General features: G+C 72.0%; 106 protein-coding genes and 2 pseudogenes (1 of these 108 only partly in view). 53 read left to right on the forward strand and 55 right to left on the reverse strand.

Translation table 11 applies throughout. From position 1 onward, the window contains the following. The first annotated feature begins 134 nt into the window (after positions 1-134). The 3 genes from PH203_RS39070 to PH203_RS39080 are packed head-to-tail and all read left to right on the forward strand — an operon-like array spanning position 135 to position 2,970. Positions 135-1,250: an NAD(P) transhydrogenase subunit alpha gene (locus PH203_RS39070; RefSeq protein ID WP_289926566.1), complete on the forward strand. Its 1,116-nt coding sequence runs from the start codon at positions 135-137 to the stop codon at positions 1,248-1,250. Next, the gene (locus PH203_RS39075) at positions 1,247-1,552 is read left to right on the forward strand and encodes an NAD(P) transhydrogenase subunit alpha (protein WP_289926567.1); all 306 of its coding nucleotides are present in this window, start codon (positions 1,247-1,249) and stop codon (positions 1,550-1,552) included. Before PH203_RS39070 ends, PH203_RS39075 begins: the two co-directional genes overlap by 4 nt. A gap of 5 nt (positions 1,553-1,557) precedes the next feature. Next, positions 1,558-2,970: an NAD(P)(+) transhydrogenase (Re/Si-specific) subunit beta gene (locus PH203_RS39080; protein WP_289926568.1), complete on the forward strand. Its 1,413-nt coding sequence runs from the start codon at positions 1,558-1,560 to the stop codon at positions 2,968-2,970. Positions 2,971-3,056: 86 nt separating this feature from the next. On the opposite strand, the gene PH203_RS39085 is transcribed toward PH203_RS39080, so the two are convergent. The 5 genes from PH203_RS39085 to PH203_RS39105 form a co-directional block, all read right to left on the reverse strand. Further along, entirely contained in the window at positions 3,057-4,682 is a 1,626-nt protein-coding gene (locus PH203_RS39085) for an NAD(P)-binding protein (protein ID WP_289926569.1), read from the reverse strand. Continuing rightward, positions 4,679-5,716 (reverse strand): thiamine pyrophosphate-dependent enzyme, encoded by a 1,038-nt coding sequence (locus PH203_RS39090; RefSeq protein ID WP_289926570.1) that lies wholly within the window; start codon positions 5,714-5,716, stop codon positions 4,679-4,681. The genes PH203_RS39085 and PH203_RS39090 overlap by 4 nt, the downstream gene beginning before the upstream one ends. Further along, positions 5,713-6,954 carry a transketolase C-terminal domain-containing protein gene (locus PH203_RS39095; RefSeq protein WP_289926572.1) on the reverse strand — a complete coding sequence of 414 codons (1,242 nt, stop codon included), beginning with the start codon at positions 6,952-6,954 and terminating at the stop codon, positions 5,713-5,715. Before PH203_RS39095 ends, PH203_RS39090 begins: the two co-directional genes overlap by 4 nt. Continuing rightward, positions 6,938-7,513: a 2-oxoacid:acceptor oxidoreductase family protein gene (locus PH203_RS39100; protein WP_289926573.1), complete on the reverse strand. Its 576-nt coding sequence runs from the start codon at positions 7,511-7,513 to the stop codon at positions 6,938-6,940. The genes PH203_RS39095 and PH203_RS39100 overlap by 17 nt, the downstream gene beginning before the upstream one ends. 171 nt (positions 7,514-7,684) lie before the next feature. After that, a complete protein-coding gene (locus tag PH203_RS39105) occupies positions 7,685-8,578 on the reverse strand; it encodes a universal stress protein (RefSeq protein WP_289926575.1) in 894 nt (297 codons plus the stop codon). Positions 8,579-8,871: 293 nt separating this feature from the next. Between PH203_RS39105 and PH203_RS39110 the strand changes: the two genes are divergently transcribed. Then, the gene (locus PH203_RS39110; protein ID WP_289926576.1) at positions 8,872-9,336 is read left to right on the forward strand and encodes a cyclic nucleotide-binding domain-containing protein; all 465 of its coding nucleotides are present in this window, start codon (positions 8,872-8,874) and stop codon (positions 9,334-9,336) included. Positions 9,337-9,382: 46 nt separating this feature from the next. Here the strand turns inward: PH203_RS39110 and PH203_RS39115 are convergent, their stop codons facing one another. The 5 genes from PH203_RS39115 to PH203_RS39135 form a co-directional block, all read right to left on the reverse strand. Continuing rightward, positions 9,383-10,558 (reverse strand): ABC transporter permease, encoded by a 1,176-nt coding sequence (locus PH203_RS39115; protein WP_289926577.1) that lies wholly within the window; start codon positions 10,556-10,558, stop codon positions 9,383-9,385. Then, positions 10,555-11,721 carry an ABC transporter permease gene (locus PH203_RS39120; RefSeq protein WP_289926578.1) on the reverse strand — a complete coding sequence of 389 codons (1,167 nt, stop codon included), beginning with the start codon at positions 11,719-11,721 and terminating at the stop codon, positions 10,555-10,557. Before PH203_RS39120 ends, PH203_RS39115 begins: the two co-directional genes overlap by 4 nt. A gap of 6 nt (positions 11,722-11,727) precedes the next feature. Further along, on the reverse strand, positions 11,728-12,708 hold the full coding sequence (locus PH203_RS39125) for an ABC transporter ATP-binding protein (RefSeq protein WP_289926579.1): 981 nt from the start codon (positions 12,706-12,708) through the stop codon (positions 11,728-11,730). Between the two features lie 217 nt (positions 12,709-12,925). Next, positions 12,926-13,585, reverse strand: coding sequence for a CBS domain-containing protein (locus tag PH203_RS39130; protein WP_289926580.1), 660 nt, complete (start codon positions 13,583-13,585; stop codon positions 12,926-12,928). Between the two features lie 78 nt (positions 13,586-13,663). Further along, positions 13,664-14,128, reverse strand: coding sequence for a cyclic nucleotide-binding domain-containing protein (locus PH203_RS39135; protein WP_289926581.1), 465 nt, complete (start codon positions 14,126-14,128; stop codon positions 13,664-13,666). Between the two features lie 190 nt (positions 14,129-14,318). Here PH203_RS39135 and PH203_RS39140 point away from each other — a divergent pair, with 190 nt between their 5' ends. Then, entirely contained in the window at positions 14,319-15,242 is a 924-nt protein-coding gene (locus PH203_RS39140; protein ID WP_289926582.1) for a carbamate kinase, read from the forward strand. 7 nt (positions 15,243-15,249) lie between these two features. Here PH203_RS39140 and sulP read toward each other — a convergent pair whose 3' ends face one another. Further along, positions 15,250-16,935 carry a sulfate permease gene (gene sulP, locus PH203_RS39145; RefSeq protein ID WP_289926826.1) on the reverse strand — a complete coding sequence of 562 codons (1,686 nt, stop codon included), beginning with the start codon at positions 16,933-16,935 and terminating at the stop codon, positions 15,250-15,252. 275 nt (positions 16,936-17,210) lie between these two features. On the opposite strand from sulP, the gene PH203_RS39150 reads away from it, so the two are divergent. The 8 genes from PH203_RS39150 (at position 17,211) to PH203_RS39185 (ending at position 25,374) form a co-directional block, all read left to right on the forward strand. Then, positions 17,211-18,116 (forward strand): universal stress protein, encoded by a 906-nt coding sequence (locus PH203_RS39150; protein WP_289926583.1) that lies wholly within the window; start codon positions 17,211-17,213, stop codon positions 18,114-18,116. Between the two features lie 39 nt (positions 18,117-18,155). Beyond that, complete coding sequence (locus tag PH203_RS39155) at positions 18,156-19,040, forward strand: universal stress protein (protein ID WP_289926584.1); 885 nt, start codon at positions 18,156-18,158, stop codon at positions 19,038-19,040. Between the two features lie 196 nt (positions 19,041-19,236). Then, positions 19,237-21,930: a GNAT family N-acetyltransferase gene (locus tag PH203_RS39160; RefSeq protein ID WP_289926585.1), complete on the forward strand. Its 2,694-nt coding sequence runs from the start codon at positions 19,237-19,239 to the stop codon at positions 21,928-21,930. A gap of 13 nt (positions 21,931-21,943) precedes the next feature. Next, entirely contained in the window at positions 21,944-22,675 is a 732-nt protein-coding gene (locus PH203_RS39165) for a CBS domain-containing protein (RefSeq protein ID WP_289926586.1), read from the forward strand. 22 nt (positions 22,676-22,697) lie between these two features. Further along, positions 22,698-23,204: a flavodoxin domain-containing protein gene (locus PH203_RS39170; RefSeq protein ID WP_289926587.1), complete on the forward strand. Its 507-nt coding sequence runs from the start codon at positions 22,698-22,700 to the stop codon at positions 23,202-23,204. Positions 23,205-23,264: 60 nt separating this feature from the next. Then, entirely contained in the window at positions 23,265-24,242 is a 978-nt protein-coding gene (locus PH203_RS39175) for a hypothetical protein (RefSeq protein WP_289926589.1), read from the forward strand. After that, positions 24,239-24,814 (forward strand): hypothetical protein, encoded by a 576-nt coding sequence (locus PH203_RS39180; RefSeq protein ID WP_289926590.1) that lies wholly within the window; start codon positions 24,239-24,241, stop codon positions 24,812-24,814. Before PH203_RS39175 ends, PH203_RS39180 begins: the two co-directional genes overlap by 4 nt. Before the next feature lie 137 nt (positions 24,815-24,951). Beyond that, positions 24,952-25,374 carry an Hsp20/alpha crystallin family protein gene (locus PH203_RS39185; RefSeq protein WP_289926591.1) on the forward strand — a complete coding sequence of 141 codons (423 nt, stop codon included), beginning with the start codon at positions 24,952-24,954 and terminating at the stop codon, positions 25,372-25,374. A 71-nt stretch (positions 25,375-25,445) separates the two neighbouring features. Here PH203_RS39185 and hypE read toward each other — a convergent pair whose 3' ends face one another. The 9 genes from hypE to PH203_RS39230 all read right to left on the reverse strand — a co-directional run bounded on the left by hypE (position 25,446) and on the right by PH203_RS39230 (position 33,472). Next, a complete protein-coding gene (gene hypE, locus PH203_RS39190; protein WP_289926592.1) occupies positions 25,446-26,480 on the reverse strand; it encodes a hydrogenase expression/formation protein HypE in 1,035 nt (344 codons plus the stop codon). Continuing rightward, positions 26,477-27,586 (reverse strand): hydrogenase formation protein HypD, encoded by a 1,110-nt coding sequence (gene hypD, locus PH203_RS39195; RefSeq protein ID WP_289926593.1) that lies wholly within the window; start codon positions 27,584-27,586, stop codon positions 26,477-26,479. Before hypD ends, hypE begins: the two co-directional genes overlap by 4 nt. Beyond that, complete coding sequence (locus PH203_RS39200; protein WP_289926594.1) at positions 27,583-28,203, reverse strand: CBS domain-containing protein; 621 nt, start codon at positions 28,201-28,203, stop codon at positions 27,583-27,585. Before PH203_RS39200 ends, hypD begins: the two co-directional genes overlap by 4 nt. Further along, positions 28,196-29,557, reverse strand: coding sequence for a Ni/Fe hydrogenase subunit alpha (locus PH203_RS39205; RefSeq protein WP_289926595.1), 1,362 nt, complete (start codon positions 29,555-29,557; stop codon positions 28,196-28,198). The genes PH203_RS39200 and PH203_RS39205 overlap by 8 nt, the downstream gene beginning before the upstream one ends. Beyond that, positions 29,554-30,306, reverse strand: coding sequence for an oxidoreductase (locus tag PH203_RS39210; protein WP_289926596.1), 753 nt, complete (start codon positions 30,304-30,306; stop codon positions 29,554-29,556). Before PH203_RS39210 ends, PH203_RS39205 begins: the two co-directional genes overlap by 4 nt. Position 30,307: 1 nt before the next feature. Continuing rightward, positions 30,308-31,114, reverse strand: coding sequence for an FAD/NAD(P)-binding protein (locus PH203_RS39215; protein WP_289926597.1), 807 nt, complete (start codon positions 31,112-31,114; stop codon positions 30,308-30,310). Beyond that, a complete protein-coding gene (locus PH203_RS39220; RefSeq protein ID WP_289926598.1) occupies positions 31,111-31,575 on the reverse strand; it encodes a cyclic nucleotide-binding domain-containing protein in 465 nt (154 codons plus the stop codon). The genes PH203_RS39215 and PH203_RS39220 overlap by 4 nt, the downstream gene beginning before the upstream one ends. Then, positions 31,572-32,708 carry a 4Fe-4S dicluster domain-containing protein gene (locus PH203_RS39225; RefSeq protein ID WP_289926600.1) on the reverse strand — a complete coding sequence of 379 codons (1,137 nt, stop codon included), beginning with the start codon at positions 32,706-32,708 and terminating at the stop codon, positions 31,572-31,574. The genes PH203_RS39220 and PH203_RS39225 overlap by 4 nt, the downstream gene beginning before the upstream one ends. Positions 32,709-32,875: 167 nt before the next feature. Further along, the gene (locus PH203_RS39230) at positions 32,876-33,472 is read right to left on the reverse strand and encodes a DUF308 domain-containing protein (protein WP_289926601.1); all 597 of its coding nucleotides are present in this window, start codon (positions 33,470-33,472) and stop codon (positions 32,876-32,878) included. A gap of 131 nt (positions 33,473-33,603) precedes the next feature. Between PH203_RS39230 and PH203_RS39235 the strand changes: the two genes are divergently transcribed. Continuing rightward, positions 33,604-34,785, forward strand: coding sequence for a histidine kinase (locus PH203_RS39235; RefSeq protein ID WP_289926603.1), 1,182 nt, complete (start codon positions 33,604-33,606; stop codon positions 34,783-34,785). Beyond that, on the forward strand, positions 34,782-35,444 hold the full coding sequence (locus PH203_RS39240; RefSeq protein WP_289926604.1) for a response regulator transcription factor: 663 nt from the start codon (positions 34,782-34,784) through the stop codon (positions 35,442-35,444). Before PH203_RS39235 ends, PH203_RS39240 begins: the two co-directional genes overlap by 4 nt. Here PH203_RS39240 and PH203_RS39245 read toward each other — a convergent pair. From PH203_RS39245 to PH203_RS39260, 4 genes are all read right to left on the reverse strand, one after another. Then, on the reverse strand, positions 35,435-35,707 hold the full coding sequence (locus PH203_RS39245; protein ID WP_289926605.1) for a HypC/HybG/HupF family hydrogenase formation chaperone: 273 nt from the start codon (positions 35,705-35,707) through the stop codon (positions 35,435-35,437). The genes PH203_RS39240 and PH203_RS39245 overlap by 10 nt on opposite strands. 5 nt (positions 35,708-35,712) lie before the next feature. After that, the gene (gene hypF, locus PH203_RS39250; protein WP_289926606.1) at positions 35,713-38,004 is read right to left on the reverse strand and encodes a carbamoyltransferase HypF; all 2,292 of its coding nucleotides are present in this window, start codon (positions 38,002-38,004) and stop codon (positions 35,713-35,715) included. Beyond that, positions 38,001-38,474: a hydrogenase maturation protease gene (locus PH203_RS39255; RefSeq protein WP_289926607.1), complete on the reverse strand. Its 474-nt coding sequence runs from the start codon at positions 38,472-38,474 to the stop codon at positions 38,001-38,003. Before PH203_RS39255 ends, hypF begins: the two co-directional genes overlap by 4 nt. A gap of 73 nt (positions 38,475-38,547) precedes the next feature. Next, entirely contained in the window at positions 38,548-39,366 is an 819-nt protein-coding gene (locus tag PH203_RS39260) for a universal stress protein (RefSeq protein WP_289926609.1), read from the reverse strand. Between the two features lie 163 nt (positions 39,367-39,529). Between PH203_RS39260 and PH203_RS39265 the strand changes: the two genes are divergently transcribed. Both PH203_RS39265 and ppdK read left to right on the forward strand, forming a co-directional pair. Further along, entirely contained in the window at positions 39,530-40,429 is a 900-nt protein-coding gene (locus PH203_RS39265; protein ID WP_289926610.1) for a universal stress protein, read from the forward strand. Between the two features lie 14 nt (positions 40,430-40,443). Further along, entirely contained in the window at positions 40,444-43,113 is a 2,670-nt protein-coding gene (gene ppdK / locus PH203_RS39270) for a pyruvate, phosphate dikinase (protein ID WP_289926612.1), read from the forward strand. A 34-nt stretch (positions 43,114-43,147) separates the two neighbouring features. On the opposite strand, the gene PH203_RS39275 is transcribed toward ppdK, so the two are convergent. Continuing rightward, a complete protein-coding gene (locus tag PH203_RS39275) occupies positions 43,148-43,579 on the reverse strand; it encodes a hypothetical protein (protein ID WP_289926614.1) in 432 nt (143 codons plus the stop codon). Positions 43,580-43,793: 214 nt separating this feature from the next. On the opposite strand from PH203_RS39275, the pseudogene PH203_RS49785 reads away from it, so the two are divergent. The 4 genes and pseudogenes from PH203_RS49785 to PH203_RS39295 all read left to right on the forward strand — a co-directional run. Beyond that, positions 43,794-43,961, forward strand: a pseudogene (locus PH203_RS49785) (SulP family inorganic anion transporter); the annotation flags it as partial. A 148-nt stretch (positions 43,962-44,109) separates the two neighbouring features. Then, the gene (locus PH203_RS39285; RefSeq protein WP_289926828.1) at positions 44,110-44,532 is read left to right on the forward strand and encodes an ATP-binding protein; all 423 of its coding nucleotides are present in this window, start codon (positions 44,110-44,112) and stop codon (positions 44,530-44,532) included. Positions 44,533-44,598: 66 nt separating this feature from the next. Beyond that, positions 44,599-45,012 (forward strand): anti-sigma factor antagonist, encoded by a 414-nt coding sequence (locus PH203_RS39290; RefSeq protein WP_289926621.1) that lies wholly within the window; start codon positions 44,599-44,601, stop codon positions 45,010-45,012. 178 nt (positions 45,013-45,190) lie between these two features. After that, entirely contained in the window at positions 45,191-45,541 is a 351-nt protein-coding gene (locus tag PH203_RS39295) for a metalloregulator ArsR/SmtB family transcription factor (protein ID WP_289926622.1), read from the forward strand. 79 nt (positions 45,542-45,620) lie between these two features. Here the strand turns inward: PH203_RS39295 and PH203_RS39300 are convergent, their stop codons facing one another. From PH203_RS39300 to PH203_RS39310, 3 genes are all read right to left on the reverse strand, one after another. After that, complete coding sequence (locus PH203_RS39300; protein WP_289926624.1) at positions 45,621-45,851, reverse strand: hypothetical protein; 231 nt, start codon at positions 45,849-45,851, stop codon at positions 45,621-45,623. Between the two features lie 68 nt (positions 45,852-45,919). Beyond that, positions 45,920-46,231 carry a metal-sensitive transcriptional regulator gene (locus PH203_RS39305; RefSeq protein WP_289926625.1) on the reverse strand — a complete coding sequence of 104 codons (312 nt, stop codon included), beginning with the start codon at positions 46,229-46,231 and terminating at the stop codon, positions 45,920-45,922. Further along, positions 46,228-48,966 (reverse strand): heavy metal translocating P-type ATPase, encoded by a 2,739-nt coding sequence (locus PH203_RS39310; protein WP_289926626.1) that lies wholly within the window; start codon positions 48,964-48,966, stop codon positions 46,228-46,230. Before PH203_RS39310 ends, PH203_RS39305 begins: the two co-directional genes overlap by 4 nt. A 132-nt stretch (positions 48,967-49,098) precedes the next feature. On the opposite strand from PH203_RS39310, the gene PH203_RS39315 reads away from it, so the two are divergent. From PH203_RS39315 to PH203_RS39330, 4 genes are read left to right on the forward strand one after another with little or no spacing between them, the layout of a single operon-like run. After that, positions 49,099-49,227, forward strand: coding sequence for a hypothetical protein (locus tag PH203_RS39315; RefSeq protein WP_289926628.1), 129 nt, complete (start codon positions 49,099-49,101; stop codon positions 49,225-49,227). Continuing rightward, positions 49,227-49,472 carry a DUF2933 domain-containing protein gene (locus PH203_RS39320; RefSeq protein WP_289926629.1) on the forward strand — a complete coding sequence of 82 codons (246 nt, stop codon included), beginning with the start codon at positions 49,227-49,229 and terminating at the stop codon, positions 49,470-49,472. The genes PH203_RS39315 and PH203_RS39320 overlap by 1 nt, the downstream gene beginning before the upstream one ends. 19 nt (positions 49,473-49,491) lie before the next feature. Then, on the forward strand, positions 49,492-49,782 hold the full coding sequence (locus PH203_RS39325) for a hypothetical protein (RefSeq protein WP_289926630.1): 291 nt from the start codon (positions 49,492-49,494) through the stop codon (positions 49,780-49,782). Next, positions 49,779-50,258: a general stress protein gene (locus PH203_RS39330; RefSeq protein ID WP_289926632.1), complete on the forward strand. Its 480-nt coding sequence runs from the start codon at positions 49,779-49,781 to the stop codon at positions 50,256-50,258. Before PH203_RS39325 ends, PH203_RS39330 begins: the two co-directional genes overlap by 4 nt. A gap of 19 nt (positions 50,259-50,277) precedes the next feature. Here PH203_RS39330 and PH203_RS39335 read toward each other — a convergent pair whose 3' ends face one another. Further along, complete coding sequence (locus tag PH203_RS39335) at positions 50,278-50,808, reverse strand: TerD family protein (protein WP_289926633.1); 531 nt, start codon at positions 50,806-50,808, stop codon at positions 50,278-50,280. 247 nt (positions 50,809-51,055) lie between these two features. On the opposite strand from PH203_RS39335, the gene PH203_RS39340 reads away from it, so the two are divergent. The 6 genes from PH203_RS39340 (at position 51,056) to PH203_RS39365 (ending at position 60,258) form a co-directional block, all read left to right on the forward strand. Continuing rightward, positions 51,056-51,838 carry a DUF899 family protein gene (locus PH203_RS39340; RefSeq protein WP_289926634.1) on the forward strand — a complete coding sequence of 261 codons (783 nt, stop codon included), beginning with the start codon at positions 51,056-51,058 and terminating at the stop codon, positions 51,836-51,838. Positions 51,839-51,906: 68 nt separating this feature from the next. Then, entirely contained in the window at positions 51,907-54,828 is a 2,922-nt protein-coding gene (locus PH203_RS39345) for a tetratricopeptide repeat protein (protein WP_289926635.1), read from the forward strand. A 114-nt stretch (positions 54,829-54,942) separates the two neighbouring features. Further along, positions 54,943-56,247, forward strand: a complete 1,305-nt coding sequence (locus tag PH203_RS39350) for a phytase (protein WP_289926637.1) — start codon at positions 54,943-54,945, stop codon at positions 56,245-56,247. A 118-nt stretch (positions 56,248-56,365) separates the two neighbouring features. Continuing rightward, on the forward strand, positions 56,366-58,525 hold the full coding sequence (locus PH203_RS39355) for a hypothetical protein (protein WP_289926638.1): 2,160 nt from the start codon (positions 56,366-56,368) through the stop codon (positions 58,523-58,525). An 88-nt stretch (positions 58,526-58,613) separates the two neighbouring features. Next, positions 58,614-59,258, forward strand: coding sequence for a hypothetical protein (locus PH203_RS39360; RefSeq protein WP_289926641.1), 645 nt, complete (start codon positions 58,614-58,616; stop codon positions 59,256-59,258). Positions 59,259-59,448: 190 nt separating this feature from the next. Beyond that, positions 59,449-60,258, forward strand: a complete 810-nt coding sequence (locus tag PH203_RS39365) for a methyltransferase domain-containing protein (protein ID WP_289926642.1) — start codon at positions 59,449-59,451, stop codon at positions 60,256-60,258. Between the two features lie 34 nt (positions 60,259-60,292). Here PH203_RS39365 and PH203_RS39370 read toward each other — a convergent pair whose 3' ends face one another. Further along, positions 60,293-61,258 (reverse strand): helix-turn-helix domain-containing protein, encoded by a 966-nt coding sequence (locus tag PH203_RS39370; protein ID WP_289926644.1) that lies wholly within the window; start codon positions 61,256-61,258, stop codon positions 60,293-60,295. A 102-nt stretch (positions 61,259-61,360) separates the two neighbouring features. Between PH203_RS39370 and PH203_RS39375 the strand changes: the two genes are divergently transcribed. From PH203_RS39375 to PH203_RS39395, 5 genes are all read left to right on the forward strand, one after another. Beyond that, positions 61,361-62,392 (forward strand): saccharopine dehydrogenase NADP-binding domain-containing protein, encoded by a 1,032-nt coding sequence (locus tag PH203_RS39375; protein WP_289926645.1) that lies wholly within the window; start codon positions 61,361-61,363, stop codon positions 62,390-62,392. 144 nt (positions 62,393-62,536) lie between these two features. Further along, complete coding sequence (locus tag PH203_RS39380; protein WP_289926647.1) at positions 62,537-63,337, forward strand: SAM-dependent methyltransferase; 801 nt, start codon at positions 62,537-62,539, stop codon at positions 63,335-63,337. An 86-nt stretch (positions 63,338-63,423) separates the two neighbouring features. Further along, on the forward strand, positions 63,424-63,717 hold the full coding sequence (locus PH203_RS39385; protein ID WP_289926649.1) for a metalloregulator ArsR/SmtB family transcription factor: 294 nt from the start codon (positions 63,424-63,426) through the stop codon (positions 63,715-63,717). Further along, the gene (locus PH203_RS39390) at positions 63,714-64,100 is read left to right on the forward strand and encodes a VOC family protein (protein WP_289926651.1); all 387 of its coding nucleotides are present in this window, start codon (positions 63,714-63,716) and stop codon (positions 64,098-64,100) included. The genes PH203_RS39385 and PH203_RS39390 overlap by 4 nt, the downstream gene beginning before the upstream one ends. A 77-nt stretch (positions 64,101-64,177) precedes the next feature. After that, a complete protein-coding gene (locus PH203_RS39395; RefSeq protein WP_289926652.1) occupies positions 64,178-64,942 on the forward strand; it encodes a PIG-L family deacetylase in 765 nt (254 codons plus the stop codon). A 36-nt stretch (positions 64,943-64,978) separates the two neighbouring features. Here PH203_RS39395 and PH203_RS39400 read toward each other — a convergent pair whose 3' ends face one another. Continuing rightward, the gene (locus tag PH203_RS39400) at positions 64,979-65,353 is read right to left on the reverse strand and encodes a hypothetical protein (protein ID WP_289926654.1); all 375 of its coding nucleotides are present in this window, start codon (positions 65,351-65,353) and stop codon (positions 64,979-64,981) included. A gap of 149 nt (positions 65,354-65,502) precedes the next feature. Between PH203_RS39400 and PH203_RS39405 the strand changes: the two genes are divergently transcribed. Next, the gene (locus PH203_RS39405; protein WP_289926655.1) at positions 65,503-66,480 is read left to right on the forward strand and encodes an endonuclease/exonuclease/phosphatase family protein; all 978 of its coding nucleotides are present in this window, start codon (positions 65,503-65,505) and stop codon (positions 66,478-66,480) included. Between the two features lie 36 nt (positions 66,481-66,516). Here PH203_RS39405 and PH203_RS39410 read toward each other — a convergent pair whose 3' ends face one another. After that, positions 66,517-67,320 carry a maleylpyruvate isomerase family mycothiol-dependent enzyme gene (locus PH203_RS39410; protein WP_289926656.1) on the reverse strand — a complete coding sequence of 268 codons (804 nt, stop codon included), beginning with the start codon at positions 67,318-67,320 and terminating at the stop codon, positions 66,517-66,519. 222 nt (positions 67,321-67,542) lie between these two features. Between PH203_RS39410 and PH203_RS39415 the strand changes: the two genes are divergently transcribed. The 3 genes from PH203_RS39415 (at position 67,543) to PH203_RS39425 (ending at position 69,453) form a co-directional block, all read left to right on the forward strand. Further along, the gene (locus tag PH203_RS39415) at positions 67,543-68,019 is read left to right on the forward strand and encodes a DUF1801 domain-containing protein (RefSeq protein WP_289926659.1); all 477 of its coding nucleotides are present in this window, start codon (positions 67,543-67,545) and stop codon (positions 68,017-68,019) included. 71 nt (positions 68,020-68,090) lie between these two features. Then, positions 68,091-68,507 (forward strand): hypothetical protein, encoded by a 417-nt coding sequence (locus tag PH203_RS39420; RefSeq protein WP_289926660.1) that lies wholly within the window; start codon positions 68,091-68,093, stop codon positions 68,505-68,507. Positions 68,508-68,751: 244 nt separating this feature from the next. Continuing rightward, a complete protein-coding gene (locus PH203_RS39425; protein WP_289926833.1) occupies positions 68,752-69,453 on the forward strand; it encodes a haloacid dehalogenase type II in 702 nt (233 codons plus the stop codon). Positions 69,454-69,512: 59 nt separating this feature from the next. On the opposite strand, the gene PH203_RS39430 is transcribed toward PH203_RS39425, so the two are convergent. The 3 genes from PH203_RS39430 to PH203_RS39440 all read right to left on the reverse strand — a co-directional run bounded on the left by PH203_RS39430 (position 69,513) and on the right by PH203_RS39440 (position 76,249). Beyond that, a complete protein-coding gene (locus tag PH203_RS39430) occupies positions 69,513-74,723 on the reverse strand; it encodes a family 43 glycosylhydrolase (protein WP_289926662.1) in 5,211 nt (1,736 codons plus the stop codon). Between the two features lie 265 nt (positions 74,724-74,988). After that, entirely contained in the window at positions 74,989-75,414 is a 426-nt protein-coding gene (locus PH203_RS39435; protein WP_289926663.1) for a VOC family protein, read from the reverse strand. A gap of 94 nt (positions 75,415-75,508) precedes the next feature. Further along, positions 75,509-76,249 carry an SDR family oxidoreductase gene (locus PH203_RS39440; RefSeq protein WP_289926665.1) on the reverse strand — a complete coding sequence of 247 codons (741 nt, stop codon included), beginning with the start codon at positions 76,247-76,249 and terminating at the stop codon, positions 75,509-75,511. A gap of 48 nt (positions 76,250-76,297) precedes the next feature. Between PH203_RS39440 and PH203_RS39445 the strand changes: the two genes are divergently transcribed. Further along, positions 76,298-76,966, forward strand: coding sequence for an HAD-IA family hydrolase (locus tag PH203_RS39445; protein WP_289926666.1), 669 nt, complete (start codon positions 76,298-76,300; stop codon positions 76,964-76,966). A gap of 102 nt (positions 76,967-77,068) precedes the next feature. Here the strand turns inward: PH203_RS39445 and PH203_RS39450 are convergent, their stop codons facing one another. The 3 genes from PH203_RS39450 to PH203_RS39460 all read right to left on the reverse strand — a co-directional run bounded on the left by PH203_RS39450 (position 77,069) and on the right by PH203_RS39460 (position 82,424). Next, positions 77,069-78,214, reverse strand: coding sequence for a DUF6596 domain-containing protein (locus tag PH203_RS39450; protein ID WP_289926667.1), 1,146 nt, complete (start codon positions 78,212-78,214; stop codon positions 77,069-77,071). Positions 78,215-78,222: 8 nt separating this feature from the next. Beyond that, positions 78,223-78,633 (reverse strand): YciI family protein, encoded by a 411-nt coding sequence (locus tag PH203_RS39455; RefSeq protein WP_289926669.1) that lies wholly within the window; start codon positions 78,631-78,633, stop codon positions 78,223-78,225. 110 nt (positions 78,634-78,743) lie between these two features. After that, positions 78,744-82,424: a hypothetical protein gene (locus PH203_RS39460; protein WP_289926670.1), complete on the reverse strand. Its 3,681-nt coding sequence runs from the start codon at positions 82,422-82,424 to the stop codon at positions 78,744-78,746. Between the two features lie 232 nt (positions 82,425-82,656). On the opposite strand from PH203_RS39460, the gene PH203_RS39465 reads away from it, so the two are divergent. Beyond that, positions 82,657-83,493 carry an endonuclease/exonuclease/phosphatase family protein gene (locus PH203_RS39465; RefSeq protein ID WP_289926671.1) on the forward strand — a complete coding sequence of 279 codons (837 nt, stop codon included), beginning with the start codon at positions 82,657-82,659 and terminating at the stop codon, positions 83,491-83,493. Positions 83,494-83,577: 84 nt separating this feature from the next. After that, entirely contained in the window at positions 83,578-84,117 is a 540-nt protein-coding gene (locus tag PH203_RS39470; protein WP_289926672.1) for a hypothetical protein, read from the forward strand. Between the two features lie 38 nt (positions 84,118-84,155). Here PH203_RS39470 and PH203_RS39475 read toward each other — a convergent pair whose 3' ends face one another. After that, positions 84,156-85,490, reverse strand: coding sequence for a DEAD/DEAH box helicase (locus PH203_RS39475; protein WP_289926673.1), 1,335 nt, complete (start codon positions 85,488-85,490; stop codon positions 84,156-84,158). A 368-nt stretch (positions 85,491-85,858) separates the two neighbouring features. Between PH203_RS39475 and PH203_RS39480 the strand changes: the two genes are divergently transcribed. Further along, positions 85,859-87,064, forward strand: coding sequence for an MFS transporter (locus PH203_RS39480; protein ID WP_289926675.1), 1,206 nt, complete (start codon positions 85,859-85,861; stop codon positions 87,062-87,064). Positions 87,065-87,105: 41 nt separating this feature from the next. On the opposite strand, the gene PH203_RS39485 is transcribed toward PH203_RS39480, so the two are convergent. The 4 genes from PH203_RS39485 to PH203_RS39500 all read right to left on the reverse strand — a co-directional run bounded on the left by PH203_RS39485 (position 87,106) and on the right by PH203_RS39500 (position 92,438). Then, positions 87,106-87,573, reverse strand: a complete 468-nt coding sequence (locus tag PH203_RS39485) for a hypothetical protein (protein WP_289926676.1) — start codon at positions 87,571-87,573, stop codon at positions 87,106-87,108. A gap of 126 nt (positions 87,574-87,699) precedes the next feature. Then, the gene (locus PH203_RS39490) at positions 87,700-88,473 is read right to left on the reverse strand and encodes a polysaccharide deacetylase family protein (RefSeq protein WP_289926677.1); all 774 of its coding nucleotides are present in this window, start codon (positions 88,471-88,473) and stop codon (positions 87,700-87,702) included. Positions 88,474-88,911: 438 nt separating this feature from the next. Then, positions 88,912-90,660 (reverse strand): NAD(P)/FAD-dependent oxidoreductase, encoded by a 1,749-nt coding sequence (locus tag PH203_RS39495; RefSeq protein WP_289926678.1) that lies wholly within the window; start codon positions 90,658-90,660, stop codon positions 88,912-88,914. Next, positions 90,657-92,438: a non-ribosomal peptide synthetase gene (locus PH203_RS39500; RefSeq protein ID WP_289926679.1), complete on the reverse strand. Its 1,782-nt coding sequence runs from the start codon at positions 92,436-92,438 to the stop codon at positions 90,657-90,659. Before PH203_RS39500 ends, PH203_RS39495 begins: the two co-directional genes overlap by 4 nt. 506 nt (positions 92,439-92,944) lie before the next feature. On the opposite strand from PH203_RS39500, the gene PH203_RS39505 reads away from it, so the two are divergent. Further along, entirely contained in the window at positions 92,945-93,739 is a 795-nt protein-coding gene (locus tag PH203_RS39505; protein WP_289926680.1) for a serine/threonine protein kinase, read from the forward strand. Continuing rightward, positions 93,736-95,277 carry a serine/threonine-protein kinase gene (locus PH203_RS39510; RefSeq protein WP_289926682.1) on the forward strand — a complete coding sequence of 514 codons (1,542 nt, stop codon included), beginning with the start codon at positions 93,736-93,738 and terminating at the stop codon, positions 95,275-95,277. Before PH203_RS39505 ends, PH203_RS39510 begins: the two co-directional genes overlap by 4 nt. Before the next feature lie 28 nt (positions 95,278-95,305). Here PH203_RS39510 and PH203_RS39515 read toward each other — a convergent pair whose 3' ends face one another. From PH203_RS39515 to PH203_RS39525, 3 genes are all read right to left on the reverse strand, one after another. Further along, entirely contained in the window at positions 95,306-96,454 is a 1,149-nt protein-coding gene (locus tag PH203_RS39515; RefSeq protein ID WP_289926834.1) for a hypothetical protein, read from the reverse strand. 37 nt (positions 96,455-96,491) lie between these two features. Then, a complete protein-coding gene (locus PH203_RS39520; protein WP_289926683.1) occupies positions 96,492-96,674 on the reverse strand; it encodes a hypothetical protein in 183 nt (60 codons plus the stop codon). A gap of 129 nt (positions 96,675-96,803) precedes the next feature. After that, positions 96,804-97,787: a winged helix-turn-helix domain-containing protein gene (locus tag PH203_RS39525; protein WP_289926684.1), complete on the reverse strand. Its 984-nt coding sequence runs from the start codon at positions 97,785-97,787 to the stop codon at positions 96,804-96,806. Between the two features lie 451 nt (positions 97,788-98,238). On the opposite strand from PH203_RS39525, the gene PH203_RS39530 reads away from it, so the two are divergent. Together PH203_RS39530 and PH203_RS39535 are read left to right on the forward strand one after the other, a co-directional pair. Beyond that, on the forward strand, positions 98,239-99,345 hold the full coding sequence (locus tag PH203_RS39530) for a serine hydrolase domain-containing protein (protein WP_354671298.1): 1,107 nt from the start codon (positions 98,239-98,241) through the stop codon (positions 99,343-99,345). Between the two features lie 266 nt (positions 99,346-99,611). Beyond that, positions 99,612-100,958 (forward strand): NlpC/P60 family protein, encoded by a 1,347-nt coding sequence (locus PH203_RS39535; protein WP_289926686.1) that lies wholly within the window; start codon positions 99,612-99,614, stop codon positions 100,956-100,958. A gap of 15 nt (positions 100,959-100,973) precedes the next feature. Here the strand turns inward: PH203_RS39535 and PH203_RS39540 are convergent, their stop codons facing one another. Together PH203_RS39540 and PH203_RS39545 are read right to left on the reverse strand one after the other, a co-directional pair. After that, positions 100,974-101,462, reverse strand: coding sequence for a carboxymuconolactone decarboxylase family protein (locus tag PH203_RS39540; RefSeq protein ID WP_289926688.1), 489 nt, complete (start codon positions 101,460-101,462; stop codon positions 100,974-100,976). Between the two features lie 2 nt (positions 101,463-101,464). Further along, entirely contained in the window at positions 101,465-102,541 is a 1,077-nt protein-coding gene (locus PH203_RS39545) for a dihydrodipicolinate reductase (RefSeq protein WP_289926690.1), read from the reverse strand. Positions 102,542-102,674: 133 nt separating this feature from the next. On the opposite strand from PH203_RS39545, the gene rpmG reads away from it, so the two are divergent. Then, positions 102,675-102,839, forward strand: coding sequence for a 50S ribosomal protein L33 (gene rpmG, locus PH203_RS39550; protein ID WP_289926692.1), 165 nt, complete (start codon positions 102,675-102,677; stop codon positions 102,837-102,839). A gap of 44 nt (positions 102,840-102,883) precedes the next feature. After that, a complete protein-coding gene (locus PH203_RS39555) occupies positions 102,884-103,144 on the forward strand; it encodes a type B 50S ribosomal protein L31 (RefSeq protein WP_289926694.1) in 261 nt (86 codons plus the stop codon). Positions 103,145-103,297: 153 nt separating this feature from the next. On the opposite strand, the gene PH203_RS39560 is transcribed toward PH203_RS39555, so the two are convergent. Next, positions 103,298-103,990, reverse strand: coding sequence for a GNAT family N-acetyltransferase (locus PH203_RS39560; protein WP_289926696.1), 693 nt, complete (start codon positions 103,988-103,990; stop codon positions 103,298-103,300). 194 nt (positions 103,991-104,184) lie between these two features. Between PH203_RS39560 and PH203_RS39565 the strand changes: the two genes are divergently transcribed. Next, positions 104,185-104,760 carry a hypothetical protein gene (locus PH203_RS39565; protein WP_289926698.1) on the forward strand — a complete coding sequence of 192 codons (576 nt, stop codon included), beginning with the start codon at positions 104,185-104,187 and terminating at the stop codon, positions 104,758-104,760. Between the two features lie 25 nt (positions 104,761-104,785). Here PH203_RS39565 and PH203_RS39570 read toward each other — a convergent pair. Beyond that, positions 104,786-105,227: pseudogene (locus tag PH203_RS39570) on the reverse strand (MBL fold metallo-hydrolase). A 194-nt stretch (positions 105,228-105,421) separates the two neighbouring features. Here PH203_RS39570 and PH203_RS39575 point away from each other — a divergent pair. Then, positions 105,422-105,871, forward strand: coding sequence for a hypothetical protein (locus PH203_RS39575; protein ID WP_289926700.1), 450 nt, complete (start codon positions 105,422-105,424; stop codon positions 105,869-105,871). 47 nt (positions 105,872-105,918) lie between these two features. Here the strand turns inward: PH203_RS39575 and PH203_RS39580 are convergent, their stop codons facing one another. The 5 genes from PH203_RS39580 to PH203_RS39600 form a co-directional block, all read right to left on the reverse strand. Next, positions 105,919-106,530, reverse strand: coding sequence for a 3'-5' exonuclease (locus PH203_RS39580; protein WP_289926701.1), 612 nt, complete (start codon positions 106,528-106,530; stop codon positions 105,919-105,921). An 88-nt stretch (positions 106,531-106,618) separates the two neighbouring features. Then, positions 106,619-108,178 (reverse strand): mucoidy inhibitor MuiA family protein, encoded by a 1,560-nt coding sequence (locus tag PH203_RS39585; RefSeq protein WP_289926702.1) that lies wholly within the window; start codon positions 108,176-108,178, stop codon positions 106,619-106,621. 6 nt (positions 108,179-108,184) lie between these two features. Further along, positions 108,185-110,260: a DUF4139 domain-containing protein gene (locus PH203_RS39590; protein WP_289926703.1), complete on the reverse strand. Its 2,076-nt coding sequence runs from the start codon at positions 110,258-110,260 to the stop codon at positions 108,185-108,187. Positions 110,261-110,348: 88 nt separating this feature from the next. Continuing rightward, positions 110,349-110,666 (reverse strand): hypothetical protein, encoded by a 318-nt coding sequence (locus tag PH203_RS39595; protein ID WP_289926704.1) that lies wholly within the window; start codon positions 110,664-110,666, stop codon positions 110,349-110,351. Next, positions 110,663-111,481 carry a phytanoyl-CoA dioxygenase family protein gene (locus PH203_RS39600; protein WP_289926706.1) on the reverse strand — a complete coding sequence of 273 codons (819 nt, stop codon included), beginning with the start codon at positions 111,479-111,481 and terminating at the stop codon, positions 110,663-110,665. Before PH203_RS39600 ends, PH203_RS39595 begins: the two co-directional genes overlap by 4 nt. Positions 111,482-111,551: 70 nt before the next feature. Here PH203_RS39600 and PH203_RS39605 point away from each other — a divergent pair, with 70 nt between their 5' ends. Beyond that, a protein-coding gene (locus PH203_RS39605) for an AraC family transcriptional regulator (protein ID WP_289926707.1) crosses the window boundary here: on the forward strand, positions 111,552-111,807 show its beginning. The gene runs 530 nt beyond the window's last position; the window shows 256 of its 786 coding nt (coding positions 1-256); its start codon is at positions 111,552-111,554; its stop codon lies beyond the right edge, outside the window.

The following is a 111,807-nucleotide window of genomic DNA, read 5'->3' on the forward strand; positions in this document are numbered from 1 at the left end:
ATCGCGGAGACCCGGCGTCTGGAGCAGGTCAACGACTCCTTCGACGAGGTCCTCGGCGGCCGGGCCGAAGCCCGGCTCGTCTTCGAGTTCTGAGGCCCGGGAGACCCCCGGGACCCAGGGAGAGGCAGCAGATCATGGCAACCGTCACCGTAGGTGCCGTACGGGAGCGGGCTCCGGGCGAACGCCGGGTCGCCCTCGTCCCCGAGGCCGTCACCCTCCTGCGCCGGGCCGGCATCGACGTCCTGGTGGAGACCGGGGCCGGCTCCGGGGCCTGGTTCACCGACGCCGACTACACCGCCGTGGGGGCGACCGTCGTACCCCCGGACGAGCTGTACGCCCGCGCGGACGCGGTCCTGTGCGTCGGCCCGCCCGACGACGACGCCGCCGAGGCGCTGCGCCCCGGGCAGACACTCATCGGCCTGCTCGAACCGCTGCGCCACCCCGCCCTCGTCGAGGAGCTGACCGGGCGTGGCGTCCGCACGGTGAGCCTCGATCTGCTGCCCCGCACCCTCAGCCGCGCCCAGTCCATGGACGCCCTGACCTCACAGGCCAGTGTCGCCGGATACAAGGCGGCCCTGCTGGCCGCGGACTCCTACGACCGGTTCTTCCCCATACTGACCACCGCGGCGGGCACCATGCGCCCCGCGCAGGTCCTGGTTCTCGGCGCCGGAGTGGCCGGGCTGCAGGCGATCGCCACCGCCCGCCGCCTCGGCGGCGTCGTCACGGCGTACGACGTACGCCCCGAGTCGAGAGGGGAGGTGGAGTCGCTCGGCGCCCGATTCCTGGACATTCAGCGCCCGCCAGGCACCGGATCGGGCGCCGGAGCGGGCGGCTACGCACGGGAGCTGACCGAGGAGGAGCAGCAGGGCCAGCGGAACGCGCTGGACACACACATCGCGCGCTCCGACGTAGTGATCACCACGGCCCAGGTCCCCGGGCGGAAACCGCCGCTGCTGGTGAGCGCGGCCGTGGTCGAGCGGATGAAGTCCGGCTCGGTGGTGATCGACCTGGCGGCGAGCGAACTCGGCGGGAACGTCGAGGGCTCCGAGGCGGACAAGACGATCGTCCTGGACAACGGCGTCACCGTCGTCGGCGCCGGACGCCTGCCGTCCGCGATGGCGACCGCCGCGTCCACGGCGTACGCCCGCAATCTTGTCGCGCTCCTGCGCCACCTGGTGCGCGACGGCGAACTCGTTCTCGATCCGGCCGACGAGATCACGGCCGCACTGACGGGAGGAGGCCTGTCATGAACGATCTCGATCTCCTCACCGCGATCACCGTGTTCGTGCTGAGCGTCCTGGTCGGCGTCGAGGTCATCAGCAAGGTCCCGGCGACCCTGCACACCCCGCTGATGTCCGGCTCCAACTCGGTGCACGGCATCGTCGTCATCGGCGCGATGCTGATCGCCGCCGAGTCGCACACCTGGCTCGGCTACGTCCTGGCCTTCGTGGCCATGGTCTTCGGCGCGATGAACGTCGTCGGCGGATACGTCGTCACCGACCGGATGCTGGAGATGTTCAAGGCGAAGCCGACCACAGGGAAGAAGGTGTGACGGCCGTGAACGTCTCCGACACCGTGCACTACGTGTTCCTCGCCGCGGCCGCCTGCTTCGTCCTCGGCCTGCATCTGATGAATCATCCGCGCACGGCCCGCCGCGGCAACGCCCTGTCCGCGGGGGCGATGGCCGTCGCGATCGCCGCCACCGTATGGCTGGTCTCCGACGAGGGGACGATCACCGGGACCGGCTGGCTCGTCCTGGCATCCGGTGGTCTGGTCGGGGCGGCCCTCGGGCTGTACGCCGCCCGCGAGGTGCGGATGACCGCCATGCCCCAACTGGTCAGCCTGTTCAACGCCGTCGGCGGTGGCGCGGCCGCGCTCATCGCGGTCAACGACCTCCTCCAGGCCGAGGACGCGGGCGCGCTCGGCGCCCGCGTCTCTCTCCCGGGCGGCCTCGACATCGTCATCGGCGCGGTGACCTTCTCCGGATCACTGATCGCCGCCGGGAAGCTCCAGGGCCTGATCTCCGGGGCACCTGTGGTGTTCCCGGGCGCGCGCCTGCTCAACGTGCTGCTGCCGGCCTCGTTCGTCGCCGGCACGGTCTGGCTGGTGCTGGCCCCCGACTCCCGTGCGGCGCTCTACGGGCTCACCGCCGTGGCCCTGCTCTTCGGTGTGACCCTGGTGCTGCCGATCGGCGGGGCCGACATGCCGGTGGTCATCGCCCTGTTGAACGCCTTCACGGGGTCGGCCGTCGCGATGGCGGGGTTCGTGCTCGACGAGACCGCGCTCATCATCGCGGGCATGCTCGTCAGCGCCTCGGGTGGCATCCTCACCAAACTCATGGCCGATGCGATGAACCGGTCCATCGTCAACATTGTGATCGGCGGCTTCGGTACCGGGGACAGCGCGCCCGCGGCGCCCGGATCCGGGGCTCCGGCCCAGGTGCGGTCGGTCTCGGCCGACGACGTGGCCGTCCAGCTGGCGTACGCAGGCAAGGTCGTCTTCGTACCCGGCTACGGCCTCGCCGCCGCCCAGGCCCAGCACGAACTCGGCGACCTGGCCCAACTGCTGACCGACCACGGTGTCGACGTCAGCTACGCCGTCCACCCGGTCGCGGGCCGGATGCCGGGACACATGAACGTGCTGCTGGCCGAGGCGAACGTGCCGTACACCCAGCTGAAGGAGATGGACGAGATCAACCCCGAGTTCCCGCAGGCGGACGTGGCCCTCGTGATCGGCGCGAACGACGTGACCAACCCGATCGCCCGCCGCCCCGGAAACGCCATCTCGGGCATGCCGATCCTCGACGTCGACAAGGCGAAGAGCGTGGTCGTCATCAAACGCTCCATGGGCCACGGCTACGCGGGCATCGACAACGAGCTCTACACCGATCCGAAGACCGGCATGTTCTTCACCGACGCGAAGAAGGGCCTCGCCGAACTCAAGGCCGCCGTCGGAGAGTTCGTCGGCTGACCACCCGCAACGGCGAGGCGGGCCCCGTGCGACAGGGGCCCGCCTCGCCGTACTCGATACGAGGACTTACGGGGACATACGAGAGCTCACTCCTCCGGCACCATGTCGATCGCGCCGCTCGGGCACTCGGCCGCGCACAGTGCGCAGCCCTTGCAGTAGTCCAGGTCGATCGCGAAGCCCTTGCCGGGACCCAGCTTGGTGATCGCGTTGTCGGGGCAGACGCCGTAGCAGTTGTCGCACTCGAAGCAGCTGCCGCAGGACATGCAGCGCCGCGCCTCGAACAGCGCCGTCGACTCGTCGAGCCCCTGCACCACCTCGTCGAACGTCGAGACACGCCGGGCCAGTTCGAGCCGGGGCCGCACGGAGGCGGGCGCGTCGGAGTAGTACCAGGTGTTGAGCCGTTCGAAGGCGGCGGGCCCATGCTCGGGGCCGGGTTGGTGGACCGTGCCGCGCAGATACGCGTCGATGTGCCGCGCGGCCTTCTTCCCGTGTCCGACGGCCACGGTGACCGTGCGCTCGGCGGGCACCATGTCGCCGCCGGCGAAGATGCCCTGGTGCCCCGTCATCAGGCCGTCGCCCACGTGCACCATGCCGCGGTCCAGGGTCAGGTCCGACACGCCCGACAGGAGCGACAGGTCGGCGTCCTGGCCGAGCGCGAGCACCACCGTGTCGGCTCGCAGTTCCTCGAACTCGCCGGTGGGCTGCGGGAATCCGGTGTCGTCCAGGCACATCCGCTCGATGGTGAGGCGGCCCTCGTCGGCGTGCTTGATGGTGGACAGCCACTTCATCCGCACGCCCTCCTCCAGGGCCTCCTCGACCTCCACGTCGTGCGCCGGCATCCGGTCCCGGGTGCGGCGGTAGACGACGACGGCGTCGGTCGCGCCGAGCCGACGCGCGGTGCGGGCCGCGTCCATGGCCGTGTCGCCGCCGCCGTAGACCGCGACCCGGCGCCCCAGCAGCGGCGGCTCCGCGCCCTCCATGCTGCCCAGCATCGCCACCGCGTCGAGGATGCGGGCGCTGTCGCCCGCGGGGATGTACGTGCGTCGGCCGATGCCCGCACCCACGGCCAGGAACACGGCGTCGTAGCCGCCGTCCCGCTGCGCGGCGAGCAGGTCGTCCACGCGAGAACCGAGCTCGCAGGCCACGCCCAGCGCGCGGATCCGGTCGATCTCCGCGTCCAGGACCTCGCGCGGCAACCGGTAGCGCGGGATGCCGTAGCGCATCATGCCGCCCGGGCGGTCCTGTGCCTCACGGATCGTCACCGCGTGGCCGAGCAGCCGGAGATGGTACGCGGCCGACAGCCCGGCCGGACCGGAGCCGACGACCAGGACCCGCTTGCCGGACGAGGTCTCCGGAGGCGGCACGGTCCAGCCCCGCTCGATCGCCAGGTCGCCGAGGAAGCGCTCGACGGCGTTGATCCCGACCGCGTTGTCGACCTGCACACGATTGCAGGCCGTCTCGCAGGGGTGGTAGCAGACCCGGCCCATGACGGCAGGCAGCGGGTTGTCCCGCATCAGCTGCCGCCACGCGGCCTCGTAGTCGCCGCTCTCGGCGTGGAAGAGCCACTGCTGGATGTTCTCCCCGGCCGGGCAGGCCTGGTTGCAGGGCGGGATCCGGTCGACGTAGACGGGACGTTCGGTGCGCCAGGCGCCGGTCCGGTTGGCGAGGCTGGACCCCACGTCCAGGGTGATCGCGAACGGCTTGTCCTTCACGGTGACGCCTCCTCGTGCTCCCCCAGCCTCCGGCCGGGGGGACCCCCATACAGTCCGAACCGTGCGATGTTGCGGTCCGCGGTCCTCTGCAGCCGGGCCACGACGTCCGTACGGACCTCGGGCTCGAAGAGGTGCGCGTACCGTTTCTGCGGTCGCAGATAGTCCTCGACCGGCACCTTGCGGCGGATCGGCGTCACCCCGGTGACCTCGCCGTCGACGGCCTCGAACACCGGGAACAGGCCGCTCTGTTCGGCGAGCCGCGCGATGCGCACCGTGTCGCGGGACGCCGTGCCCCAGCCCAGCGGACAGGGCACCAGCACATGCAGATAGCGGGCGCCGCGCACCTCCATCGCCCGGTGCACCTTCGCCTCCAGGTCGCGGAGCCCTGCGACGGTCGCCGTGGCGACGTACGGGATCTCGTGCGCCATCGCGATCAGCGGGAGGCTCTTGCCCTGCCCGAAGGGGGCGCCGGGCTCCGCCCCGACGGCCTGGGTGGTGGCCGTGCGGGCGGTCGGGGGAGTGGCACCGGAACGCTGCACGCCGGTGTTCATGTACGCCTCGTTGTCGTAACAGACGTACAGCACATCGTCGTTGCGCTCGAACATGCCCGACAGACAGCCGAGCCCGATGTCGACGGTGCCGCCGTCCCCGCCCTGGCCGACCACGCGGACGTCGGTGCGGCCCTTGACGCGCAGCGCGGCCGCGACCCCGGCGGCGACGGCGGGCGCGTTGCCGAACAGCGAGTGCAGCCACGGCAGTTGCCAGGAGGTCTCCGGGTACGGCGTGGAGAACACCTCCAGACAGCCGGTCGCGTTGACCGCGATCACCTTGCCGCCGGCCGCCCGCTGCGCCGCGTCCAGCACGTACCGGGCGCCGAGCGCCTCACCGCAGCCCTGGCAGGCCCGGTGACCGCACGTCAGCGCGTTGGAACGGGCCGGATCGGCCTGGTCGGACCGGAGCTCCGGGCCCAGCAGCCGGTTGCCGGCCGCGAAGCTGCCGACCTGGTAGAACTTCACCTGCTGTGCGGCACTCATCGGTTGCTCCCCAGATCACGCAGGATGTTCTCCGCCGACGGCCCCGACCGCCTGGTCGCCGCCATCCGCGCCAGCTCGCGCTCCACCAGGGCGGTGTCCAGGTCCAGGAACGTCAGATGTCCGAGTCGGCCGGCGACCGCGTCGGCGAACAGCCGGTGCAGCGAGGCCTTCGTGACCGGGCGTCCGCCGAGTCCGGCCACCACGGTGTGCCCGTCGAGCCGGATCCCGGACAGCGCGGTGCGGACGTTCGCCGAGACGATCCCGCCGACACCGACCGCCAGGGCACGTTCGAGGACGACCACCCGGTGCGCGTTGGCGAGCACCGTCCGCACCGCGTCCAGCGGGAACGGCCGGAAGGAGGTGATCCCCAGGGCTCCGATCCGCACCCCCTGTGCGCGCATCTCGTCGACGACGTCGCAGACCGTGCCCAGGACCGATCCGAGGGCCACCACGATCGTGTCGGCGTACTCACAGCGGTACGGATGGATCAGCCCGCCGGAGTCCCGCCCGAACACCTCCCGGAACTCCCGTGCGATGTCCGGGATCGCCTCCAGCGCCTGCATCTGCTTGGCGTGGGCGAGATAGCGCACCTCGGTGAAGGCCTCAGGACCGACCATCGCGCCGATCGACACCGGCTCCTCGGGGTCCAGGACCTGGCGGGGCTCGTACGGCGGCAGGAACGCGTCGACCTGTGCCTGCTCCGGGACCTCGATCCGCTCCCAGGCGTGCGTGAGCACGAAGCCGTCCATGCACACCATCACCGGCAGCGACAGCTCCTCGGCCAGCCGGAACGCCTGTGGGTGCAGATCGGCGGCCTCCTGGTTGTCACGGGCGTACAGCTGGATCCAGCCCGAGTCGCGCTGGGACATGGTGTCGCTGTGGTCGTTCCAGATGTTGATGGGGGCGCCGATCGCCCGGTTCGCCACGGTCATCACGATCGGCAGGCCGAGCCCCGAGGCGTTGTAGAGGGCCTCCACCATGTACAGCAGTCCCTGGCTCGCGGTCGCCGTGTAGGCGCGGGCGCCCGCCGCCGACGCGCCGATGCACATCGACATCGCGGCGAACTCCGACTCGACGTTGACGTACTCGCAAGGGTCGAGCACACCGGACTTCACCAGCCTGCTGAGCTCCTCGACGATGTGCGTCTGCGGCGAGATCGGGTACGCGGCGATCACTTCGGGACGGCAGCAGGCGACGGTCTCGGCGACCGCGCGCGAGCCCTCAGTCTGCTTCAGCATGGGCGCGCTCCTTGATCAGGACCTCTACGTGCTCGTACGCCTCGCGGGCCGCGGCCGCGTTGGACGGCCCAAGAGCGCCCGGGAAGCGTTCCTGGATCGCGGTGGTCAGCGCCCCGATGCCCACGCAGCCGGTGAGGGCGGCGAGGCCGCCGAGCAGGGCGGCACCGGGCACCGGACGGCCGACGTGGCGCAGGGCGAGCGCGGTGGCGGGGACCGTGAGGACGGGGCCGCTCAGGGCCTCCAGGCCCAGTTCGTCGGCGCCCCGCCGGGAGTTGACCAGTACGGAACCGCCGGGCCGCAGTCCGTCGAAGACGTTCACCTGGTGCAGCAGCGTCGCGTCCTGGATCACCAGGACATCGGGCCGCGTGACCGGTTCACGGACCCGGATCGGCCGGTCGTCGATCCGGCAGAACGCCATGACCGGAGCCCCGGTCCGTTCCGAGCCGAAGCTCGGGAACGCCTGTGCGTGACGGCCCTCCAGAAAGGCCGCCACCGACAACAGCTCCGCGGCCGTGACGGCGCCCTGGCCACCGCGGCCGTGGATGCGTACCTGGAACACGGCACCCTCCTCCCATGCGGGTCATGGCGCAGTCGTACCGCTTCGGCCCATCGGTGCCTCAGGGGCCGAACGGCCCCGGCGCGGGGCCGAGAGGCGCGAAGGAACCCGGCGCCCTTCCCGGTCCGCTCCCTGTCGGGCGGACCCGGAAGGGCCGCTCGTGCCGGGCGGCGTTCACGCGTGCGGGACGATCGCGACCGGGCAGCGGACGTGGTGCATCACCGCGTGTGCGATCGGGCCGGTGTGCACGCCGATCCTGGCCGGGCGGATCCTGCGGCCGACGGCCAGCAGACCGGCGTCCTGCGACGCCTGCAGCAGCAGCTGCGCCGCACGGCCCTCCTCGACCACCTCGGTGACCTCCACCGTGGGGTACTTCTCCCGCCACGGGGCGAGCACCGCGCCGAGCACTCGCTCGGAGGCCCGACGGATGTCCCTGCGGGCCTTGGCCTCAAGTGCCGTGGGCACATAGGGCAGATGCCAGGCGTTCACCACCGTCAGCGGGGCGGAGCGCAGGTACGCGCTCTCGAAGGCGAAGCCGAGCAGATCCTCGCACGGAGAGGCGGGATCCACCCCGACCACGACGGCGCGGTGCGGGGTGTGCACCGAGGGACGTCCCTCGGCGTCGGGCAGGTGCTCGTCCTGGCGCGTCTCGTCGGCGCGGACGAGTACGACGGGCCGGTTCACGTGGGCCACCGTCATCAGGGCCACGGAGCCGGCCATGAATCCGCCGAAGCCGCTGAACGCGCGGCTGCCCAGGACCAGCAGTTCGGCCTCGTCGCCGGCGGTGACCAGGGCGTCGGGCGCGGGCCGGGAGATCTGGTCCGCGCTCAGATAGACCTGCGGGTAGCGTTCGTTGAGCCGGTCCAGGGCACCCCGCAGGATCCGCCGCGCCCAGAAGCGCGGTGCCTCCAGCTCCGGCAGGTCCGACTCGGCGGGCGATGTGCCGCCCTCCCACGCGTGCACCAGACGCAGCGGCAGACTGCGCCTGAGCGCTTCCCTGGCCGCCCAGTCTGCGGCGGCGAGGCTCTCACGCGAACCGTCCAGTCCTACGACAACGGGCCGCAGCATGGCCGACACCTCCCTGGATCGGTGCCCGCACGCCTGTGTGCGGGGCCCTGCAGGACCAGCATCCCTTCGCAGGCGCCGTCCGCGGGAGGGCCGGAGCGGCCCGGGGCAGGGGTCGAACGGCCCTTCTGTGCAGGTCAGTGTGGCTTCGCGGCGGGCATGCGGGGGACCGCTCCTCGGACGGTGCACGACCCGCAGGAGAGCCCACCGGGCCCTGTGCCAGGGCCACTCGGCCCATGCCCTGGGGCCTGGCGCACCGCACGCTGTGGGGAGGCGACGCGCGAGGAGGCCCTTCCATGAGCACCGTGACGACAGCCCGAACGACGGGGACGCTTCCCGCGGAACACCGAGGGCGGCTGATGAGCATCGCGCGTCAGGTGAGCCTGCCCGAGGGCATCCGCCTGTTCGACGAGGGCGGGCGTGCCGATCACTTCTGGATCCTGCAGTCCGGTGCCGTCACTGTGGACATGCGCGTGCCCGGGCGCCGCCCGGTGGTGATCGAGACGCTGGGCTCCGGCGACCTCGTCGGCTGCTCCTGGCTGTTCCCGCCGTACGTCTGGCGCCTGGGCGCCCAGGCCGTGAGCCCGCTGCGCGCCTACGAGTTCGACGCCCAGACGGTCCGCCGGATGTTCCGGGACGACCCCGACATGGGCGGTGCCGTCGCCCTCTGGGTCGGCAGGGTGCTCGCCCACCGGCTCCACGCCGCCCGCACCCGGCTGCCGGACCTGTACGCCCCCTACGACAGCGCAATCCCGGTCTGAGACTCCGCTGCCCCGGTCCAGGTCCCTGGGCCGATGTGATGTGCCGTCACGCTCCCGGTGTCGTGGTGAGGCGGCGGCGCAGGGCCAGCGACGCGCAGACGATCAGCACCGTCGCGAAGGCGGCGAGGACGGCGAGGTCGGGCAGGATCGCGGCCAGGTCGCCGCCCCGGGACAGCAGAGTCGTCCACGCGTCCACGGCCCAGGCCTGCGGCACCAGATGCCCGGCGGTGCGCAGCCAGTCCGGTACCAGGGCCAGCGGCCACATGCAGCCGCCCAGCATGCCGAGGCCGATGCCCAGTGCCGGGCCGACGGCGTTCACCTGCTCGGGGGTACGGAACAGCGCGCCCGCCAGTACACCGGCCCCGGTGCCGACCAGCGCCCACACGGTGACGAGGACTCCGGCGGCGAGCGGGTCCCCCCAGGCCACGTCGAAGGCGAGCGCGCCCACGCCGATGATGAGGGCGGACTGGAGCAGGGCCAGCAGGAGATAGGCGACCGTCTCGCCGAGCACGAGGGTGCGGGCGGAGACCGGCGCCGCCAGGGCCCGGGCGTACACGCCCGTCCGTCGGGTCTGCACGATGGTCGCGCCGCCCGCGAGGGCGTTGATGAACACGAACAGCACGAGCATGGTGGGCGTGCTGTAGCTGTAGCCGAGCGGCAGATAGTCGCTCTGCCCGTTGACGGTCTGTGTGCGGACGGCGATGGGGGAGAAGGCCTGTTCTGTGCCGCGGGCCAGGGCGAGGTTCTTGTCGAAGGAGCCTCCGGTCCGGTCGGCGGCGAAGGCCGCGGCCTGCAGACGTGCCGCGTGCTCGGCGACGACGGCCGACACCGAGGACACGGCCGAGTGTCCCGCGCTGCCCGAGGGCTCCACCAGCACCGGCACCGTGACGGAACCCCCAGAGCGCACGGTCTCGTCCAGCCCCGACGGCACCAGCACCACCGCGTCGAGTTCGGCCCGGCGCAGGGCACTGCGCGCATCCGCGGCCGTGTCGTACCCGCGGGTCCGCAGCCCCGGCGCCTCCTCAAGGCCGGAGACCAGCTCCTCGGCCACGGGGCCCGTACGGGCGGCCGGCACCACGCCGATCCGGAACTGGTCGAAGCCGCTGACGGTGACCCCGATGACGACGATGATGGCGACCGGCAGCAGCACCATGAAGAACAACGCCGTACGGTCGCGCACCGCGCGCAGCACGGTCGCCCGGGTCACGGCGAGTACGGTCATGTCGTCCTCCTCAGACGCAGCACCAGTGCCGTCACGGCGGCCACCGCCGCGCAGAAGGCGGCGATTCCGAGCAGCGGGGCACCCACCGCGGCCCAGCCGCGCACTCCGGTTCCGAGGTCGGTGAAGCCGCGCAGGGCCCAGCCGTTGGGGGTGAACAGCGTCAGACGCCGCATCAGCGAAGTGCCGGACGCGAACACGAAGTTGCCGCCCAGCAGGACGAGCGCGAACACCACGACCGACGCGAGCCCCTCGGCCTGCCGTTCGGTCCGGGCGAGCGCGATGACCAGCGCGGTCAGGCACACCACGGCGACCGCCATGCCGGTGCTGAGCGCGGCGACTCCGACCGGGTCCGCCCAGCGGGCCCCGAAGGCGAGCCACGACACCAGGGTGACCGTGGCCAGCCCGGCCAGGCTGTACACGAACGTGGACAGGGACTTGCCGATCAGGAGCGCGCCGCGTCCGACGGGTGCGGCGGCGATCCGGTCGAGGGTGCCCTGCTGCTGCTCGATGAAGTAGCCGCGGGCGCCGAACCCTACGGTGAACAGGACGAAGAACATGCCCATGCTCGGTCCGAAGTAGCTGATGACCTTCAGCGGGTCGTCGGGGAGCCCCTGGGCCCGCACCTGCTCGGGCAGCCGCAACAGGGCGGCCTCGGCGGCGAGTTCGGCGCGGTCCTCCCGCGGGGCGCCCGCGGCCACGGCGGTGGCCACCGACAGCCGGTCCGCGTTGACCTGGGCGACATAGGACTCGGTGACCGCCCGGGCCAACTGCGCCTGCAGCCCGAAGTCGACGCTGTCGAGCACCGCGACCGGCGATGCCGTCCCGCCGCCCAGTGCCGCGGTGAACCCCTTCGGCACGACGATCGCGGCGTGGACGTCGCCCGCGTCCACCGCCCGGCGGGCCGCGGCCTCGTCGCCGTAGGGCCGCACGTCGACCGTGCCCTCCAGTTCCGGGCTGTCCAGCACCTGGGTGAGGCCGGCGGCGGCCGGACCCCGGTCCAGGTCCACGACGCCGATGTTCGCGCGGAACTCGGAGTTGTTGCTGAAGGCCATCGCCATCAGCCCCGAGATCAGCACCGGTGCCAGGAACACGATGACCCAGGCCGACCGGTCGCGCAGCCGCTGGCGCAGGTCCTTGGCGGCGATGGCGAGTACGACACGCACGACGGCTCACTCCCTCAGCGCGGTGCCGGTCAGATGCAGGAAGACCGTTTCGAGGTCGGGCTCGTCGATCTCCACGCTCCTGATGTCGAGGCCCTGCTCGCGGGCGAGGTCGAGGAGGTCCGGCAGCAGACTGCGCGCGTCCTTGACGACCACCTCCACCACGTCGCCCTCACCGGTCCGGGCCGCGCCCTCGACCCGGGTGAACCGGCGGCACGCCTGCGCGTACGCCGTCAGATCACCGGCCGCCGTGAGCCGCACCCGGTCGCGCTCGGCCACCAGAGAGACCAGTTCGCGCGGGCTGCCCTCGGCGACGAGCCGGCCCCGGTCGATGATGCCGACGCGGTCGCAGAGCCGCTCGGCCTCCTCCATGTAGTGCGTGGTGTAGAGGACGGCCATGCCCTCCTCGCCGAACCGGGTGACGCTCTCCAGGATCGCGTGCCGGCTCTGCGGGTCGACCCCGACCGTCGGCTCGTCGAGGACCAGCAGCGTCGGCGCGTGCACCAGCCCGGCCCCGATGTTGAGGCGACGGCGCATGCCGCCGGACAGCGAGTCGACCCGGTCCCCGGCCCGGCCGCCCAGGTCGACGAGGTCCAGGACCTCGTTCACACGGCGTTCCAGGCGGCGGCGCGGCAGCCGGTAGAGACGGCCGAAGAAGCGCAGGTTCTCGCGGACGCTGAGATCCGGATAGAGGGCGACGTCCTGGGGGACGAAGCCGATCAGCTGCTTGGCCGGCCCGGCCGTCGTGCTCACCGGCCGGCCCGCCACATGCACGGTTCCCGCGTCGGGCCGCAGCAGCCCGCACACCATGCGGATCGTCGTCGTCTTGCCCGCGCCGTTCGGTCCGAGCAGTCCGTAGGTCTCGCCGGGTGCGATGGTCAGGCTGACGTCGTCGACGGCGGTGCGTTCGCCGAACCTCCGGACCAGGTGCGCGCAGTCGAGCACGGCCTGCGGGCGGGGCTGCTCCGCGGGCTCCACGGGGTCGGTCATGACATCACCTCGACGGTCGTCGGCAAGGTCCTCCCTCCGAGCCTCGTACCGCCGCGGGGCCCGGCCCAGGGTCCGCACGGGCCCGGCGCGGGGCCGAACGGCCCGGTTGGCCGCCCGGTTCTGCGGGCGCTGAGTCGTGCGGGACGACGGCCACGGGGCACGGGGCAGGACGGCCCGGGCGACGGTGGCCGGCTTCCAGGTGAGGCGCGGCCGTGTCTCAGGCCGGGGGGAGTGCCGGCCCGTTGACCTCGAACCCGATGTCCACGACGCCCTCCACCGCTCGGACCAGCCGCGCCGCCACCGGCACCAGGGAGGTGTCCCGGACCCGGCCGCACAGTGTGACGACCCCCTCGTGCACTTCGACGCGGACCGCGGAGCCCGGGGCCGGGAAGAGGTAGGCGACGACCTCGCGTCGTACCTCCTCGGCGATGTCCGCGTCGTCCCGCAGGAACACCTTGAGCAGGTCGGCGCGGCTGACGACGCCGGTCAGCCGGCCGGTGTCGTCGACGACGGGCAGCCGCTTGACGCGGGCCCGCGCCATGGTCCGGGCGGCCTGGGCGAGGGTCTCGCCGGGGCCGACGGTGAGGGCCGGGGAGGTCATCAGCTCGCCCGCGGTCACCGAACCGGCCTTCGCGAGGTCGGCCAGGCGGCGCAGCTGGGTGTACCGGTCGGGGTCGCTGTCGCGGAACTCCTCCTTGGGCAGCAGATCGGCCTCGGAGACGATGCCGAGGACCCGGCGGCCGCCGTCCACCACGGGCAGCGCGCTGACCTTGCGGTCCTGCATGGTCCGCACGATGTCCTTGAAGGCGGTGTCACGGCCGGCGGTCGCCACGTCACGGGTCATCACATCACTGACGATGTGCGGGGAACCGGGCACGAGAACTCCTTGGTCGGTGCGGTCGGTGCGGTCGGTGCGGTCGGTGCGGTCGGTGCGGTGGTGCGGTGGTGCGGGCGGTCAGCCCCGGACTCCGCTGCCGTAGGGGGCGTACAGATCCAGCAGCCGGATGCGGGCCGTCTGCAGCCGGTGGGCGACGACCTCGCCCACCCAGGTGGCGACGTTCCGGCCGAACTCGGGGTCCTCCTGGCACATCGCGCGGACGACCGTCGCGTCGAACTCGTAGGCCCGCACCGGGGAGGACGCCTCGGCGCCCAGGTGCCACAGGTGCGGGGTGTACAGCCAGGACCAGCCGAGGAGTTCGTTGTGCCGCAGGGACTCGATGACGGCGGCCCGACGGCCGGGCACCCGCATGTCGAGGTCGACCGTCCCGGTCCGGATGATCCAGAACCGGTCGGCGCGAGTGCCTTCCTCGAAGAGCCGGGCGCCCTGCGGGAACGACACCTCGCGGGCGATCCGCATGAGCCGTTCCCGGTGTTCGGCGGGGAGTGCCCGCGGCATGCTCGTCGTTGCGGGAGCGTTCATGGCGTGCCTCCAGTGCGGCGTACGGAGCTACCACCTCCAGGCTGGCCCTGCGGCACCGCGCCGGCCATGGGCCACCCGGCCCCGGGGCGGGGCCGGTCGGCGGCCGGGCCGAGCCCTTCGGCGTCCTGCGCCGTGCGCCGGTGAGCCCCTTCGATGGGACGCGAGACCCACTCGTGGAAGGGGCGCAACCATGCGCATCGTCGTCTCCCTCGGCGGCAACGCCCTGCTGCGCCGCGGTGAGCACCCCGACGCGGCCGTCCAGCGGACGAACGTCGTCCGGGTCGCGAACGCGGTCGCCGCCCTCGCCCACGAGCACGACCTCGTCGTCACCCACGGCAACGACCCCCAGCTGGGACTGCTCGTCAAGCAGAGCGTGGCCGACCCGTCGCTGGCGGCCCCGTACCCGCTGGACCTGCTCGGCGCGCAGTCGCAGGGGCTGATCGGCACGCTCCTGGTCCGCACCCTGCGGGACGTGCTGCCCGGACGCAGGGTCGTCGCGCTGCTCACCCACACCCAGGTGCGCGGCGACGACCCGGCCTTCGAGCGGCCCACCGTGCCGGTCGGGCCCGCCTATCCGAGGCTGGCGGCCCAGTTCCTGGAGGCCAAGTACGGCTGGCGGATGACCGAAGTCGAGGACGGCCTGCGGCGCCTGCTGCCGGCGCCGGGTCCGGAGCGGATCCTGGAGTCCGACACCGTCCGTACGCTGATCGAGATGGGCACCGTCGTGGTGTGCGCGGGCGGCGGGGGCGTCCCCGTGGTGTCCGACTGGGCCACGGGCGCGGTGCGCGGTGTGGAGGCGTTCGTCGACAAGGATCTCGCCGCCGCCCGGCTCGCCGAGGACCTCAAGGCGGACTTCCTGCTCCTGCTCACCGACGTCCCGAACCTCTACACCGGCTACGGCACACCCGAGCGGGAGCCGGTCCTCGACATGACCCCCACCGAACTGCGCGCCGCCCGTCTGCCCGAGGACACGATGGGCCCCAAGGCCGAGGCCGCCGCACGGTTCGTGGAGAACACCGGCGGGCTCGCCGCGATCGGGGCGCTGGACGCCGCGTACGAGATCGTCCACGGGCGCTCCGGCACCCTCGTACGGCCCGATCTCCCCGTCGCCTGACGGGAGTTCACCGCTCGCGGCACCAACTCCGGTACGCGGCCACCGCCGTCGGCAGCGTCGGGAAGATCAGCTCGCGGCCCACCGACTCCGTGAGACCGTACGCCTCCAGGTCGTCCAGCAGATCCTGCTTCACCCTCGCCAGGGCGAGGACGATCCCGCGCCGGCCCAGCTCACGGCGCAGGTCGTCCACGGCGTCCAGGGCGGTGATGTCCACCTCCACGATGGCCTCGGTGTTCAGCACGAACCAGCGGACCGCCTCGCTCTGTTCGTCGAGCGCGGCCAGGGCACGACGGCGGAAGTCCTGCGCGTTGGCGAAGAACAGCGGGGAGTCGTAGCGGTAGACGAGCAGCCCGGGGATGGTGCGGGCCTGCGGATAGTCGTCGACGTCGTGCATACCGGCCACCCCGGGGACCAACCCCTCCACGGCGTCGTGCGGACGGGCCACCCGGCTCAGCATCTCGGCCACCGACATGCCGACGGCGACCAGCACGCCGTACAGGAGATCCAGGGCGAGCACCCCGACCAGACAGCCGACCGCCAGCAGCAGCTCGCGCCGCCGGAACGCGGCCAGCCGTCCGAAGCCCGCGAGGTCGATCATGCGGACCGCCGCGTACACCACGAGCGCGCCCAGTACCGCCGACGGCGTCCGTGTCAGCAGCGGGCTGAGGAACAGCAGCACGGCCAGCACCACCGCGCCCGCCACGAGGGAGTACGCCTGACTGCGCGCTCCTGCCGAGGAGGCGAGTGCGGTACGGCTGGCGCTGCTGCTCACCGGGAAGCCCTGCAGCCATCCGGCGCCGAGGTTGGCCGAGCCCAGGGCCAGGAACTCCTGGTCGGCGTCGAGACGTTCGCCGTCCTCGTCCTGCCCCGCGAAGGCGCGTGCGGTGAGGATGAAGTCCGTGTAGGCGACGAGGAGCACGCCCAGGGCGGGCAGCACCAGACGCGGCAGCTCGCTCAGGTCGGGGGCCGCGACGGCCGGCAGCCCCGCCGGGACGTCTCCGATCACCGTGATGCCGTACCGCTCGTCCAGGTCGAACACGGCGACCGCCGCCGTGCCCAGCACCACCGCCAGCAAGGGGCCCGGCACGGATCGGAAGAACCCTGCGACCGTGAACAGAAGCGTGAGCGTGACGGCGGAGAACACCGCCGTCGCCGCCTCCACCCGGTCCAAGTGCTCTACGAAGGACCACAGTTGAGGGAAGAAGCGCGAGCCGTCGGTGTCCACCCCCGTCAGCTTGGGAAGCTGATCCACGATCATGATCAGGGCCACGCCCGCCAGATAGCCGATCAGCACCGGCCGGGACAGCAGATCGGCGACGAAGCCCAGGCCCAGCAGCCGGGCCGCCAGACACAGCAGACCGACCGTCACGGCGAGAGTGGCGGCCAGCGTGGCGTAGCGGTCGGGGTCCGCTCCGGCGAGCGGGGCGACCACGGCCGCCGTCATCAGGGCGGTCGTCGACTCGGGGCCGACCGACAGCAGCCGTGACGATCCCAGCAGGGCGTACAGGGCCAGCGCGGGCAGGATCGCCCACAGCCCGGCGACCGGCGGCAGTCCGGCCACGCCCGCGTACGCCATCACCTGCGGGACGAGATACGCGGCCACCGTGACGCCGGCCAGCAGGTCGCCGCGCAGCCAGGAGCGCCGGTAGCCGGTGAGCACGGCGACGCCGGGCAGGAGGCGGCGGGTGGTCATGGCGATCCCGGGCGTCCGGCGGCGCCACCCCGAGGCGTGCCCGCCCGGGCCGTGCGACATGGGGCTCCTCTCGACTGCTGCCTTCACAGTGCACCAGTGAGCCCAGATTGGCGCCGCGACCGGCTGTGCGGAAGGGCCGAGAGGCCCGATCGACTCGTTCGCGGCGTGCGGCCGTTGGGCCGGTCGGCCCCGGTCGGGGACCTGCGGCCCCTGCGGCAGCGGCCCCGGCCGGGATCACCCTGGAGACCGGATCCCCGATTCAGGAGGTGGACAGCATGTCCCGCAACGTCACCGTGGGCCTCGACGGCTCCCCCGAGAGCCGTGCCGCAGCCGAGTGGGCGGCCCGCGAGGCGAAACTGCGCGGCCTGCCGCTGAAGATCGTCCACGTCTGGGAGCCGGTACCGGCGCCCATGGCCCAGGCCCCGCTGCTCGGTGCCGAGACCCGGGCGCACTGGACCGAGCGGATTCCGCGGGAGGCGGCCGAGGGCATCGCCCTGCGGCATCCCGGGGTGGAGGTGACCACCGAGCAGCTGAACGGGCAGCCCTCCGACGTCCTGGCCGGTGCGGCGAAGGACGCCGACCTGCTGGTCCTCGGCTCCCGCGGGATGAGCGGCATCGGCGGATTCCTCGTGGGTTCCGTCGGCCAGTCCACCGTCGCGCACACCGAGACCCCCGTGGTCCTGGTCCGCGCCGGTGAACAGGCCGCCGACGAGCACGAGTTGGACCCGGCGGGCATCCCGTCGGCCGCCGCCCCCTACCGCCCCGTCGTCCTGGGCCTCGACCCGTCCCACCCGGACGACTCGGTGATCGAGTTCGCCTTCGAGGCGGCCGCCCGGCGCGATGCCGTCCTGCGGGTGATCCACGGCTGGAACCTGCCGCCCTACTACGCCTACAGCCTGCCGGCCGACCTGCAGCTGCACGACGAGATCTCCCGGGCCCAGTCCGCCGCCCTCGCCGAGATTCTGGAGCCCTGGCGGGAGAAGTACCCGAACGTCCAGGTCACCGAGGAGTCCCGGTCCGGCAGTGCCTCCAACCATCTCGTCGACGCCGCGAGCGGGGCCTCACTGGTGGTCGTCGGCCGCCGGATCCGCCGCAACCCCTTCGGCGCCCACATCGGCCCGGTCGCCCACGCGGTGCTGCACCACGCCGCCGCACCGGTCGCCGTCGTCGCACACGACTGACGTACCACCCAAGACCTGTCATCCGGAGGGGAGAAGAGCATGAGTACGACTGAGGAACGGCCCCTGGTCGTCGGCGTCGACGGCTCCGAGCCGAGCCTGCGCGCCGTGGACTGGGCGGCCGACGAGGCCGTGGTGCGCGGCGTTCCGCTGCGGCTGGTGTACGCGTGCCTGTGGGAGCGCTACGAGGGCGCCGCCCTCGCGCACGACCTCGGCAAGCCCGCGGCGCGCGTGCTGCCCCAGGACGTGGTCGGCGCCGCCGCGGCCCGGGCGAGGGCCCGGCAGCCCGGCCTGAAGGTGTCCGCCGACGTGGTGTTCGAGGAACCCGAGTACGCCCTGGTGCACGAGGCCCGGCAGGCGTCCGCGCTGGTGGTCGGCTCCCGGGGCCGCAGCGGCCTCGCCGAGATGCTGCTCGGCTCGGTCAGCCTGACCGTGGCGGCACACGCCGACTGCCCGGTGATCGTCCTGCGCGGCAACCACGACATGAGGGCGACGCCTCCGGGCGGCGGACGGGTCGTCGTGGGTGTCGGCGAGGACGCGAAGGACTCGGCGGCGGTGCGCTTCGCCTTCGAGGAGGCCCGGCGCCGCGGTGCCGTCCTGGAGGCGGTACGGGCCTGGCGGTGCCCCGCGCGCGAGACCACCGACTACCCGCCGGCGGACGACATCGCGGCCCGGCGGCATCAGGAGCAGGCCGAGGAGGCCCTCACCCAGGCCCTGCAGGACGCCCCGCCGGAGGTGGAGATCAAGCGCCGCACCGTCGAGGGCCACCCGCGCCGGGTGCTGGTGGAGGCCGCGCACGGCGCCGACCTCCTGATCGTCGGCGCCAAGCGCCGCAACGGACACCTGGGATTCCAGCTCGGCCGCGTGACCCATGCGGCTCTGCACCACTCGACCTGCCCGGTGGCCGTCGTACCGCAGCAGGCATGAACACACCGGCCCGCCGGGCGGCCAGGACACGAGGTCCTTCGGTCGCCCGGTGGGCCGTCCCGCTCTCTTTGGCCGCACGCGCGACCGGCCCCCGAGCAGGGCCGACCGGCCCACCCGTACCGCCCGGACAGCCCATGGGACCGCGGCCCGTTCCGTTGGACGCTCTAAGTGCAGAGACAACCCGAGGAGAACCGCGATGACGGACGACACGCGCAGCCGGCCCACGGTCCACGCCCTGCTCGCGGACGGCACCACCGTGTGCATCCGGCCGGTGCGACGGGCGGACCACGACCAGGTGCAGGGACTGTACGAGGAGATGTCCCCGGAGAACCTGCGACTGCGGTTCTTCGCCGCCAGCCGCCGTTCGGCCGCCCTGGCCGCGGACCGGGCCTGCGGTGCCGCACACCCCGGATACCTGGCCCTGCTGGCCGAGACGGAGGGCCGGCTGATCGGACTCGCCGAGTACGACACCGGAGGCGACGGGGACACCGCCGAGATCTCCATCGCCGTCGCCGACGGGCTGCACCACCGGGGCGTGGGCACCCTCCTCGTCGAGCACCTGGTCTCCGCCGCCCGCGCCGAGGGCGTCACCACCTTCACCGCCGACGCCCTCAGCGAGAACCACGAGGTGCTGCGCCTCTTCGCCGACCTCGGTCTGCGCACGGCCCGCACCTTCGAAGGGCCCGAGGTGCGCTGCACCATCTCCCTCGACACCGGCGACACCTACCTCACGGCCGTCGAGGAACGCGGCCGGGCCGCCGACGTCGCCAGCATGGAGCCGCTGCTGAAGCCCAAGTCGGTCGCCGTCGTCGGCGCCGGACGCAAGCCCGGCTCGGTCGGCCGGGCGATCCTGCACCAGCTGCACGCCGGCGGCTACACCGGGCGCCTGTTCGCCGTGAACCCCGCCGCGCACGCGATCCTCGGCGTGCCGTCCCACCCGTCGGTCAGCGCGCTGCCGGTCACCCCCGACCTCGCCGTCCTCGCCGTACCCGCCGCCGTGATCCCCGAGACCGCCGAGGAGTGCGGCAAGGCGGGCGTGCGCGCCCTCCTCGTCGTCACCGCGGGCCTGGACTCCGATCAGGCGCGGGCCCTGCTGGCCGCCTGCCGCGCCCACGGCATGCGCCTCGTCGGCCCCAACTGCCTCGGCATCTCCAACACCGAGCCCGGGTTCCGCCTCGACGCCACCTTCGCCGCCGCTCACCCGCGACCCGGCAGCGCGGGCGTCGCCGTGCAGTCCGGAGGCGTCGGGATCGCCCTGCTCGACGGGCTGTCCCGGCTCGGCATCGGCGTCTCCTCCTTCGTCTCCCTCGGCGACAAGTACGACGTCAGCGGCAACGACCTGCTCCAGTGGTGGGAGAGCGACGGCCGCACCGAACTCGCCCTGCTGCACCTGGAGTCGTTCGGCAGCCCCCGCGCCTTCTCCCGCACCGCCCGCCGGGTGACCCGGCGGATTCCGGTGCTCACCGTCGACGCGGGCCGCACCGAGGCCGGCCGACGGGCCGCCGCCTCGCACACCGCGGCCGCCGCCACCCGCACCATGACCCGCGGCGCGCTCTTCACCCAGGCGGGCATCACCGCCACCCACTCCTGCGGCGAACTCCTCGAAGCCGCCGCCCTGCTGCACTCCCAGCCGCTGCCCGCAGGACCCCGCGTGGCCATCGTCACCAACGCGGGCGGAGCCGGCGTACTCGCCGCCGACGCCTGCGCCGAGGCAGGCCTCCAACTTCCCGCGCCCACCCCGGAGCTGATCGACGACCTGCTCGCCCTCCTCCCCGAGGGCGCCGCCGCCGGCAACCCCGTCGACGCCACCGCCGCCGTCACCGAGGCGCAGCTGGCCGACTGCGTGGACCGGATCACGCGCCACGGCGGTGTCGACGCCGTGCTCGTGGCCCTCGTCCCCACCGCGGTCGCCGCGGCCACCGGCGACGACCTCGTCCGCGCCCTGACCCGCGCCCCGGGCCGGCGTGCCAAGCCCGTCGCCGCCATCCGCCTCGAACAGGGCCTGCCCGTCGAGCTGCTGCCCGCCGACGGGGGCGGCACCGTCCCCTCGTACGCCGAACCCCAGGCGGCGGCAAGGGCGCTGGCCCACGCCGCCCGCCGCGCCGCCTGGCTGGCCCGGCCCGCCGGCACGGTCCCCGACCTCGACGGCGTCGAGACGGACCGCGCCCACGCCGTTGTCGAGGCCTACCTCGACGCCCATCCGGACGGCGGCTGGCTCACCCCGCGCGAGTGCGCCGAACTCCTCGACTGCTACGGGATCCCGCAGATCGGCTGGGCCTGGGCCGACACCGAGGACGCCGCCGTACTGGCGGCCGAGCGCCTGCGCGGTGCCGACGGCCGGGTGGTCATGAAGGGCCACTGGCCGGGCCTGCTGCACAAGAGCGCCGAGCACGCCGTCCACCTCGACCTGCGGGGCGACTCCCAGGTGCGGGCCGCCTTCCGGGACTTGGAGACGCGCTTCGCCGGCCTCCTGGAGGGCGTGGTGATCCAGCCGCTCGCCGACCGCGGCACCGAGCTGTTCGCCGGTGTCGTCCAGGACCAGGTCTTCGGACCGCTCGTGCTGTTCGGACTCGGCGGCACCGCCACCGAGGTGCTCGCCGACCACGCGGCCCGGCTGGCCCCGCTCACCGACCACGATGTGCACGACCTCATCACGGCCCCGCGCTGCGCCCCCCTGCTGTTCGGCGCGCACGGCACGGGCCCCGTCGACCTCGAAGGGCTCGAACAGCTCCTGCTGCGGCTCTCCCGCATGGCCGGTGACCTGCCGCAGCTGGCCGAGGCCGACTTCAACCCCGTTCTCGCGACACCGGGCGGAGTCACCGTGCTCGATGCGCGCGTACGCCTGCTGCCCAGCAGGCCCCAGGACCCGTATCTGCGCCGACTCCGCTGAGGAGGGAACAGCCATGAAGCACAACAAGGTCGGTTCCGTGATGACCACCCAGGTCGTCCGGGCCACGCACGGCACCCCGTTCAAGGAGGTGGCCCGGCTCCTCGGTGACAACCGCATCAGCGGACTGCCCGTGGTCGACGATGACGACAAGGTCATCGGCGTCATCTCCGAGACCGACCTGCTGGCCCGGCAGGCCGAGACGCCCGACCCCTACGAGCCGAAGAAGCACTTCCGGCGCGCCATGCTGACGCGCGAGGGCAGGCGGCGCATCGCCAAGGCCGCCGCCCGCACCGCCGGGCAGCTGATGTCGCGGCCGCCCGTCACGGTGCACGCCGACGACACCATCGTCGAGGCCGCCCGCACCATGGCCCAGCACCACATCGAACGGCTGCCCGTCCTCGACGAGGAGCAGCGGCTGGTCGGCATCGTGACCCGCCGGGACCTGCTCCAGGTCTTCCTGCGGCCCGACGCGGAGATCCGCGCCGAGGTCATCGACGAGGTCCTCGTCCGCGCCCTGTGGCTGCCGCCGCGCGGCGTCGACGTCTCGGTCACGGAGGGCGTGGTCACCCTCGCCGGACACATGGAACGCAAGAGCGAGACGGAGATCGCCGTCTCGATGACCCGTCAGATCGACGGAGTGGTCGCCGTCGTCGACAAGCTGACCCACCGGCTCGACGACTCCCACCTCAGGCCGGACCAGGAGTCGCTGCACGGTGTCGCCGACGACTGGCTGCGCCGCATCTGACCGGAGAAGGAGGCGAACCGTCATGACCGGCAAGGTCCTGGTCGCGTACGGGACGACGAACGGATCGACCGCGCGGATCGCCGAGGCCGTGGCCGCGGTGCTGCGCAAGGAGGGCGTCACCGCCGAGGCGCTGCCCGCCGGCGCCGTCGCCCGTGTCACGCCGTACGACGCCGTCGTGCTCGGCGGCGCACTGTACGCCGGACGCTGGCACAAGGACGCCCGCCGCTTCGTCCGCCGGCACGGAGACGAACTCGCCCGGCTGCCGCTGTGGCTGTTCAGCAGCGGCCCGCTCGACGCCTCGGCCTCCGAACGGGACATCCCGCCGGTGCCCGGTGTGAAGAAGGCCGTCACCCGGCTCGACGCCCGCGAACACGTCACCTTCGGCGGCTGTCTGGAGGACGGCGCGAAGGGCTGGGTCGCGGGGATGATCCTGCGCAACGGCAAAGGGGGTGACTTCCGGGACTTCGGCCGGATCGAGGACTGGGCACGGCACATCGCCGACGAACTCGTGGCGGGGGAGCAGGACTGACCGCCCCGGCCAGCCCGGGAAGGACCCGCGGGCCGGGAACGCACGAAGGGTGGACGCATCATGTCCCTGACCTACGAGAGCCCCGGCCGCGCGGCTCTGCACCTGGCCCGCGCCGCCTCCCTGGCGCCCTCGCCGCACAACAGCCAGCCGTGGTCCTTCGTCGAGGAGGGCCACGACCACGCCTTCGAGGTGCACCTGGACGCGGGGCGGCGGCTGATCCTGACCGACCCGGGCGGCCGGGAGGCGCACATCGCCTGCGGGGCGGCCCTGTTCAACGTGCGACTCGCCGTACGACGACTCGGTTTCCGCCCCGCCGTCGACCTGCTGCCCGAGCCCGGCCGTCCCGGCTACCTGGCCCACGTCGGCTACGCGGAACACCTCCCCGCAGACCCCGAGGAGGCACTCCTGGCCCGGGCCATGCCCCACCGGCACACCCACCGCGGCCACTTCGGCCCGGACCCGGTACCGGCCCCGCTCCTCGACGAGCTGCGTGAGCAGGCCCTGACGGAGGGAGCCGTCCTCCAGGTCGTCGACGAACCGGAGAACCTCCGACTGCTGACCCACCTCGTGCGCACGGCCGAGGCCATCCATCGCGCGGACCCCGGCCATCGTGCCGAGCTGAGGCGCTACGTGGGACCACAGGGGATACCGCCCCGGATCTGCCCGCGTCACCCCGACGGCACGCTCCTCGCCGGCCGCGACTACCTCGGCCTGTCCTGGTGCCACATCCGCCGACCGCAGCGATGGTCCCCGCGCACGGGCACGGTGGCCGTGCTCTCCAGCCGGTACGACACCCGCGAGGAGTGGCTGCGCTCGGGCCAGGCACTCCAGCGTGTCCTGCTGCACGCGGCCGCCCAGGACGTCATGGCGGCCTTCCACACCCAGCCCCTCGAACTGCCCGCGCCCCGGGCCGAGCTGCGCGCACATCTCACCGGCGGTCTGTTCCCGCAGGTGGTGCTGCGCCTGGGCCGTACGACCGAGCTGTGGCACACGCCGCGGCGGCCGCCCACCGAGGTCCTGGACCGGTGGCGGCCATGACCGGGCCCCGGCGCCTGGGGTGGCGTTTCAGACGCAGCCCGCTCCGGCGGCCCAGCTACCTCGTGGAGGCCTGGCTGCTGATCGCGACCTGGACGCTGGCGGTGGTGGCGGCCGTCGTCACGGGCACCCTGACCGCCCGTGCCATCGAGCAGAACATCAACGGCCTGCGGGCCGAGCGGCATGCCGTGTCCGCCGTGCTCACCGAGGACGCCGAACTGTCACCGTCCGCCGCCGAGGGCTCCGACGGGGGCCGGGCCTGGGCCACCGTGCGCTGGACCGGTCAGGACGGCAGAGTCCGCACCGGAGTGGCCCGGGTCGAACCAGGTACCAAGGCAGGCAGCCCGACCCGGATCTGGCTGGACACCGAGGGCCGACTCGTGCCCGCACCCGCCACCCCCGACCAGGCCGAGCTTCACGGCACCGCGCTGGGCACGGTGGCCGCCGTGGGCGCGGGTTCGGCCGTGCTGCTCGCCGGCTGGAGCGGCTGCGCCCGTCTGGACCGGCGGCGACTGGCGCAGTGGGACAAGGAATGGGCCGACTTCGACCCCCGGTGGGGCCACCGGACCGGCTGACGGTCCGGCAGGCGCCGCGCCCGGCACGCCAGGGCCCGACCGGCCCGGCGCCGGGACCGAACGGCACTCGGCACCACCGTCCCGCGGGAGCAGGCTGGAGACGGAAGGTGAAGGAAGGGCTGCCGAAGGAGGGCGACATGACGGGCATGATCGAGCGGCTGCCGGGCTGGCCGACGCTGCCCGACCTGTTCGGTTGGGTCGAGTCCGGCTTCCCCGGGACACACGGAGTCCCGGGGCTGCACCACATACGGGTCGAGGAGCACCTCACGGACGGCACATACGTGCTGCGGGCCGAGCTTCCCGGCATCGACCCCGACAAGGACATCGAGATCACCGTGGCGGAGGGCGTGCTGACCCTGCGCGCCGAGCGGAGTGAGGAGACCAAGGAGAAGTACCGCACGGAGTTCCGCTACGGCACCTTCGCCCGCTCCGTCCGGCTGCCCGCCGGCGCGAAGGGCGACGAGGCGAGCGCCGACTACAAGGACGGCGTCCTGACCATCACGGTCCCGCTGCCCGAGGCGAAGGCGGGAACGACGACCATCAAGGTGCGCCAGGGCTGAACAGGGCTCCGCTGTGACGCGTCCGCTGCCCGGATGGGAGGGCCGGGCGGCGGACGTACGCGTACCGGCGGTCAGCAGATCCGGGGCAGCAGTTCCCCGAGCGGCATGTCCACGATCCGCCGGGCCCCCACCAGCGTCCGCAGTGTCACCCGCCCCTGCGGGCCGTCGGGCAGCACCTCACCGATGCGCACCGCGGCCGTCCCCTCCTCGACCGACCGCATCGCGGCCAGCGCCTCCTCGGCCGCGTCGGCGGCGACGAAGGCGACCAGACAGCCCTCGTTGGCGACGACCAGCGGGTCCAGGCCGAGCAGATCACAGGCCGAGGCGACCGCCTCGGGCACGGGCACGGCGCTCTCCTCGATCTCCACGGCGACGGAGGAGTCGCGGGCGATCTCGTTGAGTGCGGCCGCGAGCCCGCCCCGGGTCGGATCGCGCAGGACGTGCACATCGGCGCCGACGGGCACCAGGGCACGCACCAGCCGGTGCAGCGGCCGGGTGTCGGAGGCGATGTCGCTCTCGAAGCCGAGACCCTCACGGGTGCTCAGCACGGTCGTGCCGTGCAGCCCGATCGGCCCGGACAGCAGCACCGCGTCACCGGGCCGGGCCAGGGCCGCGGAGGGATGCAGCGAGCCGTGCCGCTGTCCCACGCCGGTGGTGTTGACGAAGAGCCGGTCGGCCGCGCCCCGGCCCACGACCTTGGTGTCCCCGGTCACCACGGGCACCCCCGCGGACTGCGCCGCCTTCCCCAACGAGTCCAGGACGGCGCGGAGTTCGGCCAGCGGCAGCCCCTCTTCCACGATGAGGGAGACGGACAGCGCGAGCGGCCAGGCGCCCCGCATGGCGAGGTCGTTGACCGTGCCGTGGACGGCGAGGGACCCGATGTCCCCGCCGGGGAAGAACAGCGGGCTGACGACGAAGCTGTCGGTGCTCATCACCAGCTCCCGGTGACCGGGCAGCAGCGCGGCGTCCTCCATCGGTCCCGGGGCGCCGTCGAGGGCGGGCAGGACCAGCCGGTCGAGCAGCTCGGCGGTGAGGCGGCCGCCGGCACCGTGGCCCAGCAGCACGACCTCGTCCTCGTGGTTCGGGGCGGGGCATCGGACGTTCATGGCGTGCTCCTCACGCGAGTGGGGGTGCGTCCGGCCGCGTGGAAGGCGGCACAGGTGCCCTCGGACGACACCATGGGCGCGCCGAGCGGATGACGTGGGGTGCAACGGGTGCCGTACGCCGCGCAGTCGGTGGGCAGCCTCGCCCCGGTCAGAATGGACCCGGCGATGCACTCGGGGTCCTCCACAGGACACAGCCCGCCCACGTCGAAGCGCCGGGCGGCATCGAACTCCCGGTACTTCTCGGCGAGTTCGAGTCCGCTGGCGGGCAGCGCCCCGATCCCGCGCCAGGCCCGGTCGGTGACCTGGAACACCTCGCGGACGGTGTCCTGCGCCTCGGTGTTCCCGGACCGGCACACGGCCCGTACGTACTGGTTCTCCACCTCGGCCCGGCCGGACTCCAGCTGCCGTACGGCCATCAGGATGCCCTCCAGCAGGTCCAGCGGCTCGAACCCGGTCACCACGATCGGCACCCGGTACCGGGCAGCGATCGGTTCGTACTCCCGCCAGCCCATCACCGCGCACACATGCCCGGCCGCCAGGAACGCCTGCACCTCGCAGTCCGGATCCTCCAGCAGCGCGGTCATCGCCGGGGGCACGAGCACATGGCTGACCAGCAGGGAGAAGTTGGTCAGCCCCAGACGGGCCGCGAGCAGGACCGCTGTCGCGTTGGCCGGCGCGGTCGTCTCGAAGCCGACCGCGAGGAACACGACCTGCTTCTCGGGGTGCCGGGCTGCCAGACGGACGGCGTCCACGGGGGCGTACACCACCCGTACGTCGGCGCCACGCGCCCGCAGCGACAGCAGGTCGGTGTCGGTGCCCGGCACCCGCAGCATGTCGCCGAAGCTGGTGAGGATCACCCCGGGCCGGGCGGCGACGGCCATGGCCCGGTCCAGGGTCTCCAGCGGGGTCACACAGACCGGGCAGCCCGGGCCGTGGATCATCCGCATCCCGGCGGGCAGCAGCTCGTCGATGCCCTGGCGGACCAGGGTGTGGGTCTGGCCGCCGCACACCTCCATGATCCGCCAGTCGCGCGTGGCGGTCTCCCGCAGTTCCGCCAGCAGACGCCGGGCGAGCACGGGGTCGCGGTACTCGTCGAGGTACTTCATCGGTGCGTGAGGTCGAGCCGGACGTCGACGACGCCCTCCACCGAGTGGACGGCGCGGGCCACGACGGGCAGATAGGCGCGTTCGGCGGCGGAGCCGGTCAGTGTGGCGACACCGTCGTGGACGGTCACCGCGAGCGGTGAGGTCACCGGCATCCGCTCCAGCACCGTCTGCCGTATCTCGGCGGCGATCTCCTCGTCCGGCCGCAGGAACACCTTCAGCAGATCGCTGCGGCTCACCACTCCCTGCAGGAGACCGACGCCGTCCACCACGGGCAGCCGCTTGACATGGCGGCGGGCCATGATGCGGGCGGCCTCGGCGACCGAGGCGTCGGCGTGCACGGTCACCGCCGGGGCGCTCATCAGCTCGCCCGCGGTCACCGCGCCCGCCTTGGCGCGCTCCTCGAACTCGCCCGCGTCGCTGTCGCGGAACTCCTCCTTGGCCAGCAGATCGGCCTCGGAGACCACCCCGACGACCCGCCCCTCGCCGGCCAGCACCGGCACGGCGCTGACCTTCCACTGGTCGAGCAGCTCGACGATCTCCTTGAAGGGCGCCTCGCTGCCGACGGCGACGACGGTGTGCGTCATCACATCGCTCACGGTGTACGGGGATTCAGACATCACAGCCTCCCGAGGTGGCTCCCGACGTACGGACGACCGTCAGGTCGAGGAAGTGGGTGGAGCACGAGATGCACGGGTCGTGGTTGCGGATCGCCCGCTCGCACAGCGCCGTCAACTCGGCGTCGTCCGGGTCGCGTTCGCGGATCGCCCGCTGTGCCAGACGCCGCAGGTCGTCCTCGATCGCGGCCTGGTTCTGCGCGGTGGGCGGCACCATGCGCGCGTCGGCGACCAGGCCGTCGGCGTCGAGTTCGTAGCGGTGGTACAGCACTCCGCGGGGTGCCTCGGTGGCGCCGTGCCCGACGCCCGCGACCGGCGGCACCTCCGTGTACGGGCGGGCCGGAGGCTCGTACGCCTCGATGATCCGCAGCGCCTCGCCGACGGCGTACACCGTCTCCACCGCCCGCACCAGGATCGACCGGAACGGATTGCGGCACACCGCGCCCGTCCGCGGATCGCCCAGGCCGGCCTCCGTGGCCGCCTGCAGCGCAACGGGCGACAGCTTCGCCCCGCTGATCGCGAACCGCGCGAGGGAGCCGGTGAGGTGCAGCCGTCCGTCGAGCCGGGAGTGCAGTGCGGTGGAGTGCGGTACGTGCGTCTCGGCCACGTGCGCGGTGAAGTCCCGCACCGGGAAGGACATGCCGGTCCCGTCGGCACGCAGCACGGTCGGGACACCGCCTTCGATGGCGTACGTGTCCGGCTCGGCCAGCGCCAGCAGGTCGGCCTCGACCCGCGCGTCCGGGAACTCGAAGCCCGCGACCCACCGCACGGTGTCCCACGCGTCGTCGAGTGCCTGCTTCAACTCCTCATGGAGCCGCCGGAGTTCGTCACGCGAGGGGACCCGGTGGAAGCCTCCCAGGCGGACGTTCACGGGGTGCACGGCCCGCCCGCCGAGCAGTTCCATCAGCGAGTTGCCCGCCTTCTTCAGCCGCAGTCCGCGTTCCACCTCCGTCCGGTGGGTGCGCGCCAGCTCGATCGCGCTCGCCCGGCCCAGGAAGTCCGGGGCGTGCAGCAGATAGATGTGCAGGGCCTGGCTCTCGATCCACTCGCCGCAGTACAGCAGCCGGCGCAGCGCACGGATCACCGGATCGACGCTCACCCCGCAGGCGTCCTCGATCGCAGCGCAGGCGCTCATCTGGTACGCCACCGGGCAGATCCCGCACACCCGGGCCGTGATGTCCGGCGGTTCGGTGTGGGAGCGGCCGCGCAGGAACGCCTCGAAGAAGCGCGGCGGCTCATAGATCTCCAGCCGCGCCTCGGTGACCGTGCCGTCGTGGACGTGCAGGCGCAGCGCGCCCTCGCCCTCGACCCGGGACAGCGAGCCGACGTGCAGCACACGGGATCCACGGTGCGTCACTTGTCCAACTCCTCTGCGAAGGCCTGAGCGTTGAAGGTGTGCAGGAACCGCTCCACCGCGTCCTCGTCGAGGCCGTCGCGGCGCAGCAGCGGGATCAGCGCGGGCAGGTTCACCGACCCGGACGGGCCGAAGCAGCCGAAGCAGCCACGGTGGTACGCCGGGCACAGCGCCCCGCACCCGGCGTGGGTGACCGGGCCGAGACAGGGGGTGCCGTGGGCGACGGTGACACAGACCGTGCCGCGCCGCTTGCACTCGAAGCACACGCTGTGGTCGGGGATGTCCGGCTTGCGGCCGGCGAGGAACGCGGTGATCACCTCGATGAGCTGACGCCGGTCGACGGGGCAGCCGCGCAGCTCGAAGTCGACGTCCACATGGGCGGAGACGGGTGTGGAGGTGGCGAGCGTCGAGATGTACTCGGGGTGGGCGTAGACCACACGCCGGTACTCGTCGACGTCGGCGAAGTTCCTCAGGGCCTGGATGCCGCCCGCGGTCGCACACGCCCCGATGGTCACCAGCCGGCGCGAGGCCGCCCGGATCGCACGGACCCGTTCGGCGTCGTGGGCCGTGGTGACCGAACCCTCGACCAGGGACAGGTCGTAGGGGCCGGGCGCCACCGCGCTGGACGCCTCCAGGAAGTGCAAGATGTCCACCTCGCCCGCCAGTGCCAGGAGTTCGTCCTCGCAGTCCAGCAGGGTGAGCTGGCAGCCGTCGCAGGAGGCCAGTTTGAACACGGCGAGGGTGGGTGCCATCTCACAACTCCCTTACCGACAGAAGGGGTTCGGCCTGGGCCCAGGTCACGACGGGACCCGTCCGGCACAGCAGCAGGGGGCCGAGCTGGCAGTGTCCGCAGTGGCCCGTCGCGCAGCGCATGTTCCGCTCCAGCGAGACCCGGATGCGCTCGCGTGGGACACCGCGATCGGCGAGTTCGCGGGCGGTGGCCCGGATCATCGGCTCGGGCCCGCACACGAACGCCCACGTGTCGTCCGGCTCGAACAGTGCCCGCCCCAGCAGTTGGGTGACCACGCCGACGTCCCCGCGCCAGCCCGGTCCGGGCTGGTCGACCGTCACTCCGGTGAACGCCGTGGCCCAGCTCTCCACCTCCGCCCGGGCCATCAGATCACCCGGGGTGCGAGCCCCGACCAGGACGTTGATACGCCGGTACGCCTCCGGCTCGGCCAGCGCGCTCAGCACGAGCGGCCGCAGCGGTGCGAGACCGATGCCGCCCGCCACGATCAGCACGTCACTGCCGCGCGCCCGCTGGAGTTCCCAGGTGTTGCCGTACGGGCCACGGAGGCCGACGACATCGCCGACCCGGCTGGCGCACAGCCCGTCGGAGACGGCACCCACCGAGCGGATCGTGTGCGCGAGGCCGCCCGTGGTCTGGACGGAACTCACCGAGACGGGGATCTCGCCCCGGCCGAAGCAGTGCACCATCGCGAACTGTCCGGGAGCGAAGTCGGGCAGCGCCGCGCCGACCGGCTCCAGCCGCAAGGTGACCGTGTCCGCGGTCTCCGTCCGGCGGGCGACCACGCGATGGGGGACCGGCACGGTGGTCATCGCGCTTCCTTCGTCTCGTAGATCCCGTACAGGTCGACGAGCCGGGCGCGGGCCGCGTTGAGGCGGTGTGCCAGCACCCGGCCGACCCAGTGCTCGATCGCGCGCCCGAACTCGGCGTCGTCCTGACACATCAGCCGCACGGCCACCGCGTCGAACTCATAGGCCCCCATCGGGATCACGGTCTCGGCACCGAACTGCCAGACGTGCGGCTCGTACAGCCAGGACCAGCCGACGAGATCACCGCTGCCGAGCGTCTCGACGACCGGTGCCTGGTGGCCGGGCACATGCAGGTCGAGGGCCGCGGTGCCGTCCCGGACGATCCAGAAGCGGTCGGCGCGGCCGCCCTCCTCGAACATCCGGGCGCCCTGCGGGAAGCGCACCTCGCGGGCCACCCGCAGCAGCCGCTCACGGTGTTCGGCGGGCAGGGCGTGGTTCAGGCGCAGTGCGATCGAGGGGGTCATCGCTCCGTCTCCGTTCCGGGGGCCCGGTGTTCGGCGTCCAGCGCGGCGACTTCCTCCGTGATGTCGATGCCGGCCGGGCACCAGGCGATGCAGCGACCGCAGCCGACGCAGCCGGAGGTGCCGAACTGGTCGTGCCAGGTGGAGAGTTTGTGGGTGAGCCACTGCCGGTAGCGGCTGCGCGCCGAGGAGCGGACCGGGCCACCGTGCAGATACGAGAAGTCCAGGTCGAAGCAGGAGTCCCAGCGCTGCCACCGCTCGGTGTGGTCACCGCTGAGATCGGTGACCTCCTCCGTGGTGACGCAGAAGCAGGTCGGGCAGACCATCGTGCAGTTGCCGCAGGTCAGACAGCGGGCGGCGACGTCGTCCCAGCGTTCGGCGGTCGGGCTCGCACCCATCAGGGCCCGCAGGTCGACGGGAGGCAGGGAGCGCCCCATCCGGTCGCGAGCGGCGTCGACGGCGGCGCGGGCAGCCGCCTCGACCTCCGGATCGGCGGTCCGATGGGGGAGTTGTGCCAGCAGCGCGGCGCCCTCCTCGCTGCCGACCCGCACGAGGAAGCGCCCGTCCCTCTCGGTGAGCGCCAGGTCGTACCCGGCGTCGGCGGCGGGACCACCGCCCGTGGACACGCAGAAGCAGGTCGCCCCGGGCTCGGTGCACTCGGCGGCGATCAGCAGGGCCTTGCCCCGGCGCCTGCCGTAACCGCTGTCCGCGTACCGTCCGCCGGTCAGCACCCGGTCCTGGATCGCGACGGCCCGCAGATCACAGGGCCGCACGCCGAGAAAGGCGTACGACGGCGTCTCGGCGTCCTCCGCGGTGAACGACACGTCCCCCTTCGGGGTACGGTCGGCGCTCCACAGCCGCTCCCGTGACGGGTGCAGGAAGGCCTTCCAGGACTGCGGCCCCGCACTGTGCGCGAAAGCGGCCCCGTCCTCGCGGCGCACCAGCCGGTATCGCCCGGCATCGAGTTCGACACCCCAGCCGAAGGGGAGGGCGTCGGCCGAAGTGAGTTCGGCGAGCACGATCGCACCGTCGCGCACGGTCGGTCCGATCACGGTCCGCCCTTGCGCCACCAGAGCCGTGACCAGCGCATCCAGTCCGTTCCGGTCGAGCACGGCCGGGGCTGCGGTGGCGGTCATGACGGTCCTCCTTGTCCGAGACGGCTCCGTGCTCCTGCACAGCCAGGTTCATCCAGAGCCCGACATCAGGGGCAGGGGCCGACCGGCCCTGATGGGGAGCCGAGGGGTCCTTCGGACGTCGAAAGCCACCGCGCCTTCGGGAGAGGCGGTGGCTCCGACAGCGGTGGTCAGCGCCGTTCGCGTCGGATGCGGATGCTGAGCGCGGTGACGGAGACGAGGTACCAGAAGGCGCCGAAGGCCGAGTATCCGGCGACGGAGGACAGGCCGCTCGTCTCCGAGGCGGACATGACGGCGAAGGAGGAGCCGGCGAAGACGGACAGCCCGCCGCTGATGACCATGGGCCACTGTGCGCCTACGGTGCGCCGGCGCCGGATCGCCACGACGAGCTGGATCGCTCCGGAGAGGAGTGCCCAGATGCCGAACACGAGCAGGGCCGCCCCGATGGTGGAGAAGACGGCGATGATCATCGCGGCGGCGGTGGCGAGGCCGAGAGCCATGTTGGCGGCAGCGCTGCGGTCCGTGGCGCCGGTGCCTGCCAGGCGACCTTCGAGGTACGTGGCGATGACGTCCCACAGGGGGTAGACGACGAGCAGCGCGGCCGCGATCACCGTGGGCCCGTCCGCCGACACGAGCGAGGCGGAGGTCGTGACGACGAGTGCCACCCAGATCAGGGAGAAGGTGACTCGGATCAGATGGAGCGATCGGAGTCCGGAGGACGTCGGCGTGGTCGTTGTCGTGCTCGAAGTCATGGTGGTCTGAGTCATCGGGTGTCCCGTTCGGTGATGCGTGGTGGTGTGAGACGGTCGCCTCGATGAGGAGTCTCAGCGGCCTCGGGCGGGGCCGCGTACTTCGAACGAAGTACATGGCCGCAGCGAACGGGAACGAGAATGAGGCCATGGTCAAGGCGCACAGAGATCAGGACGGGCCTGTGGCACCCCTGTGGGTCCGCCGCCCCGAGGCGCTGCACCTCGTCGCCTACGCGGCGGCCGCGCTGGTGTTCACCGGTCAGATCGTCGCAGCGATCCTGAGAGGGGCGGACTGGCCGACGGCCCTCTCCGTGCTCCTCGCCGGCGGCGGTGTCGCCCTCTCATGGTGGCGGCCGTGGACAGGACTGGTCGTGGCGAGCGCGGCGTCCTTCGCCGTCACAGCGGTGGGCCACGATCCTCTGTCGGTGTGGATGATGGCGGTGCTCGTGCTGTTCTCGGTCACCCTCAGGGGAAAGCAGCCGTTGGCCGGAACCGGCATAGTGGCGGCCTTCTTCCTCGGGGCGTTCATGACGGTGGGAGGCTTCCGCGGCGGCGCCGTCGTGGGAGCCGCCGCACTCTTCTCGGCCATGGCCGGAGGTGCGACAGGGGCAGCGCTGCGCATCCATCGGGAGCACTGGCGCACTCTGGAGGAACGGGCCGAGAGTGCCATCGCCACCCGCGAGATCGAAGCCACCCGACGGGTGACCGAGGAACGACTCCGTATCGCCCGGGACCTCCACGACGTCATCGGCCACCAGGTCGCGATGCTGAGCCTGCATCTCGGTGCCGCGGAGATCGGGCTGCCCGAAGACGCCGAGTCCTCCCGGCAGGCCCTTGTCTCGGCCAGGTCCAGCGCCCGCACCGTCGTCGTCGAAACGCAACGCATCCTCGCGCTCCTCCGCCTCGGAGACGACAGCTCCGGCGACGAGGCGCTCCGTCCGACCCCGTCACTCAGTGGCCTGGAGGGCCTTGTCGCCTCGTTCGAAAGCATCGGCCTCGACATCCGGCCCTCGATCGACATCCCCGCCGGTTTCGTGGAGCCCAGCGTCGGCGTGACGGTCTACCGCGTCGTCCAGGAAGCACTCACGAATGCCTACCGGCATGGAGAGGGGACGGCAACGGTGGATGTGCGCGAGCGTGACGGCAGGATCTGCCTCACCGTGGAGAACCGCGTCGGTCACTCCCTGCGCGGCTCCGACTCGGGCAGCGGACTCGGGCTCGTGGGGATGCGCGAACGCGTCGAGTCCTCCAACGGGCGGCTGACGATCGACAGTGATGACGGGCGATTCCGGGTCCGTGCAGAGTTCAGCCCGCTGGGAGCCGCCGTATGACGACACGGATTCTGATCGTCGACGACCAGGACGAGATCAGGGCGGGCATCAAGGCGATGCTCCGGCTCGACCCGAGTCTCGTGGTGGCGGGGGATCTCTCCGACGGACTCCAGGCCGTGCCCTTCCTCCGGGAGCACCCCGTCGACCTGGTCCTGATGGATATCCGGATGCCCGGCATCGACGGCGTCGAGGCCACCCGCCGGATCCGCAAGGAGCACCCGCCCGAAAAGATGCGGGTGATCGTGCTGACCACCTTCGACCAGGACGACATCGTTCTCGCCGCTCTTCGCGCGGGCGCCAACGGTTTCCTGAGCAAGACCGTGAGCCCCGCTGAACTCGTCGCCGGAATCACCGAGGTCGTCGGCGGTGGCGGTGCGCTGTCGGCCGCCGCGACGGCCGCGCTCATCGGTCACATGACCGACAGTCCGCCTCCGGTGATCGACCAGGAACTGCTGCGCCGCTTCGATGCTCTGACACCCAGGGAACGGGACGTGGTCGTTCTCGTCGCGAGCGGTCTCGGCAACGACGAGATCGCGGCCCAGATGTCCGTGTCGCCGTTCACCGTGAAGACGCATGCGGTGCGGGCCATGACGAAGGTCGGCGCACGTGATCGGGCGCAGCTCGTCTCGTTCACCTTCCGGGCCGGCCTCTACCCCTGAGCCTGCCGAGCGGATCCTGCGTTCAGCTCCGCCTCGACGACACCGGCCATCGCCCGCAGCACCTCGAGCGTCCGCCGGGCCTCTTCCTCGTCGACCTGACTGATGGCGAACCCGACATGCACGATGACGTACGACCCGACCTCCGCCTCAGGAGTGCAACTCAGGCACACCTCACGCCGCACACCTCCGAAGTCGACCGTCGCCATCCGCAGTCCGGCGTCGTCGTGCATCTCCACGACCCGCCCCGGAATCCCCAGGCACATCCGCCTCACCTCTCCCCGGCCAGCCGCGCCGCCGCGACCGCCGCCTGCCCGTAGCTGATGCCGCCGTCCCCGACCGGTACCTGACCGCCGACCAGCACCCGCAGTCCCTGCGCGTGCAGCCGGCGCTTCACCTCGGTCAGCAGCCGCCGGTTCACGAAGCAGCCGCCGCCCAGGCACACCGTGCGCGGCGCGCCCTCGGCCACGGCCCGTGCGACGAGCTCCGCGGTCACGTTCGCGAGCGTGAGATGGAAGGCCGCCGCGAGCCCGGCGGCGGGCTCCCCGTCGAGCCGCCGTTCCAGTAGTGCCGCCAGCGTCGGCGCCGGGTCGTACACCCACAGGCCCTGCGCCCGTACGACACGGTGGGCGAGAGGCACCGCGTGCTCGTCGCCCGCCAGCGCTTCGAGCAGGACGGCAGCCTCACCCTCGTAACTGGCCCGGTCGCACAGGCCGAGGAGGGCGGCCACCGTGTCGAAGAGCCGTCCGGCGCTGGATGCCCGGGGACAGTTGACGTTCCGGGCGATCATGGCGCTCACGGTGGCGCGTTCGGCCGGGTCGAGCCGGTCGGTGAAGGGCCGGGTGAGCCAGGGGTAGGGGCGCGGGAAGCCGAGTGTCTCGCCGCCGAGCAGATGACCGAGGGCGGTGCGGGACGGATGGCGTACCGCTGCGTCGCCGCCGGGCAGGGGCGCGGTCGCGAACCTGCCCACGCGCCGGTAGCCGGACAGGTCGGCGACGAGGATCTCGCCGCCCCACAACGTCCCGTCGTCGCCCAGGCCCAGTCCGTCGTAGGCGACGCCGAGGAAACGGCCGCGCACACCGTGCTCGGCGGCGCAGGCGGCCACGTGCGCGTGGTGGTGCTGCACCGGGATCCGGCGCAGCGGCTGCGCCTGGGCCCACTGCGTGGAGAGATATCCGGGATGCAGGTCGTGGGCGAGGACCGCGGGTTCGATACCGGTGAGCCGCCTGAGGTGGTCGTACGACGCCACGAACGCGTCGTAGGCCGGAAGGTCGGACAGGTCTCCCGTGTGCGGCCCGAGGTGGGCCCGGCCGTCGGCGGCCAGGGTGACGGTGTGCTTCAGCTGGGCGCCGACCCCCGCGACCGGCTCCCGCACGCACAGGGGCAGCGGGGCCGGGGCCAGCCCGCGGGCCCGTCGGACGGTGACACGGGTACGGCCGGTGATCTGTACGACGGAGTCGTCGTACCGGGACCGGATCGGCCGGTTGTGGGTGAGGAACCCGTCGGCGACCGCGGCGAGGGCATGGGCCGCCTCGGTGTCGTCGACGGCGATGGGCTCGTCGCTGAGGTTGCCGCTGGTGACCACGAGCGGCCGGTCCAGCTCGTCGAGGAGGAGATGGTGCAGGCCGGTGGTGGGCAGGAACAGCCCGACCCGCGTCAGGCCGGGATGCACCTCGGGCGCGAGCGGAGCCGGCGTGCCGTGCCGTCGCAGCCGGGCGAGCAGCACCACGGGCCGCTCCGGGGCGGAAAGGACCTCGCGTTCGGTGGCGCCGACACGTGCCAGCCGGGCCGCGGCGTCGAGATCCCGGACCATGACGGCGAACGGTTTCACCGGACGCCGCTTGCGCCGCCGCAGCCGTGCCACGGCCGCGGGGTCGCGCGCGTCGCAGACCAGTTGATAGCCGCCGAGCCCCTTCAACGCGACGATCCCGCCCTCGTCGACGGTCTTGACCGCGGCCCGCAGCGCGTCCTCGCCCCGTAGCTCCTGCCACGCCAGCCGCGGCCCGCAGTCGGGACAGGCGACGGGTTCGGCGTGGAAGCGCCGGTCGCCGGGGTCGGCGTACTCGGCGGCGCAGCGCTCGCACAGCGGGAAGCGGCGCATGGTGGTGCGGATCCGGTCGTAGGGGAGGTCCTCGATGATCGTGGCGCGCGGCCCGCAGTCGGTGCAGTTGATGAAGGGGTAGCGGTACCGGCGATCCCGTGGGTCACGGAGCTCGTGCAGACAGGCGGCACAGATCGCGGCGTCGGGCGGGATCTCGCGCGGCCCCGTCCCCGTCGGGCCGGCGGCGCTGAGCCGGACCTCGAAACCGTGGCCGTACGCCGGCGGCCGCGCGTCGCCCGTCATACGGACCCGGCGCACCCGGGCGAGGGCCGGCGCGTCGGTGTGCAGCCGGGTGGCGAACTCCTCGATCGCCCGGGGCGGTCCGGCGACCTCGCCCTCGACATGGCCGTTGACGTTGGCCACCCAGCCGTCCAGGCCGAGCGCCGATGCCGTGCGGTAGACGAACGGCCGGAAGCCGACGCCCTGCACGATGCCCTCCACATGGAAGCGGCGCGCGGTCATGCCGGCCTCCCCGCGATCTCGGCCTCGACGGCCGCCACCAGGGGTGCCACGGCGTCCGCGACGGCGGGGGAGAGGCCGGTGCCGAGCGCGCTGTCGGCGCCCTCCACGGCGTAGACCACCAGGTGGTCCGGCAACAGGTCCAGCACCCGGGCCAGTTCGACGGCCTCGCCGAGACCCAGCCCGTGCGAGCTGGTGGCCGAGGACCGGCCGAGGAGCCCGGCGTCGAGTTCGAGACGGTGCACACGGCCGGGGGTGCCCGGGTGGGCGTGGGCCGCGTCCACCACCACGGCGAGCCGGGCACCCGCCCACAGGCCGATCAGCCGTCCCGGGTCGCCGTCGCAGGTGGCGAGCTCGGCCTCGGGAGGCAGCGGCCGCTCACGCAGCCGGTCCAGCACGGCCCAGCCCACGCCGTCGTCGCGCCGGAACTCGTTCCCGACGCCGATCACGGCGATACGACCGCGGCTCTTCATGACTCCTAAGGTGAGTCGCGGCCCCCGGTGGCACCCAGGGGCCGAAGGACCCCATCCACAGGGCCGACCGGTGCTACGCCGGTACGACCGCCACCGGGCACTGGGCGTGCCGCAGCAGCGCGAGCGCCGTGGCGCCCTGTCCGGTCACCACCAGATCGGCGTTGCCGGACGCATGGGCCAGCGCCTCGGCCGGGGCGAGCAGCCGGACGTCCTGAAGGACCTCGACGTCGGGGTACTTGCCGAGCCAGGGCCGCAGCGCGTCGGACAGCGCCTGCACCTCGTCGTCCTCCCAGGTGGCGCGGTCCTCCTCGAGCACCGGGAAGGGGGAGCGGGCCGCCTGCGCGGGAAACGTCCAGCAGTGCACCGCGTGCAGGCGCACGCCGTGCAGCCGGGCCGCCTCGAACGCGAAGCCGATCGGACCGTCGGCCGGATCACGGGCATCGATCCCCAGCACCACGCCGTCGGCGCGCCCCGGCTGCCAGCGCCCTGCGAAGGTACCGGGCACCAGCACCACCGGGCGGGCGCACCCGGCCGCCAGAGCCGCGGCGGTCGAACCCACGGCGACCCCGGCGTGACCGCCCTCGCCGCGCAGGCCGAGCACGAGCAGCTCCGCCTGCTCGGCCCATGCCCGCAGAACGGCGGCGGAAGAGCCGCTCAGGGTGACGCCCCGGACGGCCAGCACCCGGTGGCGACCGGTGAGTTCGGAGACCGCACGGTCCGCCACCGTCTCCGGCCGGTACGGCCACTGGTCCGCCGGGTCCGGACGGCTCGACGGCGGGACATGGACCACCCGCAGGGGCAGTCCGCGCAGCAGTGCCTCGCGTGCGGCCCAGTCGGCCGCGGCACGACTGCGGGCCGACCGGTCGACGCCGGCGATGATCACTCGTTCCATGACGCACTGCCTTCCGTACGTGGAACCCCCACCCTGGCCGGTTGCCCCGTGGGACGCGCAGGGGCCGAACGGCCCCGGCCCGAGACCTGGCGGCCCATACCGGCAGGCAGCGCCCGGCGGGACGCTGGTCCCAGGAGCAGACCGACCGTGGGAGGTGCGCACCATGCTTCACCCCGTCATCGCCGGAGTCGACGGATCGGACGAGAGCCTCGCCGCCGCCGAGTGGGCCGCCCGCGAGGCGGTCCGCCGTGAGCGGCCCCTGCATCTGGTGCACGTCTGGAACTGGCATCCTCGCCAGGACGGCGAGTCGGCCGGCGCCGCCCAGCGGCACCTGGCCCGGCGTGCTCTGCGGCAGGCCGAGGACCGCATCCGCCGCGCCTGCCCGAACGTCGTCGTCGACGACGAGCAGGTCGAAGGCCCCGCGACCGCGGCCCTGCTGAGGATGGCGGACCGGGCCGATGTACTGGTCCTGGGCTCGCGCGGCCTCAGCGGCTTCACCGGGTTCCTGGTCGGGTCGGTCGCCCTGGGCGTGGTGGCGCGTGCGGAACGCCCGGTCGTCCTGGTCCGGGCGGGTGAGAAGGCCGCCGACGAACATCTGCCGGCCGACGACGGCAGCGAGTCCACCCGCACCGGCTACCGCGACGTGGTGCTCGGCCTCGACCTGGGCGACCCCTGCGACGAGGTGATCGAGTTCGCCTTCGAGGCGGCCCGCACGCGCCGCGCCCGCCTCAGGGCCGTCCACGCCTGGCAGTCACCGTCCCCGCTCACCCTCGGCCCCGGCGAGATCGGACTCGTCGAGGAACCGCAGCGCGCGCAGGAGTGGCTGGGCTTCATGACCGCCGTCCTGCAGGTGTGGCGCGACAAGTACCCCGGCGTCGAGGTCGTCGAGACGGTGACCGAGGGCCGCCCGCAGTCCGTGCTGGTCCGCGCGGCCTCCGGCGCCGGCCTCCTCGTCGTCGGGCGCCGTATGACCGACCGGCCCGCCGGTCCGCGCACCGGCCCCGTCGCCCACGCCGCCATCCATCACGTCGGCTGCCCCGTGGCCGTCGTCCCCCATACATGAGAGGCCGAGCCCTGATGAGCACGCCGGTCAAGTACGTGTACACGTTCGCCGAGGGCAGCCGGGACATGGCCGCCCTCCTCGGCGGAAAGGGGGCGGGCCTGGCCGAGATGACCAGGCTCGGCCTGCCCGTCCCGCCGGGATTCACCGTCACCACCGAGGCCTGCAAGGTGTATCTGGCCACGGGCGAGGAACCTCCCGAGCTCGGCGTCGAGGCGGCCCGCGCCCTCGCCGGACTGGAGAGCGCCATGGGCCGCACCCTCGGCGCCCCCGACGACCCGCTGCTGGTGTCCGTGCGCTCGGGCGCCCGTTTCTCCATGCCCGGCATGATGGAGACCATCCTCGACATCGGCCTCAACGACCGGTCCGTCACCGGGCTGGCGAAGGCCTCCGGGCAGGAGCGCTTCGCCTGGGACTCCTACCGGCGGCTCATCCAGATGTTCGGCCGGACCGTGATGGGCGTCGACGCGGACCTGTTCGAGCAGGCCATCGCCGCCCGGCACACGAACGACCAGGACCTCGACGTCGGCGATCTCGCCGGGCTCACCGAGGAGTTCAAGACCATCATCCGCAAGGAGACCGGCGAGGACTTCCCCCAGGACCCCGCCGAACAGCTCTCCCGGGCCATCCGTGCGGTCTTCGACTCCTGGAACACCGAACGCGCCCGCGTCTACCGGCGGCGCGAACACATCCCCGAGGACCTCGGCACCGCCGTCAACGTCCAGGCGATGGTCTTCGGCAACCTCGGCGACGACTCCGGCACCGGGGTCGCCTTCACCCGCGACCCCGCCACCGGCGAACGCGGCAGGTACGGCGACTACCTCCCCGACGCGCAGGGCGAGGACGTGGTCGCGGGCGTGCGCGACGCGCTCCCGCTGAGCGAACTCAGGACCCTGGACCCGCGCGCGTACGTCGAACTCGGCGACCACCTGCACACCCTGGAGGCCCACTACCGCGACCTGTGCGACGTCGAGTTCACCGTCGAACGCGGACGGCTGTGGATCCTGCAGACCCGCGTCGGCAAGCGCACCGCCGAGGCCGCCTTCCGCATCGCCCACGACCTGCGCGGCGACGGCACCATCAGCGCCGACGAGGCCCTGGTCCGCGTCGACGGGACCGAGCTGACCCGCCTGATGTTCCCCCGTTTCGAGGCGGCCTCCTCCGACATCCCCCTCGCCCACGGCGTGCCCGCATCCCCGGGCGCGGCGGTCGGCGCGGTGGTCTTCGACTCCGCCGAGGCCGTGCGACGGGCCGCCGCGGGCGAGAAGACGGTCCTGGTCCGCCGGGAGACCACCCCCGACGACCTCCCCGGCATGATCGCCGCTGAGGCGGTCCTCACCAGCCGGGGCGGCAAGACCAGCCACGCGGCCGTCGTGGCCCGCGGCATGGGCAAGGTGTGCGTGTGCGGCGCCGAGACCCTCACCGTCGACCCGGTCGCCCGCCGCTTCACCACCGAGTCCGGCGTCGTCGTGGAAGAGGGCGAGACCGTCTCCGTCGACGGCACCGCAGGCACCGTGCACCTGGGCGCCCTTCCGCTCACCGCGTCCGACGTCGGCCGCGCACTGGAGACCGCGACGGCCACCGGCCCGGTCACCGAGGCGGTCCTCGGGGTCCTCGCCCACGCCGACTCCGTACGCCGCCTCGAGGTCCGGGCGAACGCCGACACACCCGAGGACGCCGCACGCGCGCGTGCCCTCGGCGCGCAGGGCATCGGCCTGTGCCGAACCGAGCACATGTTCCTCGGCGAACGCCGCGCCCTGGTCGAGGCGATGATCCTGGCCCGCGACGACACCGCACGCGAACAGGCGCTGGCCGCCCTGCTGCCGCTGCAGCGCGAGGACTTCACCGGAATCCTGAAGGCGATGGACGGCCTTCCCGTGACGATCCGTCTCCTCGACCCGCCGCTGCACGAGTTCCTCCCCGACCGCACGGAACTCGCTGTCCGTCTGGCCTCCGCGGTGCACCCGGACCCGCACGACCGTTCGCTCCTCGCGGCCGTCGAGCGCATGCACGAGCAGAACCCGATGCTCGGCCTGCGCGGCGTCCGACTCGGCCTCGCCGTGCCGGGCCTGATGGCCATGCAGGTGCGGGCGGTGGCCGAAGCCGTGACGGCACGTCTGCGTGACGGCGGCAGCCCGCGCGCCGAGATCATGATCCCGCTGGTCGGCACGGCCGAGGAACTGCGTCTGGCCCGGGCGGAGACCGAGCGGGTCCTCACCGAGGTCGCGACCGAGACCGGCACACGGCTCGACCTGCCCATCGGCACGATGATCGAACTGCCGCGCGCCGCCCTCACCGCCGGCCGGATCGCCGAGGCCGCCGACTTCTTCTCCTTCGGCACCAACGACCTCACCCAGACCACCTGGGGCCTGTCCCGCGACGACGCCGAAGCGTCCTTCTTCCCGCTCTACCTGGAGAAGGGTGTCTTCGAGACATCGCCGTTCGAGACGATCGACCAGGAGGGCGTCGGCCGGCTCGTCGAGCTCGCCGTGACGGCCGGCCGCACCGTCAACCCCGGCCTGGAGACCGGAGTCTGCGGTGAACACGGCGGCGACCCGGCATCGATCCACTTCTTCCACCGGGCAGGCCTGGACTACGTCTCCTGCTCACCGTTCCGGATCCCGGCGGCCCGCCTGGAGGCGGGACGGGCGGCCCTGACGGACACGGAGGTCAGCGACTCCCGGTGACGGCGCGGGGGTGCGCCCGACCGGGCGTACCCCCCTACGCGTCCGCGGGCTTGACGGGCGGCAGCAGGTCCGCGGCGAGGCGTTCGACCCGGGACCTGATGTCGTCGCGGATGACCCGCACCTCGTCCACGTCCTTGTCCGCCACGTCCTCCACCGGCCAGTCCTCGTGCCGCTGACCGGGAAGCGGGCCGACCGCGTCCGCCCCGCTGGTGGTCACCACCACGGAACTGCCCCGGACGTCGGAGTCGGTCAGCCGGCGCGGGGTCCGCGCGGCGAGGCCGATGCCGATCTCGGCCATGGCCTGGACGACCACGGGGTTCACCTGCTCGCCCGGCGTCGGACCGCCGGAGCGTACCGTCGCCCGCCCGTCGGCCAGGTCCTCGAACAGGGCCGCCGCGATCTGCGACCGCCCGGCGTTGCGCGCACATACGAAGAGCACGCTGGGCAGGGACTCCTGGTCGGACATCGGCCGGCTCCCGTTCTGTCGTCGCGCTTCCGGCATCCTTCGCGGACGCGGCCTCGTCCTGCACGCTACCGGTGGTCGGTGTCGTACTGGGATGCCGAATTGCAAAAGTTCGCAATTGGTTAGATGCTCTATCCGCTGTGCCCGCAGGTAGCCGCGGGCACAGCCTTACGCGTCTGCCACCGGGGCGGGGCCCCCGGAGGGAAGGGGGGCCGCCATGTCCGTTCCGCTGCACCCGGTACGGGACCTGGCCCAGACACGGCGCGACCCGCGCCGGGACCTGCTGGCCGGCCTGACCGTCGCCGTCGTGGCACTGCCGCTCGCACTGGGCTTCGGCGTCTCCTCCGGACTCGGGGCGGAGGCAGGGCCGGCGACCGCGGTCGTGGCGGAGTACGCGACCACACCCGACGCGATCCGCGGCGCCAGGCACCACCTGGAGCGTGCCGGAGTCCTGTCCGCTCTCCCCGGTTCCGAGACCCGGGCTTCTTCCCATGAGGACTCCGTCCGATGAGAACCCTCGAGGCAAGCGGATGATGGCCGCGCAGTCGGCAGGCCTGCCCCACCGGCATGTCCTCACCATGCCGACCGACCCGTCCGCCGTCCGCACGGCCCGTGAGACCGCCGAACAGGCACTGGTGGAGTGGGGGATCGGGCTGCGCCACCCCGCGGTGGACCCGGCCCTGCTGATCGTCAGCGAGCTGGTCACCAACAGCGTCCGGCACGCCGCCGAGCTCTCTCCGCAGGTCACGGTGATCTACGCGGCGGGTGAGGACTGTCTGGCCATCGCCGTGCACGACCGCCATCCCCGTCTGCCCCGGCTGCACGGACCGTTCGCCGACCCGACGGGCGGACTGGCCACCGTCATGGAGCTCACCCTCGATCTGGGCGGTACCGCGGTTGTCCGCGAGGACTCCGACGGGGCGGGCAAGAGCATCTGGATCACCCTCCCCCTCTGACACCGACCGATCCGGCAGCGACAGATCCGACACCGACAGGGCCGCACAGCAAGGAAGTTCACCATCATGACCATCGACTGGCGCTACACCGTCGAGGAGAACCTCGGCGTTCTCTCCGTCGCCGGATTCCTCGGCCCCGACGCCGTCCGCCGCTTCTCCGGCGCGGTCGGCTGGGCGCTGGCCCGCGGCACCGGCCCGGTCGTCGTCGACCTGACCGAGCTGCGCGGCTGGTCGGCCGAGGGGCAGCTGGCCATCACGGAGGCCGCCCGGCGTCTCATGGAGGCCGGGCGCAGTCTGGAACTGGCCGCCATTCCGGCCGACGGATCCCTCGTCCCGGCCGGCGACTGCCCGCCCGTCCCGGTGCACCCGGACCTGACCGCCGCACTCGCCGCGCACAGCGCAGGGCGGACGGAAAAGGCGGAGGGCCGCCATGAATGGCGCACCACGGGCTGGCCGGCCGGTGAAAGGACAGCCGAGTGACCACCCGTCGCAGCGGGTGGGGCTCAGCGCGACGGCGGGACCTCGCCGTCCGTGCGGATTCGGTCCTGACAGCACCGCAGGCGAGGATGGGCGGCATGGTGTTGACGAGTGGGTGGATGCGACGGGGTGGGGCTCGGCGGACGGGGCTGCGCCGGTGTGCGGGGTCGGGGGTGGCACGGTGAGTATGCCGCTGTACCAGCTGAAGGCCGAGTTCTTCAAAACCCTCGGTCATCCCGCGCGTATCCGGGTGTTGGAGCTGTTGAGCGAGCGTGAGCACGCGGTCGCGGAGATGCTGCCCGAGGTGGGTATCGAAGCCGCGCACCTGTCCCAGCAGCTGGCCGTGTTGCGGCGGGCGAACCTGGTCGTGACCCGCAAGGAGGGCTCGAACGTGTACTACTCGCTGACCAGCCCGCATGTGGCAGAGCTGTTGCGGGTGGCCCGCACGATCCTGTCCGGAGTCCTGGCCGGACAGGCCGAACTCCTCGCCGACCTCCAGGCCGCACAGGGGGAGGCGAAGCCGCCGTCGTGACGACGGCCCTCGACCGGCGGCCGTCTCCCGGGAGTCCGACAGCGCTCCGGGCGCGGGAGGCGGCCGCCTTCTGTCCGCATCACTCCTCGCCGGACCCGGTCGCCTCGACGTCCAGCCCGTGCCACCGCGCCAGCCGCACCGCGTCGTCCAGCTCGTCCTCCGCCACGGCGACGGCGTACGCGTCCGCGGCGTCCCGCGCGGTCGCAAGACCGGCTCGTGCCGCACGTACCCGCGCCAGCAACGCCTCGGCGACTTCGTTCACTCCGACCTCCGGGCTGCGGATCGCCTGGGTGCCACGGCAACTGGTCAATCGAAGAACTCTTCAATCGTAGTGGCCGAGGCCCTGTCGTAGTGGCCGAGGCCCTGTCGCCGAGCCTGCTACAGGCGCAGCGCGAGGCGCAGGGTGTCGGTGAGTTCCGCGAACTTCTCCTCGGTCCGGGCCGGATCGGTGCGGGCGGCGTCGGTGACGCAGCCGCGCACGTGATCGTCGAGCAGACCGAGGGCGACCTCCTGCAGAGCGCGGCTGGCGGCGGTGATCTGGGTGAGGACGTCCATGCAGTAGCGGTCGTCGGCGACCATGCGGGAGATACCGCGTATCTGCCCCTCGACCTTGTTGAGACGGGTCAGGTGGTCGGCCTTGTGGGCGGCGTAACCCGGCGCCCGCAGGTCCCGGTGGCGAGCGGTGGTCATCGGGATGCGCCTCCCTCATGTCCCTTGTGCGGTACGGCGGTCGCGGGGGCTGTGCGGCCCTCCGGGGCGGCGTCGAAGGCGGCGGCGCAGTGGGTGGAGCAGAAGTAGTGGATGCCGTGCTCGGTCCGCCGCTGGGCGGCGGCGGTCGCCGGCTCCAGTTCCATGCCGCACACCGGGTCCGTCACCGTGGAAGCCGCGTGCTGCTCGGGGGCGGCGGCCCGGTCGGCGCCGCTCTCGACCCGGGGCCGCACCCGGTCGGGCCGGGCATCGGGCAGCGCGGGGGCGTTCCAGCGGCGCAGCCGGGAGGCGTTGGTGACGACCGACAGGGAGCTGAGCGCCATGGCCGCGGCGGCGATGATCGGGCTGAGCCGGATGCCCCACAGCGGGTAGAGGGCGCCCGCGGCCAGCGGGATGCCGACGGCGTTGTAGACCAGGGCGAAGAACAGGTTCTGCCGGATGTTGCGCATGGTCGCCCGGGACAGCCGGATCGCGGTGACGACACCGGACAGCGAGCCGGAGATCAGGGTGATGTCGGCGGCCTCGATGGCCACGTCGGTGCCGGTGCCGATGGCGAGGCCGACGTCGGCTGCGGCCAGCGCGGGGGCGTCGTTGATGCCGTCGCCGACCATGCCGACCGTGCGGCCCTCGCCCTGCAGACGGCGGATCTCGTCGGCCTTGTGCTCCGGCAGCACCTCGGCCAGTACCCGTTCCACGCCGACCTGCGCGGCGATGGCGGCGGCGGTGCGGGCGTTGTCACCGGTGAGGACCACGACCGTGATGCCGAGGCGGCGCAGGGCCGCGATGGCGGCGGCGGAGTCGGCCTTGACGGTGTCGGCGACCGCCAGCACCCCGGCGGGCCGCCCGTCCACGGCCACCAGCACGGGGGTCTTGCCCTCGCCCGAGAAGGCGGTCGCCACGGGGACGAGCGCGGCGCTGTCGATCCCGGCGTCACCGAGGAACCGCGCCGTGCCGACCAGGACCGCCCGCCCCCCGACGCCGGCCCGCACGCCCTTGCCGGTGACCGAGTCGAAGCCGGTCGCCGTCGGCGGACGCAACCCCCGGTCCCGTACGCCGGTCACGACGGCCTGGGCGAGGGGATGCTCGCTGTCGGCCTCGGCGGCGGCCGCCAGCCGCAGCAGCTCGGCCTCGTCGAACCCGTCGGCCGTGTGGACGTCGGTGAGGACGGGCCTGCCCTCGGTGACGGTGCCGGTCTTGTCCAGGACCACCGTGTCCAGTTTGTGTGCGGTCTCCAGCGCCTCGGCGGAACGGATCAGGATCCCGGCCCGGGCGCCCTTGCCGGTGCCCACCATCACGGACAGCGGCGTGGCGAGTCCGAGCGCGCAGGGGCAGGCGATGATCAGCACCGCGACCGCGGAGACCAACGCGAGGGTCAGCGCGGGGGACGGCCCGACCGTGTACCAGAGCGCGAACGTGCCGACCGCGATCGCGATGACCGCCGGTACGAAGTACGCGGACACCGCGTCGGCGAGCCGCTGGATCGGCGCCTTCGACGCCTGGGCCTGCTGCACCAGGCGGACGATCTGGGCCAGCATCGTGTCCGCGCCGACCTTGGCCGCCCGCACCCGCAGGGACCCGGTGCCGTTGACGGTGGCCCCGATGACCTCGTCGCCGCCGTGCTTGGTCACGGGCATCGACTCACCGGTGACCATCGACTCGTCCACGGCCGACGTACCCGAGAGCACCTCGGCGTCGACGGGGATCTTCTCTCCGGGCCGGATCACGATCTCGTCCCCGACCACGACGTCCTCCACGGGGATCTCGGTCTCGGCGCCGTCGCGCATCACCCGTGCGGTACGGGCCTGCAGGCCCAGCAGGGCACGGATCGCCTCGCCGGTACCGGCCTTGGCGCGCGCCTCGAGGAGCCGTCCGAGCAGGATCAGGGTCAGGATCACGCCGACGGCTTCGAAATAGACCTCGCGCACGTCCTCGGGGAGCAGCCGGGGCGCCAGGGTGACCAGCAGGCTGTAGCCGTAGGCCGCCGAAGTGCCCAGGGTGATCAGGGAGTTCATGTCGGCGGCCCGGTGGCGCAGGGTCAGCCAGCCCGTCACGTGGATGGGGCGGCCGGTGTAGAGCATCACCGGAGTGATCAGGGCCAGCTGCAGCCAGTGGTTCAGCATCCAGCCGGGCACCCAGTCCGCGCCGAAGACCTCGTGCGCCATCACCGCGAACAGCACCGGCGCGGTCAGCACCGTGCCCACGACGACCCTGCGGGTGAGGTCCTGGATCTCAGCCTGCCGCTCGGCGGCGTCCGCGGCCTCCGCGTCGGCGGCCGTCCCATCGGCCTCGACAGGCGCCGCTTCGGCGGTACGGCCGTCCGCCGCGGGCGGTTCGGAGCCTTCCGCGGGCTCGACCAGCAGCGTGCCGTGGATCATGTTCATGCCGCAGGCGAAGCCGAAGGACCCCGGCCGGTCAGGGGCGAGCCGCACGGTGGTGCGGGTGTGCGCGGGTAGCCCCGCGCCGACCCCGAGCTCCGGGAAGACCACCCGCGAGGTGCACTCGCCGGCCTCCTGCCGGTCGAAGACCAGCTCCACCGGCATGCCCTGGCGAACCTTGATCACATCGGGGCTGTAACCGCCCCGCACGGTGACCTCCAGCCGCTGCACCCCGCCCTCCAGGCGGGCGGCACCGGCCCGGCGCGGGCCGAAGAAGTACCAGGCCAGCGCTCCGACCAGCGCGGCGGACACCAGGACCACGACGACATCGACGGCACTCATGGCTTCTCGCCTCCCTTGGCGGATCACCCTCCAGCCTGCGCCCGGGTACCCCTGCCGGGTAGGGGCTGAACGGCCCACCGGCCCTGGACCGTCCGGCCCCAGACCGCCGTCCCGCCCGGGAGGACGATGGCCGTGAAGGCAAGAAGTCACCAGGGAGTCCTCCGGGCGTTGATCGTCTCCGTCGCGGAGCCCGCTCCCACCAAGATCCGGGACTCGGCCGCCCCGGCCGCGGCCCGGCCCTCCACCGAAGGAGGCTCGTGATGAACGACAACCGCAACCGCGGCATGTACGCGCTCGCCGCCGCGATCGTCGTCGTCGGCGCCCTGATCATCGGCGTCCCCCTGGAAACCCTGATCTGGCTCGGCCTCGTCGCCGCCTGCCCGCTGATGATGTTCTTCATGATGCGCGGCATGCACGGCCAGGACATGCACGGCGGCCACGGCGGGCACCGCGACGACGACCCGCTGCGCAAGGACGACCACCGCACCGGGCCCGGACGCGCCTGACCACCTCCCACTGCTCTTCATGGACCTCGGCATCGAGCAGAGCCCGATGCTGCACCCCACCCCGCCCGCCTGGGCTCACGCACTTCCCGGCTACGGAGCGAGCCGCGTCCTCACCGACGCGGCCCTCACTCCCGGCCTCGACGAGACCGGCGCCCTGCCGATCGCGCTCGCCCGGACCGTCGGACCCACCCTGACCGCGGCCCTGCTGCTCCGCTCCACCATGAGCCCGTCACGCGTGCCCCGGCCGGTCGCGGATACCCGACGGGTCCCGGCCGCCGGCACCCCGGACACCGAAGGAGACCCGCGATGACCCAGCCCGCACCCACGGCACCCGTCGACCGCCCGGTGGTCGGCTCGTACCCGACCTACGAAGGGGCCCAGCGCGCGGTCGACTTCCTCTCCGACAGCGGGTTCCCGGTCGAGCGCACCGCGATCATCGGCACGGACCTGCGGATGGTCGAGACCGTGCTCGGCCGCCTCACCCGGGGCCGGGCCGCCCTTGCCGGAGCGGGCTCCGGCGCATGGTTCGGCCTGTTCGTCGGTCTGCTGCTGTCGCTGTTCGCCGCGGGCGACCACCATGTCGTGCTCCTGATGCTCAGCGGCCTGCTCTACGGTGCCGCCTTCGGCGCGCTCTTCGGCTTCGCCGGCCACGCCATGACCGGCGGCCACCGCGACTTCGCCTCCCGCAGCCAGATCGTCGCGGCCCGCTACGACGTCGTCGCCGAGGCCGATGTGGCGGAAGAGGCCAAGAACCTGCTCATCAAGCTCGGTTGGCGCGAGGGCTGAGGACGAGGCCGGCCGCGCCTCAGTGCCGGACGCCACCCATCTCCGAGGCGAAGAGCACCGGGTCGCTGTCGAACCCGCGGACCATCTCGTGAAACCTCCACGTCCCGGCCGCGTCCCTGGTGAACTCCGCGACGGTCGCGGCCGTGGCGTCGGAGACCCTCGCGAAGTCGTCGACCAGCAGCTCGCGGTACCCCTCCAGGACGAGCACTCCGGCGTTGGACAGGTCGCCGAACGTGCGAGGGACGGGGGCCTGGTGGATCGCCACACCGACGACCACCCGCCCGTACGCGGACGACATGCGGTCGAACTCGAACGTCATGGCCTCGACGTACCCGAGGCCCATACCGGTCTCGCTGTACCGGCTCATCGTGATCGTCCCGTCCGGTGACCGGCTGTCGTGGTGGACGACGTACACGGGCCGCCCCCGGGGATCGTCCGCCGAGTACGTCGTCGCGATGATGTCGAGGTGCCGGGGCGGCTCGCCGTACGGACTCGGATCCCAGCGGAGCTTTATCTCGGCCCTGTTCAGTCCTGTGTCGACACCACTCACCCTGCAACTCCCCGTCAGCCGAAGCGGGTTGCTCCCCGCACCGTCAAGTATGCGCACTGACCAGCCTCTTGATGCCTTCTTGGCGGTGCCGCGAAAAGATCGTCCAGACCAGTCCTGCTGTGGCCGGCCGCGGTCCCGGAATCCGTGCGGCCCGATGAGTTTTCGGTGCGTGACGGGTCTGCCCCCTGTCGTACCGACGCCGGGCGTCGTACGACACCGCCCGGCACCCGACCCGACGGAGGACGCCATGACGAGCACACCCGACGAACCGACCACCGCCCTGCCCGGCCGTCCGCCCGTCGTCGACCTGGCCGCCTGGCAGGCCGCCCGTGACGAACTGCTGGTCCGCGAGAAGGCCCACACCCGCGAGGGCGACGCCATCGCCGCGGCCCGCCGCCGACTGCCGATGGTGGAGTTCGACGGGACGGCCGAGGTCGTCGGACCCGACGGACCGGTCCCGTTCGTGGACCTGTTCCAGGGCCGCGACGAACTCGTGGCCTACAAGCACATGTGGTACGACGGCGCACCGCACCAAGGGCAGTGCGAGGGCTGCACGACCACGGCCTGGCATCTGCAGGACGCCGTCTACCTCAACGCCCGCGGAGTCTCGTTCGCCGTCCTGACCACGGGGGCGTGGGAAGAGGTGGCCCCCTACGTCGAGTTCATGGGCTACACCCAGCCCTGGTACTCGGTGCGCGGCGTGGAGGGGCCGGCCGGCGGTGACATGGGCTACCTCACCAGCTATCTGCGCGACGGCGACCGCGTGTTCCTCACCTACGCCACCACAGGCCGGGGCAACGAGCGGGTCAACGGGTCGATGGGCCTGCTCGACATGACGCCCTACGGCCGCGGCGAGGCATGGGAGGACAACCCCGAGGGCCGGCCCGAAGGGCTCGGCGCGAGCTCGTTCTGGCGCTCGGACGCGGACGGCAAGCCCACCTGGGGCCCGACCGGCCGCCCGGTGCCGCAGTGGACCCGCCCCGGCGCGACTCCCGTCCAGACGCTCGGCCGGCACGGCCCCCACCACTGACAACAGGTCGCCGCGATCCGGGCCCGGGCCGCTCGGCCGCTTGCCATACTGGCCGCCGGGGGTGCGGGATGGCAGAACAGCGACCGTCGCGCCAGGAGTTGATCCGGCGTCGGCGCCGCAGCGGCTTCGTGGGCCGGCGGGGGGAGATGAACGCGTTCCGGGAGAACCTCGCCCGGGATCCGGAGGCCGACGACCACCAGTTCCTCTTCCATGTGCGCGGCAACGCCGGAGTCGGCAAGACCTCGCTGGTGCGCCAGTGGGAGGCGGCCGCCCGCGAACAGGACGCGGCCACCGTGTACCTCGACGACAGCGTGCACAGCGCCGTGGAGGCGATGGCGGAGATCGCCGAACGCCTCGGACGCCAGGACCTGGAGCTGCGCCGCTTCGACAAGCTGCTCGCGACGTTCCGCCAGCGCGAGCACGAGGCGCAGTCGGCACGCGACGTCCAGACGGCGGCCGAGGGCGCCGCCCAGCCGCCCGCGGCCTCGCTCTCGGGCTCGGTCGCCGCCCAGGTCGGCCTGGCCGGCCTCGGCATGGTGCCGGTCGTCGGCGCGCTCGCCGGAGCCGTCGATCCCCAACAGGTCGCCCAGGGCGCGGACCGGCTGCGGGCCGCACTGGGCGCACGGTTGCGCTCCCACGACGACGTACGGCTGGTCATGGACCCGGTGCGGGTCCTGACCCCGGTGTTCCTGGAGGACCTCGCCGAGGCCGCACGACGGCGGCCGTGGGTGGTGCTGCTCTTCGACGTGTACGAGCGGACCGGTGCCGTCCTGGACGAGTGGCTGTGCGACATCGCGTTCGGCGAGGTGCACGGCTTACTGCCGGCCAACGTCCAGATCGTGCTGTCCGGACAGGGCCGGCTCGCCGCCCGGAACTGGGGCGACTGGCTCGACCTGGTCACCGAGGTGCCGCTGGAGGCGTTCACGGAGGAGGAGGCGCGGGCGCTGCTGGCGCTGCGGGGCGTCACCGACGAGCGGGCCGTCGAGGTCGTACTGCATCTGTCGGGGCGGCTCCCCGTCCTCGTGCACACGCTGGCGCAGGCCCGGCCCGACTCGGCCGAGACAGTGGGCGATCCGTCGGGCACGGCGGTGGAGCGGTTCCTGAAGTGGGAGACCGACCCGTCCCGCCGGGCCGCCGCCCTCGCCCTGGCCCTGCCGTTGCAGTTCGACGAGGACGTCTACCGCGCCGTCGCCCCGCCGGAGGCCGCCGAACAGTACGCGTGGGTGCGGCGGCTCGCCTTCGTCACCGACCAGGCGGGGCGATGCCGGTACCACGACGTGGTGCGCGCGCCGATGCTGCGGTTGCAGCGAGTGCAGTCCCCGGCGCGTTGGGCGGCGGCGCATGAGCAGCTCGCGGAGACCTTCCGCGCATGGCGGGTGCAGCGGGAGGAGGCCGTGCCCGACGGGGAGCGCTGGGGTGACGCCCTCTGGCGCGAGCACCGGTCGAACGAGACCTACCACCGGCTGTGCGCGGATCCGCGGCGCGCACTGCCGGACGCGCTCGCGGAGGTCGTCCACGCCTGTGAGAACGGCAGCGGTACGGCCCGCCGCTGGGCGCAGTTGCTCGCGCAGGCCGGGACGGACACGGCGGACGAGGGGCCGGCCGTCTGGGGCGAGCGACTGACGGTCGCGTCGCGGGACGACGGCTCGGCGGTCATGGCCGTTCTCGACGCCCTGCTGGCCCACTCGGGTCCGGACACCGTGGGACGACTGCTCGCCAGGGTGGCCCGCGGGCGTGCGCACCGGCGTGCCGAGCGGTACGAGTCGGCACTCGCCGACTTCAGCGCGGCCCTGGTCCTGGACCCACTGCACGTCGACGCATTGGTGGGACGCGCCCTCATTCATCAGCAGCGGGGGAACGCCGAGGACGCCCTCGCCGACATGGACGAGGCGATCCGCATCCACCCCGGGGGAGCCTGGAACCACGTCGTCCGGGGGCACGTGAATCTGACGGCCGGACGTCCCACCGAAGCCCTCGCGGACTACGACCGTGCCGTCGAACTCGACCCGGCACTGGACTGGGCACTCGCCAGCCGCGCGGAGCTCCACCGCGTCCAGGGGCGCTATCAGCAGGCGTTGGCGGACTTGGACCGCGCGCTCGACATCGACCCGGAGTACATCTGGGCGTACTCGGAACGTTCGCGCTGTCTGGGTCACCTCGAACGGTGGGACGAAGCCGTACGGGACATGGCGCGGGCGGCCGACCTGGACTCCGATTCGGAGTGGTACCGCGCCCTGCTGGCGGATCTGCTCCTCGACCTCGGACGACACGCGGAGGCCTGTCGGGAGGCCGACCGCGCCCTGTCCGATCCGGACGAGGACGGCCCCCGCAGCCGGGCCTGGCCGCATGCGGTCCGCGCCTGGGCACTGCACGGTTTGGGCCGCGACACCGAAGCCCTGGCCGACCTCGACCGTGCGGCCTCCCTCGGCCACGGGTCCGAGCTCGCCTTCGCGATGCGCGGATGGCTGCTGTGGGAGGCAGGGCGGCTCGACGAAGCGGAACGGGACTTCGGCCGGGCTCTCTCCGGCCATCCGCAATGGCCGTGGGCTTTCGGGGGCCGCGGCGCGGTCCGCTTGTACGCCGGTCGGTACGAGGACGCCGTCGCCGATTTCACCCGGTCCTTCACCATCCAGTTCGGCATGGCCGAGGCGGAGGCCGACATCGCCCGGCCCCTCGTGGAACTGCTCCGAGAGCATCTGCCGGACAACCGCGCGGCCATCACGGCCGCGATCAGACTCGGAGCACTCCTCACTCACCAGATGCAGTGGCCGGGCGTGGCCCGTCAGGCAGGCTCCGTGCTGGCCCTGCGCCCCAGCCCTCGCCTGGTGACCGGCGGCTTCCGACTGCTGCGCCGCGCCGCCACCGCCCTGGCGGACCCACCCGGTGGCGCGGACACCAAACGGATCACATGGTCGCTGGCCCTCGTGAAGCCCCTTTTGCGCGCCCTGGCCCCCTGGGCATCCTCGACCGACCGCGTCTCGGGCGACTGACCCGACGGGGTCTCATACCCCGTAGACAGATGGACAGCTCCCCGTCGCCTGTGCGCAAGCTTCCCCCCACAAGATCAGCATGTCCCTGACACTCTCGACGGCAAGGAAGCGCCTGTGACAACGACGCACCGCAGCGCACGAAGAGCGGCGGTCCTCGCCGCGCTGGTCACCGTCCTCGGCACGTCCCCCGCGGACGCGGCGGAGCTGCCCACGGTGACCGCCACGAGCGAGACGGCCGCGCTGTACGACGACGAGGCCGGCGGCAACTCCGACGCCGACGACCCGGCGATCTGGCGCAACCCCGCCGACCCCGGCCGCAGCCTCGTCGTGGCCACCGCCAAGGAGGGCGGACTGCGGGTGTACGACCTGGACGCCCGCCTGGTCCAGTCCCTGGCCGCGCCCCAGCCGCCGTCCGCAGACGACGCCCCCGGCCGTTTCAACAACGTCGACCTCGTCGCCGGTCTGCGCACCGCCACCGGCCGGGCGGACGTGGCCGTGGTGAGCGACCGGGGCAACGACCGACTGCGGATCTACCGCATCGACCCCTCCCGCCCGGGCGGCCCGCTGACCGACGTCACCGACCCGGCCGCCGCGCCCGTGTTCTCCGCCGACCAGGCCGAGATCAACGACCAGCGCACGGCGTACGGCCTGGCCACCTGGAAGGACACGGCCACAGGACGGTCGTACGCCCTGGTCAGTCAGCGGGAGCGGACGCGGCTCGCGCTCCTCGAACTCGTCCCGGCCGCCGGCGGCACCGTCGGCTACCGCAAGGTCCGCACCCTCGACCTCCCGACCGCCTTCCGCCTGCCCGACGGCACGTCCTGGACGCCCTGCCTGGAACCCGGCGAACTCCCGCAGACCGAGGGCATGGTCGTGGACCCGGCCACCGGCACGCTCTACGCGGGCCAGGAGGACATCGGCATCTGGCGGCTGCGCGCGGACCTCACCGGCAGGCCGGCCCTCATCGACAAGGTCAAGGAGTACGGCGTCCCCGGGACGTACGACGAGGAGACCGAGGAGTGCACGCCAGGCGCCGACCCCGGCTACGGCGGCAAGCGGCTGTCCTCCGACGTCGAGGGGCTGACGCTCTATCAGGAGCGGGACGATGACGGGTACTTGCTCGCCTCCAGCCAGGGTGACAACACCTTCGCGCTGTACGACCGTGAGGTGGGCGAGGACAACGAGTACGAGGGCGGATTCCGCGTCGCGGCGGCCTCGGGCACGCTCGACGGCGTGCAGGAGTGCGACGGGGCCGCCGTACTGAACGCGCCCCTCGGCGCCCGGTATCCGCGTGGTCTGCTCGTGGTCCAGGACGGGCAGGAGACGCCCGAGGTGCCGGACGGAGAGGGCGGCACGCGCACGGCGACCGGCTTCAAGTTCGTCGACCTCGGCACCGTGGTGGACGCCGCCGACATGTGACCGGCACGTGGAGCGGACACGGCCGCCGGGCGCGTTCCCGGCGGCCGTGCACGCTGCCGCGCATCTGCGCGATTTGCGGCACCCGGGTGACGAGATCACCATGAGGAGCAGGTGACCCATGGAACCCGTGACCTCGCGCAGATGGCTGCGCGTCCTCGCCTTCGCCGCGGCGGTGCTCTGCACCCTCGTCGTCACCGTGGCCGCCACCGCCCGTGCCACGGTGGTCTCCCCGGCGTTCTACCGCTCCGTCCTGGACGAGACATCCGCCTACGACCGGCTCTACGACCAGGTCCTGGTCGATCCGCAGACCGCCCCCGTCACCCGGAGCCTGCTGGCCGGGCTGCCGGTCCCGGAAGCCGTGGTGACCTCCAACATCAAGCTGGTGCTGCCGCCGGAGACGGTCCGTGACCTCACCGACGAGCAGATCGAGGCCGTGGTCGGCTACCTCAACGGCGACCGGGACACCCTCGCTCTGACCGTCGACCTGCGGCCGGTGCTGGCCAACATCAACGACCTGGTGCACATCTACTTCGGTGACCTGGTCGCCTCGGTGCAGGGCCGGGCCGCACCGGACTTCGGGGCGTTCTCGTCCGCCCTGTCCGCCGCCCTGAGGGAGGTGGCCGCCGGTCGCGCCCCCGCCGCGCTGCCCTCTCTGCCGCTCTCCGAAGCGCAGGCCGACAAGGCCGCCGAGCGCGTTCTCGCCGGCCTGCCCGCACAGGACCGCGAGACGCTGCGCCCCGAGGTCGAAGTCGCCCTGGCGAACGGGGACATCGGTACCGTGCTCGCCCTCGTGGCCCCCGCCATGGTGACCGAGCGGACCACCGACGCGGCCGCCCGCCTGCGGACGCTCGCCGGTGGCAGCGGCTGGAACCTGGAGAAGGTCCTCAAGGGCGACCTGGCAGCCGTCCACGACGCCCGCGCCTACACGGCGATCGGTCTCGGCATCGTGGAGGCCGTGGCCGCCGCGCTGCTGGCCGCCGCCCTCGTGGGACTGTGGGTGACCGGTTCGCACGCGCCCGGCCGCCGTCCGATGCTGCTGGGCTGGGCCCTGGCCGGGGGCGGGCTGCTCACCGCGCTCGTCGTGGTGGCCGTACGGCTGGTCAGCGGCGGCCGGATCGTCGAGCCGTCGGCGCGCTGGCCGTCGAGCGTGGCCGAGCTCGTCGACGACCTGCAGTACACGGCCGTCGACGACATGCTGGCGACGGCCCTGGGCACGGCAGCGATCCCCCTGGTCGCCGGGACGCTGCTCGCCGGGTTCGGATGGGCCCTCCAGGTCCGGCCGGGCCTGCGGACCGTGTCGCCGTACCTGCGGCCCGTGGCCGTCGGCACCAGTGCCGTCGTCCTGGCCGGTCTCGTGCTGGTGCCGCTCGTGGCGACCCCGTCCGCACCCCGCCGGTGCCAGGGCAGCGCGCGCCTGTGCGACCGGCCCTACGACGAGGTCGCCTACCTGACCTCGCACAACGCCATGTCGACCACGGTCGACCGGTTCATCGGCCCGCTCCAGGACCCGGCCGTCACCACCCAGCTGGACGACGGGGTGCGTGCCCTCCAGATCGACACCTACCGCTGGGAGAAGCCGGAGGAGATCACCGCGCGGCTGAACGACTCCGACTTCTCGGCCGAGCAGCGGGCACTGATCGCCTCCGCGGTCAACAAGGTCAATCCGCCCCGAGAAGGGCTGTGGCTGTGCCATGCCGTGTGCCGTGCGGGAGCGGTCGAACTCGTGCCGACGCTGCGGCAGATCGGTGACTGGATGCGCGACCATCCGACCGAGGTGCTGACCCTGATCGTCCAGGACGCGATCACGGGGGAGGACACCGCCGGGGCATTCGCGCAGGCCGGTCTGACGGACCTGGTCCACACACCGGACCCGGATCCCGCCGAACCCTGGCCGACCCTGGGCGAGATGATCGACGACGGCCGGCGACTCGTCGTCTTCGCCGAGCAGGCGGACGGCCCGGCGGCCTGGTACCGCAACTTCTACCGCTACGGCATGGAGACCCCGTTCGCCTTCCGCAGCCCCGACGAGATGAGCTGCGTGCCCCACCGGGGCGGCACCGGCAAACGGCTGTTCCTGCTCAACCACTTCGTCACCGTCGACGGCGGCAGCCGGTTGGACGCGGGCACCGTCAACGCCCGCCGGTACGTGCTGGACCGCGTCGACCGGTGCGAGCGGGAGCGGGGGAGAGCGGTGAACTTCATCGCGGTCGACTACACGACGATCGGCGACGCCCGCGGAGCCGTGGACGCGCTCAACGCCCGCCGTCAGGCCCTGTGAAGTGGCCGGTCCGCCGGGCGGCCCCCACGATGGACATGGCCACAAGGCGGCGAAAGCCCTCGAACGCCGACGGAAGGAACCTCATCGCATGAGCGCCGATGTGTCGCAGCCCAGGGATCCATCGCGACGGCGCCGCGCCGCGAGCGCGCTCGCCGGGCTCGTCCTGGCAGCCGTGGGTGCGGCCGCACTGGTGTCCTGCAGTACGGACAGCGGTGAGGACGAGAGCGCCTCGTTCAGCCCGACCCCCACCGCGGCCGACACCGCGTCGTTCTCCGGCACGCCACCGTCCGCCCTCGCCTCGCTCGGCGCGTCCGTCAAGGCGTCCGCCCAGGGCGCGGCCTCGGCCGCGGCCTCCTCCGCCTCCGCACGCGCCTCCGCCTTCGAGGCGTCGGTCTCCGCGGAGGCCGCGCGCGCCAACGCGGCGGCACAGCAGGAGCTCGAGGACGTCGACGGACGCGGCAACGCCACGGCGGACGTCTCGATGACCGGCCTGCCGCGCTCCGAGACCGGCGGCCTGCTCGCCCTCGTCGTGAGCATCACCAACCGCACCGACGAGACGGCTTCCTACGCGGTCCAGGTCGACTTCCGCGACCCGGACGGCAAGGTGGTCGAGACCCGCTTCGTCGGCGCGCAGGATCTCGAACCGGGGGAGAAGGCGCAGCCGCTGGCCATCAGCCGCAAGCCTGCCGAGCCGAAACTCACGGCCGAGATCGCCAAGGCCCAGCGGTACTGATCCCGGTACGGCCGAGCCTGCCGCGGGGCATGTGGTCACCTGTCTGGCCCAGTCGGGGGGCGCGGGAGGGCGATGACCGGGCCGTGGTGGCCGGGTGCGTCCCTGACCCTGAAAGACCAAGCTCGGTCGGCCCGGCGTCGAATGCCTCGACCAGGACCGCACCCCCTGCCCACGGCACTAGCGTGAACGCATGAGCGATCAGGGTCCTGCCCATGGCTTCACGTCGGTCGACGCGCAATCCAGGCCCGGGGACTGGGTGCGGGTCCTGGACCGGGTCGGCGCGGAGCCGTTCTACGCCGCCTACAAGCAGCGGTTGCAGGAGCTGTTGCGTCCCACGGCGGGCGGGCTGTTCCTGGAGGTCGGAGCGGGGACGGGGGACGCGGCCCTGGCCCTGCGTTCACGTTGGGGGGCCGAGGCCGTCGCGGTCGACAGTTCGTCGACGATGGTCGCGCAGGCGAGGGCACGGGGGCTCACGCGGGCCGCCGTCGCGGATGGACATCAACTGCCCTTCAGGGGTGGCCGGTTCGACGGTGCGTGGGCCGACCGCGTCCTCCAGCACGTCGCCGACCCGGACCGGGTGCTGGACGAACTGCTTCGAGTGGTCCGCCCCGGCGGCCGGATCGCGTTGGCCGACCCGGACTACGACACACAAGTACTCGACATCGACGACCAGGACCTCGCCCGCCGTGTCCTGCGCTATCGCGCCGACGTGTCGCTGCGCAACGGCACGCTCGCCCATCGGCACGCCGGACTGCTCACGGCTCGCGGCCTCCGGGACCTCACCGTCGAGGCCCGGACTCTTGTCGTACGCGACCCGTCGGCGGTCGACAACGTCATGGGGCTGCGCACGTGGGCCCACACGGCCGCGGCCCGAGGTCACCTCGGGCTCACGGACGCGGACCGCTTCGTGGTCCAGTTCGACGAGGCCGTACGCACAGGCGGGTTCACCTACGCCGTCACGTTCTTCCTCACCGCCGGGACACTGCCGCATCCGCTGTGACTCGGGTCGGCTGCGGGGACACCCCGGAGTGACCTCACCCGCGCCCGTCCGCCGCGGGCCGGGCCTTTGAGCGGAAGGTGCGCCGGTAGGTGTCCGGGGGCACGCCGACCGTGCGGTTGAAGTGCCGGCGCAGTGTCGTCGCGGTACCCATGCCGGTGGTCGTCGCGATCGTGTCGACGCTGTCGTCCGTGGCCTCCAGCAACTCCTGGGCGCGGCGGATCCGCTGGATCAGCAGCCACTGCAGGGGAGTGGTCCCGGTGGCGGCCCGGAAGTGCCGGCCCAGATGGCGGGAGCTCATCCGGGCCTGACGGGCCAGGTCCTCGACCGTCAGGGGTTGGTCGAGGCGCTCCACCACCCAGGGCAACAGCGCACCCAGCGGATGGTCGTCCCGCTCGGGCACCGGCGTGGCCACGAACTGCGCCTGACCGCCTGCCCGGTGCGGCGGCACGACGAGACGGCGGGCGGCGGCATTGGCCACCGCCGAGCCGTGGTCGAGGCGCAGGAGATGGAGGCACAGGTCCATGGCGGCGGCCTTGCCGGCGGAGGTGAGAACGCTGCCGTTGTCGACGTAGAGGACGTCCGGATCGACCGTCACTTCCGGATGGCGGGCGGCGAGCACATCGGTGTGCGCCCAGTGCGTGGTCGCCCGCTTGCCGTCCAGCAGACCGGCGGCGGCCAGTACGAACGCCCCGGTGCACAGCGAGGCCACCCGCGCCCCGGCCTCGTACGCGGCTCGCACCGCCTCGACCAGCTTGCCCGGGGGCTCCACATCGACGTCCGCCCAGCCGGGGACGATCACGGTGTCGGCGTCCCGGAGCCGGTCGAGCCCCTGATCGGGCTCCAGCCGGAACCGTCCGACCTGCACCGCCTGCGTCCCGCACACGGTGACGTCGTACCAGGGCACGTCCACCCCGACGGGAGCGGAACCGAAGACCTCGCAGGCCATGGACAGTTCGAAGTGCAGCATGCCGTCGGTGACGGCCAGCGCGACAGTGGGCATGTCCGAAAGTGTACGGGGCATGTCGTTCCGGACACTCACGGTGCGGTGGCCGGGGCCGCCAGGATGTTCTCAGTCGATCAGGCGAGCAACGGGGGAGAACCCATGGGAACGGCACGAACGGTGACGGTGTACGGCGCTTACGGGCACACGGGACGCTTCGTGGTGGCGCATCTGCGGGAGCGCGGGTTCGTCCCCGTGCTCGCGGGCCGCGACGCCGTCAGACTCAAGGAGCTGGCGGAATCCTTCCCCGGCCTGGACGTCCGTCCGGCAGCGGTCGACGACCCCGCCTCCCTCGACCGCGCCCTCGCCGGCGCCGACGCGGTGATCAACTGCGCGGGCCCCTTCGCCACGACCGCGGCCCCGGTGATCGAGGCCGCGCTGCGCGCCGGCATCCCGTACGTCGACGTGGCGGCCGAGATCGAGGCCAACGCCGACACGTTCACGCACTTCTCGGACCGCGCCCGGGAGGCGGGAGCCGTGATCGTCCCCGCGATGGCCTTCTACGGCGGCCTCGGTGATCTGCTGGCCACCGCCGCGATGGGCGAGTGGACCTCGGCCGACGAGGCGAACATCGCCTACGGACTGAGCAGTTGGCACCCCACCTCCGGCACCCGCGCCGCGGGCGCGGTCTCCCACGAGCGGCGAGGCGGCCGACGCGTCCGCTTCACGAAGGGCCGGCTGGCCTACCACGACGAGCAGCCGACCGTCCTGTCCTGGCCCTTCCCCGAGCCGATGGGCACGAAGGACGTGGTCGCGGAATTCACCATGGCCGACGTGGTCACCCTGCCCAGCCATCTCGCCATCCCCGAGGTCCGCACCCACATGGCGACCGTGGCCGCCCAGGACCTGTCGACCCCCGGCACTCCCGCACCGGCCGCGACCGATGCCGAGGGACGGTCGGACCAGACCTTCCTCGTCGACGCCGTCGTACGCTCCGGCGCCGACGAACGCCGCGCCGTGGCCACGGGACAGGACATCTACGCCGTCACCGCGCCTCTCGCCGTGGAGGCCGTCCACCGCATCCTCACCGGGCGGACCCGTACCGTCGGAGTCGCCTCCGCCGGAGCGATCTTCGACGCCTCCGACTTCCTGCGCGCACTGTCCCCGCACGTCACCTTCGAACTGCTTCGGTAGCGGCGGGCATCAACAGCGGTGCGGTAGATCTGAGATGGTGCCCTGGTGAGGTGAACGCGCCTCCTGGTGACGGCAGTTGATGTGCGAAGCTGTCCCCGGTCAGTCGCGGCGAGGGGCCGTGGCGGTCGTCGAGGGGAGTCCGGGGTGACCGGGGACGGCGTGCGTGCCGAGCGGATCGACCCCAGCAGACCGCACCCCGCCCGGATCTACGACTACCTGCTGGGCGGCAAGGACCACTACGAGGTCGACCGGCGTGCCGGCGACGAACTCGCGGCCGCCGCACCCGAGGTACGGATCGGTCTGCGCGCCAACCGCGCCTTCCTGCAGCGCGCCGTCCGCCACCTGGTGGCCGACGAGGGCGTCCGCCAGATCATCGACATCGGCACCGGACTTCCCACCTCGCCGAACGTGCACGAGGTCGCCCATGAGGTGGCGTCCGACGTGCGCGTCGCGTACGTCGACAACGACCCCATCGTCAAGACACACGGCGACGCGCTTCTGACCAGCGGCGGCACGACGAGCATCGTCCTCGGCGACCTGCGCGACCCGCAGGCCGTCCTGGGGCACCCCGAGATCCGCGAGGCCATCGACTTCGACAGGCCGATCGCCCTGCTCCTCGTCGCCGTCGTTCACTTCCTCACGGACGCCGACGAGCCGTGGCAGATCATCGCCACCCTCCGCGACGCCCTCCCGCCCGGCAGCTTCCTGGCCCTCTCCCATGCGACCGGCGACTTCGCGGACCGCACCGCGGCCCAGGCCGTCTACAGCAAGGCCACCGCCAGCCTCAACCTCCGCACCCGAGCCGAGATCGAGCGATTGTTCGACGGCTTCGACCTGATCGACCCCGGCCTGTCCCAGGCCCCGTTCTGGCGCCCGGACGCCCCACCGCCGGCCGGCTCGGAACAGATCGGCTTCTACGGCGGAGTGGCACGCAAGCTCGGCTGAACGGCCAGTACGGGCTGGAGACGATGGCCGCTCACTGACCACCGAGCACTTGATAGGCAAGTGACGACTTGCCTATGGTGTCGGTCATGGCAGAGGATGTCTTCAAGGCGCTGGCCGACCCCACTCGTCGGCGCATCCTCGACGAACTGGTGGAGCGCAACGGCCAGACCCTGTTCGAGATCTGCACACGGCTGGTGACCAAGCACGGGCTGGGCCTGTCCCGCCAGGCGGTCAGCCAGCATCTGGCCGTGCTCGAATCGGCGGGTCTCGTCGTCTCGCGACGCCAGGGCCGCTACAAGTTCCACGACCTGAACACCGAACCCCTTGAGCTCATCGTGACCCGATGGCTCAGGCCCGAGGCACCGGAGAGCACCCCATGAGGATCCACCTGACGAGCGTCTTCGTCGACGACCAGGAGACGGCCCTGCGCTTCTACACGGATGTGCTGGGCTTCGTGAAGAAGCACGACGTCCCGCTGGGTGAGCACAGGTGGCTCACCGTGGTCTCACCGGAGAACCCCGACGGCACCGAACTGCTCCTCGAACCCTCCGGCCACCCCGCCGTGCAGCCGTACAAGACGGCGCTGGTCGAGGACGGCATCCCGGCGGCCGCCTTCGCCGTGGACGACGTGCAGGCGGAGTACGACCGGCTGAGCGCGCTCGGGGTGCGGTTCACCCAGGAGCCGCTGGAGATGGGCCCGGTCACCACCGCGGTCCTGGACGACACCTGCGGCAACCTGATCCAGATCGTGCACAGCAAGTAGGGCGGGAGTCCGGGGCCCGCCCCTCCTGGCACGACTGCCCCCCTTGGCACGACCGCCGCACCGGAAGGCGAACGCCTGTGCCCCTGCCCAGTCTGCTCGGCGTCTTCGCCCACCCGGACGACGAATCCCTCGTGGCCGGCGGAGTGCTCGCCCGCCACGCCCGCGCGGGCGCACGCACCGCGGTCGTCACCGCCACCTGGTCCCCGGACACACCACGCGCCGCCGAACTGGCCGAGGCCCTGCGGATCCTCGGCGCCGGCGAACCCCGCATGCTCGGCCACGCCGACGCCCGCGCCCCGCACTCGGCCCCGGGCCGGACCCGCTTCTGCGATGTGCCCCTCGACGACCTGATAGGCGAACTCGTCGCCCACATCCGGGAGTTCCGCCCCGACCTCGTCATCACCCACGACGCCTACGGCAACCTGACCGGACACCCCGACCACATCCACACCCACCGCGTCACGGCACTCGCCGTCCAGGCGGCAGGCCTGGAGCGCCTTCACCCGGAGGCCGGTGCCCCCTGGCAGCCGAGCGCCCTGTACCTCGCCACGCACCCGCACTCCGCCGTGCCGGCCTGGGCCGGACACTTCGCCCCGACCGGCAAGGCGCTCCTGACCGTCCCCGACGAGCGGATCACCGACACCGTCGATGTCACTCCCTGGCTGGAGCGGAAGATCGCCGCCGTCCTGGCCCACCGCACCGAAGTACGACGCGGAACATCGGCCCCAGGACTGATCGCAGCCCTCCCTGCCCAGGACCGTGAGCGCCTGGTGGCCACCGAGTGGTACATCCGCCACGACACCGCAACGCCCGGCCCGTCCGGGACCGTCATCCGGCTCTGACGAGAGGGAGGGACCGTGCGGGTGGCGCCCGGTCGGTCAGGCCCGCCCCTCGCGCCGCGTCTGCTGAGCCGCCAGCAGAGCAGCCACCCCCACGACCCCCAGAACCCCCACTCCCGCGGCGGAGCGGAACGCGCGCGAGGAACGCCAGGACAGCACCGACCACTGCGCCTGCGCGGACAGGCACGATCCCGTGCTCAGCCATGACCCGAACGAGACCAGCGACAGCGTCGACCCGATCGACCCGACGGACAGCGCACTGCCGATCGACCCGACGGAGAGCGCCGAGCCGACCGATCCGATCGACAGCACCGACCCCACGGAACCGATCGACAGCACCGAGTCCTGCGACCACAGCGAGAGCACGGAGCCCGGGGAACCGTGCCGCGCCGACGACACGGATGGTTTCGTCATGGACCCATCTTGCCCATCGAACGGCCGGGCCCGCACCCGAATCGATCCCGACACCCGGATCCCGCGTCACCGCAACGGCGTCTTGCCCCGCCCGGGCACCATCTCGGAGTCTCGACAAGGATCTCCGTTCCCGGCACCGAGGAGGACCCGTGCCCGCCGAAGCCGACATCCTGGCACCACCCCAGCGAGTGATCACCAAGGTCGAACGCTGGAACGCGTTCCTCGACGCCTCGGTGCCGCAGAAGAACGACGGCACCAACCTCCTGATCGCGACCTGGAACATTCGCGCCTTCTCCGACCTCACCAAGGCCTGGACGACCCCGGAAGGCGCCTCACCGAAGCGGAACTTCACCGACATCCACCTCATCGCGTCGGTGATCCGCCGCTTCGACGTCGTGGCGGTCCAGGAGGTGCGCGGCAACCTCCGGTCCCTGCGCTACCTGCTCAAAGTCCTCGGCGAGGAATGGGCGTTCATCCTCACCGACGTGACCCGGGGCGAGGCGGGCAACAGCGAGCGGCTGGCGTTCCTCTTCGACACCCGCCGGGTGAAGCCCTCCGGCCTGGCCTGCGAACTGGTGGTGCCCATCGAGGAGGACGCCGGTGTCCCCGAGGCCGATCTGGAGCGGCAGTTCGCCCGTACGCCCTACGCGGTCAGCTTCCTCTCCCAAGGCCAGACGTTCACGCTCGTCACCCTGCACGTCCTGTTCGGCGACCGCGCAGCGGACCGCGTCCCGGAACTGCGGGCCATCGCCAAATGGCTGGCGGGCTGGGCGGAGCAGGAGTTCGGCTGGGACCACAACCTCATCGCACTCGGCGACTTCAACATCGACCGCGCCGGCGACCCCCTGTTCGAGGCGTTCACCTCCACCGGTCTGGTCCCCGCCCCCGCGCTCGCCGGCCTGCCGCGCACGATCTTCGACGACCCGGGTGCGGAACACTTCTACGACCAGATCGCCTGGTTCACCAAAGGGCAGAAGCGCCGGCCGGTACTGACGCTGGAAGCCCTCTCCGGCGGCCACATCGACTTCGTCCCCGAGCTGCTGGGCGAGCGCACCAGGAACGAACTGTCCTGGCACATCTCGGACCACTATCCGCTGTGGATGGAGTTCGGCATCCCGGACGAGTGACGGGCGCGCCCCCGACGGCCGTCGCACGGACCGCGGCTACTTGCGAAGCCAGAACCCGGAACGCTCCAGCCACAGGGCCAGCAGGTCCTCGTCCCCGAAGACCTCCACGGACGCGTCGGCGGCGGAACGGCGGCCGTACAGCAACAGCACCAGATCCGTGAGCGGCGCGCGCACCGCCACCGCGGCCTTCTCATGGGCGTGGCTCCAGGTGACCGGCACACTCGTGAGGTTCACCAGCCACTCGGCGTCGGCCGTGTCCGTGGCATGCAGATGCAGTGTGCGCCCCGGTCCCGTGAGCGGCGGCGCGTCGGGCCCGGCGGCCTCCAGGACCCGGGGCAGCGCGCCGAACCCCATCCACTCGTCCAGCGCGTCCCGGGCCAGCTCCTCCCGTACGGCGAAGGCGGCGCCCGAGACGAAGGCCGCGTCCGCGGCGTGGAGTGTCGTCTCGTGGGCCATCCGCCGGGCCCAGAAGCCGGCGGTGCCACCCGGGGCGACCGTCCACACCGGGGCGTCGGGGCCGGCCTCGCGCAGCACACCGGTCAGCTCCGCGGCGCCCTCGGCGATCCAGTCGTCCAGTTCGGCGGGTGTCTCGGGGCCGGGGGAGAAGACGTCGTCGACCATGTCATGGGAAACGGGACCGGTGGCCCGGGTCCTGACGATCTGCGCCGCCCACCGGTGGGTGCCGCCGACATGCCGGGCGAGCTGCGTCAGGGTCCAGCCGGGACAGCTGGGCACGGGAGTCGCCGCCGGGCCCGCCTCGGCGGACCGCACCGCCGTACGCAACTCGTGGGCCCGGGAGCTGATTTCGCCGCAGTACGCCTCGTGGCTCACGTCACTCACCGGAACACCGTAACGCCAGGCGGCCTGCACGGCAGGGACAGCACATCAACACCCTCACCCGTCCCGACTTCGGCATCGAGGCTGACAATCCCGGCGAACGCTGCTTTCCTTTCCGAAGCTGGTCCCCCGGGCTTCGACCGATCAGTTTCGGAGAAGCCGCTGCGCCGGAGGATTCCTAACCTGGGATTGTCCCCATCGAGCTCGCAAGAGAGGGAATCCGCCATGACGAACGCGCAGGCATCCGGCAAGAGCGACAGCACGACCGGCGAGAAGTACGACGGGTTCACCGACGACGAACGCGACGCGATGAAGGAGCGCGCCAAGGAGCTCAAGACGGCCGCGCGACGGAGCCGCGGCGGGGCCAAGCCCGACCCCGAGACCGACGTGCTCGCGAAGATCGCCGAGATGCCGGACGCGGACCGCGTCCTCGCCGAACGCCTCCACGAGATCGTCAGGTCCAGCGCCCCGGAACTGGCCCCGAAGCTCTGGTACGGCATGCCCGCCTACGCCAGGAACGGCAAGGTCGTCTGCTTCTTCCAGAGCGCCCAGAAGTTCAAGTCCCGCTACGCCACCCTCGGCTTCAGCGACCTGGCCAATCTCGACGACGGCGCCATGTTCGCCACCGCCTATGCCCTGACGGACCTGACCGCCGACACCGAGGCCCGGATCAGCGCGCTGGTGAAGAAGGCCGTGAGCTGAGAGCGCCGGACCGCGCCGCGTGATCTCCGAAGCGGACTCTTCTCGCCGGAGCGCTGCCAGACTCGATCACCATGAGCGACTGGTGCTGGCAGGAGACCTACGGGGTGCGGTTCGAGTGGGGCCCGTCCGGTGCCCAGGAGCTGGCCCGGGGTGCCGCCTGCCTCGTGGTGGTGGACGTGCTGTCGTTCAGCACGTCCGTGACGGTCGCGGTGGAGGCGGGAACCGAGGTCTTTCCCCACCCTTGGCGTGAGGAGACGGCGGCCGCGCTGGCCGTGGGCCGACGCGCCGCCACCCCGGAGTCACCGTGGTCGCTGTCCCCGGCGGGACTACGGCGGGCCCCGTTCACCCCATGGCTTGTCCTGCCCTGGCTGGCCGGGCAGGGGTACGGCACTCCGGAGCGCCCGGTCGCGGTGATCGGTGCGGGAGAGCGCCGGCTGGACGGAACCCTGCGTCCAGCGCTTGAGGACCTGCTTCACGGGAACGCCTGACGTGGCGGCCGCCGTGAGGGCCTGCTCCTCGGGCGTCGAACTGACCCGGAGCGGCTTCGCCGCCGACGTGGCGATCGCCGTCGAACTCGAGGCCTGCCCGGTGGTGCCGGTTCTCACCGATGGTGCCTTCAAGCACGACGGCGCATGGCTACTGTGGTCCCGGGAATCACCTGTGGCGGCTGACGCGTTGGGCCGACAGCTGTTCTCGTGTGCCTGCCCCGCCCCCGACCCGGAGACCTCAGCCATGCCAGAGCCGGAGACCGATGCCGTCGTGTTCGACGTGCTCGGCACCCTCGTCGACGAACCCGCCGGGATCCGTGCCGGAATCCGTGAACTCGGCCCGAGGCTCGACGAGTCGGGGATCGAGCGGCTTCTGTCCTTGTGGCAGGGGCACATCGCGAGCGAGCAACGCCGCATCGTCGAAGGCATCCGGCCTTACGTCCCCACCGACACCCTCGACCTGGAGGCCGCACGGCTCGTCGCCGACGCCGCCGGGGTCGACGACCCGGAGGCGGTGACGAGGCTGGCTCAGTCCGGTCGCCGGCTCCCGCCGTGGCCCGACACCGTGGCAGGGCTCGCCCGGCTCGCCGAACGATTCCCGCTGATCGGGCTCTCCAACGCGAGCCGCACGGCGCTGCTGGGGCTCAACGCCCATGCCGGGCTGCGCTGGCACCAGGCCCTGTCCGCCGAGTACGCCCGCACCTACAAGCCGGACCCGGCCGTCTATCGACTCGCCGTCACCGTCACCGGAAGTCCGCCGGAGAGGCTTCTGATGGTCGCCGCTCACGCCTGGGACCTGCGCGGAGCGCAGCGCGTCGGCCTGCGCACGGCCTACGTGGCCCGCCCGGTGGGCGACCCGCCCGCGCCCTCGGACCGATTCGACCTGCACGCGGACGACTTGAACGACCTGGCCGATCAACTGCAGGAGAATGCCTGGGGGTGGTGAAACACCCCCAGGCATCGGCCTCCGGGACCACAGGCTTGGCCGGTTCGCCCGGCCGGGGTTCACTCCCGACGGTCGCCGATGGTCACCATCCCGGTGATCTTCGAGCTGGTGGTGTCGTCGTAGACGACGTCTCCGCCGGACTTCTTCCAGATCCTGAGGTGGAAGGTGTCCGGGGTCTCGGTGGCGGTGACGCGGAAGGCGTAGCCGCTGGTGCCGTTGACCGTTCCGGAGCCCTGGTACACCGCCTGGGAGCCGGTGACCACGAGCCAGTCGGAGCCGGTGGAACGGAACTTGAGCTTGGCCGGGCCGTAGTCGAAGGAGAGCTGTCCGACGGGGCCGGTGGCGAACTTCGGGTAGGAGGCGGCGAAGAAGAAGCCGGCCTTGCCGGTCAGCTGCGGCTCGGCGGGGAAGGCCCCGGCCGGTGAGGTGAGGATGCCGGCGCCGAGCGCGGGCCCGGCGGCACGGTCGTAGACGATCAGCTCGGGGAGCTTCTCGCTGTCCGTGGCGCCCTCGTCGTCGGTGACGGTGATCACCGGCCGGTGGATGCCCGCCTTGCGGTAGCTGTGCTCCGCGCGGCAGCCGGACGCGGTGACGGTACCGGCCGACGGCTGGGTGCCGTCCTGCCAGTCGACCGTGCAGGTGTGGGTGTCACGGGAGCCGGGGTCGGTGAACTCGGCCGTGACGACTGCCTTCTTGCCCACCGACACGGAGGACTTCGGGCCCGTGGCCGAGGTGATGACCGGCGCCGCGTTGCCGACCTCGACGGTCGCCGTGTCACGGCTGCGGCCGCCGGTCAGCGTCACCGTGAACGTGCCGTCGTCGGTGCAGGTGACCGTCGTTTCCGCCGACCCGGCGTCGGCGAAGGTGCAGGGCGCCCCCTCCTCGACCGTCCACTTCGCTCTGCCCGCACCGGAGAGCGTGCCCTGAAGCCGGATCGCCTCGCCCTCGCCGCCCTTGGCGTCGGGGCCGGCGTGCACGACGGTGACCGGGTCGATGCTGCTCAGCGTCGGCACGACCTTCTTGATCAGACCGTCGGCGTCGAACTCCAGCTTGTCGATGGTCGTTTCGCGGTGTGTGCCGTCGCCGCCGGGGATCGCGAACCGGTGGTAGGCGATGTACCAGTCGTCGGTGTTCGGGACGTGGACCACCGAGTGGTGGCCGGGGCCCTTGATGCCGAGCGAGAGGTCCTTCTCCAGGATCACGCCGTGCTTGGTCCAGGGGCCGGTGGGGGAGGGGCCGGTCGCGTAGGCGACCCGGTAGTTCTCGTCACGTGTGTCGTTCTCCGACCACATGAAGTAGTAGGTGCCCTTGCGCTTGATGACGAAGGTGCCCTCGTTGTAGCCGCTCGGCGTGATGTCGGTGACCTTCGAGGCGTCGAAGGAGACCATGTCGTCGCCCAGCGGGACGACGTACGCCCTGCCGTTGCCCCAGTACAGATACGTCCGGCCGTCGTCGTCCGTGAAGGTGGCAGGGTCGATCATCTGGCCCGTGTGGTCACCGGCCTTCAGCAGCGGCTTGCCGAGCGCGTCCTTGAAGGGGCCGGTGGGCGAGTCGGAGACCGCGACACCGATGTTGGCGTCGGCACAGAAGTAGAAGTAGTACTTGCCGTCCTTCTCGGCGATCGTCGGCGCCCAGGCCCTGCTGTCCGCCCAGGAGACGTCCGGCCCGAGGTCGAGGATGACGCCGTGGTCCTTCCAGTGGACCAGGTCGGTGGAGGAGTACGCCTTGAACTGCGTGCCGCTCCAGCCCTCGAAGCCGTCGGTCGTCGGGTAGATGTAGAAGGTGTCGTTGAAGCGGACGATGTTCGGGTCCGCGTTGAGGCCGGGCAGCACCGGGCTCTTCATGATCACCGCGGACACCGTCCAGGTGCGCTTCTTCCCGTCCGAGCCCGTGACCTCGTACGTCACCGGCTCGGTGAAGTCGCGCAGGGTGCCGGAGGCGGGGCTGATGCTCGCGCCGTGGGCCAGGGTGAACTCCGGTGCCAGGGCGGTGACATCACTGCCCTCGGTCAGCGGCAGGACGACCTTGCCGTCCTTGTCGTCGACGATCGCGTCGACCTTGAGCGCCGGGTGGGTGGCCGCGGCGATGCCGGTGGTGTTGCCGGCGAGTTCCAGGACCTCGGCGGGGGTCAGGGCCCGGTTGTAGATCCGGAAGTCGTCGACCTCGCCGCCGAAGTACGGGTCCGGGGAGTACAGGGACCTGCCGATGTAGCCGGAGTGGTCCTTGGCGGAGTCGTACAGGTCGGACGGCTTGACGGTGACACCGTTGACGCGGGCCGCCTCGGCGCCGTCCACATACAGGACCGCCGTCTCGGTCGCGCCGTTCAGGGTGACGGTGAGGTGCTTCCACTCGCCCTGGGTGAGCTGCGAGCCGCCGATCATCTGCTTCTCACCGGACCAGGTGGCCTTGGTGATCGCGGAGAACAGCTTGCCGCCGCCGTTGGAGGGGGTGGCGAACAGGTACTTGTTGTTGTCGGGGCCGAGCCCGAACAGCCACTGGAAGTTGTCGCCGCCCTTCCACTTGACGTATGTGGAGACGGTGACGCTGGTCGTGTCCTTCAGGACCCCGTTCGGGATCTTGACGTACGGCGAGCTGGAGCTGCTGTTGCCGCCGGACATCTTGAACGAGCCGCCCTCGACGCCGGTCCCGAAGTCGGGCGTGCGGACGTAGGTCCCGTGGTAGCCATGGCCGCTGGAGTCGCGGGCGATGCTGCCGCCGGTCTCGTCGAAGTCGTAGTGCAGGAGCAGGTCGGCCGGGACGTCGGGGCCCTCGGCGGAGACCGTGACCTCGGCGGTGACGTCGATCGCCGAGTCGCCCGCGAGGTCGCCCTTGACCGTGAAGGTGCCGGCCTGCGCGTACTGCGAGGCGTCCACGGCCTCCCAGGTGACGGCGACGGGCCGCTTCACACCGTCCGCCGACCCGGCGATGACGGTGGCCGGCAGGACCGGGGCGTCACCGATGCGCGTCTCGACCTCGACGTCCTCGGCGCTCGTGATGATCTGGTCCGGCTGGTAGGTCGTCAGCAGCCGGTCGTACTCGGCCTGGGTGACCGGGAGCACCGTGCCGTGGCGGGGCCTGGAGGGAAGGTCGTAGCCGGTGGACGGGGTCCAGACCCCGGAGTCCAGGTCGGTCGTCTCGAAGGGGATGTAGCCGCGCCCGCCGAACTCGTCGAGGAACGCGTACCACTTCTCCTCGGTGTTCGACTTGAACACCAACGGGCCCTCGGCGGCGCTCATCACGCCCTTGCCGATGCCCTCGGCGACCGCGGTCCAGGAGAGGTTGCGCAGCGTGTCGCTCTTCTCCTCGAAGATGAACTTGCTGTTGGGCGTGGAGGAGGTGTTGTTCCGCTCGTCCTTGGAGAGGCGGTAGTACTCGCCGTCGTGCCGGATGACCGTGGAGTCGATGACCGAGTAGCCGCGGTCGACCCAGACCTTGGGCTCGCTGAAGGTGTAGAAGTCGCGGGTCGTCGCGTACATCATGCGGTTGTACGTGTCGCCGGAGTGCGCCTCGTTGTCGTAGAGCTTCGATGCCCAGAAGACGACGTACTCGCCGAGGTCGGCGTCGTAGTACGCCTCCGGTGCCCAGGTGTTGCCCGCGCTGTCGGGGGAGACCTTCACCAGGCGCTGGTTCGTCCAGTTCACCAGGTCGGTGGACTCCCAGACCATGATGGACTTGCTGCCGGTGCGCTGGGCGGCGTCCCAGTCGCCGTTGCCGTAGATCCTGAGGTCGGTGGCGATCTGGTAGAACTTGTCGCCCTCGGGGGAGCGGATGATGAACGGGTCGCGCAGGCCCTGCTCACCGAGCGTGGAGGTCAGGACGGGCCTGCCGTCGTTCAACTCCCGCCACTTCAGCGGGTCGTTGCCCTTGCTGAGCGCGGCGTACAGCTGCTCGCCGTCGGAGGTGCCCTCGCCGGTGAAGTAGCTGAACATGTAGCCCTTGAGGGCTTGCTGCTCGGGGAGTTCGGGGACCTTCGCGGTGAAGGTGCGGGTCGTCCTCGCCTCGCCCTTGGTGACGGTGGCGGTCAGGTCGACGGTGGTGGCGCCGTCGCCGTGCGCGGGACGGTGGACCACGCCCTCGGCGGAGACGACGTCGGCGTTCGCGGAGGACCAGGAGACGTCGGTGCCGAAGTCGCCCGCGGCCGGGAGCGTGAGGTTGCCGCGGACGTCGTCGAGGTTGTGGACCGTGAGGGACTCGGCGGCCCGCTCGACGGCGGTCCGGTCGTCGAAGGAGGGCAGGACCGTGACCTCGAAGGTCTTGGTGGCGCTCACGGGCCCCTTCCTCAGCGTCGCTGTCAGCGTGGCGTGGCCGTCCGGCTCACCGGCGGCGGGGCGGGTCACCGCGCCGGAGTCCGAGACCACGCCGGGGTCGCTGCTGTCCCAGGTGATGGTGGAGCCGCCGGCCGTGCCGGTCCTCGGCAGGGTCAGGTCGGCGGTCACCGCGCTGGTGTCGCCCAGGGTGAGGGCGGCCTGGTCGGCGGCGACGCCCTGTTCGGCCACGGGGAGCGAGAGCTGCTCGACCTCGGAGGCGGCGAGGGCGCGGTCGTAGACCCGGAAGTCACGGATCTTGCCCTTGAAGAGCTTGTCGTCGGTGTAGACGGACTTGCCTATGTGGTTGGCGGTGGTCGTGCCCGAGCCGATCGACCCCGGGGTGATGGTGACCGAGGTGTTGCGGCCGACCTCCACGCCGTCCTCGTACAGCACGGCCGTGGTGCCGGTCTGGGTATAGGTGAGCTGCTTCCACACCGAGCGGGCCAGGTTGTGCGAGTCGGTGGGCCGGGTGTTCTGCTCGGTCGACCAGTTGCCCGACGCGACGGCGGTGCGCAGCGAGTTGCCGGTGGCGAAGAGATAGCCGTTGCCCGCGCCGCCGCTGGTGTTGCCGAAGCCGTAGATGAAGTACGGGCCGGCTTGCGACTCGTCCATCAGCACGTCCAGGGAGACGCTGATGGAGTCCATGCCCTTCATGACGTTGTCGGGCACCTTGATGTAGGTGTCCGAACCGTTGAAGGCGAGGCCCTGGCCGTTGCCCGTCCAGCCGGCGGTGCCGTTGACCGTGCCGTCGCGGCCGTTGCCGGAGGCGTCGGCGACGGTGGTGCCGGAGGTCGCGTCGAGCTTGTACCAGAGGGCCAGTCCGTCGGTGATGTCCGCGGTGTCCGCCGCCTGTGCGGGGACGAGGGGCGCGGTGAGGCCCAGAAACAGCGATGCGACGGCCAGGCCGGCGAGACGGCCCGTCCGGCGTCTCGCGCGGGTGCGCGGACGTGCGAGGTGCGGCATGTGGGTTTTCCCTGCTGAGGCATGGCTGACGGGGGGAGGGAAAGGCATGGCGGAGCGAGCCGTGGACGGGGGTGGCCGCGGCCTGGACACCCTGCCGTTTCGGCTGTGTGACGTCGTGTTGCGAGAGTGTCAAACGGGGTGAGGGGCAGCGTCAAGAGGTTTCGAACAATGTCCGACCAGTCGAACGTGACGCTGTCGGGTCAATGGCCGCAGAGGCGCGCCCTGTTGGGGGCGCGTCATGGACCCGGCTCGTTCAGACGACCACTCAGACGACTGGTTCGCCGATGCCGAGCAGATTTCCCTCACTGTCCCGGAACCAGGCGGCGCGTTCCCCGCGGGCGCCCTTGCTCGGATAGTTCCCGTCGATCTCGGCGATGGAGTCCTTCGTACGGAACCCGGGCACGTCGACGTCCTCGAACACCACGCCCCGCAGCTTCAGTTGGGCGACGACCGCCTCGACGTCGTCGACCTCCCACCCCATCTGCGTGAAGGCACCGGCGGAGGCTCCCGTCGACGCGAACACGGCGAACTCCGTGCCGCCGCACCGGTACAGCAGCCCGCCGGGCCGTTCGTCGACGGGCTCCAGACCGAGCTGCTCGGCGTAGAAACGCCGCGCCCGCTCCAGGTCCTGGGCGGGAAGCCTGGTCGCCACGCGCCCCCGGGCCAGAATGTTCCTGTCGTCTGCGTCCATACCTCCACTGTGCTCCCGCGCAGGGCGGAACGGGGGGACATCGGGCGTATACCGCCCGGTTTCGGCCGCGCGGACGCCCGGCGCGTCCGCCTTGTCAGGTGAGGTTGAGCCCGCCGTCGAAGAGGATCACCTCGCCGGTGAGATAGGCGGAGCCGATGACCGAGGCGACCAGGTCCGCGACATCGGAGGGCCGCGCGGGCCGGCCCATCGGAGCACGCTCCCGCCACAGCCGGTGGGCCTGGACCCAGTCCTTGGTCATGGGCGTGTCGACCAGGCCCGGGGCGATCGCGTTCACCCGTACGTCGGGGGCGAGCGCGGCCGCGAGCAGCCGGGTCACATGATTGAGCGCGGCCTTGCTCGCGGCGTACGGCACCGACGAGCCCTTGGGGCGAACCCCCGCATGGCTGGTGATGTTGACGACGCTGCCGCCTCCAGGCGCCCGGCGCAGCGCCGGGAGCGCCGCCGTGCACAGCACCCAGGGTGCGATCAGGTTGACCTCCAGCACCCGGCGCCAGTCCGCCGGGGTGGCCGCGGCCAGATCGGCGTGGGGGATGGGCCGGCTGATCCCCGCGTTGTTGACCAGCACGTCCAGTCGCCCGTACTGCTCCAGCGCCGTCCCGACCAGGGCGCGGGCCTCGTCCTCGACCTCGAGATCGGCCTGCACATATGTGCCGCCGAGCTCCGCCGCCAGCGCCCTGCCTGCGTCCGCGCTCTTCCGCGAGTGCACGACGACCCGCGTTCCGTCCGCGGCGAATCTGCGGACGACGGCTTCTCCGATGCCCGAGGTGGATCCGGTGACGAGGGCTACGGGCCGGTCCGTTCGTTCCATACTCATGAGGGCGGATCCTGCCATGATCGCCGCGACTCCTGGCATGATCACGGCGTGATTGACGAGCGTGAGGTACCCGGCCCCGGCAAGTTCGTCCTCTTCGACGTCGACGGTACGTTGATCGACGCCGTGGACAATCAGCGCCGGGTCTGGGAAACCTGGGCGGGCCGCTACGGACTGGACGCCGAGGAGGTCTACCGGGTGGCGTTGCGCACCCGGCCGTTGGAGACCTTCGCCCAGGTCGTACCGGACCGGGATCCGCGGCAATGCCTGGCCGTCCTGCACGAACTGGAGGACGACGACGTCCGTTCCGGCGTCTACACGGCCTTCGACGGCGCGGTGGAACTGCTGAACGCCCTGCCCAGGCAGGCCTGGGCGCTGGTGACCTCCAACTACGAGCACCGGGTCCGGGGACGGTTCGCGCGTACGGGCCTGCCGGTCCCACCGGTCGTCGTGGACGCCGCCGCGGTGCATGAGGGCAAGCCCTCGCCGGTGCCCTATCTCCGGGCCGCCGAGCTGCTCGGTACCCGTCCCGAGGACTGCCTGGTCGTCGAGGACGCGCCGTCCGGTGTGGAGGCGGGACTGCGGGCCGGTATGACGGTGTGGGGCGTCAACGCGGCTTGCGCGGTGCCGGGCGTGCACCGCCACTTTCCGAGCCTGCGCGCAGCGGTCCCCGAAGTCCTGGCGTTCGCAGGGCTGAAGGCAACGGACGCGCAGGGTTGATCCTGCGGTGCGGCCGGTGCGGTCACAGCGCCGGCCGACAGCACCCTCGCACTGGCCGGCGGGCTGCGCCACGGCCCGCCCACCGAACCGGCGGGCGCACCCTCACTTCTTCCCACGGGAGTTGAGCCGGGCGGCCTGGCGGGTCAGATGGTCGCGCTCGGGGAGATTGGGCGCCTTGCGGGCCGCCTCGGCGTAGAGCCGGGCCGCCGTCGCCAGTTCGCCGTCGCGTTCGTGGAGGTAGGCCGCCACCGCGGTGTGGCGGGGCAGCGTGTCGTCCAGCTTCGCGAGTTCCGCGAGGCCGGCGCGCGGTCCGTCGGCCTCGCCCACGGCGACCGCGCGGTTGAGGCGGACGACCGCGCTGTCGGTCAGGCGCGCGAGTTCGTCGTACCACTCGACGATCTGCACCCAGTCGGTCTCCCCGGCGGTGGGTGCGTCCGCATGGAGGGCGGCGACGGCGGCCTGGGCCTGGAACTCGCCCAGCCGGTCACGGGCGAGCGCCGCCTGCAGGATCTCGATGCCCTCGGCGATCAGCCCGGTGTCCCACTGACCGCGGTCCTGTTCGGCGAGCGGCACCAGGCTGCCGTCCGGTGCGGTACGGGCGGCGCGCCGGGCGTGATGGAGCAGCATCAGGGCGAGCAGTCCGGCCACCTCGGGGTGGTCGATCCCGGCGGCGAGCTGCCGGGTGAGCCGGATGGCCTCGGCGGCGAGGTCGACGTCGCCGGAGTAGCCCTCGTTGAAGACGAGGTAGAGCACCCGCAGCACGGTGGCGACATCGCCTATCTGGTCGAACCGTACGCCGGAGACCGTGCGCTTGGCCCGGCTGATGCGCTGCGCCATCGTCGCCTCGGGCACCAGATGGGCCTGGGCGATCTGGCGTGTGGTCAACCCGCCGACCGCGCGCAGCGTGAGCGCGACCGCGGACGACGGCGTCAGCGACGGATGGGCGCACAGGAAGTAGAGCTGGAGCGTGTCGTCCGCCGAGGGCGCGGGCCCGGGCACCGGTTCTTCGTCGACGCGGTCCTCCCGCCGGCGCCGGGCGACGTCCGCCCGTGTCGCGTCGAGGAACTTCCGCCACGCCACGGTGACCAGCCAGCCCTTCGCGTCCCGCGGCGGGTCGGACGGCCAGACGCGCAGCGCCTCGACGAGCGCGTCCTGCACGGCGTCCTCGGCCGCCGCGAAGTCGGCTCCGCGGCGGACGAGAACAGTGAGCACACTGGGCGTGAGGTTCCTGAGCAGGACCTCGTCCATCGATGAGGTCACTCCGTGACGCAGTGGTCGTGCGCGCCGAGGAACGGACGCAGCTCGAGCCACTCATGGATCGGCTTCCCGCCGGCCCCGGGGGCGGCCGACAGCTCCCCGGCCAGCTCGACGGCCCGCTCATAGGTGTCGACGTCGATCACCATCCACCCGGCGATCAGGTCCTTGGTCTCGGCGAAGGGCCCGTCGGTGACCGGCGGGCGCCCCTCACCGTCGTACCGCACGAACGTGCCCTCCGGCGCCAGCGCCTGGCTGTCGACGAACTCACCGTTGTGCTCCAGACGGGCCGCGAAGTCGCGCATGTACTGCACATGCGCCGAGATCTCCTCCGGCGTCCACTGTTCCATCGGCACGTCGTTGACCGCGGCCGGTGCGCCTCGGTAGTGCTTCAGCAGCAGGTACTTGGCCATGGTGGCTCTCCTCGGTACTGGTGCGGCCCATTGTGGTCGCGCTCGCACCGGGGACGGAGCCGGGCGCGGGTTCTCGACATCACCGGCCGAGAATTTTTGAGGAGCTTCCGTCATCGCGCGGCGCACACAGGCCCGGAGCCGGCCTCGTCGGGCAGATACAGTGCCCGCTCCTTGGCGGTGAAGTCCCGGTGGACGACGCGGCAGATCTTGCGGATGGCCTCGTCCGGGGCGAGGAGGGTGGCGTCCCACAGCTGTGCGGTCGACGCGGCGGTGGCGAGGACCGTGCCGTCGGGACTGAGGGCCATCGCCGAGAAGGTCTCGTCGGGGAGGGCGATGGCGGCCCGGTTGTAGCCGGTGGCCGTGTCCCACAGCCGTACCGTGCCGTCGCCGCTGCCGGTCGCGAGGGTTTCGCCGTCGCGGCTGAAGGTCACCGTCTCGAGATGACTCCCGCGCCCGGAGAGAGTGTGGCGCAGGCGCCCGGCGGCCATGTCCCACAGCCGTACGACGCCGTCGTCGCCGCCGATGGCGAGGAGAGCACCGTCCGGACTGAACGCCATCGTCCGCGCCTCCCAGACCGTCGCGGTGTTCGTCTCCTTGAGCGCGACGCGGCTGCGTCCACTGGGCACGTCCAGCAGCCGCACCACCTGCTGCCCGCCGACGGCCAGGGTGCGGCCGTCGGGGCTGAACACCAGTGACGACAGATTCTCCTCGTCGGCCAGGCGATGGACCCGGGTACGGCCGTCGCCCATGTCCCGGAGCCACACGGTCGCCGTCAGGTGGCTGCCGGTGGCCAGCGTGCGGCCGTCGGCACTGAACGCGGCCGCGCGCACCGGCCCCGGATAGCCGGTGAGGCTGATCTCCGCCTCGCCCGTCCCCACGTCCCACACCCGCGCCGTCCTGTCGTCGCCCCCGGTGACGAGCCTGCGGCCGTCGGGGCTGAGGACCATCGGACGCATCCGGTCGGTGACCCCGGCCAGCTTCGTGCTCGTGCGCAGTGCGTCGAAGCCGTCGGCCGACGTGCCGTCGATGTTCCACCGCTGCACGGTCCCGTCGTCGCTGCTCATGGTGAGGGTGCGTCCGTCGTCCCCGAACACCATCGACTGCACGACCCCGGGGATGCCCACAGGCTTGCCTCTGCTCCGGCTCCTCAGGTCCCACAGCCGTACCGAGCTGTCGTCACCCCCGGTGGCCAGGGTCTTGCCGTCAGGGCTGAAGGCCAGCGACCGGATCGCCGTGCCCTGGCTCGTGAGGACGGTGCGGGTGGATCTGCCGGTGCCCCACAGGCGTACGGTGCCGTCCGGGCTCCCGGTGGCGAGGACCGTGCCGTCGGGTCCGAACGCCATCGTGTCCACGCTCGAGGTGTGTCCGGTGAACGTGGCGACGACCCGCTTGGTCGCGATGTCCCGTAACCCCACGATGCCGTCGTCGCCGCCGACGGCGACCGTCCTGCCGTCGGGGCTGAGCGCCACCGTCGTCACCTTCGCTCCGGTGTGCGGGGCGAAGGTGGCACGGTGGCGCTCGGTGACGGTGTCCCACACGCGTACCGAGTCGCCGCCGCTGACCAGGGTCCTGCCGTCCGGACCGAACGCCAGCCCCTCCACGGGCCCGGTGTGTCCGCGCAGGGTCGCCGTGACGCGTCCGGTCCTGGTGTCCCCCAACAGCACGGTGCCGTCCTTGCAGCTGAGGGCGAGGGTGCCGCCGTCCGGGCTGAACGCCATCGACAGCACGTACTTCGTCGTGCCGTCGGACACGGTGGCGCGGGCGCGGCGGGTGGGGACATCCCACAACTGCACCGCCCCGTCGAGGTCCAGGGTGGCGAGCGTTCGGCCGTCGGGGCTGAAGAGCGCGCTCCGTGCGTCGACGGCCAGGGCGCGGCTGCGGCCGGTCGCCAGATCCCGCAACTGCACGGCGTCCCCGGAAACGGCCAAGGTCGCGCCGTCGGGGCTGAAGGCCACGGAGCGCACGCTTGTGCTGTAGCCCGCGAGGCGTTGCCGCAACGGCGTGGCCGCGGCCTGGTACAGACTGACGGTGGCCTCGCGGGTGGGGCTGGTCCGGTAGGCCTGGACGGCCAGCAGGGCGGCGACGTCCGGATCACTGTCGAACAAGGCGGTGGACTGGGCGGCGAGTTGGCGCGAGAGCGCCTCTTGCTGCGCGCGTACGGCCGTCTGCTGCTGGGTGAACGCCAGGGCGGTGGCGGCGAGGGCCACGACGGTGAGCACGGACATCGCACCGAGGAAGGCGCGCAGGCGGCGCGTGGTGCGGACCGCTCTGCGCCGCTCCTCGTCGCGGGCCTCGACGCTGGCGGTGAGGAATCGCCGTTCGCGCGCGGTGAGATGGCTTCGGCCCGCCGCGGCGAAGGTCTCCTCGGCCGTGGTCAGACGCGTGCCGCGATACAGCGCGCCGGGATCGTGACCGAGCTCCTCCCAGATGCCGGCGGCCTCGGCCAACCGGCGCTGCACGCCCAGGAGTTCGCGGTTGTCGTCGATCCAGGCGCGAAGGCGGGGCCAGGCGGTCAGCAGCGCCTCGTGGGCGAGGTCCACCGTGTCGTCGTCGAGGGTGATGAGCCGGGCACGCGCGAGGCGTTCGAGGACGAGGGCCCGGTCGGCCGCGCTGCCGGTGCCGAGATCGGCGATCTCCCCGCGGGTGGCGGGGCGCCGGGTGTCCTGGCTGCCCCGGCCGGGCGTGACCAGCCGCAGCAGCACATGACGGGCCGTTTCCGCCTGTTCCTCGGTGAGACGGTCGAAGAGGTCCTCCGCGGTGCGGGCGATGGCACCGCGTATCCCGCCGGCCGCGTCGTAGGCGGCCTCGGTCAGCACCCGGCCCTTGCGTCGCCGCCAGGTCTCCAGCAGCGCGTGCGACATGAGCGGCAGGCCCCCCGGTTCGTCGGTCACCTCCCCGACGATCCGCGCGGTCAGCGCCCGCTCCACGACCAGACCCCCGAGCGCGGCCGGTCTGACCACGGCGTCCCGCAGCTCCTCCGCGGTCATGGGCGACAGCAGCAGGGTGGCGCGCTGGGCGGCCTCGGCGAACGAACGGTGCTGCGCGAGATGACCGTAGAAGTCCGCCCGTACGGCGGCGACGACCCGGATGCCGTGTTCGGGCCGTACGGCGTCGTACAGCAGGTCGAGGAAGCGAGCGCGCTCGGCCGGATCCGTGCACAGCGTGAAGCACTCCTCGAACTGGTCCACCACGATCAGCGTGCCGGCCGGGGCGGTCCGCGGGTCGAGGAGCCCGGCGTGGTCCCGGGCCGGACTGGTCCCGGGGGTGAGGATCCGGATCGCCCCCGGACGGGTCGGCCCCGGTTCCCGCTGCTGGAGACGGGGGAGGAGCCCGGCGCGCAGGAGCGAGGACTTCCCGCTGCCCGAGGCGCCCGCCAGCACCACCAGCCCCTTGCCGTCGACGAGTTCGAGGAGTTGACCGACGAGACGGTCACGCCCGAAGAACCGCTCGTGATCGCGCGCATCGAACCGGGCCAGCCCCTTGTACGGCGGCTCCCCGCCCTCCTCGGGGGCCGGCGCGTCCTCGTCGGCCTCCCGCACCGCCTGTCGCCAGCGTTCCTCCCACATCCGCACGTCCCCGCCGCATGCACCGACGTACGCCAGGACCACGGCCAGCGACGGCATCCGGTCCCCGGCCGCCGCCTGCGCGAGGGTCGCCGCCGAGTAATGCGCCCGCCCGGCCATGGCGCGGTAGGTGAGGCCCCCCGCCGCCTGCCGTAACTTCCGTAACTCGTGAGCGAATTGCGCGACCGGACCCTCGGCCGGGTCCAGCGGTCGCTCGCGACGCCCCATGACACCCCCGTCGGCGCAGACGACACCCTGCGGGCACGCTACGCATCCCGGTCCCGGGTGGGCCACCCGGCGCGACCGGGATGACGCGAAGAAGCCGGTGAGGGCAGGCCCTTGCGCGACCGGGGAAACCGGGCCCGGCGGGGAGCAGGTGTGCGCTGCCGGCATTTGTGTTCGCTTAACCTCGTGGTGGGGGACGTCAGATGCCGTGTGGATCCGCCATGAGGAGGCGACGGTGTTCGGAAGGGGCGCGCGATTGCTCGCGGGTGCCGCGATCGTGGCCTGGCTGCTGCTCGGCGGCCCGGGCGGACCGGGCGGTGGCCCGTTCGGCAGATCACTTCCCGTCGACGCCGCCGAGGACGTCGTGTCGAACCGGGTCATGACGTGGAACATCTGCAACCCCTGCGAGGTCAGCAACGCCGACCGGGCGGCGGAGATCGCCACGTACGCGCCCCAGGTCATCGGTCTGCAGGAAGCGTGTGTCCGCGACGTGGAGAGCATCCGGGACTATCTGGAGCGCTTCTACGGGCTGGTCTACCACGTCGAGTACGGGGCGGTTCTGCAGAACTGGGGCCGCTGCGGAGGGGCGCCGTGGAATCCGGGAGGCTTCGGCGAGGCGATCCTCTCGGCGGCGCCGATGACGGACGTCATCAGCCCCGAATTCCCCGACGGAGGCTCCGAGGACCGCGGGTACATGGCGGTGACCACCGAGGTCGGCGGCGAGTCGGTCCGGGTCTTCAACACCCATCTCGCCGAACGACGGCAGGAAGCGGTCCGGGCGGACCAGGCCGCCGTACTCGCCAAGGAGATCGCCCGGCACGAACGCGCCATCGTGCTCGGCGACTTCAACGCCGTACCCGCCGCTGCCGAACTCAGCCCTGTCTGGGCCCTGGCCGCGGATGCCGACCCGCAGTGCCATCCCACGTCCACCGGCACCTGTGTGCCGACCACCGACTGGCAGAGCAGGTTCGACTACACCTTCCTGCGCGGGATCACCTCGCAGGACCACAGCGTGCATCCCAGCGAGTACTCGGACCACCACATCGTGCTGGCCGACGTGGACCTGCCGTAACGGGATTCGCCGGACCGGCGACCATTCGCTGGGTTACCGTATGAACACGCTGGGTTACTCCAGGCCCGCCCGAGGAGGACTCCTGTGTCATCGCCCTGCGACCCCAAGTACGCCCCCGCCGGTGATGTGGGCACGGCGCTCCTGATGGTCGACTCCCGGCTCAAAGCCGTTTACGACGGCAAGTCGTCCGGGACGGATCCCGAAGGGCAGCGACTGGTCGAGGACTTCATCGCATCCCTGGGGCCGACGGAGGTCGAGGATGTGGTGGACGGCACGTGCACCCTCATCTACATGTTCATGCAGTGGCTGCGGCTGGCGTACGAGGACCACGACAGGGACGTCATCGAGTACGTGGTGCCCAGTTTCGTCGCCTCGCTGCGCATGATGCCCAAGAGCGTCCGTCCCGAGGCCATCCCCACCATGGCCGGTCTGGTCATCGCGGCCGGCACCGGTCTGAGTCCCAGTCTGTGGCGCCGGCAGTACGGCGAGTGGTCCGCGGACGAGATGAACGCCCTGGAGGCCACCGCCCTGCTGCTCGCGGAGCACATCAACCGGCTCACCGACGACCACGACTTCGCCGCCCGGATGATCTCCGAGGCGTTGTCGGGAGCGCACCGCGACTGACGCACGGCATCGTCGGCGGTGCCTTCCCGGAAGCGGCCTCAGCGGCCCTTGCGTACCCGGGCAGCCGCACGGGCTTCCGCGACCTTGCGGGCCTCGGCCGCCTTGCGGGACTCCTTCGCGGGACGCCCCGTACGGGCGCCGAGGCCGCGGAAGGGGATGTTGCCGGTGCTGCCGCTCGTCCCGGCCGGCGGGCGCTTCGCACCGGTGATGTCGGTCAGCTTCGCCTCACCGGACCGCACTTGTGTCACCGTCGGCCGGATCCCGGCCTCGGACATCATCCGGTTCACATCGCGTCGCTGGCCGGGAGTGACCAGGGTGACCACGCGCCCGGACTCCCCGGCACGTGCCGTCCGACCACCACGGTGCAGATAGTCCTTGGCGTCGTCCGGCGGATCGACGTTGACCACGAGGTCGAGCGTGTCGATGTGGATGCCCCGCGCCGCGACGTTGGTGGCCACCAGCACGGTGATCTCGCCGTCCTTGAACTGACCGAGTGTGTGCGTACGCTGAGGCTGCGACTTCCCGCTGTGCAGGGCGGCGGCGCGTACGCCGCTGGCCCGCAGGTGGCGGGTGAACTGGTCCACGCCGGCCTTGGTGTCCAGGAACATCAGCACCCGGCCGTCGCGTGCGGCGATCTCGGTCGCGGTCGCGTACTTGTCCGCGGGATGGATGTTCAGCACGTGGTGCTCCATCGTGGCGACCGAACCCGCCGCGGGGTCGACCGACGCGGTCACCGGGTCGTGCAGATAGCCGCGCACCAGCTGGTCGACGTTGCGGTCGAGCGTCGCCGAGAACAGCAGCCGCTGACCGTCGGGACGCACCTGGTCCAGGAGCTCTGTGACCTGCGGCAGGAATCCCAGGTCGCACATCTGGTCCGCCTCGTCCAGCACGGTGATCCGCACCTGGTCCAGGTGACAGTCCCGCCGCGACACCAGGTCGGTCAGCCGCCCCGGAGTGGCGACCAGCACCTCGGCCCCGGCCCGCAGCGCCGCCTGCTGCCGGTTGATCGACAGCCCGCCGACCGCCGTCGCAAGACGCATCTTCAGCGTCTGCGCGTACGGGGTCAGCGCGTCGCTCACCTGCTGGGCGAGCTCCCGCGTCGGCACCAGCACCAGGGCGAGCGGCCGCTTCGGCTCCGCCCGCAGGCCCGCGAGGCGGACGAGAAGCGCCAGCCCGAACGCCAGGGTCTTGCCGGAGCCGGTCCGCGCCCGACCGAGGACATCGCGGCCGGCCAGCGCGTCGGGCAGGGTGGCCGCCTGGATCGGGAAGGGCTCCGTCACCCCGAGGCCGGCCATCGCCTCCGTCAGCTCCGGCGGCAGCCCGAGCGCCTCGAAGGACGGGGAGAGTCCGGAGGCCGACGGCTTCGCGTTCATGGGGAACCTTCCTGATCGGTCGCCCCGGAACGGCCCGGGGCCCGTACCTCCTGGTACGGGCCCCGGTGATGTCGAAGCGTGCCCCCATTTTATCAGCGGGCGGCGCCTGGCTGTCGGCGGGCGGGCGGCAGGGGGACGACAGCGGGGGATCGTCGTTCCGATGTGACGTGGATCATGGCGAGCGGGCCGGGATCTTGGAATGCCCGGATCCGTTTCACTGCTGCACTTGTTACGGGCTTGCCATGCCCTGGGGGGCGCCGGGCGACGATGCCAGGCGCGACGGGCCACCGAGAGCCGCGACACCGCGGCCGCGACCCACCGCTCCCGCATTCCTGCCGCACCGCCGCTCCGAAAGGTTCCCCTGCGCCATGCCCCTGGCTCTACTGGCCCTGGCCGTTGTCGCTTTCGGCATCGGCACGACCGAGTTCGTCACGATGGGGCTCCTGCCCCAGATCGCTGACGGAATCGACGTGTCCGTGCCGCAAGCAGGCAATGTCGTCTCCGCCTACGCGCTGGGTGTCGTCGTCGGTGCTCCGGTGCTGACCGGCATCGGCGCGCGCATCCCCCACAAGAAGCTCCTGCTGCTTCTGTCCGGGCTGTTCGTCATCGGCAACGTGGCGTCCGCGCTCGCCCCCGACTTCGGTCTGCTCTTCGCGGCCCGTTTCCTGGCCGGCCTGCCGCACGGCGCGCTCTTCGGCGTGGGCGCGGTCGTCGCCTCCCGTCTGGTCGCCCCCGACCGGGCTGCACGCGCGGTGTCGAGGGTGTTCCTCGGCCTGACCGTCGCCAACATCGTCGGCGTCCCGGCCGGCACCGCCCTCGGTCAGCAGCTGGGCTGGCGGGCGGCCTATGTCGCGGTCGCCGTCATTGGCCTCGTCGCCCTCGCCGCGCTGGCCGTCTTCGTCCCCCACCAGCCCCGGGGCGAGCAGTCCGGCGTCCGGCACGAACTGCGCGCGATGGCCAACAAGCAGGTGGTCATCGGCCTGGCCACGGCGGTCGTGGGATTCGGCGGGTTCTTCGCCGTCTACAGCTACCTCGTGCCCATGCTGACGAACGTGACTGGCCTGAGCGACTCCTCGACCACCCTGGTCCTCGCGCTGTACGGCGTCGGCATGACCCTCGGCACGCTGCTCGCGGGCCCGCTCACGGACCGCGCCCTGCGCCCGACGCTGTACGCGGGGCTCGCGCTGATGTCCGCGGCGCTGGTGGCGTTCTACTTCGCGGTCCACAGCACCGTGCCCGCCCTGGTGACGATCACTGTCATCGGCGCGATGGGCGCGCTCATCACCACGCCGGTTCAGATGCTGCTGATGGCCAAGGCGAAGGACGCCCCGACCATGGCCGCGGCCTCCAACCACTCCGCCTTCAACCTGGCCAACGCGGGCGGCGCCTGGCTCGGCGGCCTCGCCATCTCGGCGGGCTGGGGCTGGGCCTCGCCGGTTCTGGTGGGTGCGGCCCTGGGCGTGGCGGGGCTGGGGCTGGCGTTCATGGGCGGCTTCCTGGACCGGGGCGGCCGGCACTCGGAGGTGATCACGTCGTCGGGCGCACCGGCCGAGCAGGTCACCGCCGACCGGTAGGGGCGGCCCGTTGAGGCGGCGGTGTCGGTGACGGGCGGCCCTCAGTCCCAGAGGGGATAGGACACGGTCTGCGAGAACTGCTCTGGGCGGCTGTCGGCGTACTCGAGGGTGATCCGGGAGTAGCGCGAGAGCCCGGGCCGCTTCTTCCAGGGCTGCGGATCGTCGAGCCGCACGGTCACCGGGTACGCGTGGAAACGGCCGGCAGCGCAGTACGGCTTGCAGTCGTTGACCCAGTTCACCCCCTCGGCCCGCGCCGTCTCCGCATCCCACCGGGACCAGGACAGCGAGGCGAGCCGGCTGTTGCCGTCACCGCAGGCGAGCATGAAGTCCGACGGACGCACGTGCGGATGCCACAGGCAGTCGACCAGGACCGGAAGACCGGTGCGCTGCTGAGGGCTGTGCTCGGTGGGTGCCGGAGCCGGCCGGGTCACGGGCGCCGTGCCCGCGGCGGTGGCGAGGACGGCGACGGCGCAGAGCGTGCCCAGCGTGGTGAGTGCGCGTATGTGCATGGCCGTTCCCCGCTGCCGCTCGCCGACGGATGTCCCGTTCCCGACGCTACGACCGGGGCCCGGAACGCACCACTCGAACGGAGCAGTGAATCGCTGACCGGGCCCTGGTCCTCTCGCGGCCGGGGCTCAACGCACGGGGAAGCCGAAGGAGTAGCCCTGCGCCTTGAGCGAGGGCAGGATCCGGCGCAGCGCCTCGACGGTCTGGGAGCGGTCGCCGCCGGCGTCGTGGAACAGCAGCGTCGGCCCGTTGGGCAGCTCCCGCTCGACGGTGGCGACGATGGCGTCGGCACCCGGCCGCTCGAAGTCCTTGGTGTCCACGTTCCAGCCCAGCGGGCGCATGCCTCGCGAGGCGGCGAGCTTGCGGCTGTGCGGGGTGAAGGCGCCGCCGGGGGCCCGGTAGTACATCGGCCGTACGCCCCCCGACGCCTCGGTGATCATCCGTTCGGCGTCGAGGATCTGCTGCGACTGATAGGTCTGGGACCGGGTGTCCATGGTGGTGTCGTGCGACACCGAGTGGTCGCACAGCCGGTGTCCGGCCGCGACCACCTGCTTCACGAGGTCCGGGTGGGCCTGCGCCTGCGTTCCCACCATGCAGAACGTGGCCTTCACGCCGTACTCCCGCAGTACGTCGAGGACCTGAGGCGTCCACACGGGGTCGGGGCCGTCGTCGATGGTGATGTTGACGCCGTGCGCCCCCGCGTCGGAGGCGTGCACGATGCTCACCGCGACCGGCTTCACCTCGGCGCCCGGCGTCGCGGAACTCTCCGCCCGCGGCGACGAACCGCCCACGTCGCCGGCCTGCGCCGTCCACGCCGAGGCGCCGGCGGCCAGCACCGTCACCCCGAGAGCCGCCCCGGCGACCTTGCCGTACCAGCCCCGCCCGTCGCCGTGTCTTCCCATGCCCGCCCCACTCTCGCGCAGTTCCTCGCCGGTCCTTGGTCATCTCGCGACCAACAGGCAGGACGAGGGAACGTGACCATGGGATGCGTCCGTTACGGATCACGGACAATTCTGGGGGAGTTCCCGGACAACTCCCCGCGGCTGACCACTCCCTCCAGGTGACGAACCTGGGAGTGCGTGGGCCGTCCGTGACGACGAGCCCGAGGGGTTGTCCCGCAAGTCCTGCGCGTGCGCCCGCTCTGGGAGCGCCCGTTCCTGTGCGGTGGACAGCCGCTCCTGAGCTTCGAGCGTGGCGCGTGTGTTCTCCCGCTGTGCGCGCAGGGAGAGCAGCGTCGTCACCAGGCGTCGCGGCGACCGCCAACGCCGCGACGCCTGTGGACGCAAGGCTCACCATGATCTGGGAGCCCATGACCGTCAGTCCTCGGAGCCCACGGTTGGTCAGGGTGCGGTGCGGAACAACGCCCTCATCTCCGCGTCGAGTTCCTTCAGCGTCTCCGGGCGAGGCTTGCTCCTGGGCGTGAACAGACCGTCCCGCTCCCATCGTTCGGGGTCGAGGCTCATCGCCGCGACGTTCAGCCAGCCGTGCTCGCGGACCTCCTCGGCGTGCTCGGGCAGGACGTCCTCCAGAGCCATGTGGAAGATGACGTGGGCCAGTTCCTCGATGCGGTCGAGGCCGTCACGGATGCTGGCCAGCGTGGCCGTGAACGGCTGGGGCTCGGCGCCCGGCAGGTTCTGGACGAAGAGGCGGGTGAGGGTGGGGACGTCCTCGATGTAGTCGAGGAAGTCGAGGGTGAACGTGCCGCGGTAGCGGGCGGACCAGTCGGAGAAGAGCCGCATGATGCTGTTCTGGGTCGCCACGGCCTGGGCGCCCAGGCCGCTGATCGCCGTGCTGGCCGCCTTGTTGAGGAAGGTCCGCTGGTAGTACTGCGGGTCGGAGAAGGCCCATCCGACGTAGTAGTCCCACAGCGTCTTGAGCGCCATGATCACGGGCCGGTGGTGGAAGGGGTAGGACAGCTGGATGTTGTTGGTCAGCCCCTCCGCCAGGGACAGGAACCAGCGGTTGGCGTAGTCGACGAAGTCGCCGTCGAGCCGTCCCTCAGCGTCGTCGCCCACCATCTTCGTGACGAACCCGTTGGCGTAGGCGATCAGGTTGGACCCGACCGAGTAGTAGGGGTCGGCGAAGACGGCCGCCTCGCCGATGCACGCCCACCGGTCGCCGGAGAAGACCTGCTGCGAGGAGTGGCTGTAGTCGCGCAGGACCCGGAAGTCGAGCACGGACATTTCACGCATCGGGGCGTCGAGCGCGGGCAGCCGCTCGGCCACGAAGTCGAGGGCCTTGTCGATCCGGTTCATGGACCCGATCGGGTGCAGATGGTCGGCGACCACGATGCCCACGCTGGTGTGGTCGGGGGCCAGGGGAATGAGCCACACCCAACCGCCTTCGAACATCAGGTGGTTCGTCGAGTGCCACCGAGGTCCGATCACCCGGTCGTGCCAGTCCGTACGGTCCCGTCCGACGGCCTCGTCGATGTCGAGACGGCCGTCCAGGCGGAACCAGACGGAGTTGTGCCGCCGGGGGTACCGCTTCTCCAGCCCGAGCTTGCGCTGGATGATGCGGCGCCGGCCGGTCGCGTCGATGGTCCAGCGGCAGGTGATGGTGCGCGTCGCCCCGCTCTCGTCGCCCTCGGTCCGGTACACGACGCGATGCGGTGCGCCGGACTCCCCGAGGAGGATGTCCTCCACGAAGACGCCTTCGACGAGCTCGGCCCCCGCCTCGACGGCGACCTTGCGCAGATGCTCCTCCAGCGTTCCCCGGTTGAGCTGGTAGGACTTGGCCGGGAGGAACTGGGAGACGCCGAACTCGCTCTCGTCGGGGAAGTCCGGCGTCCCGCCGTAGAAGTAGCGCAGTCCGAGCTTCTCCAGATGCTCGCTCTCCAGGTAGTCGCGCAGCCCGATGTCCTCGGCGAAGTAGTGGGCGCCGACCTCGACGGTGGACTCGCCGACCTTGAACGCCGACACCGGCAGAGGCGTCGTACTGCGCTCGCACACGAGCACGGTCTGCTGGGGGTGGGCGTCCCTGAGCTGCTTGGCCAGGCACAACCCGGCCAGGCCGCCACCGGCGATGACGACGTCGTAGTCCACCGGCGGGAACGCCGGAGGGGTGTCAGGTGTCTCGATCGCGGTCATGCCACGCTCCCTTGTTGCTGTTCGATCAGCTCTGCCATCCGGCGGAGACTGAATCCGCCGTACACGTCGGTCAGGTCGATCCGGACGCCCGTCTCCTTCTCGGCCGCCTCCAGGAGCGACATCAGCGTGAGCGAGTCCCCGCCGAGCTCGAACAGGCTCGCCTCGGGAGTGATGGCCGCGTGCGGCAGCAGCTCGCGCCACAGGGCCAGCAGCGGGGCCTCGGTGGAGGAGAGGCCGGTCGACGACGGTCCGCTCCGCGGGAGGGTCTCCTCGTACAGTGCCAGCAGGGCCCGCTGGTCGACCTTCCCGTTCCGGGTGAGGGGCAGCTCGCCGACCGGGAGGACCGCGGCGGGCACCATGTGGGCCGGCAGCCGGTCCCGGGCGGCGGTGCGTACGCGCTCCGCGTCGCCGGCGGCAGGGCCGACCACGAAGGCCAGAAGCCGCGGCGGCTCTCCGGGGGCGAGGATCACGAACGCCTCGTCCACGGCCGGGTCGTCCGTCAGCCGCTGGGCCACGTGCTCGAGTTCGACCCGGCGTCCGCGGATCTTCACCTGGCGGTCCCGGCGTCCGACGAACTGGAGGGCGCCGTTGTCGTGGACCCGTACGAAGTCCCCCGAGCGGTAGAACCGCCGCCGTTCTCCGGCCGCGGGGACGCCCTCGACGAACTTCTCGGCGGTCAGCTCGGGATCGCCGAGGTAGCCGCGGGCCAGCCGGGGTCCGCCCAGCAGGAGTTCGCCCGTGCCACCGGGACCGACGGGCGCACCGTGCTCGTCCATGACCAGCGTGTACGTGTTGTCGATGGCCGAGCCGATGAGCACCTCGGTGTCGGAGGCGCGCAGAGGGTGGACGGTCGAGCACACCGCGTTCTCGGACGGCCCGTACTCGTTGTAGAGCTGGACGTGCGGGAAACGGTCGTAGTGCTGGGCGACGAGTTCGGTGCCGAATCCCTCCCCGGCCACCGTGACCGACTGCAGGGACGCCGGAGCCTCGCCGGTCACGCCGTCCAGCAGGCGCCGGTAGAGCGCGGGGGTGATGAGGAAGTGCGATATGCCGCGGTTCTCGATCAGTTCGAGCAGATGGGGCCGGTCGGTGACCCGCTCGTTGGACACGAGGACCAGACGCGATCCCGAGGTGAGGGCGCAGAAGATGTCCGCGACGGAGCTGTCGAAGAACGGCCTTGGGATCGCCAGCGTCGCCCGACCGGGCCCGAAGCCGTAGTAGCGGTTGCGCCAGATCACCGTGTCGACGATGGCGCGATGCTCGACCGCGACGGCCTTGGGCCGGCCGGTGCTGCCGGACGTATGCATCACATACGCGAGATCCGACGGGCCGGCCGCCGGTTCGAGGCCGTCGGCGGGTGCTTCGAGGCCGTCACCCATCACGTCGACGATGAACACCCCGCCGCCGAAGAACGCCAGCCCCGACGCACACGACGAGTCGATCACCGCGGCGACCGCTCCCGAGACATCCAGTGCCGCCTGCACGGCCGCCGGCGGATGGTCCGGGTCCAACGGGACGTAGGCCCCACCGGCCTTGAGGATCGCGAGCATGGCCGTGACGGCGCCGATCGGGTCCCGCACGACCACGGCGACGCGGTCGTCCGGCCGCACGTCGAACTCGGTGCGCAGATGGTGCGCGATCCCGTCGGCGCGGCGGTCGAGTTCACCGTAGGTGACGCGGACGCCGTCGAGTTCGAGCGCGATGCCACCCGGCACTTCGCGTACGCGTTCCTCGAAAAGCCCGTGCAACGTCGTCGAGCGTTGGAACGTTCCCTGCATGCCCCCTCCTTGGGAGATTCCCGACCGGCCGGCGCTCCGCCCGGGGGCGGTCCAGACAGGCGGACATGTCCATGGTCTTCTTGGACGTCTCGACTTCTGGTGGGGCCGGAGTCGAATGCCGGTGCCGTCAGGGACGGGAACGGGACGAAGCCCGACGGGGACGGGACGGAGTTTGCGGATCGGAATGGATTCGGGATGCCGGGAACCGAGGTGATTCGCCGATCGTCATAGTGGGCGTGCCTCGTGCTCTCACCCCTGGATTCGGCCCGCTCGCGGTGCCCGGCTTGGACATCGATGTCATCCGTGCGGCTTTTGACCGGAAGTCGGCCCGCTCCGGCGGCCGTTGCCTTGACGCCCCCTCGGCGTCGACCGGACGGGGCGGGCCGGACGAGGCGGCGAAGCGGCAACCGTGACCGGGACACGACCTGCCCGCGGCGGAGCCACCGCGCCGGCGGTGACCGGAGCCGCCTCTGCGATCCAGATGACCACATCGGGGGAAATTCGGTATGGAAACGATCATTGTGCAACCGCCCGGGCCGTCACGGCCGGGTGAAGTCGACGCGGCCGGGCCCGAGTTGCTGCGCATGGGGCCGGGCGACGTGGCCGATTTCGGGCGCGGTCTGCCCGGCGGCCGGGACATCCCCATCGTCCTGCCCGACCCCGGGATCTCCCGGCGTGCGGGCCGGCTGGAGGCGGCCGAGGACTACTGGCGGCTGTCGAACTTCAGCCGGGACACCGCGTACGCGGTCGAGAACCTGGAGGGCGCCGGCGAGTACATCACCGTCGCGCCCGGACGGCTCGGCGCGCCGGTGCCCTTCGAGTTCTCGCGGGTCGTCCTGCCCGCTCTGTCCGGGACCGTCGAGTTCAAGGTGTTCGCCCCGCAGCACGCCTACCTCGACGAGCGGTCCGCGCCCGGCGCCGGTGAGCTGACCGTGCACCCTTACGCGCTCGATGCGACCGCGAAGTACTTCCTGGTGCTGGTGGCGCTGTGCGAGCCGCGGCTGCGCGATCCCTCGGACGGCGCACTGCCGGGCGCCGGGGACATCGCGGAGCGGCTCCGCCCACTGGAGAGCTGCCGTGGCCTGACCCGTTCCGCGGTGAACTACCACATCGACTACCTGGCCTTCGCCAAACTGCGCCTCGACGTCGGCGACGAGCCCGGTGCGGACGGCAACGCCCGCACCGGCGCCAAGCGCGCCCGGCTGGCCTCCCTCGCCCTGCGCTTCGGCCTGGTGCGCGAGGAACATCTCGCCCTGTTGCCGTCCCGCAGACGGCCCGTCCCGCAGGAGAACGAAGCGTGAGCACGTCAGGCGCCGGAGAGGGCGCCCTCGAACCGCCGCGGCTGCCGGCGGGTTTCCGTATCGACGCCTGGGAGTTGGGCGCCGTCATCGGTTCGGGCGGCTGGGGGACCGTGTACGAGGCCCGTGCGGTCGCCGACGGCACGATCGCGGCGGTGAAGGTGCTGCCGACCGGCGCCCTGGCACCCGGTCAGCGGGCCGCGCTCGGTGAACTGGTCGCGCGCGAGGTGCGGTTCAGCGCCGAGGCCGACCACCCCCACCTCGTACGGACGCATGCCGTGTGCACGGTGGACGCGCCCGACCTGCCCGCGCTGGACGGGGCGATCGCGCTCGTCATGGACCGTGCCGAGGCCAGTCTGCGGCAGGTGCTGGACGCCGCCGGGACGGGCGGCCCGATCCCGGACGCCGTACGGGTCCTGCGCGGCGTCGCCGACGGGCTCGCCCATATGCACGGCGCCGGCTGGGTGCACGGCGACCTCAAACCCGCCAATGTGCTGCTGGGCGCGGACGACGCCGTCTGGCTGGCCGACTTCGGCCTGGCCACCGAACTCGACGGCACCCACGCCTATGTGCCGCCGCTCGGCACCCTGGACCACGTACCGCCCGAGTGGTGGTCCCAGCGCACCGGAGCCGACGGGACGATGGTGCGGCCGACCGCCGACATCTGGGCCTTCGGCGTCCTGGCCCACCAGGTCCTCACCGGCGGGCTCCACCCGTTCCCCGGCGCCACCGCACGCGCCCGCTCGCTCGCCGCCCAGGCCTACGCCCGCGGCACCACGCCCCTGCGTCTGGACGCCGGACTCGACGAGGACTGGCGCCGGCTCATCGGCGACTGTCTGGCACCCGACCACGCAGGCCGCCTGCGCCACACCGCCGAGAGCCTGTCCGTCCGGATCGAACAGCTGGCGAGCCCGCGGCGCCGGCGCGGCCTGCTGCCGGTCGCCGCCGTGGCGCTCGCCGCGGTCTCGGCGGCCGCAATCGGCGGGGCCGCGCTGCTCGGAGGCGGCGGAGCCGACGACGAGGACGACAAGGGGCGCGGCACCGCGGCCGTCGTCACCGGCGCGCACAGTCCGGCCGCCGGGGAGATCCCGGAGGACTCCGATGTCCCCGAAGCCCTGCGGCCGCTCATCGTGAAGGCCGCCCACCGCTGCACCGATGCCGAGGTCACCCCCGCGTTCCTCGCCGCCATGCTCAAGGCCGAGAGCGGGTTCGACGTCAACGCCTCCCGCCCGGAGACCGAGGAGTACGGCATCGCCATGTGGACGCCGGCGGTCTTCCGGGCCTGGGCGGTCGACGGCGACGGCGACGGCGACAAGGACTACATGTCGCCCCCGGACGCGATCTCCACGATGTCGCTGTACGTGTGCTGGCTCGACCAGCAGTTCAAGAAGAAGAACATGCCCGCCAAGGATCTCCCCGCCCTGATGGCGGCCGGCTACCGCACGAGCGACCGCACGGTCATCACGGAGGGCGGCGTCCCCGAACGCGTCCGTCCACACGTCGACAAGGTGCTCCGCTACCTCGCCGCCTACGAGCGGTGAGATAGCGGAGCCGTTCGGCGAAGGAGGTTCAGCAGTCCTTGACGTCCGGCATCTTGTTGCCGGGCGAGCTGATGTAGATGTTGGAGATCCAGCCGTTGTACTGAGGCAGGTACGCCCACCACTCATTGCTGTAGGGCGGTACGTTGACCTGCTCGCCCTTGGCCTGGCAGCCCACCAGCACCTCGACACCTGCGGGGAGCTGGGTGATGGGTGAGTTGGCGGTGTTCGGGTTGGGGCGGACGTTCACATGGTCGCTCCATGTGCCGTACCACCATCCCGCGGCCCGCGTGGCTCCGGGGACGTTCAGGGAGCGGGTCAGCCGGCCGATGTCCGTGTACGCCTTCCCGTACGACGTACCGACGGGATGCAGCGTGAACACGGCCACGATGGAGCGGTCACCGGTGCCCACGGTGCCCGTGCTGTGCAGCGCGGGCCGGGTCAGGTCCACATCCGCGGCGGCGGCCGGAGCCGAACCGGCCGTCTCGGTCGTGGCCGTGGTGCTCACCGGGCCGCAGGTGCCCTTCTCGAACGAGGATCCGGACCAGCCCTGCTTCACCGCCCAGGGCTTCGAGAACGCCCCGGCGACGCCGAAGTGCTGGTCGAACTTGTCCGAGGCGCAGCGGGTCGACTGCCGCAGGTTGCCCATCACGAAGTCCCGTACCGGGCCGGGTGCGGAGTCCAGGAGGTAGCGGTAGACCGTCACCGTGTCGCGGGCGGAGAGCGCGGTGTAGCCCCAGAAACCCTCGTACCCGGTGGGCGGGCCCGCGGTGTCCTTGAGGCCGAGGCGGCTCACCATGCGGGTGATGATCGCCGAGCCGCCGTGGTCGGACCAGTAGGCGTTGGCCGCGTCGTCGTTGCTGCTGCGCAGCATCGGCTCCAGCCATGCCCGGTCGGCGGCGGGCACGGTGTGGTCCGGGCCCCGGTCCCACAGGTAGTCCAGTGCGAACAGCAGCTTGACGATCGAGGCGGAGCGGAAGCGGGTGCTCGAGTTGAGCTGCTCGGTGAAGGTGCCGGTCTGCCGGTCGAAGACGGCGACCCCGGCGCTGACACCGGCGGGTACTTCGGCGGACGCGGCGGCCGACCGCACGGACTGTCCGGCCGGGGTGCCGGCGTGGGCGGAGCCTGCCACGCCGCCGATCAGCAGCAGTGCGGAGGCGGCGAGGAGGAGTCTGCGCATGGTCATGCCTTTCGCGGTGAGCGCTGAGAAGGGTGACCTAGATGTCGTTCGCGCTCGTGATGCGGACGCTGTCGGTGCCGAGATCGGCGTCCTGGGCGTCGTGCGCCTGCGTGATGCGGACGCTGTCGGTGCCGAGGTCGGCGTTCTGGGCGACGACGATGCCGGTGGTGACCGCGCACAGGGTGGCGGCCGTGGCGAGGGCGGAGCGGAGCAGGCGCATGAGAGCCGTCTCTTCCTGTCTGTGGAGGGTGCCCCGTGACAGAGCCGGGGCCGGTAGGACGACTCGAACCTTAGAAAGAGAAGCGGGGCCGGCGGTCCTGACGAATGTCAGGGGTACGGCCCTGAGGTGTCACCCGGACAACAGGGTGACGAGCGCTTCACCGGTCGCGGTGCGCCGGGCCACCACGTGTTGTCCCCGGCGCTCCCGGGTGAGGAGCCCGGCCGCCTCCAGCTGACCGCAGTGGTAGGTGACGGTCGCGGGTGTGCAGTTGAGGGTGGTGGCCAGAGAGCCCATGGTGCTCGGCCGGGCCAGCTCGCGCAGGATTCCGGCCCGGAGGGAGCCCACCACGAGCTTGAGCGGATCCCGTTCGGTGGTGGCCTCCTGCGCGGCCCACAGCGTGTTGAGCCCCGGCACGGGATAGCCGAACCACACGGCGTCGGAACGGTCGAAGCTGAAGACCGACGCACCGTTGCCCGACACGATGGGCACCAGCACCACACGGCGGGCACCCCGCTCGAAGACCTCGGGGTGCGGGTCGGGCACGTACAGCGTCTGCCCGGTGAAGCGGATCTTGGGACCGAGTCCGGCGAGGACGAGTGGCAGGGCGTTGCTGACGACCGCCACGCCCACGCGCTCGGTCTCCCGGGCCAGCAGCGAGCCGGCCCGCGCCCAGATCGGCCCGAACGCCTCCCATACGGCGCTGAGAATGGCCGCGTACGCCTGGATGAAGGATTTCGGCCGGTCGACGACCGACTGCCATTGCCGCGGGACCGTTCCCCCGAAGTCCGACTCCAGCTCCCGCAGCAGCAGATGGGGCGAGACGTCCGCCAGCCGGTCCAACTGGACGGAGAGATCCGTCTCCCACAGCGGCGCCGTGGGGGTCAGACAGTCGGGGACCATCGAGTACTCGGGGTTGAACAGCGGCCGCAGCACCGCCTCCGCCCCCTCGGGCACCGCCGAGCGCAGCACGCGCCGCCAGGTGGGGTGCACACCCTGGGAACGTCCGCCCAGCGCGTCCGCGACGAGCGACATCAGCGTGACACCGGGCTGCGCCACCACCGACACCGGCACTGTTTCCAGCGGCCCCAGACACAACTCGGAGAACCGGGCCATGAACACCCCCCGTTGACGTACCACCATCCCTTGGGACGCAGAGGTTTCGGCAAAGGTTTCGAACAAGCTGGGCAAAGATGCCCGCCGAGACACGTTTTGAAGCGTCTCGAAATGCTGGGTAGTGTCCGTGACTTCGAACAGACTGTGTTCGACCACCGGGGGACGGCGGCGGCTGACCGACCGCGCACTGCGCCGTGCCCCCGTGCGGAACACGCAAGAGACAAGGCACAGCATGACCGAGGGGGAATCCTTGAACTCCGTCCGCCGAAAGATCACTGGCTTCGGCTCCGCCGCGACACGAGGCCACGACGCGGCGCCGCACAACCGCCGACGCCTGGTCGCCGGCGCCACCCTGGTCGCCGCGCTCGCCGCCGGTGTCCTGCCCGCCGCCGGCGCGCACGCCGCGCCCGCCGCTCCGGGCGCCGCCCGTACGGCCACGCCCGCCCCCGACATGGAAGGCGTGACCGCCGCGCTGAACGCCGCCATGGCCCAGGGCGCACCGGGAGCGATGGCCCGGTTCACCGGCCCCGAGGGCGTCCAGGCGCGGACCCTGGGCGTGCGCGACCGGGAGTCGGGTGCCGCCATGGACATCCGGGCACGCTTCCGCATCGGAAGCGTCAGCAAGACCTTCTCCAGCGTGGTCCTGCTCCAACTGGTACAGGAGGGGAAGCTGGAGCTGGACGCGCCGGTCAACCGCTATCTGCCCGGGCTGCTGCCCGACGACCGGATCACGGTGCGGCACCTGCTGACCCACCGCAGCGGTCTCGCGGACTACACGAACGCGATGTTCGAGCACACCGTGCCCGGCTTCGAGGCCGTGCGCAACCGGGTCTTCAGCTACCAGGAGCTCCTGGACCTCTCGCTGAGCGAGCCCCGCACCACCGAGCCCGGCGTCTCGTACAAGTACTCCAACACCAACTTCGTCGTCGTCGGCATGCTCATCGAGAAGACCACCGGGAAGCCGGTCGCCAAGGAGTACCAGCGCCGCATCATCACCCCGCTGGGGCTGCGCAACACCTCGTACGTGCACCCCGACGTCCACATCGCGGGCCTGCACGTCCACGGTTACCTGCACCCCGACGAGGAGGGTGCTCCGCTCGTGGACTCCACCGAACAGACCGTGTCCTGGGCGCAGTCGGCGGGCGCGGTCATCTCCAGCCCGGCGGATCTGAACACCTTCATGACCGCCCTGATGCGGGGCCGACTGCTGTCGCCGCAGATGCTGGAGGCGATGACCACCGTCACGCCGACCGACGCGACCAACACCCGCTTCTACGGCCTCGGTCTGCGCCGTTACGACCTGTCCTGCGGCACGCAGGTCTACGGCCACACCGGCACCGTGCAGGGCTACTACACCTACGCCTTCGCGACCCGCGACGGCCGGCGCAGCCTCGCGGCGATGGCCAACACCTCGAACAAGGGCTCCGCCAACACGGCCCTCGGTGGCACGCTCGAAGCCGCGTTCTGCGGCAAGAAGCCGGCCGCGAAGTCGTCGTCGTCCGTGCAGCCCAGGTCCTCGATGCTCCCGGCCGAGTCGGACATGCCCGAACACCGCTGAGGCCGGGGCGAGTTCCCGGCCTGGACTGACACCCGCGTCCCTCGGCTCCCGCACGGCGGGGGGCGAGGGACGCGGGTGTGTGGTGGACCGCAGGGCCGTGGCGGGAGGGGGAAGGGAGCGGTGAAGGTCACAGCTGCATATCGGGCATTTACTCCTCCGATCTTCACGGAAAAACCTCAAGTTGGTTAAGTTGGCTCCTAGTTGCACGACCACCTCCGTCAGGCGGGCGGTCCCGTGCACTCTCGTACGAAAGGAGTGCCGTTTCCATGCCGCCGGAACGAACCGCGAGCCCCGGAGTGACCGACCTGCCGGGGGTGAGCGACTCCCTTGCCTCGCTGAGCGAGAGCGAGAGGCCGAGCCGCGACGAGGTCCGGCGCAGGATCGACAGCCTCTACGACCGGGCCGAGAGCGACACCGGCACCTTCAACGCGACCCGCGCGGCAGCGACGCCGCGCCGACGCGACACAGCGGGCCGTGACCGGTCCCAGGCCGACATGGAGCCCGCGATCGGCTCCCTCGCCCGCCAGTGGTTCGACGCCGCCCGCACCAAACTGGGCCCGACCGTCCCGGCACCACGGCAGGAGCGAAGGGCGCCCGTACGTCCCGACCGGGCACCCCAGGCGGCGCGCCCCGCCCGTCCGGCGGAACGTCAGGTGGAACGACCGGCGCAACCCCTCGCCCTCGAAGCACCCGAGGCACCCGGCGGCGACGCACGGCCACGGGAACTGGCCGCCGGACCGGCGCTGTCACCGGACACGGGCCCCGTTCCGCAACTGCCCGCCCTGCCCGCCCTGCCCGCCCTGCCCGCCGTGGCGCCGTCTCCGGCAGAGGTGTCCGAGCGCGACGAGAGTGCCTGGCACACCGGTGCGCAGCAGGTCCTCGGCGGCGACGGTTCGGCGTGGCCGTCGTACCAGCCCGACCCGGAGCCCACCGAGCTCTGGCCGACTGCCGCTTACCTCAACGGGGTTCCCGGCCAGGCGGATCCGGCCGCCGACGGAACGGAGATGTACCCGCCCGTCGGCGCAACGGAGTCGTACCCGCCCGTCGGCGGAACGGACATGTACGGCGCCGACGTGACGAGCGGCGCGACCGCGACGTACCTCACGTTCTCCACCCAGGCCGAAGCCGCGCCGGCAGCCGCCCCGACCGCCCCGATCGCCTTCGCGGCACCCGAAGTTCACCCCACGCCCCTCGCGACGACCCTCGCACCGGCCGCCTACACCGGATCGTGGCCCTCGGCGGACCAGGGTCACACCACCCGGGCCGAGCGGGTGGTCGCCTTCGCCCGCTCTCAGATCGGCCGGCCATGCGTATGGGGCGCGGTCGGGCCGGAGTCGTACGACGCGACCGGTCTCACCCAAGCCGCCTGGAAGGCGGCCGGTGTCATGCTTCCCCGGACCGCCCAGGACCAGTGGGACGTCGGGATGGAGGTCTCGCTCGCGGACGTCCAGGTCGGAGACCTCGTCTTCTTCCACGACGACCTCAGTCACGTCGGCATCTGGAGCGGGGACGGCATGATGATCCACGCCCCGGGCCCGGGAGCGGCCATCCGCGAGGAGTCGGTGTTCTTCGCCGGGCAGTTCGCGATCAAGGGCGCGATCCGTCCGGCCTGACGTTCCCGGCGGTCGTCAGGGACGCTTGACCGACGGCAGTGTGCAGGCCGTGTCGAGACCGAGCACGTGATTGAGGCGCCCGAAAGCCAGCCAGGAGCCGAGGCACATGGTCAGTTCCACGATCTCCGCCTGGCTGTAGTGCGCCTTGATCCGGTCCCAGAAGTCCTCGTCCAGGTGGTGATGGTCGAGGGCGTAGCGCTCGGCGTACTCGGCGGCGAGCCGGGTCCGTTCGTCGAAGGCGTCGGTGGTCCGCCACCGGGTGACCGCGTCGAGGAAGCCCTCCTCGACCTTCTTCCCGTCGCGTTCGGTGCGCCAGTCCAGACAGAACAGACAGCCGTTGATCTGGGCGATGCGCAGGCGTGCGGCCTCGAACTCGCGCAGTGCGAGGGTCGTGTGCTCGTAGACGGCCAAGGAGAATGCGCCGGCCGCCGGGCCGATCCCGGGCACCAGATCGCCCCAGACGTACAGGATGGGGTCGGCGCCCTGGGGGATGTCGATCCGCATGATCACTTCTTTCCCAGTCTGCCCACCGCGGGGCGCAGCGGGACGTCGAGCGCGTCGTGGAGGCCGGGTTCGGCCTCCACGAGCCAGTCGATGGCGTTCACCAGACGGCCGGCCGCCGTCGCGTTGCCGCCGGCGGCCCGGTTGTCTCCCTCGTCCGTGGCTTCGACCGTGACCTCGATGCGGGGACGGCCTTCGACGACGACGCGGTGCGCACCCGCCCCGCCGTCCGGGGGCACCGGCCAGTCCGGGGCGCAGCGGGCATGGATGCGGGTGACGTGCTCGATGACGATGCGGGGCTCGCCCGCGACGATGCCCTGCACCTCGAGCCGCACCGCGCCCTGGGTACCGGCGGCGAACTCGCCCATCGAGTCGGTGGCGACGGACGTGTCGAGGGCGCGCCGTTCCAGGGTCTCCTCGATTCCGTCCAGCTCGGCGCCCAGGGCCCGGGCCATCATGCGCAGCTGTCCGCCCCAGATCATCGTCGGTATGCCTTCGGCGAGCATCAGCGGCTGGTAGTCGAGGGGATGGCCCATACCGATGAGATCGCGGACGGCTTCCTCCTGGTCGTAGGCCGAGTAGTCGAAGATCTCCTGGCAGCGGACCGCGTCGATGTCCGAGCCCAGCCCGCTGACGAGCAGCGGCAGCACGTCATTGGCCCACCCCGGGTCCACCCCCGACACGAACAGCGAGCCGCCCCCGGCCTCGGCGGACTCCAGCAGCACGTCGCGGATCTCGGCAGGCGCGCTCGTGCAGTCGTACATCCCGTACAGGGACGGAGTGACGACCACCGCACCGGCCCGCAGCGCACGGCTGACGTCCTGGAGCGCGCCGTCCGGACGGACGTCCCCGGAGGCCGCGTACACCACGGCCCGGGGAGCCTGGGCGAGCACCCCGTCCACATCGTCCGTGGCCGTCACCCCGAGCCGTCGGCCGAGTCCGCTGAGCTCACCCGCGTCCTTACCGACCTTGGCGGGAGCGGACACCAGCACGGCCACGAGCCGGAGCATCGGATGGGCCACGACAGCCCGGATCGCTGCGCGCCCGACGTTGCCCGTGCCCCAGACCACCGTGGGAATCATGGGCGGAGGGTAACGATGCGCCGCGGAACTTCCCATAGCCGTGCGCAAGGAATGAAGTACGGGGCGGCCGCGTTGACACCACTGCATGACATGACCGAGTCAAAGAGCTCGGTGATGGTGGAAGGAGGACCTCATGGCACGCAGCACCACGCGGCCCGTCGTCACGCTCAGGTCGACCGCCGGTACCGGAGTCACCTACGTGACGCGCAAGAACCGCCTCAACGATCCCGACCGGCTCCTCGTGCGCAAGTACGACCCGGTCGCCGGCGCGCACGTCCTGTTCCGCGAAGAACGCTGACACCCGCCTCGGCAGCCGGCCGAGGCTCTGAAGGAGGCACCACCATGAGGCCCGGCATCCACCCCGTCTCCCGCCCCGTCGTCTTCCGCGACCGCGCGGCGGACTTCCACCTGCTCACCCGCTCCACCGTCGACGCCCACGACACGATCGAATGGACGGACGGCGCGACGTACCCGGTCGTCGACGTCGACATCTCCTCCGCGAGCCACCCGTTCTACACCGGTACCTCGCGCGTCATGGACACCGCGGGCCGGGTGGAGCGCTTCGAGCGCCGCTACGGCCGTACGGCCCCGGTCCGTCGCTGACGGACCCGCCCGCTCGGGGGCCTGCGAGGGCCTGCCCTCGAAGCCCGGCACCCAGTGGCCGGCACCGCACCCGCGGCGCCGGCCACTGCCTTTGCGTCCGGCCCCTTCGACCGCGCCGCGCCGCGAGGCAAGGTCGTGACGGGGGCCGGGGCCTCAGGGCGTGCGGAACCCGCGGAAGGTGACGTGTCTGCGGCCGGCGAAGCCCAGTCGCTCGTACAGGGCGATCGCGGCGGTGTTCTTCTCGGCCACGTGCAGGAAGGGCTGTTCGCCGCGGGCCAGGACGCGTCCGGCGACGGCGTTCACCAGCCGGACGGCGTGGCCCCGGCCGCGGGCTTCGGGGGCCGTGCAGACGGCGCTGATCTCGGTCCATCCCGGCGGCCGGAGCCGTTCGCCGGCCATGGCCACCAGCCGTCCCTCGGCGCGGATGCCGAGGTAGGTGCCGAGTTCGGGGGTGCGCGGCCAGAACGGTCCGGGTTCGGTCCGTGCGACCAGGCCGAGCATCTCGGGCACGTCGGCCGCACCCAGTTCGACCACGCCGTCGACGTCGGCCCGGCCGGGGCGGCCGTCGGGCCAGATCATCTGCCGGCCTTCCAGGACGAAGACGGGCTCCCAGTCCGGCGGCGGAAGCGCCGGGCAGTTGAACATGTCGGCGAACGCGCCGGGACCGAGCAGCTTGGCGAGATCGGCCCAGTCCGCCGGGTCCGCGGCGGGGGACACGGCCGAGAAGGTGGCGACGTCCGGCACGTACGTGGCGGCCCGGCCCAGTCGCCGGGCGAGGTGTGCATGGTGACCGCGCAGCGACTCGCCCACCGGGTCGTCGAGTACGGCGGTGTCGGCGCTCCTCATGGTGTTGTGCCTTTCTCGGACGTTCCCGTGGAACGGGACGTGAATCGACGTCAGCGTGAATTCTGGCGGATGACCTTACGGGGAGGGCCGGATCAGGAGACCGCGCCGTTCCCTGACAGATGTCAGTACGTCGGCCCGGGGCAGGCGGCGTACGTTCTCCCGCGTCGCCTGCGGTCCGTCAGGAAGGTAATCGCATGTCCATGTTGAAGCGCTGTGCGTCGCTGGCCGTCGCAGCCGTGAGTGTGCTGGTGGTGGGCTTGGCGGGACCGGCGTCCGCGGAGACGGCCGGCAGTCGGGCGGCCTTCGGTGAACAGGCCCGCGCCGCAGGCCTCGGCAGCGTCGACGCCAAGGCCCTGCAGGCGAAGGTGGATCGCTATCTCGCCCGCCACGACGGACGGCAGATCGCGGCGAACGAGATCGCCCTGCCCGGCGGTGCCAAGCTGACGGTCACCGTGCCCGGTGAGAAGTACGTGCGTGTGCTGGGCACGTCGGCCGGAAGCCGTGCCGCGGCACAGTGGGAGTGCGACCAGGAGTACTTCTGCATGTACCGCGAGATGCTGGGCATGGGCGACCGGCTCGCCCTGTACTACTGCCAGGACTACGCACTGCAGGACTGGACCGACTACGGCTCCTACTACAACCTCCAGACCCCCGGCACCCAGGCGCGGATGAAGGACCGGAACCGTACCGTCATCGACACCACGCCTCCCGCTCCCTTCGGCCACTCGAGCTATGACTGGACCCCCGTCTGGTTTGTCCGGCCCTGCTGATCCCGCAGGGTGACGCCACCGGGCTTCACCCGGTGCTGGGTTCCCAGACGGAGCAGTCGTGGGCGAAGAGCACTCTGCGCGGGTCGAATTCGAGGAGCCGCTCCAGCCAGGGCCGGTAGGTGGGGAGGGGCGGTTCCAGGTCGTCCAGGGCGGCCCGGGGTGGGGATGATCCACACGCCGGGCCAGAGCTCCGTCTCGCCGCTGATCTCCAGGTAGTCGGCACCGGGGAAGTCGACGAGCTCGTCGATGGTGTGGCCGCCTCGGCGGGCGGTGGCCGGCTCCGTCGTCTGCACCACGATGGGGTTGCCGCTGAACAACGGATTGCCGCCGCAGTGGTCGAAGCGCAGGTGGCAGTTGACCACCAGGGAGATGTCGGCACGGCTGACTCCCGCGGCTGAGAGGGCTGCCTCGAGCGGCCTGCGCCGGGGGCGGTAATGGGTCTCGGTCCCGGGGTCGGCCGCGCCGATGCCCGTTCTGCCGGCAGCAGACCGGGCCGAGCGCTTCGCGGGCCCGGGCCCCTCCCCGGGCCGACCCTGATACATGTCAGGTGTCGCGGACCCGGTGATCGGCCGTACGGTCACCCACGGTGAGCGCGGGACGGCCGGACTGCCGGTCGCCCCGCGCTCGCCTGCCACGCACGCCGACACATGAAAGAGGGCTCATGAGCCGCCGATCACTCAAGACACTGCTGGCCGCCGGGAGCGCCGCCGCGGTGATGGCGCTCCTGCCGACTTCCGCCCACGCCGACTCGTCCTCGGGTGGCAACTACGGGCTTTACGGGAACGAAGGGCAGTACCCGACCACGAACTACTGCACGGGCACCTTCCGGCAGGTCGGAGCCACCAAGTACGCCGACAACATGGCCCTGAAGTACTTCTACTCCGACAAGTGCGGCTCGTACGCCCGCATCGAGAACTCCCGGCAGAACTGCGCGGCTGTGCTGGAGCGGTCCGACAACGGCGTGGGCCGCGCCGACGGCTGGGTCTCCGAGTCCGTCGACCCGGGCATCACGTACGCCTACACGCAGATGGGCAACAACCTCAACGGCCGTGTGTCGCGAGCCCTGCTCGTCTGCGACGGCCACCAGAAGGCCGAGACCGCCTGGTTCTGAGCATCGGCTGCGGTGGGTCGCCGGCTCTTCGGTGACCCACTGTGCGATCAACTCCCGTTCGGCACGGCCGAGGCCGGCACTGTGTCCGTGACCGGCCACGCCTCGCGGCCCAGGAGGTCGAGGACGAGTGCCGCGATGTTCCAGGCGTCGTCCTCGCCGCGATGATGGCGTCCTTCGAGCGGCAGCCCGGCGATCTGCAGAGCCTGGGACATGCCGGGCTTCCTCCGCAGCCCGTAGGCCGCCGCGAACACGGCCTTGGCGTTGGTGTGGGTACGTTCCGTGGGATGGCCGAACGGGTAGGGCACGCCGTCGGCTTGACTCTGTCGGGCGAACTGCCGACGGTCGTACTCACCCCAGCTCGCCCAGGGGCGTTCCCCGGCACCGTGTTCCTCGGCGAGGATCCGGCATGCCTCGGCGAAGGTGACGCCCTGTTCCACCTCGGGCTGTGTCAGGCCGGTCAGTTCGGTGCAGAAGTCGCTCACCACCGACCGGACAGGGCGGACCAGGAGACGGTGCCGGGACAGGCGGCGCCGTGCCGGGACGTCCACGACGGTGAGACCGATCTCGATGATCTCGCTCACGGAGCCGGGCGGCGGCTGCTTCTCCCAGCAGGTGGCTTCCACGTCGATGACGTTCAGCAGGGCGGATTTGTGAGGCATGGGGACGAGGGTAGGGAAGCGTGTCCGTCCCCGGCACCTGGATTTGTATGCATGGGGGCTCCTTGGGCTGGGCTCGGATGGACCAGGCTCAGAGACCGGTGACCTTGCCGCTCGCCGAGAGCTCGTACACGAGGGTGACCGTGCGGCGGCCGTTCGGTTCCAGGGCGATGTCCCAGCGGGCGATGCCCTCGGCGTCGACCGCGTCGGGGGCCGGGGAACAGGCCTCCTTGCGCAGTCTCACCTCCACCGCCGACACCTCGGAGACCGGGATCCGTTCGCGGACCACGACCACCTGCTCACCCTGTTCCCCCGGGGCGGAGAAGCGGGACAGATGCAGACGCACCGTGCGGGTCACGGTGGTGCGCTGGGTCATCGCCCCGGTGTCGCGATGCTCCTCGACATCACGGACCACGCGGTAGTCGTCGTGGCTGCCGAAAGCGAGCTCGAGTGGCGCGCCGGGAGCGGTGAAGTCCACGGTTCCGCGGCCGACGAACCCGCCGGCCCCGACCAGGTCCACCGGGCCCGCCAGCAGTGCGTGACCGGTCGGGTTCTCGCCGCGCACCATGTGGGTGACCAGGGGGGACAGCTCCGGGGCGCAGGTGTACTCGCTGCTCGCGGCCGCGGTCGCCACCGAGAGCGGTACGCGGTGCGCCCGCCCGTCCGCGGGAACGGAGACGGGAGCGGGCGAGTGCAGGACTCGCGTGCGGCCGCCGTCGTCCACTCCTGGCAGGCCGAGCACGGGAGCCGGACCGAGTTCCGCGATCTCCTCCTCGCGCAGTTCGACCGCGACCGTGCGACGCTCCGCGGGAGAGCGGTCGGTCAGCGTCAGCCGGTCCGCTTCGAGACGCGGTGGTTCGCTGGACAGCGCCGAACGGGCCGTCGACAGCGTCAGGCGTACGTCCGACCAGTCCTCGCCGGTGAGTTGCCACACCACCGCGTCGGTCTCCAGGGTGAGCGAGCCTTCGTCGAGCACGGCCCGGTATGCCGGGCGCCACAGCGCACACGCAGTGAGGTGGCTCAGCCGCAGCCGGGCGGGCCCGGCGACGGCGGCCTCGACGGTCAGTTCGACATGCGCGACCAGCTCTGCCGGACGTTCCTCGGCGAGCTCGATGGCGCGCTCGACCTCGTGGAGCTCGCCCGCGAGCACCTTCAGCCGGGCCTCCGTGGCGCGCAGCCGCTCGCCATGGGTGTCGCGCTCCTCGTCGACCCGGTCCAGTTCGGCGCTCCAGCGCGCCGTGTCGCTGTCTCCGTGGCCGGTCCCTTCACCGATCTCCCGGAGCAGGTCGGTGGCGAGACGGCCGAGCAGGTCGAGGCGGGCGCTCAGCCGGTCGCGTCGTCGTTCCAGCGCCGAGCGCTCCTCTCGGATCGCGTGAACGCGCAGCCGCAGAGCCGAGTCGTCGGCGCCGGGCAGCGGGCCCCGCGGCGTCCAGGTGCGGACGATCCGGGCGTCGAGGACGGTCGCCGGGTCCTCGGCGGTCAGCTCGGCGTGGAGAGTTCGGTCGACGGCCAGGGCGCTGACCGGGCCGAGACGCAGCCGCTGAACGCCCGCCCGGAGGTCGAGCATGACGGTGCGTTCGATCTGGGCGCGGTCCTCCAGGCAGGTGACGGCGGAGACGGGAACGGGGAGCGGCTCGAGGTCCGTGGTCATGGTGTGTCAGCTCCTGCGGTTGCCGCCGACCAGGGCCTTGGCGGCCGGGATGCGGATCTCGTAGCCGCCGTCGCGGGCGGCGGTGCCTCCGGCGGGCAGGCCGACGCGCCACACGCGGGTGCCCGGGGCGAGACGGTCGGGCCCCTCGTCCGGGGGAACCTCCCAGTCGGCCCGCTCCTCGATCCGCACGTCGGCCTCGGAGGCGACCGGGACGTGCTCGCGGATCTCGACGGAGACCGGCCTGGCGAGCCGGTTCGCGAGTTCGACGTGGACGCCGTGGTCGAGCACGGTGACGTTGTTGCGCAGCCCCGCGGTCGACTCCTTGACGCTCGTGCGCCGGGTGACCTGGATGCCCTCCGCCGGCCCGAGCCCCATCCGGCGGACTGCGCCCGGGGCGAGGGTGGGCAGCGCGGCGGTCAGAACGAAGTCGTCGTCGACCCCGACCTCCACGGGCCCCGCCAGGAGAGCCTGGTCGGTGGCGTTGGCCAGCACCAGCGTCTGGTACACCCGCTGCTCCACCGACGGCACACAGACATACTCGGTCCGCAGACCGACCGGGATCTCCGTGACGGTGACGGTGCGCCAGGTGCCGTCCGAGGGGATGTCGGCGCGGGCGACGGCGTCGTAGCGGTGGTCGAAGGACCCCGCCGACTCACGGGGGCGTACTGCGTGGCCCGGCAGCGGCAGCGCGGCGACCGCTTCGGCACGTCGGCGGTGTTCGGCCGCGACGGGGTCGAAGGAGGTGGCGGGGAACAGCATTCCCCTGCGGGCGGCGGGCTCGTCGGGCCCGTCGAGGACGAGCGCGGCGTAGTCGAGTTCGGCGCCGCTGGGCTGGGGAGGGCCGACCACAGGTGCGGGCGGTGCCGGAGGCGGGGCGATCGGACCGGAAGGTGGTGCCGGTCTGGCGGCCGCGGCGGGACCAGAAGGCGGTGCGGGTCTGGCGGCGGGTGCGGCCGGGAGCGCGCCGCCTGCCGCGGGCCTGCTGAGTCGCGCCCGTTCCGCCTGCGGGGCGGCCGCCATCGCGTCGAGGCCGCCAGGGGCCGCCGGCGCCGGGGGAGGGCCGCCGTAGGCCGGTGCGGCCGGGAGCGGGGGGACCGGGCCGCCTGCGGGGGCAGCCACTGGCAGTGCGGCCCCGACGGCGGTGGGCACGACGTGCCGAGTGGGGCGCGGGCCCGCCGAGTCGTACGCGGTGAAGAGGTCGGCGAGCCCGGTCGGGGGCTCACGCCAACCCGCCGGTTCGGGGGCGGGCTGTCGGCGTCCGATCCGCAGCGAGCGGAGCCGTGGCGCCTCTGTGCGGCGGCTGAGGTCGGCGGTGGCCAGGGCGATGCGCACGCCGGTCCAGTCCTCACCGGTGCGCTGGGCCACGGAGGCGCGCAGCACGAGGGTGCCGCTGCCGTCGCCCTGACGGTACGTCAGGCGGTAGGCGGGTACCCATACGGCGCCCGGGACGGCGTACTCGATCTCCAGCCGCGCCTCGCCGGTTCCGTCGAGGGTCACGGCCGCGCAGACCGTGGTGTTCACCGGTCCTGACGGAGTGTCGGTGGAGGCGCGGCGCCAGCGGTCCGTGGCGACGTCGAGGTCGTGCTCGAGTCGGCGCAGCTCCTCCTCCAACGCCGCAAGGCGCTCGTGCAGGCTCGTCAGCCGCCCGTCGACGAAGTCGACGAGCGTCAGCCACGCCTCGACAGGGGTACGGCGGTGTGGATCCTCACGCTTACGGGGCGGAGGGACCGGGTGGAGACCGGTGATCTCCTTGATCCGGTCCAGGAGACGGTCGCGCCGCCCGCGTACCGCCGCGCACGCGTCCTGAAGCCGCTCCTTCTCCTCCCGCAAGCCGTCCGAGGGCCCCGAACCGGCCGGCTCGGCAGCCACCTCGACGCGGACCCCGGTCACCCGCACATCGCCGTCACCGACGACGCGGGCCCGCACGGAACCGGGATCCGCGCAGCGGGGCAGCCCCGTCACCAGAACCCGGCCGTCGGACGGCACCGTGCCCCGCGCCAGACGGCTGCACAGTGCGCCTTGCGCGTACACCACGACCGCGTCGAGATCGGACGTCCACCGCGGTACCTCTTCGGACTTCATGCACCCAGCCCCCGTCATGTCCGTGCCGGGCGAAGCCTAACGTCCGTGCGGCCGTGGTGCTCCGGCCCTCGCACGCCCTGGTGGACGCTCACATGTCGACGAGCTTCTCGAAGAAGAACTCGTGCTTGAGGAACGAGGTCTCGTGCTCCGCGCCCGGGTACGGCGGGATGAGCTGGGCCGCCTGGAAGAGCCGCCAGCCGTCCTGGAGGGCGCCGAGGCCGGTCTCGTAGGGAGGCTCGTCGCTGTCCCCGGTGGTGGGGTGGGTGGTGGCGGTGCCGTCGTAGCGGGCCCAGCCGACGACGGGCGAGTCGAGGGCGGAGGTCTCCAGATACAGGACGAGGACCTGCTGGCGTGTGCGCGTGGCGCCGGCGGCGAGCCGGGGCTTGTCGTGGTCGGTGATGGTCATGCCTGGCTCCTCAGGGCGGGCCGGTTCTCGATGCGCGTGGCCCAGTGGTCGATGTCGAAGCCGGGGTCGCCGCTCAGGACGCGCCACAGCCGGATCCGGTTGTGTATCTCCAGCCGGCCGGTGGCCGTTTCGTACCAGGGGAAGAAGCGCCCCAGTTCCTCACGCACGGCGGGCGAGTCCAGGTCGGACACGTCCCACGACCGGACCTGGGGCACGGTCGGGTTGAAGCGGATCTTGTACATGTGGCGGACGGTGTCACTGTCGTTGCGCCGCCCGCCGTGCCAGATGCCGTGGTGCAGCAGCATGACCGTCCCGGCGGCACAGGTCAGCCGGGTCTGGCCCCGCAGGTTCTGATAGCGGCCGGTGTCGGACTCGTTGGTACGGCGCAGATGACTGCCCGGCACGACGAGCGTGCCGCCCATGTCCGCGGTGACCTCCTGCGGGTAGTACATGAGCTGCACGTCGAACGCGTCGGTCCGTACGTCGATGAGGGCGTCCGCGTGCAGCGGCTGGGCGCTGCCCTCGTGCGGCTCGCGGGTGTGCACGAAGTGATGGTCGACGGTCGGATCCGGCCCCACCAGACTCTCCAAGGCACCCGCCACCGCGGGGAGTTCGACGAGGCGGCGGGCGAAGGAACCCTCGGTGAACGCCTTCGGCACCGGCGTTCCGTACGGCACGGCGGGCAGCCCGGCGGCGAAGACGCCGAGCGCCTCCTCGTTCATCTCCCGGGGCACGACGCCGTCGAGACGCAGGAAACCGTGGGCCACGAACCGCGCCACCTGGACGGTGTTCAGCAGCTGACGTGTGGTTGACATACGGCGACCCTAGAAACCAGGCCCTCACCTGTAATGGGCTGTACCCGACGAGCACTGGTAATTTTTCACCATGCGACAGCAGGTGGAGCTGGCCCTCGATCTTCCGCCCCAGGTGGCGAATGCCGGCGTGGGCGTCCACGGGGCGACCGGCCCGCACGAGGTGTTCCGCCTCCCACGGCTGTGGCAGCTCCATCTGTACGGCTACTCCGGCACGTTGGAGTTCGGCGGTGTCTCCCACCCGATCCGCCCCGGACACGTGAGCCTGGTGCCACCCGACACCGAGGTGCACTTCCACTACGACGCCCCGCGGTGCGAGCACCTGTACG

This window comes from Streptomyces sp. S.PB5, assembly GCF_030403745.1.
GTDB lineage: Bacteria > Actinomycetota > Actinomycetes > Streptomycetales > Streptomycetaceae > Streptomyces.

What these genes read in the sequence shown, in the direction of transcription:
- PH203_RS39070 (WP_289926566.1), top strand. Translation starts at nt 135, where the DNA reads ATGGCAACCGTCACCGTAGGTGCCGTACGGGAGCGGGCTCCGGGCGAA.
- PH203_RS39075 (WP_289926567.1), top strand. Translation starts at nt 1,247, where the DNA reads ATGAACGATCTCGATCTCCTCACCGCGATCACCGTGTTCGTGCTGAGC.
- PH203_RS39090 (WP_289926570.1), bottom strand. Translation starts at nt 5,716, where the DNA reads ATGAGTGCCGCACAGCAGGTGAAGTTCTACCAGGTCGGCAGCTTCGCG.
- PH203_RS39095 (WP_289926572.1), bottom strand. Translation starts at nt 6,954, where the DNA reads ATGCTGAAGCAGACTGAGGGCTCGCGCGCGGTCGCCGAGACCGTCGCC.
- PH203_RS39105 (WP_289926575.1), bottom strand. Translation starts at nt 8,578, where the DNA reads ATGCTGCGGCCCGTTGTCGTAGGACTGGACGGTTCGCGTGAGAGCCTC.
- PH203_RS39110 (WP_289926576.1), top strand. Translation starts at nt 8,872, where the DNA reads ATGAGCACCGTGACGACAGCCCGAACGACGGGGACGCTTCCCGCGGAA.
- PH203_RS39115 (WP_289926577.1), bottom strand. Translation starts at nt 10,558, where the DNA reads ATGACCGTACTCGCCGTGACCCGGGCGACCGTGCTGCGCGCGGTGCGC.
- PH203_RS39125 (WP_289926579.1), bottom strand. Translation starts at nt 12,708, where the DNA reads ATGACCGACCCCGTGGAGCCCGCGGAGCAGCCCCGCCCGCAGGCCGTG.
- PH203_RS39135 (WP_289926581.1), bottom strand. Translation starts at nt 14,128, where the DNA reads ATGAACGCTCCCGCAACGACGAGCATGCCGCGGGCACTCCCCGCCGAA.
- PH203_RS39140 (WP_289926582.1), top strand. Translation starts at nt 14,319, where the DNA reads ATGCGCATCGTCGTCTCCCTCGGCGGCAACGCCCTGCTGCGCCGCGGT.
- sulP (WP_289926826.1), bottom strand. Translation starts at nt 16,935, where the DNA reads ATGACCACCCGCCGCCTCCTGCCCGGCGTCGCCGTGCTCACCGGCTAC.
- PH203_RS39150 (WP_289926583.1), top strand. Translation starts at nt 17,211, where the DNA reads ATGTCCCGCAACGTCACCGTGGGCCTCGACGGCTCCCCCGAGAGCCGT.
- PH203_RS39155 (WP_289926584.1), top strand. Translation starts at nt 18,156, where the DNA reads ATGAGTACGACTGAGGAACGGCCCCTGGTCGTCGGCGTCGACGGCTCC.
- PH203_RS39160 (WP_289926585.1), top strand. Translation starts at nt 19,237, where the DNA reads ATGACGGACGACACGCGCAGCCGGCCCACGGTCCACGCCCTGCTCGCG.
- PH203_RS39165 (WP_289926586.1), top strand. Translation starts at nt 21,944, where the DNA reads ATGAAGCACAACAAGGTCGGTTCCGTGATGACCACCCAGGTCGTCCGG.
- PH203_RS39170 (WP_289926587.1), top strand. Translation starts at nt 22,698, where the DNA reads ATGACCGGCAAGGTCCTGGTCGCGTACGGGACGACGAACGGATCGACC.
- PH203_RS39175 (WP_289926589.1), top strand. Translation starts at nt 23,265, where the DNA reads ATGTCCCTGACCTACGAGAGCCCCGGCCGCGCGGCTCTGCACCTGGCC.
- PH203_RS39180 (WP_289926590.1), top strand. Translation starts at nt 24,239, where the DNA reads ATGACCGGGCCCCGGCGCCTGGGGTGGCGTTTCAGACGCAGCCCGCTC.
- PH203_RS39185 (WP_289926591.1), top strand. Translation starts at nt 24,952, where the DNA reads ATGACGGGCATGATCGAGCGGCTGCCGGGCTGGCCGACGCTGCCCGAC.
- hypE (WP_289926592.1), bottom strand. Translation starts at nt 26,480, where the DNA reads ATGAACGTCCGATGCCCCGCCCCGAACCACGAGGACGAGGTCGTGCTG.
- hypD (WP_289926593.1), bottom strand. Translation starts at nt 27,586, where the DNA reads ATGAAGTACCTCGACGAGTACCGCGACCCCGTGCTCGCCCGGCGTCTG.
- PH203_RS39200 (WP_289926594.1), bottom strand. Translation starts at nt 28,203, where the DNA reads ATGTCTGAATCCCCGTACACCGTGAGCGATGTGATGACGCACACCGTC.
- PH203_RS39210 (WP_289926596.1), bottom strand. Translation starts at nt 30,306, where the DNA reads ATGGCACCCACCCTCGCCGTGTTCAAACTGGCCTCCTGCGACGGCTGC.
- PH203_RS39215 (WP_289926597.1), bottom strand. Translation starts at nt 31,114, where the DNA reads ATGACCACCGTGCCGGTCCCCCATCGCGTGGTCGCCCGCCGGACGGAG.
- PH203_RS39220 (WP_289926598.1), bottom strand. Translation starts at nt 31,575, where the DNA reads ATGACCCCCTCGATCGCACTGCGCCTGAACCACGCCCTGCCCGCCGAA.
- PH203_RS39225 (WP_289926600.1), bottom strand. Translation starts at nt 32,708, where the DNA reads ATGACCGCCACCGCAGCCCCGGCCGTGCTCGACCGGAACGGACTGGAT.
- PH203_RS39230 (WP_289926601.1), bottom strand. Translation starts at nt 33,472, where the DNA reads ATGACTCAGACCACCATGACTTCGAGCACGACAACGACCACGCCGACG.
- PH203_RS39235 (WP_289926603.1), top strand. Translation starts at nt 33,604, where the DNA reads ATGGTCAAGGCGCACAGAGATCAGGACGGGCCTGTGGCACCCCTGTGG.
- PH203_RS39240 (WP_289926604.1), top strand. Translation starts at nt 34,782, where the DNA reads ATGACGACACGGATTCTGATCGTCGACGACCAGGACGAGATCAGGGCG.
- PH203_RS39245 (WP_289926605.1), bottom strand. Translation starts at nt 35,707, where the DNA reads ATGTGCCTGGGGATTCCGGGGCGGGTCGTGGAGATGCACGACGACGCC.
- hypF (WP_289926606.1), bottom strand. Translation starts at nt 38,004, where the DNA reads ATGACCGCGCGCCGCTTCCATGTGGAGGGCATCGTGCAGGGCGTCGGC.
- PH203_RS39255 (WP_289926607.1), bottom strand. Translation starts at nt 38,474, where the DNA reads ATGAAGAGCCGCGGTCGTATCGCCGTGATCGGCGTCGGGAACGAGTTC.
- PH203_RS39260 (WP_289926609.1), bottom strand. Translation starts at nt 39,366, where the DNA reads ATGGAACGAGTGATCATCGCCGGCGTCGACCGGTCGGCCCGCAGTCGT.
- PH203_RS39265 (WP_289926610.1), top strand. Translation starts at nt 39,530, where the DNA reads ATGCTTCACCCCGTCATCGCCGGAGTCGACGGATCGGACGAGAGCCTC.
- ppdK (WP_289926612.1), top strand. Translation starts at nt 40,444, where the DNA reads ATGAGCACGCCGGTCAAGTACGTGTACACGTTCGCCGAGGGCAGCCGG.
- PH203_RS39275 (WP_289926614.1), bottom strand. Translation starts at nt 43,579, where the DNA reads ATGTCCGACCAGGAGTCCCTGCCCAGCGTGCTCTTCGTATGTGCGCGC.
- PH203_RS39285 (WP_289926828.1), top strand. Translation starts at nt 44,110, where the DNA reads ATGGCCGCGCAGTCGGCAGGCCTGCCCCACCGGCATGTCCTCACCATG.
- PH203_RS39290 (WP_289926621.1), top strand. Translation starts at nt 44,599, where the DNA reads ATGACCATCGACTGGCGCTACACCGTCGAGGAGAACCTCGGCGTTCTC.
- PH203_RS39305 (WP_289926625.1), bottom strand. Translation starts at nt 46,231, where the DNA reads ATGACCACCGCTCGCCACCGGGACCTGCGGGCGCCGGGTTACGCCGCC.
- PH203_RS39310 (WP_289926626.1), bottom strand. Translation starts at nt 48,966, where the DNA reads ATGAGTGCCGTCGATGTCGTCGTGGTCCTGGTGTCCGCCGCGCTGGTC.
- PH203_RS39320 (WP_289926629.1), top strand. Translation starts at nt 49,227, where the DNA reads ATGAACGACAACCGCAACCGCGGCATGTACGCGCTCGCCGCCGCGATC.
- PH203_RS39325 (WP_289926630.1), top strand. Translation starts at nt 49,492, where the DNA reads ATGGACCTCGGCATCGAGCAGAGCCCGATGCTGCACCCCACCCCGCCC.
- PH203_RS39330 (WP_289926632.1), top strand. Translation starts at nt 49,779, where the DNA reads ATGACCCAGCCCGCACCCACGGCACCCGTCGACCGCCCGGTGGTCGGC.
- PH203_RS39340 (WP_289926634.1), top strand. Translation starts at nt 51,056, where the DNA reads ATGACGAGCACACCCGACGAACCGACCACCGCCCTGCCCGGCCGTCCG.
- PH203_RS39345 (WP_289926635.1), top strand. Translation starts at nt 51,907, where the DNA reads ATGGCAGAACAGCGACCGTCGCGCCAGGAGTTGATCCGGCGTCGGCGC.
- PH203_RS39355 (WP_289926638.1), top strand. Translation starts at nt 56,366, where the DNA reads ATGGAACCCGTGACCTCGCGCAGATGGCTGCGCGTCCTCGCCTTCGCC.
- PH203_RS39360 (WP_289926641.1), top strand. Translation starts at nt 58,614, where the DNA reads ATGAGCGCCGATGTGTCGCAGCCCAGGGATCCATCGCGACGGCGCCGC.
- PH203_RS39365 (WP_289926642.1), top strand. Translation starts at nt 59,449, where the DNA reads ATGAGCGATCAGGGTCCTGCCCATGGCTTCACGTCGGTCGACGCGCAA.
- PH203_RS39370 (WP_289926644.1), bottom strand. Translation starts at nt 61,258, where the DNA reads ATGCCCACTGTCGCGCTGGCCGTCACCGACGGCATGCTGCACTTCGAA.
- PH203_RS39375 (WP_289926645.1), top strand. Translation starts at nt 61,361, where the DNA reads ATGGGAACGGCACGAACGGTGACGGTGTACGGCGCTTACGGGCACACG.
- PH203_RS39385 (WP_289926649.1), top strand. Translation starts at nt 63,424, where the DNA reads ATGGCAGAGGATGTCTTCAAGGCGCTGGCCGACCCCACTCGTCGGCGC.
- PH203_RS39390 (WP_289926651.1), top strand. Translation starts at nt 63,714, where the DNA reads ATGAGGATCCACCTGACGAGCGTCTTCGTCGACGACCAGGAGACGGCC.
- PH203_RS39400 (WP_289926654.1), bottom strand. Translation starts at nt 65,353, where the DNA reads ATGACGAAACCATCCGTGTCGTCGGCGCGGCACGGTTCCCCGGGCTCC.
- PH203_RS39415 (WP_289926659.1), top strand. Translation starts at nt 67,543, where the DNA reads ATGACGAACGCGCAGGCATCCGGCAAGAGCGACAGCACGACCGGCGAG.
- PH203_RS39420 (WP_289926660.1), top strand. Translation starts at nt 68,091, where the DNA reads ATGAGCGACTGGTGCTGGCAGGAGACCTACGGGGTGCGGTTCGAGTGG.
- PH203_RS39425 (WP_289926833.1), top strand. Translation starts at nt 68,752, where the DNA reads ATGCCAGAGCCGGAGACCGATGCCGTCGTGTTCGACGTGCTCGGCACC.
- PH203_RS39430 (WP_289926662.1), bottom strand. Translation starts at nt 74,723, where the DNA reads ATGCCGCACCTCGCACGTCCGCGCACCCGCGCGAGACGCCGGACGGGC.
- PH203_RS39435 (WP_289926663.1), bottom strand. Translation starts at nt 75,414, where the DNA reads ATGGACGCAGACGACAGGAACATTCTGGCCCGGGGGCGCGTGGCGACC.
- PH203_RS39440 (WP_289926665.1), bottom strand. Translation starts at nt 76,249, where the DNA reads ATGAGTATGGAACGAACGGACCGGCCCGTAGCCCTCGTCACCGGATCC.
- PH203_RS39450 (WP_289926667.1), bottom strand. Translation starts at nt 78,214, where the DNA reads ATGGACGAGGTCCTGCTCAGGAACCTCACGCCCAGTGTGCTCACTGTT.
- PH203_RS39455 (WP_289926669.1), bottom strand. Translation starts at nt 78,633, where the DNA reads ATGGCCAAGTACCTGCTGCTGAAGCACTACCGAGGCGCACCGGCCGCG.
- PH203_RS39460 (WP_289926670.1), bottom strand. Translation starts at nt 82,424, where the DNA reads ATGGGGCGTCGCGAGCGACCGCTGGACCCGGCCGAGGGTCCGGTCGCG.
- PH203_RS39475 (WP_289926673.1), bottom strand. Translation starts at nt 85,490, where the DNA reads ATGAACGCGAAGCCGTCGGCCTCCGGACTCTCCCCGTCCTTCGAGGCG.
- PH203_RS39480 (WP_289926675.1), top strand. Translation starts at nt 85,859, where the DNA reads ATGCCCCTGGCTCTACTGGCCCTGGCCGTTGTCGCTTTCGGCATCGGC.
- PH203_RS39485 (WP_289926676.1), bottom strand. Translation starts at nt 87,573, where the DNA reads ATGCACATACGCGCACTCACCACGCTGGGCACGCTCTGCGCCGTCGCC.
- PH203_RS39490 (WP_289926677.1), bottom strand. Translation starts at nt 88,473, where the DNA reads ATGGGAAGACACGGCGACGGGCGGGGCTGGTACGGCAAGGTCGCCGGG.
- PH203_RS39495 (WP_289926678.1), bottom strand. Translation starts at nt 90,660, where the DNA reads ATGACCGCGATCGAGACACCTGACACCCCTCCGGCGTTCCCGCCGGTG.
- PH203_RS39500 (WP_289926679.1), bottom strand. Translation starts at nt 92,438, where the DNA reads ATGCAGGGAACGTTCCAACGCTCGACGACGTTGCACGGGCTTTTCGAG.
- PH203_RS39505 (WP_289926680.1), top strand. Translation starts at nt 92,945, where the DNA reads ATGGAAACGATCATTGTGCAACCGCCCGGGCCGTCACGGCCGGGTGAA.
- PH203_RS39515 (WP_289926834.1), bottom strand. Translation starts at nt 96,454, where the DNA reads ATGCGCAGACTCCTCCTCGCCGCCTCCGCACTGCTGCTGATCGGCGGC.
- PH203_RS39520 (WP_289926683.1), bottom strand. Translation starts at nt 96,674, where the DNA reads ATGCGCCTGCTCCGCTCCGCCCTCGCCACGGCCGCCACCCTGTGCGCG.
- PH203_RS39525 (WP_289926684.1), bottom strand. Translation starts at nt 97,787, where the DNA reads ATGGCCCGGTTCTCCGAGTTGTGTCTGGGGCCGCTGGAAACAGTGCCG.
- PH203_RS39530 (WP_354671298.1), top strand. Translation starts at nt 98,239, where the DNA reads ATGGAAGGCGTGACCGCCGCGCTGAACGCCGCCATGGCCCAGGGCGCA.
- PH203_RS39535 (WP_289926686.1), top strand. Translation starts at nt 99,612, where the DNA reads ATGCCGCCGGAACGAACCGCGAGCCCCGGAGTGACCGACCTGCCGGGG.
- PH203_RS39540 (WP_289926688.1), bottom strand. Translation starts at nt 101,462, where the DNA reads ATGCGGATCGACATCCCCCAGGGCGCCGACCCCATCCTGTACGTCTGG.
- PH203_RS39545 (WP_289926690.1), bottom strand. Translation starts at nt 102,541, where the DNA reads ATGATTCCCACGGTGGTCTGGGGCACGGGCAACGTCGGGCGCGCAGCG.
- rpmG (WP_289926692.1), top strand. Translation starts at nt 102,675, where the DNA reads ATGGCACGCAGCACCACGCGGCCCGTCGTCACGCTCAGGTCGACCGCC.
- PH203_RS39555 (WP_289926694.1), top strand. Translation starts at nt 102,884, where the DNA reads ATGAGGCCCGGCATCCACCCCGTCTCCCGCCCCGTCGTCTTCCGCGAC.
- PH203_RS39560 (WP_289926696.1), bottom strand. Translation starts at nt 103,990, where the DNA reads ATGAGGAGCGCCGACACCGCCGTACTCGACGACCCGGTGGGCGAGTCG.
- PH203_RS39565 (WP_289926698.1), top strand. Translation starts at nt 104,185, where the DNA reads ATGTCCATGTTGAAGCGCTGTGCGTCGCTGGCCGTCGCAGCCGTGAGT.
- PH203_RS39575 (WP_289926700.1), top strand. Translation starts at nt 105,422, where the DNA reads ATGAGCCGCCGATCACTCAAGACACTGCTGGCCGCCGGGAGCGCCGCC.
- PH203_RS39580 (WP_289926701.1), bottom strand. Translation starts at nt 106,530, where the DNA reads ATGCCTCACAAATCCGCCCTGCTGAACGTCATCGACGTGGAAGCCACC.
- PH203_RS39585 (WP_289926702.1), bottom strand. Translation starts at nt 108,178, where the DNA reads ATGACCACGGACCTCGAGCCGCTCCCCGTTCCCGTCTCCGCCGTCACC.
- PH203_RS39590 (WP_289926703.1), bottom strand. Translation starts at nt 110,260, where the DNA reads ATGAAGTCCGAAGAGGTACCGCGGTGGACGTCCGATCTCGACGCGGTC.
- PH203_RS39595 (WP_289926704.1), bottom strand. Translation starts at nt 110,666, where the DNA reads ATGACCATCACCGACCACGACAAGCCCCGGCTCGCCGCCGGCGCCACG.
- PH203_RS39600 (WP_289926706.1), bottom strand. Translation starts at nt 111,481, where the DNA reads ATGTCAACCACACGTCAGCTGCTGAACACCGTCCAGGTGGCGCGGTTC.